Annotated in this window: 100 protein-coding genes, 3 tRNA genes, 1 other RNA gene, 1 pseudogene and 2 riboswitches (2 of these 107 running past the window's edge); of the genes and pseudogenes, 55 read left to right on the top strand and 50 right to left on the bottom strand. The window is 66.7% G+C overall.

Annotated elements, in window-relative coordinates; genetic code table 11:
- From LI953_RS02465 to LI953_RS02480, 4 genes are all read right to left on the bottom strand, one after another.
- On the bottom strand, window positions 1–782 hold the 5' portion of the coding sequence (locus LI953_RS02465; protein ID WP_227074423.1) for a DegT/DnrJ/EryC1/StrS aminotransferase family protein. The gene continues 367 nt to the left of window position 1, outside the view; only the first 782 of its 1,149 coding nucleotides appear in the window; the start codon lies at window positions 780–782; its stop codon lies off the left edge, out of view.
- An 11-nt stretch (window positions 783–793) separates the two neighbouring features.
- Complete coding sequence (locus LI953_RS15565; RefSeq protein ID WP_370635747.1) at window positions 794–1,864, bottom strand: polysaccharide biosynthesis protein; 1,071 nt, start codon at window positions 1,862–1,864, stop codon at window positions 794–796.
- A gap of 871 nt (window positions 1,865–2,735) precedes the next feature.
- The gene (locus LI953_RS02475; RefSeq protein ID WP_227074425.1) at window positions 2,736–3,197 is read right to left on the bottom strand and encodes a RidA family protein; all 462 of its coding nucleotides are present in this window, start codon (window positions 3,195–3,197) and stop codon (window positions 2,736–2,738) included.
- Between the two features lie 4 nt (window positions 3,198–3,201).
- On the bottom strand, window positions 3,202–4,710 hold the full coding sequence (locus tag LI953_RS02480) for a TSCPD domain-containing protein (RefSeq protein WP_227074426.1): 1,509 nt from the start codon (window positions 4,708–4,710) through the stop codon (window positions 3,202–3,204).
- Window positions 4,711–4,850: 140 nt separating this feature from the next.
- On the opposite strand from LI953_RS02480, the gene LI953_RS02485 reads away from it, so the two are divergent.
- The 6 genes from LI953_RS02485 (at window position 4,851) to LI953_RS02510 (ending at window position 10,066) form a co-directional block, all read left to right on the top strand.
- Window positions 4,851–5,267 carry an NADH:ubiquinone oxidoreductase subunit NDUFA12 gene (locus LI953_RS02485; RefSeq protein ID WP_227074428.1) on the top strand — a complete coding sequence of 139 codons (417 nt, stop codon included), beginning with the start codon at window positions 4,851–4,853 and terminating at the stop codon, window positions 5,265–5,267.
- Complete coding sequence (gene mlaD, locus LI953_RS02490) at window positions 5,267–5,788, top strand: outer membrane lipid asymmetry maintenance protein MlaD (protein ID WP_227074429.1); 522 nt, start codon at window positions 5,267–5,269, stop codon at window positions 5,786–5,788. The genes LI953_RS02485 and mlaD overlap by 1 nt, the downstream gene beginning before the upstream one ends.
- 3 nt (window positions 5,789–5,791) lie before the next feature.
- Window positions 5,792–6,340: a DUF2155 domain-containing protein gene (locus LI953_RS02495; RefSeq protein ID WP_227074431.1), complete on the top strand. Its 549-nt coding sequence runs from the start codon at window positions 5,792–5,794 to the stop codon at window positions 6,338–6,340.
- Window positions 6,341–6,459: 119 nt separating this feature from the next.
- Window positions 6,460–7,515 carry an OmpA family protein gene (locus tag LI953_RS02500; protein WP_227074432.1) on the top strand — a complete coding sequence of 352 codons (1,056 nt, stop codon included), beginning with the start codon at window positions 6,460–6,462 and terminating at the stop codon, window positions 7,513–7,515.
- Between the two features lie 190 nt (window positions 7,516–7,705).
- Window positions 7,706–8,788 (top strand): OmpA family protein, encoded by a 1,083-nt coding sequence (locus tag LI953_RS02505; RefSeq protein ID WP_227074433.1) that lies wholly within the window; start codon window positions 7,706–7,708, stop codon window positions 8,786–8,788.
- A gap of 189 nt (window positions 8,789–8,977) precedes the next feature.
- Window positions 8,978–10,066, top strand: a complete 1,089-nt coding sequence (locus LI953_RS02510) for an OmpA family protein (RefSeq protein WP_227074435.1) — start codon at window positions 8,978–8,980, stop codon at window positions 10,064–10,066.
- 75 nt (window positions 10,067–10,141) lie between these two features.
- Here LI953_RS02510 and LI953_RS02515 read toward each other — a convergent pair whose 3' ends face one another.
- Window positions 10,142–11,446 (bottom strand): Glu/Leu/Phe/Val dehydrogenase, encoded by a 1,305-nt coding sequence (locus LI953_RS02515; protein WP_227074437.1) that lies wholly within the window; start codon window positions 11,444–11,446, stop codon window positions 10,142–10,144.
- Between the two features lie 91 nt (window positions 11,447–11,537).
- Complete coding sequence (gene gabT / locus LI953_RS02520) at window positions 11,538–12,839, bottom strand: 4-aminobutyrate--2-oxoglutarate transaminase (protein ID WP_227074438.1); 1,302 nt, start codon at window positions 12,837–12,839, stop codon at window positions 11,538–11,540.
- A 160-nt stretch (window positions 12,840–12,999) separates the two neighbouring features.
- Between gabT and LI953_RS02525 the strand changes: the two genes are divergently transcribed.
- From LI953_RS02525 to LI953_RS02540, 4 genes are all read left to right on the top strand, one after another.
- Window positions 13,000–14,472 (top strand): PLP-dependent aminotransferase family protein, encoded by a 1,473-nt coding sequence (locus tag LI953_RS02525; protein ID WP_227074440.1) that lies wholly within the window; start codon window positions 13,000–13,002, stop codon window positions 14,470–14,472.
- A gap of 186 nt (window positions 14,473–14,658) precedes the next feature.
- A complete protein-coding gene (locus tag LI953_RS02530; RefSeq protein WP_227074442.1) occupies window positions 14,659–15,405 on the top strand; it encodes a gamma-glutamyl-gamma-aminobutyrate hydrolase family protein in 747 nt (248 codons plus the stop codon).
- Window positions 15,406–15,431: 26 nt separating this feature from the next.
- The gene (locus LI953_RS02535; protein WP_227074443.1) at window positions 15,432–16,859 is read left to right on the top strand and encodes an aldehyde dehydrogenase family protein; all 1,428 of its coding nucleotides are present in this window, start codon (window positions 15,432–15,434) and stop codon (window positions 16,857–16,859) included.
- 172 nt (window positions 16,860–17,031) lie between these two features.
- The gene (locus tag LI953_RS02540) at window positions 17,032–18,276 is read left to right on the top strand and encodes a benzoate/H(+) symporter BenE family transporter (RefSeq protein WP_227074445.1); all 1,245 of its coding nucleotides are present in this window, start codon (window positions 17,032–17,034) and stop codon (window positions 18,274–18,276) included.
- 43 nt (window positions 18,277–18,319) lie between these two features.
- Here the strand turns inward: LI953_RS02540 and smc are convergent, their stop codons facing one another.
- Genes smc through LI953_RS02555 form a run of 3 tightly spaced genes read right to left on the bottom strand, consistent with a single transcriptional unit; the run spans window position 18,320 to window position 23,035 of the window.
- Window positions 18,320–21,850: a chromosome segregation protein SMC gene (gene smc, locus LI953_RS02545; protein WP_227074447.1), complete on the bottom strand. Its 3,531-nt coding sequence runs from the start codon at window positions 21,848–21,850 to the stop codon at window positions 18,320–18,322.
- Between the two features lie 6 nt (window positions 21,851–21,856).
- A complete protein-coding gene (locus LI953_RS02550; protein ID WP_227074448.1) occupies window positions 21,857–22,492 on the bottom strand; it encodes a thioredoxin domain-containing protein in 636 nt (211 codons plus the stop codon).
- Between the two features lie 60 nt (window positions 22,493–22,552).
- Window positions 22,553–23,035, bottom strand: a complete 483-nt coding sequence (locus tag LI953_RS02555) for a DUF721 domain-containing protein (protein WP_227074450.1) — start codon at window positions 23,033–23,035, stop codon at window positions 22,553–22,555.
- 20 nt (window positions 23,036–23,055) lie between these two features.
- Between LI953_RS02555 and LI953_RS02560 the strand changes: the two genes are divergently transcribed.
- Together LI953_RS02560 and LI953_RS02565 are read left to right on the top strand one after the other, a co-directional pair.
- A complete protein-coding gene (locus LI953_RS02560; RefSeq protein ID WP_370635736.1) occupies window positions 23,056–24,030 on the top strand; it encodes an A/G-specific adenine glycosylase in 975 nt (324 codons plus the stop codon).
- A complete protein-coding gene (locus tag LI953_RS02565; RefSeq protein WP_227074457.1) occupies window positions 24,020–25,027 on the top strand; it encodes a dipeptidase in 1,008 nt (335 codons plus the stop codon). Before LI953_RS02560 ends, LI953_RS02565 begins: the two co-directional genes overlap by 11 nt.
- Here the strand turns inward: LI953_RS02565 and LI953_RS02570 are convergent.
- Window positions 25,024–25,362, bottom strand: coding sequence for a hypothetical protein (locus LI953_RS02570; RefSeq protein ID WP_227074458.1), 339 nt, complete (start codon window positions 25,360–25,362; stop codon window positions 25,024–25,026). The two genes, LI953_RS02565 and LI953_RS02570, sit on opposite strands and share 4 nt — an antisense overlap.
- 3 nt (window positions 25,363–25,365) lie before the next feature.
- Complete coding sequence (locus tag LI953_RS02575) at window positions 25,366–25,704, bottom strand: YqjD family protein (RefSeq protein WP_227074460.1); 339 nt, start codon at window positions 25,702–25,704, stop codon at window positions 25,366–25,368.
- 157 nt (window positions 25,705–25,861) lie between these two features.
- On the opposite strand from LI953_RS02575, the gene LI953_RS02580 reads away from it, so the two are divergent.
- From LI953_RS02580 to LI953_RS02590, 3 genes are read left to right on the top strand one after another with little or no spacing between them, the layout of a single operon-like run.
- On the top strand, window positions 25,862–26,863 hold the full coding sequence (locus tag LI953_RS02580) for a S1C family serine protease (protein ID WP_227074461.1): 1,002 nt from the start codon (window positions 25,862–25,864) through the stop codon (window positions 26,861–26,863).
- A gap of 2 nt (window positions 26,864–26,865) precedes the next feature.
- The gene (locus LI953_RS02585) at window positions 26,866–27,549 is read left to right on the top strand and encodes a response regulator transcription factor (RefSeq protein WP_227074462.1); all 684 of its coding nucleotides are present in this window, start codon (window positions 26,866–26,868) and stop codon (window positions 27,547–27,549) included.
- Between the two features lie 21 nt (window positions 27,550–27,570).
- The gene (locus LI953_RS02590; RefSeq protein ID WP_227074463.1) at window positions 27,571–29,019 is read left to right on the top strand and encodes a HAMP domain-containing sensor histidine kinase; all 1,449 of its coding nucleotides are present in this window, start codon (window positions 27,571–27,573) and stop codon (window positions 29,017–29,019) included.
- 2 nt (window positions 29,020–29,021) lie between these two features.
- Here the strand turns inward: LI953_RS02590 and LI953_RS02595 are convergent, their stop codons facing one another.
- The 5 genes from LI953_RS02595 to dusB all read right to left on the bottom strand — a co-directional run bounded on the left by LI953_RS02595 (window position 29,022) and on the right by dusB (window position 36,359).
- The gene (locus LI953_RS02595; RefSeq protein ID WP_227074464.1) at window positions 29,022–30,419 is read right to left on the bottom strand and encodes a sigma-54 dependent transcriptional regulator; all 1,398 of its coding nucleotides are present in this window, start codon (window positions 30,417–30,419) and stop codon (window positions 29,022–29,024) included.
- Entirely contained in the window at window positions 30,416–32,578 is a 2,163-nt protein-coding gene (locus LI953_RS02600; protein ID WP_370635748.1) for an ATP-binding protein, read from the bottom strand. Before LI953_RS02600 ends, LI953_RS02595 begins: the two co-directional genes overlap by 4 nt.
- Before the next feature lie 88 nt (window positions 32,579–32,666).
- Window positions 32,667–34,127, bottom strand: coding sequence for a nitrogen regulation protein NR(I) (ntrC, locus tag LI953_RS02605; RefSeq protein ID WP_227074555.1), 1,461 nt, complete (start codon window positions 34,125–34,127; stop codon window positions 32,667–32,669).
- Window positions 34,128–34,134: 7 nt separating this feature from the next.
- Entirely contained in the window at window positions 34,135–35,271 is a 1,137-nt protein-coding gene (locus LI953_RS02610) for a nitrogen regulation protein NR(II) (RefSeq protein ID WP_227074466.1), read from the bottom strand.
- The gene (gene dusB / locus LI953_RS02615; protein ID WP_227074467.1) at window positions 35,268–36,359 is read right to left on the bottom strand and encodes a tRNA dihydrouridine synthase DusB; all 1,092 of its coding nucleotides are present in this window, start codon (window positions 36,357–36,359) and stop codon (window positions 35,268–35,270) included. The genes LI953_RS02610 and dusB overlap by 4 nt, the downstream gene beginning before the upstream one ends.
- A gap of 115 nt (window positions 36,360–36,474) precedes the next feature.
- Here dusB and ispF point away from each other — a divergent pair.
- A pseudogene (gene ispF / locus LI953_RS02620) lies at window positions 36,475–36,957 on the top strand (2-C-methyl-D-erythritol 2,4-cyclodiphosphate synthase); the annotation flags it as partial.
- 276 nt (window positions 36,958–37,233) lie between these two features.
- On the opposite strand, the gene ssrA reads toward ispF, so the two are convergent.
- Window positions 37,234–37,563, bottom strand: a transfer-messenger RNA (tmRNA) gene (gene ssrA / locus LI953_RS02625).
- A gap of 20 nt (window positions 37,564–37,583) precedes the next feature.
- On the opposite strand from ssrA, the gene thyX reads away from it, so the two are divergent.
- The 3 genes from thyX to LI953_RS02640 are packed head-to-tail and all read left to right on the top strand — an operon-like array spanning window position 37,584 to window position 39,410.
- Window positions 37,584–38,486, top strand: a complete 903-nt coding sequence (gene thyX / locus LI953_RS02630) for an FAD-dependent thymidylate synthase (RefSeq protein ID WP_227074468.1) — start codon at window positions 37,584–37,586, stop codon at window positions 38,484–38,486.
- A 6-nt stretch (window positions 38,487–38,492) separates the two neighbouring features.
- On the top strand, window positions 38,493–38,855 hold the full coding sequence (locus tag LI953_RS02635; protein WP_227074469.1) for a sulfotransferase: 363 nt from the start codon (window positions 38,493–38,495) through the stop codon (window positions 38,853–38,855).
- Window positions 38,856–38,858: 3 nt separating this feature from the next.
- A complete protein-coding gene (locus tag LI953_RS02640) occupies window positions 38,859–39,410 on the top strand; it encodes a hypothetical protein (RefSeq protein ID WP_227074470.1) in 552 nt (183 codons plus the stop codon).
- On the opposite strand, the gene LI953_RS02645 is transcribed toward LI953_RS02640, so the two are convergent.
- The 3 genes from LI953_RS02645 to LI953_RS02655 form a co-directional block, all read right to left on the bottom strand.
- Window positions 39,407–39,940 (bottom strand): glycine cleavage system protein R, encoded by a 534-nt coding sequence (locus LI953_RS02645; RefSeq protein WP_227074471.1) that lies wholly within the window; start codon window positions 39,938–39,940, stop codon window positions 39,407–39,409. The two genes, LI953_RS02640 and LI953_RS02645, sit on opposite strands and share 4 nt — an antisense overlap.
- 33 nt (window positions 39,941–39,973) lie before the next feature.
- On the bottom strand, window positions 39,974–40,756 hold the full coding sequence (locus LI953_RS02650; protein ID WP_227074472.1) for a Bax inhibitor-1/YccA family protein: 783 nt from the start codon (window positions 40,754–40,756) through the stop codon (window positions 39,974–39,976).
- A gap of 118 nt (window positions 40,757–40,874) precedes the next feature.
- Window positions 40,875–43,643: a ribonuclease E/G gene (locus tag LI953_RS02655; protein ID WP_227074473.1), complete on the bottom strand. Its 2,769-nt coding sequence runs from the start codon at window positions 43,641–43,643 to the stop codon at window positions 40,875–40,877.
- 363 nt (window positions 43,644–44,006) lie between these two features.
- Between LI953_RS02655 and LI953_RS02660 the strand changes: the two genes are divergently transcribed.
- Together LI953_RS02660 and LI953_RS02665 are read left to right on the top strand one after the other, a co-directional pair.
- Entirely contained in the window at window positions 44,007–45,374 is a 1,368-nt protein-coding gene (locus LI953_RS02660) for a glycosyltransferase family 2 protein (RefSeq protein ID WP_227074474.1), read from the top strand.
- A gap of 81 nt (window positions 45,375–45,455) precedes the next feature.
- Window positions 45,456–47,612, top strand: coding sequence for a malate synthase G (locus tag LI953_RS02665; RefSeq protein WP_227074475.1), 2,157 nt, complete (start codon window positions 45,456–45,458; stop codon window positions 47,610–47,612).
- Here the strand turns inward: LI953_RS02665 and LI953_RS02670 are convergent.
- The 4 genes from LI953_RS02670 to LI953_RS02685 all read right to left on the bottom strand — a co-directional run bounded on the left by LI953_RS02670 (window position 47,575) and on the right by LI953_RS02685 (window position 50,678).
- Window positions 47,575–47,994, bottom strand: a complete 420-nt coding sequence (locus LI953_RS02670) for a hypothetical protein (protein ID WP_227074476.1) — start codon at window positions 47,992–47,994, stop codon at window positions 47,575–47,577. The genes LI953_RS02665 and LI953_RS02670 overlap by 38 nt on opposite strands.
- 48 nt (window positions 47,995–48,042) lie before the next feature.
- On the bottom strand, window positions 48,043–48,561 hold the full coding sequence (locus LI953_RS02675; RefSeq protein ID WP_227074477.1) for a hypothetical protein: 519 nt from the start codon (window positions 48,559–48,561) through the stop codon (window positions 48,043–48,045).
- Window positions 48,521–50,590, bottom strand: a complete 2,070-nt coding sequence (gene nagA, locus LI953_RS02680; RefSeq protein WP_227074478.1) for an N-acetylglucosamine-6-phosphate deacetylase — start codon at window positions 50,588–50,590, stop codon at window positions 48,521–48,523. Before nagA ends, LI953_RS02675 begins: the two co-directional genes overlap by 41 nt.
- A gap of 13 nt (window positions 50,591–50,603) precedes the next feature.
- Window positions 50,604–50,678: transfer RNA gene (locus LI953_RS02685), tRNA-Thr, on the bottom strand.
- Window positions 50,679–50,773: 95 nt separating this feature from the next.
- Here LI953_RS02685 and LI953_RS02690 point away from each other — a divergent pair.
- Window positions 50,774–50,849 (top strand) — tRNA-Ala (locus LI953_RS02690).
- 9 nt (window positions 50,850–50,858) lie between these two features.
- On the opposite strand, the gene LI953_RS02695 is transcribed toward LI953_RS02690, so the two are convergent.
- Both LI953_RS02695 and LI953_RS02700 read right to left on the bottom strand, forming a co-directional pair.
- Complete coding sequence (locus tag LI953_RS02695) at window positions 50,859–51,284, bottom strand: organic hydroperoxide resistance protein (RefSeq protein ID WP_227074479.1); 426 nt, start codon at window positions 51,282–51,284, stop codon at window positions 50,859–50,861.
- A gap of 52 nt (window positions 51,285–51,336) precedes the next feature.
- Window positions 51,337–52,539: a pyridoxal phosphate-dependent aminotransferase gene (locus LI953_RS02700; protein WP_227074480.1), complete on the bottom strand. Its 1,203-nt coding sequence runs from the start codon at window positions 52,537–52,539 to the stop codon at window positions 51,337–51,339.
- Between the two features lie 143 nt (window positions 52,540–52,682).
- Between LI953_RS02700 and lpdA the strand changes: the two genes are divergently transcribed.
- Genes lpdA through LI953_RS02755 form a run of 11 tightly spaced genes read left to right on the top strand, consistent with a single transcriptional unit; the run spans window position 52,683 to window position 65,348 of the window.
- Entirely contained in the window at window positions 52,683–54,074 is a 1,392-nt protein-coding gene (gene lpdA, locus LI953_RS02705; protein WP_227074481.1) for a dihydrolipoyl dehydrogenase, read from the top strand.
- Window position 54,075: 1 nt separating this feature from the next.
- Window positions 54,076–54,795, top strand: a complete 720-nt coding sequence (locus tag LI953_RS02710) for a pyridoxine 5'-phosphate synthase (protein WP_227074482.1) — start codon at window positions 54,076–54,078, stop codon at window positions 54,793–54,795.
- Window positions 54,796–54,849: 54 nt separating this feature from the next.
- Entirely contained in the window at window positions 54,850–56,187 is a 1,338-nt protein-coding gene (locus LI953_RS02715; RefSeq protein ID WP_227074483.1) for a lipopolysaccharide biosynthesis protein, read from the top strand.
- A complete protein-coding gene (locus LI953_RS02720) occupies window positions 56,184–57,113 on the top strand; it encodes a glycosyltransferase family 2 protein (protein ID WP_227074484.1) in 930 nt (309 codons plus the stop codon). Before LI953_RS02715 ends, LI953_RS02720 begins: the two co-directional genes overlap by 4 nt.
- A 4-nt stretch (window positions 57,114–57,117) precedes the next feature.
- Window positions 57,118–58,356, top strand: a complete 1,239-nt coding sequence (locus LI953_RS02725; RefSeq protein WP_227074485.1) for a hypothetical protein — start codon at window positions 57,118–57,120, stop codon at window positions 58,354–58,356.
- Between the two features lie 57 nt (window positions 58,357–58,413).
- Window positions 58,414–59,538, top strand: a complete 1,125-nt coding sequence (locus tag LI953_RS02730; protein ID WP_227074486.1) for an N-acetylneuraminate synthase family protein — start codon at window positions 58,414–58,416, stop codon at window positions 59,536–59,538.
- Window positions 59,539–59,540: 2 nt separating this feature from the next.
- Window positions 59,541–61,319, top strand: a complete 1,779-nt coding sequence (locus tag LI953_RS02735) for a thiamine pyrophosphate-binding protein (RefSeq protein ID WP_227074487.1) — start codon at window positions 59,541–59,543, stop codon at window positions 61,317–61,319.
- Complete coding sequence (gene rfbF / locus LI953_RS02740; RefSeq protein WP_255643007.1) at window positions 61,316–62,110, top strand: glucose-1-phosphate cytidylyltransferase; 795 nt, start codon at window positions 61,316–61,318, stop codon at window positions 62,108–62,110. Before LI953_RS02735 ends, rfbF begins: the two co-directional genes overlap by 4 nt.
- Complete coding sequence (gene rfbG / locus LI953_RS02745; protein ID WP_227074488.1) at window positions 62,098–63,159, top strand: CDP-glucose 4,6-dehydratase; 1,062 nt, start codon at window positions 62,098–62,100, stop codon at window positions 63,157–63,159. The genes rfbF and rfbG overlap by 13 nt, the downstream gene beginning before the upstream one ends.
- Window positions 63,152–64,468 carry a lipopolysaccharide biosynthesis protein RfbH gene (gene rfbH / locus LI953_RS02750; protein WP_227074489.1) on the top strand — a complete coding sequence of 439 codons (1,317 nt, stop codon included), beginning with the start codon at window positions 63,152–63,154 and terminating at the stop codon, window positions 64,466–64,468. The genes rfbG and rfbH overlap by 8 nt, the downstream gene beginning before the upstream one ends.
- Window positions 64,461–65,348 (top strand): NAD(P)-dependent oxidoreductase, encoded by an 888-nt coding sequence (locus LI953_RS02755; RefSeq protein WP_227074490.1) that lies wholly within the window; start codon window positions 64,461–64,463, stop codon window positions 65,346–65,348. The genes rfbH and LI953_RS02755 overlap by 8 nt, the downstream gene beginning before the upstream one ends.
- On the opposite strand, the gene speE is transcribed toward LI953_RS02755, so the two are convergent.
- The 5 genes from speE to gcvT form a co-directional block, all read right to left on the bottom strand.
- On the bottom strand, window positions 65,321–66,178 hold the full coding sequence (speE, locus tag LI953_RS02760; RefSeq protein ID WP_227074491.1) for a polyamine aminopropyltransferase: 858 nt from the start codon (window positions 66,176–66,178) through the stop codon (window positions 65,321–65,323). The genes LI953_RS02755 and speE overlap by 28 nt on opposite strands.
- A 1-nt stretch (window position 66,179) precedes the next feature.
- Entirely contained in the window at window positions 66,180–66,635 is a 456-nt protein-coding gene (gene speD / locus LI953_RS02765; RefSeq protein WP_227074492.1) for an adenosylmethionine decarboxylase, read from the bottom strand.
- Window positions 66,636–66,800: 165 nt separating this feature from the next.
- The gene (gene gcvP, locus LI953_RS02770) at window positions 66,801–69,671 is read right to left on the bottom strand and encodes an aminomethyl-transferring glycine dehydrogenase (protein WP_227074493.1); all 2,871 of its coding nucleotides are present in this window, start codon (window positions 69,669–69,671) and stop codon (window positions 66,801–66,803) included.
- Window positions 69,668–70,048, bottom strand: a complete 381-nt coding sequence (gene gcvH / locus LI953_RS02775) for a glycine cleavage system protein GcvH (RefSeq protein ID WP_227074494.1) — start codon at window positions 70,046–70,048, stop codon at window positions 69,668–69,670. The genes gcvP and gcvH overlap by 4 nt, the downstream gene beginning before the upstream one ends.
- Before the next feature lie 16 nt (window positions 70,049–70,064).
- The gene (gene gcvT, locus LI953_RS02780) at window positions 70,065–71,126 is read right to left on the bottom strand and encodes a glycine cleavage system aminomethyltransferase GcvT (RefSeq protein WP_227074495.1); all 1,062 of its coding nucleotides are present in this window, start codon (window positions 71,124–71,126) and stop codon (window positions 70,065–70,067) included.
- Between the two features lie 34 nt (window positions 71,127–71,160).
- A riboswitch (glycine riboswitch) is annotated at window positions 71,161–71,263 on the bottom strand.
- A riboswitch (glycine riboswitch) is annotated at window positions 71,264–71,360 on the bottom strand. It abuts the riboswitch before it with no gap.
- A 120-nt stretch (window positions 71,361–71,480) separates the two neighbouring features.
- Here gcvT and LI953_RS02785 point away from each other — a divergent pair.
- Together LI953_RS02785 and LI953_RS02790 are read left to right on the top strand one after the other, a co-directional pair.
- Window positions 71,481–72,266, top strand: coding sequence for an ABC transporter ATP-binding protein (locus tag LI953_RS02785; RefSeq protein ID WP_227074496.1), 786 nt, complete (start codon window positions 71,481–71,483; stop codon window positions 72,264–72,266).
- A gap of 83 nt (window positions 72,267–72,349) precedes the next feature.
- Window positions 72,350–73,222 carry a DnaJ C-terminal domain-containing protein gene (locus tag LI953_RS02790; RefSeq protein ID WP_227074497.1) on the top strand — a complete coding sequence of 291 codons (873 nt, stop codon included), beginning with the start codon at window positions 72,350–72,352 and terminating at the stop codon, window positions 73,220–73,222.
- Here LI953_RS02790 and LI953_RS02795 read toward each other — a convergent pair.
- From LI953_RS02795 to LI953_RS02810, 4 genes are all read right to left on the bottom strand, one after another.
- Window positions 73,216–74,112 (bottom strand): HlyD family secretion protein, encoded by an 897-nt coding sequence (locus LI953_RS02795; protein ID WP_227074498.1) that lies wholly within the window; start codon window positions 74,110–74,112, stop codon window positions 73,216–73,218. The genes LI953_RS02790 and LI953_RS02795 overlap by 7 nt on opposite strands.
- Before the next feature lie 13 nt (window positions 74,113–74,125).
- The gene (locus LI953_RS02800; protein WP_227074499.1) at window positions 74,126–74,332 is read right to left on the bottom strand and encodes a DUF1656 domain-containing protein; all 207 of its coding nucleotides are present in this window, start codon (window positions 74,330–74,332) and stop codon (window positions 74,126–74,128) included.
- Complete coding sequence (locus LI953_RS02805; protein ID WP_227074500.1) at window positions 74,329–76,341, bottom strand: FUSC family protein; 2,013 nt, start codon at window positions 76,339–76,341, stop codon at window positions 74,329–74,331. Before LI953_RS02805 ends, LI953_RS02800 begins: the two co-directional genes overlap by 4 nt.
- 97 nt (window positions 76,342–76,438) lie before the next feature.
- Window positions 76,439–77,572, bottom strand: a complete 1,134-nt coding sequence (locus LI953_RS02810; protein ID WP_227074501.1) for an acyltransferase — start codon at window positions 77,570–77,572, stop codon at window positions 76,439–76,441.
- 67 nt (window positions 77,573–77,639) lie between these two features.
- Between LI953_RS02810 and LI953_RS02815 the strand changes: the two genes are divergently transcribed.
- Both LI953_RS02815 and LI953_RS02820 read left to right on the top strand, forming a co-directional pair.
- Window positions 77,640–78,359, top strand: a complete 720-nt coding sequence (locus LI953_RS02815; protein ID WP_227074502.1) for an NAD-dependent deacylase — start codon at window positions 77,640–77,642, stop codon at window positions 78,357–78,359.
- Entirely contained in the window at window positions 78,356–78,637 is a 282-nt protein-coding gene (locus LI953_RS02820) for a hypothetical protein (protein WP_227074503.1), read from the top strand. Before LI953_RS02815 ends, LI953_RS02820 begins: the two co-directional genes overlap by 4 nt.
- Before the next feature lie 16 nt (window positions 78,638–78,653).
- Here the strand turns inward: LI953_RS02820 and LI953_RS02825 are convergent, their stop codons facing one another.
- From LI953_RS02825 to LI953_RS02845, 5 genes are all read right to left on the bottom strand, one after another.
- Window positions 78,654–79,067: a hypothetical protein gene (locus tag LI953_RS02825; protein WP_227074504.1), complete on the bottom strand. Its 414-nt coding sequence runs from the start codon at window positions 79,065–79,067 to the stop codon at window positions 78,654–78,656.
- 99 nt (window positions 79,068–79,166) lie between these two features.
- The gene (locus LI953_RS02830) at window positions 79,167–81,194 is read right to left on the bottom strand and encodes a dual specificity protein phosphatase family protein (RefSeq protein WP_227074505.1); all 2,028 of its coding nucleotides are present in this window, start codon (window positions 81,192–81,194) and stop codon (window positions 79,167–79,169) included.
- Between the two features lie 352 nt (window positions 81,195–81,546).
- Window positions 81,547–81,637 (bottom strand) — tRNA-Ser (locus LI953_RS02835).
- Window positions 81,638–81,699: 62 nt separating this feature from the next.
- Window positions 81,700–83,505 carry a translation elongation factor 4 gene (gene lepA / locus LI953_RS02840; RefSeq protein ID WP_227074506.1) on the bottom strand — a complete coding sequence of 602 codons (1,806 nt, stop codon included), beginning with the start codon at window positions 83,503–83,505 and terminating at the stop codon, window positions 81,700–81,702.
- Window positions 83,506–83,640: 135 nt separating this feature from the next.
- Complete coding sequence (locus LI953_RS02845; RefSeq protein ID WP_227074507.1) at window positions 83,641–84,663, bottom strand: aspartate-semialdehyde dehydrogenase; 1,023 nt, start codon at window positions 84,661–84,663, stop codon at window positions 83,641–83,643.
- 116 nt (window positions 84,664–84,779) lie between these two features.
- Here LI953_RS02845 and LI953_RS02850 point away from each other — a divergent pair, with 116 nt between their 5' ends.
- The 3 genes from LI953_RS02850 (at window position 84,780) to LI953_RS02860 (ending at window position 87,869) form a co-directional block, all read left to right on the top strand.
- The gene (locus LI953_RS02850) at window positions 84,780–86,015 is read left to right on the top strand and encodes an MFS transporter (protein WP_227074508.1); all 1,236 of its coding nucleotides are present in this window, start codon (window positions 84,780–84,782) and stop codon (window positions 86,013–86,015) included.
- A gap of 48 nt (window positions 86,016–86,063) precedes the next feature.
- Window positions 86,064–86,384 (top strand): hypothetical protein, encoded by a 321-nt coding sequence (locus LI953_RS02855; protein WP_227074509.1) that lies wholly within the window; start codon window positions 86,064–86,066, stop codon window positions 86,382–86,384.
- A 135-nt stretch (window positions 86,385–86,519) separates the two neighbouring features.
- Entirely contained in the window at window positions 86,520–87,869 is a 1,350-nt protein-coding gene (locus LI953_RS02860; protein WP_227074510.1) for a cytosine permease, read from the top strand.
- Window positions 87,870–87,923: 54 nt separating this feature from the next.
- Here the strand turns inward: LI953_RS02860 and LI953_RS02865 are convergent, their stop codons facing one another.
- Complete coding sequence (locus tag LI953_RS02865) at window positions 87,924–89,342, bottom strand: MFS transporter (protein WP_227074511.1); 1,419 nt, start codon at window positions 89,340–89,342, stop codon at window positions 87,924–87,926.
- A gap of 104 nt (window positions 89,343–89,446) precedes the next feature.
- On the opposite strand from LI953_RS02865, the gene LI953_RS02870 reads away from it, so the two are divergent.
- The 6 genes from LI953_RS02870 (at window position 89,447) to atpC (ending at window position 94,994) form a co-directional block, all read left to right on the top strand.
- Window positions 89,447–90,031, top strand: a complete 585-nt coding sequence (locus LI953_RS02870) for a DUF2889 domain-containing protein (RefSeq protein ID WP_227074512.1) — start codon at window positions 89,447–89,449, stop codon at window positions 90,029–90,031.
- A gap of 115 nt (window positions 90,032–90,146) precedes the next feature.
- Window positions 90,147–90,713: an ATP synthase F1 subunit delta gene (atpH, locus tag LI953_RS02875; protein WP_370635749.1), complete on the top strand. Its 567-nt coding sequence runs from the start codon at window positions 90,147–90,149 to the stop codon at window positions 90,711–90,713.
- A gap of 1 nt (window position 90,714) precedes the next feature.
- Entirely contained in the window at window positions 90,715–92,247 is a 1,533-nt protein-coding gene (gene atpA / locus LI953_RS02880) for a F0F1 ATP synthase subunit alpha (RefSeq protein ID WP_227074514.1), read from the top strand.
- A gap of 4 nt (window positions 92,248–92,251) precedes the next feature.
- Window positions 92,252–93,127, top strand: a complete 876-nt coding sequence (locus LI953_RS02885) for a F0F1 ATP synthase subunit gamma (RefSeq protein WP_227074515.1) — start codon at window positions 92,252–92,254, stop codon at window positions 93,125–93,127.
- 10 nt (window positions 93,128–93,137) lie between these two features.
- Window positions 93,138–94,568 (top strand): F0F1 ATP synthase subunit beta, encoded by a 1,431-nt coding sequence (gene atpD, locus LI953_RS02890; RefSeq protein ID WP_227074516.1) that lies wholly within the window; start codon window positions 93,138–93,140, stop codon window positions 94,566–94,568.
- 3 nt (window positions 94,569–94,571) lie between these two features.
- A complete protein-coding gene (atpC, locus tag LI953_RS02895) occupies window positions 94,572–94,994 on the top strand; it encodes an ATP synthase F1 subunit epsilon (RefSeq protein WP_227074517.1) in 423 nt (140 codons plus the stop codon).
- A 61-nt stretch (window positions 94,995–95,055) separates the two neighbouring features.
- Here the strand turns inward: atpC and LI953_RS02900 are convergent, their stop codons facing one another.
- Genes LI953_RS02900 through fsa form a run of 3 tightly spaced genes read right to left on the bottom strand, consistent with a single transcriptional unit; the run spans window position 95,056 to window position 97,441 of the window.
- Entirely contained in the window at window positions 95,056–95,853 is a 798-nt protein-coding gene (locus LI953_RS02900; RefSeq protein WP_227074518.1) for a sulfite exporter TauE/SafE family protein, read from the bottom strand.
- A 9-nt stretch (window positions 95,854–95,862) separates the two neighbouring features.
- Window positions 95,863–96,792, bottom strand: coding sequence for a tyrosine recombinase XerC (locus LI953_RS02905; protein WP_227074519.1), 930 nt, complete (start codon window positions 96,790–96,792; stop codon window positions 95,863–95,865).
- Window positions 96,785–97,441 (bottom strand): fructose-6-phosphate aldolase, encoded by a 657-nt coding sequence (fsa, locus tag LI953_RS02910; protein ID WP_227074520.1) that lies wholly within the window; start codon window positions 97,439–97,441, stop codon window positions 96,785–96,787. The genes LI953_RS02905 and fsa overlap by 8 nt, the downstream gene beginning before the upstream one ends.
- A gap of 43 nt (window positions 97,442–97,484) precedes the next feature.
- Here fsa and priA point away from each other — a divergent pair, with 43 nt between their 5' ends.
- Window positions 97,485–99,467, top strand: a complete 1,983-nt coding sequence (gene priA / locus LI953_RS02915) for a primosomal protein N' (RefSeq protein ID WP_227074521.1) — start codon at window positions 97,485–97,487, stop codon at window positions 99,465–99,467.
- Here priA and LI953_RS02920 read toward each other — a convergent pair whose 3' ends face one another.
- Genes LI953_RS02920 through LI953_RS02930 form a run of 3 tightly spaced genes read right to left on the bottom strand, consistent with a single transcriptional unit; the run spans window position 99,468 to window position 102,531 of the window.
- Window positions 99,468–100,580: a D-alanine--D-alanine ligase gene (locus LI953_RS02920; RefSeq protein ID WP_227074522.1), complete on the bottom strand. Its 1,113-nt coding sequence runs from the start codon at window positions 100,578–100,580 to the stop codon at window positions 99,468–99,470.
- Window positions 100,577–101,167 (bottom strand): DedA family protein, encoded by a 591-nt coding sequence (locus LI953_RS02925; RefSeq protein ID WP_227074523.1) that lies wholly within the window; start codon window positions 101,165–101,167, stop codon window positions 100,577–100,579. Before LI953_RS02925 ends, LI953_RS02920 begins: the two co-directional genes overlap by 4 nt.
- 53 nt (window positions 101,168–101,220) lie before the next feature.
- Entirely contained in the window at window positions 101,221–102,531 is a 1,311-nt protein-coding gene (locus LI953_RS02930) for a D-alanyl-D-alanine carboxypeptidase family protein (RefSeq protein ID WP_227074524.1), read from the bottom strand.
- Between the two features lie 331 nt (window positions 102,532–102,862).
- Between LI953_RS02930 and LI953_RS02935 the strand changes: the two genes are divergently transcribed.
- The 4 genes from LI953_RS02935 to LI953_RS02950 all read left to right on the top strand — a co-directional run bounded on the left by LI953_RS02935 (window position 102,863) and on the right by LI953_RS02950 (window position 107,249).
- Window positions 102,863–103,414, top strand: a complete 552-nt coding sequence (locus LI953_RS02935) for a phasin family protein (protein WP_227074525.1) — start codon at window positions 102,863–102,865, stop codon at window positions 103,412–103,414.
- A 330-nt stretch (window positions 103,415–103,744) separates the two neighbouring features.
- Window positions 103,745–104,074: an ATP-dependent Clp protease adapter ClpS gene (gene clpS, locus LI953_RS02940; protein WP_227074526.1), complete on the top strand. Its 330-nt coding sequence runs from the start codon at window positions 103,745–103,747 to the stop codon at window positions 104,072–104,074.
- Window positions 104,075–104,206: 132 nt separating this feature from the next.
- Window positions 104,207–106,549: an ATP-dependent Clp protease ATP-binding subunit ClpA gene (clpA, locus tag LI953_RS02945; RefSeq protein WP_227074527.1), complete on the top strand. Its 2,343-nt coding sequence runs from the start codon at window positions 104,207–104,209 to the stop codon at window positions 106,547–106,549.
- A gap of 85 nt (window positions 106,550–106,634) precedes the next feature.
- Entirely contained in the window at window positions 106,635–107,249 is a 615-nt protein-coding gene (locus LI953_RS02950) for a hypothetical protein (RefSeq protein ID WP_227074528.1), read from the top strand.
- A gap of 32 nt (window positions 107,250–107,281) precedes the next feature.
- On the opposite strand, the gene LI953_RS02955 is transcribed toward LI953_RS02950, so the two are convergent.
- Both LI953_RS02955 and LI953_RS02960 read right to left on the bottom strand, forming a co-directional pair.
- Window positions 107,282–107,455: a hypothetical protein gene (locus tag LI953_RS02955; RefSeq protein WP_227074529.1), complete on the bottom strand. Its 174-nt coding sequence runs from the start codon at window positions 107,453–107,455 to the stop codon at window positions 107,282–107,284.
- A gap of 6 nt (window positions 107,456–107,461) precedes the next feature.
- Window positions 107,462–107,788, bottom strand: a complete 327-nt coding sequence (locus tag LI953_RS02960; RefSeq protein ID WP_227074530.1) for a zinc ribbon domain-containing protein YjdM — start codon at window positions 107,786–107,788, stop codon at window positions 107,462–107,464.
- 85 nt (window positions 107,789–107,873) lie between these two features.
- Between LI953_RS02960 and LI953_RS02965 the strand changes: the two genes are divergently transcribed.
- The 3 genes from LI953_RS02965 (at window position 107,874) to LI953_RS02975 (ending at window position 111,800) form a co-directional block, all read left to right on the top strand.
- Entirely contained in the window at window positions 107,874–109,688 is a 1,815-nt protein-coding gene (locus LI953_RS02965) for a sulfotransferase (protein WP_227074531.1), read from the top strand.
- 2 nt (window positions 109,689–109,690) lie between these two features.
- Window positions 109,691–110,197 (top strand): DUF3429 domain-containing protein, encoded by a 507-nt coding sequence (locus LI953_RS02970; protein WP_227074532.1) that lies wholly within the window; start codon window positions 109,691–109,693, stop codon window positions 110,195–110,197.
- A gap of 88 nt (window positions 110,198–110,285) precedes the next feature.
- Window positions 110,286–111,800 (top strand): methyl-accepting chemotaxis protein, encoded by a 1,515-nt coding sequence (locus tag LI953_RS02975; RefSeq protein ID WP_227074533.1) that lies wholly within the window; start codon window positions 110,286–110,288, stop codon window positions 111,798–111,800.
- Here LI953_RS02975 and LI953_RS02980 read toward each other — a convergent pair.
- A complete protein-coding gene (locus LI953_RS02980) occupies window positions 111,797–112,012 on the bottom strand; it encodes a heavy-metal-associated domain-containing protein (RefSeq protein ID WP_227074534.1) in 216 nt (71 codons plus the stop codon). The two genes, LI953_RS02975 and LI953_RS02980, sit on opposite strands and share 4 nt — an antisense overlap.
- 94 nt (window positions 112,013–112,106) lie before the next feature.
- Here LI953_RS02980 and LI953_RS02985 point away from each other — a divergent pair, with 94 nt between their 5' ends.
- A protein-coding gene (locus tag LI953_RS02985; RefSeq protein WP_227074535.1) for a cation-translocating P-type ATPase crosses the window boundary here: on the top strand, window positions 112,107–113,763 show its 5' portion. The gene runs 410 nt beyond the window's last position; 1,657 of the gene's 2,067 nt are visible here — the first part of the coding sequence; its start codon is at window positions 112,107–112,109; its stop codon lies off the right edge, out of view.

Consider the following 113,763-nt stretch of genomic DNA (forward strand, 5'->3'; position numbering starts at 1 on the left):
TCGAACACGTCCAGCTTGGCCAGCAGCACGGCGGCTTGCATCGTGTCCAGCCGCCCGTTCATGCCGATGCGCAGCACCTCGTAACGCTGCGCGCCCTCGCCATGCGTGCGCAGCGAGCGGTAGAGCGCCGCCCGCTCGTCGGATTGCGTGAACAGCGCGCCGCCATCGCCATAGGCGCCGAGCGGCTTGGAGGGGAAGAAGCTCGTCGCCGTGGCGTCCGCCGCCTTGCCCAGGCGCTCGCCATCCTGCGCCGCGCCGAAGCTCTGCGCGCAATCATCCAGGGTGAACAGCCCGTGCTCGGCGGCGATGGCGCGCAGCCCGGCCCAATCGGCGGGCTGGCCGAACAGATCCACGCCGATCACGGCGCGCGGAGTGAGCTTGCCCGCCTGCTTCACCTGGGCGATGCGCGCGCGCAGGCTGACGAGGTCGATCTGGAAGCTGCCCGGATCGACATCGACGAAGACCGGCGTGGCGCCGAGCAGCAGCGGCACCTCGGCGGTGGCGGTGTAGGTGAAGGCGGGCAGGAACACCGCGTCGCCCCGGCCCACGCCCTCGGCCATCAGCGCGATCTGCAGCGCGTCGGTGCCCGAGCTGACGCTGACACAGTGTTTGGCGCCACAGAAGGTGGCGAGTTTCGCCTCCAGCTCAGCCACCTCGGGGCCGAGAATATATTGGCCATGCGCCAGCACGGCATCGAGCCGCGCGCGCAGCCCGGGGCCGAGCCGGGCCTGCTGGGCCTTGAGGTCGAGGAAGGGAATCGGCGGGAGAGGTGCAGCGTCCATGATCGCCGTGTCTACCCCGCGGCGGCCGAAACGGCGAGACCGCGCGGCGGTAAAAATTCAGGCACTAGCGTTTCCACCAGCGCCATGGCGGCGGTCTCGTCGCCGGCCTGGGCGGCGCGGTCCAGCTGGTCGAGCGCGGCGCTCATCGCCGCCAGCTCGGCCATGCGTGGTGTCGCCAGCAACAGCCCCTCATGCCCGCTCGGCACGGTTTGCTCGTTGCCGTAAAGCAATTCCTCGAACAGCTTCTCGCCCGGGCGGATGCCGGTGAAGGTGATGGCGATGTCCTGCTCCGGGCGCAGCCCGGCGAGACGGATCATGTTGCGCGCGAGATCGAGGATGCGCACCGGCTCGCCCATGTCGAGCATGAAGATGCCGCCATCGGGGATCGCCGCCGGGAAGCTGCCCGCCACCGAGGCTTGCAGCACCAGCCCCACCGCCTCACGCAGGGTCATGAAATAGCGGCGCATCTCGGGGTGGGTAACGGTGAGCGGGCCACCCTGGGCGAGCTGGTGGCGGAATAGCGGCACCACCGAGCCGGTGGAACCCAGCACATTGCCGAAGCGCACGGTGACACAGCGCATGCCCCGCCCGGCACGGCGCGCTGCCACGTCCAGCGCCTGGGCGTACATCTCGGCCACGCGCTTGGAGGCGCCCATCACCGAGCCGGGGTTTACCGCCTTATCCGTGGAGATCAGCACCATCAGCCCGGCCCCGGCGGCGGCGGCGGCATCGGCCACCACGCGGGTGCCGAGCGCGTTGGTGCGCAGCCCTTCCAGCTTGTTGGCCTCGACCATCGGCACATGTTTCAGCGCCGCGGCGTGGAACACCAGCTCGGGCTGGCAGTCGCGCATCACCGCCCGGATGCGCGGGGCGTCGCGGATATCGGCGATGATGGCGCGCCGGGGCAGGGCGGGGTGGCGCTCGGCGAGGTCCAGCCCGATGCGCCAGAGCGCGTATTCGCTGCTGTCGAGCAGCGCCAGCTCGGCCGGGGCGAGTGCTGCCAATTGCCGGGCCAGCTCGGCGCCGATGCTGCCGCCCGCGCCGGTTACCAGCACACGCCGCCCGGCGATCAGGCGGGTCATGCCCTCGCGGTCCAGTCGCACCGGCTGGCGGTTGAGCAGGTCCTCCAGTACGATTGGTTGCAGGTCGGGCGCGGCTTCGGCGGGGGCGAGCCGGGTCGGGCTGGGCGCGCGCAGCACCCGCGCGCCATGTCGCGCCGCCGCCGCCAGTAGCTGTTGCAGCCCGGTGCCGGAGAGCGCGGGCGCGGTGATGATCAGCAGCTCCGGCGGCTGGGGCAGCCGGTCGAGGGCGGCGGCGGCGGTCTCCACCGTGCCGAGCACGTCGATCCCGTGCACGCGCTGCCCGATTTGCGTCTCCGACAGCGCCAGCAGCCCGGCAATGCGATAGGCCGGGGCCGGGCTGCGCGCATGCGCGGCGAGAAACAGCTCGGCGCTCTCGGGCGGGCCCACCAGCAGTGCGCTTTGGCTGGCGCCGCGCCCGGCGGCGGGCTCGCGCCACAGGCGGTAGGCGAATTTCGGCGCGGTGAGGAAGGCCGCCAGCACCAGCGCCAAAATCAGCGGAAAGGCGGGCGAGGGCAGGGTGAGCCCGGCGCCGATGAACAACAGGGTGAGCATCAGCGCCGTCACCGCCCCGGCGGCGGCGAGCGTGGCCAGGTCGCGGAAGGCGATGAAGCGCCAGCGCAGTCGCCACAGCCCGAATGGATAGCCGATCAGCCAGATTGCCGCCGCGCCGGCGAGCGCGAACAGATGCGGCCAGACCCAGGGCGCGCCGGGCGCGGCGAGCCAGAAGCTAAGGGTCACCCCGAGCGCGGCCAAGGCTCCGTCGAGCGCGATATTCGCCGCCATGCGGCCGGGCAGGGACAGACGGGGCCAGCTCATGCCGCCACCTATAGCGCCCGTAACCCGGCGAAATCCACCAAGCCCTGCCGCGGGCTCAGCCCAGCAGGAACATGCCTTCGACCTCGACCGCCGCGTCCAGCGGCAGCGAGGGCACGCCGATGGTGGAGCGGGCATGGCGCCCGGCCTCGCCGAACACCGCCACGGCGAGGTCCGAGGCGCCGTTCATCACCACCGCGTGCTGGATAAAATCGGGCGTGGCGGCGATGAAGCCGCCGAGGCGCACCACTTTCTTCACGCTCGCCAGCCCGCCGGGCAGGGCGGCGTTGAGCTGGGCCAGCACATTGATCAGGCACAGCCGCGCGGCGTGCTGGCCTTCCTCAAGTGCAACACCTGCCCCGAGCTTGCCGGTGACCGCGACCTTGCCGTCCACCGCCGGAAGCTGGCCGCTGACGATGGCGAAATCGCCCGCCATGCTCACGGGCACATAAGTGGCCACGGGCGGCATCGGGGTGGGCAGGGTAATGCCGAGTTCGGCCAGGCGTGCGAGAATGGACATGAGGTCAGCTCACCAGTTTGAGGGCTTTGCGCCGCTCGCGCGGGGCGGCGGCGGGGGCGGGCAGGTCGAGCGGCAGCAGCGGCGCGCGCTCGGGGGCGCCTTCACCCACGGTGTCGGCGGAGTCCAGCGTCGCCGGGGCGAGATTGGTGCTGCCGAGATAATTCACCGCGAGATTGCGGAACACGTAGTCGAGCATCGAGGTCGCGGCGGGCACGGCCGCGTCGCCCTCGACCACGCCGGCGGGGCCGAAGCGGGTGAAGGTGAAGGCCTCGACGTAATCCTCCAGCCCGACGCCATGTTGCAGGCCAATGCTGACGGCGATGGCGAAGGCGTCCATCAGCCCGCGGAAGGCCGAGCCCTCCTTGTGCAGGGCGATGAAGATCTCGCCGAGCTTGCCATTTTCGTATTCGCCGGTGGAGAGGAACAGCTTGTGCCCGCCCACGGCGACTTTTTGCGTGTAGCCGCTGCGGCGCGCGGGCAGGGGCTTGCGGCTGCTTGGCTGCCGCGCGGCCATGGGCTGCGCCGGGCGCGCGGGCATCGCGGCCACCAGCGGGGCCAGCGCGTCATGCATGGCCAAATGTGCCCCGGCGCGCGGGGCGGGGAACAGGTTTTCTCCGGCCAGCTGGCGGGCCAGCGCGGTTTGCGGCGTGAGGCCGCGCGCGGCGAGGCTCTCCTGCGCCCAGAGCGTGAGTTCCCCCTCGCCATTCAGCGGCGACAAGGCGGGGGCGAAATTGAGGGTCTCGGCCCCGAGCAGCGCCTCCACCGCCGGGTCGGCGGCGAAGCCGAGCAGCGTTTCGTGCCGCGTGGCCACAGCACTGGCGGCGTCTTGCTGGGCGCGCGCGGCGGCTTCCAGCAGGCCGGGCAGGGCGCAGCCAGCGGGCAAGGCGGGGGTGGCGATGGCATAGCCCGGCGCGGTGCCATGCGCGCGCAGCGCGGCGGAGGCGATCTGCGCCTGCGCGCCGATGAACGCGGTGAGCGCGATGGCGGTATCACGCGCGGTCTGGCTGGCGTAATCCAGCCCCAGCCGGGTGAGGACCAGGTTGAGATCGGTAAAGCCGATGGCCAGGCAATGCGCGCCGGGAGCGGCGAGGGTGAGCGCGGTGACGGCAAGGCGCGTATCGGCGGCCAAGGTGCCGGCATCCAGCCCGGCCTCGGAGAGGTAGGCGGCGAGGTTGAGCGTGAAACCGGGTAGGCTGCCGGGGCGGTTGCGCCAGATATCGGCGCTGGGGCTGCCGCGCCGCGCCGCCAGCAACTCGTGCAGCGCGCCGCCGATCTCCGCGCCGAGATCAGCCGCCGCGGCCCGCGCCGCGATCGGGGCGATCCAGCCCTGGGCGGCCTCGGCGATATCGATGCGCCGCGCGCTGGGCAGAATGGCGGCCAGCGCATCGGCAGCGCCCTGGCCCCAGGCGGCGGGGAGTTTGACACTGACCTCGGGCGCATCAGGGTCCGCCGCCGCGGCGAACACCGCCTGCTTGATGCCGTGCCAGGGTTTTTCCGCTCTGATCTGTGCCATGCGCCGACATTAGGCCGAGAGTGAGCGCAATTAAAGTGCATATTGTGGTCAAAAGCGCCGCTCACCACAAAATCCTGTGGATAGCTTTCCTGCGCGCGGTGCGATGGACCAAGCGCGCCGCATCTCTTATAGGAGGGGGCATGAGCACATCCAGCGCCGACGCTTCCGTCACCAAAGGTCGTTCCCTCGGTCTGTGCGGATTGTTCCGCAATCCGGGGCTGTATCTCCTCACCCTGTTCCGTGGCCGGTTCGTGGGGCGCGATGCGCTGGGCAACCAGTATTTCGAGCGCCCCGGCCGGCTGGGCCGCACCCGCCGCTGGGTGATCTATCCGGGCGCCGCCGATGCCTCCAGCGTGCCGCCGGAATGGCATGCCTGGCTGCACCATATTACCGACGCGCCGCTGCCCACCTCCGCCGCCAAGCCCTGGCAGCGCCCGCACCGCCCCAACCCGACCGGCACGCTGGCCAGCTACCGCCCGCCGGGACACGAATATATGGGCGGCAAGCGCGCCAAGGTCTCAGCCGATTATGAAGCCTGGGGGCCGGACCAAGCCTGATGCAACGGCGCCTTCCTGAACTTCTCACCGGGTTCGCGATCATCATCGTGGCTGCGGTGTTCCTGGTCTACGCCTTGTTGGGCGCGGGCGAGGTGAGTGCTGGCGGCTACACGCTCACGGCGCGGTTCGCCAGCGTCGGCGGGCTGACCGTCGGGTCCGATGTGAAGATCGGCGGCGTCATCATCGGGCATGTGGCCTCCGAGCAGCTCGACCCGGTGACCTATGCCGCCATCGTCCGCATGAACATCAATGACGGCGTGAAGATCCCCGATGACAGCAGCGCCTCCGTCACCTCCGACGGTTTGCTCGGCAATGTCTATATCGCGGTCTCGCCGGGTGGCTCCAACACCATGCTCGCCTCCGGCGCGGCATTTCCGGTGACGCAATCGGCCATCAATATTCAGGATTTGCTGGGTAAATTCATCTTCTCGATGGGTGGTGGCGCGCAGGGCAAGCCCGGCGCCAGCGCGCCGCAGAGCGCCGCCCCGGCCGGTGGCGCCGCCACAACCACGGCGCCATAGGCCATGCGCGCTTCCGCCGCCGCCTTGGCCCTGCTGCTGATCCCGGGCTTGGCCTGGGCGCAAAATGGCCAGAGCGTGATCGTGATCCCGCCCGCGCCGCCGCAAACCTTGCCCGCCGTGCCGCCCGTGTCGTCGCAAACCCTGCCGTCAGTGCCGCCGGGGCAGGTCGCGCAACCCGCGCAGAGCAATCCGCAACCGGCGCAACCGGCCCAGCCCGCGCCGCCCGATGTCGCCCCCCCGCTGCCCAATGACTGGGTGCCCGGCCAGACCGCGACGCTCGGCGTGCTCAACGAGGTCGATGGCAGCACGTCGCAGATTTCCGCCGCGGTGGGCGCGCAGCCGGTGAAGGTGGGGGATCTGCTGGTGAGCGTGCAGGCCTGCGCCAACCGTCCGCCCAATGAACTGCCGGATACCGCCGTGTTCCTCACTGTGCAATCCGCCGATGCGGGCGCCACCGCGCCGCTCTTTCGCGGCTGGATGCTCCGCTCCGCCCCCGGCGCGGCCATTGTCGGCGACGCGGCGGAGAGCTTCCGGGTGATGGGCTGCAGCTAAGCGCGGCTTGTGCCAGAAAGGCCACAGCCGCAAAATCTTGCCGTATGTGGCCCGCCGGCACTGTCAGCGCGGCAAAGCTGCGGCTAGATAAACAGGAATTTTCGTTTTGGAGTTGCGCCATGAACCTGCGTATCGCCCTCGCCGCCGCGACCTGCCTGGCCCTGCCTCTGGCCGCCCAGGCGCAGCCTGTCTCCGGCCCCTATGTCAGCCTTGAGGCTGGCACCTCGTTCCAGATGCCCGTGAAATATGGCGAGAGCGCAAGTGGGACGTTTGGCAAGACGCATTACAACCCGTCCTATGCCGGGGATGCCGCGCTCGGCTATGGCTTCGGCAATGGCTGGCGTGTGCAGCTCGATTTCGACGATCTGCACACCACCCTGCATGAGAATGACAACAGCACATTCGGCCATACCCGCGTGAGCGGCACGCATAGCAGCTTCGGGCCGATGCTGAACGCGCTGTTCGATTTCAACGCCAGCCTGCCAGTGTTCCCCTATGTTGGCGCGGGCATCGGGTATCAGTGGACGAAATCCTCGTCGCATAACCTGTTCTATTACGATGGCACCAAGGGCGGCTTCGCTTATGACCTGATCCTGGGGCTGTCTTATCCCGTGGCGGCGGTGCCGGGGCTGTCGGTGACGGGCGAGTACCGCTTCACGCAGGTATTCGACGCGACCCGTATGGCCGAAACCGATGCCGCCGGCGCGCCGGGGGTGATCAAGTTCCGCTCGCAACGCAGCCATAGCGTGATGCTCGGCCTGCGCTATGCGCTGTTCAGCGCCCCTTCGGCGGCCCCGGCGCCAACCCCCGCGCCGGCCCCGGTGGCGGCTCCGGCCCCGGCTCCGGCCAAGACGTATCTGGTGTTCTTCGACTGGGATAAGTACAATCTGACCCCGCGCGCGACGCAGATCATCGCCCAGGCCGCCTCCGACTCGAAGACCCAGAACGTCACCACCCTGGATGTCTCGGGCTACACCGACACCTCGGGCACCGCCGTGTACAACCAGGGCCTGTCCGAGCGCCGCGCGAAGGCGGTGGCCGCGCAGCTGGTCACCGATGGCGTCCCGGCCTCCGAGATCGAGATCCACGCCTATGGCGAGACGCATCTGCTGGTGCCAACCGGCCCGAATGTGCGCGAGCCGCAGAACCGCCGCGTCGAGATCGTGCTGCACTAAGCCGCCACGCGATCGTCCAAAACACGAACCCCGGCCCAAAAGGCCGGGGTTTTTTCGTGGGTGTGTTAAAAATGGTACACAAATAATAATTTAGCTTATGAACGGTAAACGCTGTTTTTGTTCGGCTGATTGATGCGGTATCGCACATGTATACTAACAGCATTTTAATAACCTCAGTGAGGATGTGCCGATGAAACTCCGTCTCGCCCTTGCAGCCGCCACCTGCCTTGCGCTGCCGCTAATGGCCCAAGCCCAGCCCGTCACTGGCCCTTATGTCAGCCTAGGCCTGGGGACGAGCCTTCAGGAGGCCATTCCTTATTCTTACCATCAGGACCTTAACGGTCCGACTGGTAAGCTCAATACGCGCCCGTCTTATGCTGGTGCAGCGGCTCTCGGCTATGGCTTCGGCAATGGCCTTCGCGTTGAATTGAGCGGCGATTACGACCGAAATACTGCTCATTCCTTTAATTCGACGTATGTTGGTGCGTCGCGCCGTGGCGCCGCCACGGGCGGATTGAACACCTATGGCCTGATGGTGAATGGGTATTATGATTTGTCGCTTGGCTGGCCGGTATTTCCCTATGTCGGCGCAGGTGTTGGATATCAGTGGCAGCAGCTCTCTCATAAAATTCACGAAGATGCGTGGGGCGTCGTCACCGCTGGCACGCGCGGTTCGTTCGCTTACGACCTGATCGCTGGTCTGTCCTACCCGCTGCCGATGGTGCCGGGCCTGTCGCTGACTGGCGAATACCGCTTTATGCAACTGGTGCAGAGCCGGAACTATAATTTCCAATATAGGTTCCCGGGCATCGGGACCAAGATTGGCCAGGAATCGAGCCACACCTTCCTGATTGGCCTGCGCTACCAGCTGTTCAACGCCCCGGCGGCGGCCCCGGCTCCGGCGCCCGCTCCGGCCCCGATGGCGGCTCCGGCCCCGGCCCCGGCCAAGACGTATCTGGTGTTCTTCGACTGGGATAAGTACAACCTGACCCCGCGCGCGACGCAGATCATCGCCCAGGCGGCCTCCGACTCGAAGACCCAGAACGTCACCACGCTGGATGTCTCGGGCTACACCGATACCTCGGGTACCGCCGTGTACAACCAGGGCCTGTCCGAGCGTCGCGCCAAGGCTGTCGCTGCGCAGCTGGTTACCGATGGCGTCCCGGCCTCCGAGATCGAGATCCACGCCTATGGCGAGACGCATCTGCTGGTGCCGACCGGTCCGAACGTGCGTGAGCCGCAGAACCGCCGCGTCGAGATCGTGCTGCACTAAGCCGCCACGCGATCGTCCAAAACACGAACCCCGGCCCAAAAGACCGGGGTTTTTCGTGAGGTGTGGCAGAAATACTATAGGATCAGGGATTTGCGATCCTGTCCTGAAATTGTTGTTCTGCCCGATTAATTATTTATTTATTCTCGTCTCTAGAAATTAAATCTTAATGTTTTGGATGAGGATGCACCGATGAAACTCCGTCTCGCCCTTGCCGCTGCCACCTGCCTCGCGCTGCCGCTGATGGCCCAGGCCCAGCCGGTTACCGGCCCGTATGTCAGCCTTGGTGTCGGTACCAGCATCGCAACCCCCCTCAATTACAACGAAAAACCGACTCCGGGTTGGTGGTCGGGGAAATTACTCAGCCGTCCTTCATACGCTGGTGTGGCAGGGCTGGGCTATGGTTTTGGCAACGGCCTCCGGATTGAGTTAGACGGAAACTATTACCACAATACGCTTAATAAATCCGATGTGACCGGTAGTACCGGTGTTACGGTTGATAACCGTTACAGGACGCAAGGCGGGCTCAACACTTACGGTCCGATGGTTAACGTTCTGTACGATATGAATGTTGGCTGGCCCGTTTTTCCTTACGTTGGTGCTGGTGTCGGCTATCAGTGGCAGCAATTCGCCCATCGCGTGAACGATGGCGGTGGCTATTATTTCAGCGGCACCGAAGGAAGTTTTGCTTATGACCTGATAGCCGGGGTATCCTACCCGCTGCCGTTTGTACCGGGTCTGTCGGCTACCGCCGAATATCGTTTCATGCAGTTGGTCCAGAGCCGTAATTACAATTTGTTTGCTACTGGCGGTGTCCACCGTGCGAAGATTGGCCAATCTTCGAGCCACACCTTCCTGATTGGCCTGCGCTACCAGCTGTTCAACGCCCCGGCGGCGGCCCCGGCTCCGGCACCCGCGCCGGCCCCGATGGCGGCTCCGGCCCCGGCCCCGGCCAAGACGTATCTGGTGTTCTTCGACTGGGATAAGTACAACCTGACCCCGCGCGCGACGCAGATCATCGCCCAGGCGGCGTCTGACTCCAAGACCCAGAACGTCACCACGCTGGATGTCTCGGGCTACACCGATACCTCGGGCACCGCCGTGTACAACCAGGGCCTGTCCGAGCGTCGCGCCAAGGCTGTCGCTGCGCAGCTGGTTACCGATGGCGTCCCGGCCTCCGAGATCGAGATCCACGCCTATGGCGAGACGCATCTGCTGGTGCCGACTGGTCCGAATGTGCGTGAGCCGCAGAACCGCCGCGTCGAGATCGTGCTGCACTAAGCGGCACGCGATCGTCCAAAACACGAACCCCGGCCCAAAAGGCCGGGGTTTCTTGTGTCTGCGCTTGCCGGTGGCTTACGGGTAGAGGCCGCGCTCCGCCCGGGCGGTGAGGATGCGCCCGCAGGCGACCACGAAGGCCCCGGTGCGCAGGCTGATCTTGTGCTGCTCCGCCGTCTCCCAGATATGCGCGAGCGCGCCGGTGATGATCCGGTCCAGGCGCTGGTTGATCTCGTCTTCGCTCCAGAAGAACGACGAGAAATCCTGCACCCACTCGAAATAGGAGACGATCACGCCGCCCGAGTTGCAGATCACGTCCGGCAACACGGTGACACCGCGCGAGGCCAGGATATCATCCGCGGCGGGCACGGTGGGGCCGTTGGCGGCTTCCAGCACCAGCTTAGCGCTGAGACGGTTGGCGCGGGACTCGGTGATCTGCCCTTCCAGAGCGGCGGGGATCACCACATCCATCTTCACGTCCCAGAAATCCTCGAGGCTGATCGCCTCGCCCCCGGTGAATCCGGCCACGGTGCCGAATTGCTGCACATGTGCGCCAAGCGCATGCACGTCCAGCCCGAGAGAATTATAGATCGTGCCGCCATGGTCCTGTACGGCGACGATCTTGGCACCCGCCGCCGCGAACAGTTCCGCCGCCGGGGCACCGACATTGCCATAGCCCTGGATGGCGATGCGCGCTTCCTCGATCGGCATCTTCAGCCGCCGCATCGCCTCGCGCCCGGTAACGAACACGCCATGCCCGGTGGCGCGCACGCGCCCCAGCGAGCCGCCGAGATTGATCGGCTTGCCGGTGACCACGCCGGTCGCCGTGGCGCCCACGTTCATCGAATAGGTGTCCATCATCCACGCCATGATCTGCGCGTTGGTGTTCACGTCCGGGGCGGGAATGTCCTGATGCGGGCCGATGATGATGCCGATCTCGCTGGTGTAGCGGCGGGTGACGCGCTCCAGCTCCTTGCGCGAGAGCTTGGTGGGGTCGACGCGGATGCCGCCCTTGGCGCCGCCATAGGGCAGGTTTACGGCGGCGTTCTTCACCGTCATCCAGGCCGAGAGCGCCATCACCTCTTCCAGCGTGACGTCAGGATGGTAGCGCACGCCACCCTTGCCGGGGCCGCGCGAGAGATTGTGCTGCACCCGATAGCCCTCGAAATGCGCGATTTCACCGTTATCGAGTTCGATTGGCACATCCACGATCAGGGAGCGCTTAGGGCGGCGCAGGGTCTCGGCCCAGCGGGCCAGATCGCCGATATAGGGAACCACACGGTCCACCTGCGCCAGATAGGTGCCCCACGGGCTGGTTGGCGAGGGGTTGACGTAAGATAGCTTCGAGGAAGGGCTGGGAAAACTGCGGCTGACATCAGCCATGGCGAATACTCCAGATGGTTTTGCGGCCTCCCGGTTTCTGTGTCCGGGATGAAAAACCCCGGGGCGGCGGGCGCCCCGGGGGTCGTCAGGCTCAGGCGTGCAGGATCGCCTGTTCCAGAATGTCCAGGCCTTCGGCGAAGACCTCGTCCTGGATGGTGAGCGGGTAGAGGAAGCGGATGATGTTGTAATACGCGCCGCAGGTGAGCAGGATCAGCCCATGCTTCTGCGCGTAGGTCTGCACTGCCTTGGCCATCTCCGGCGCGGGCTTGCCGTCCTTGATGAACTCCACCGCGACCATGCTGCCAGGGCCGCGCACATCGGCGATGGCGGGCACTTTGGCGCGCAGCGCGTTCAGCCGGGCCTTCAGCGTGTCGCCCAGCTTGGTGGCGCGGGCGGGCAGGTTTTCCTCGTCGATGATCTTCAGCACTTCCAGCGCCGCGGCCACGGCCAGCGGGTTGCCGGCATAGGTGCCGCCCAGGCCGCCCGGGGCGGGGGCGTCCATCAGCTCGGCGCGGCCGGTGACACCGGCGATCGGCAGGCCCGCGCCGACCGACTTGGCGAAGGTGAACAGGTCGAACTCGACGCCGTGATAATGCTCGGAGGCGAAGAACTTGCCGGTGCGCGCCGCGCCGGCCTGCACTTCGTCGGAGATCAGCAGGATGCCATGCTCATCGGCCAGCTTGCGCAGGGCGTGGATGAATTCGGCCGGGGCCTGATAGAACCCGCCTTCGCCCTGCACGGGCTCGAAGATGAAGGCGGCGACGCGCTTGGGGTCGATGTCGCACTTGAACAGGCGCTGGATGCCGGCCATCGCGTCCTCGACGCTCACGCCATGCAGCGGGTTGGGGAAGGGGGCGTGGTAGACATCGGCCGGCATCGGGCCAAAATTCATCTTATAAGGCGCGACCTTGCCGGTGAGCGCCATGCCCATCAGGGTGCGGCCATGGAAGGCGGCGTCGAACGCGATGATGCCGGAGCGGCCAGTGGCGGCGCGGGCGATCTTCACGGCGTTTTCCACGGCCTCGGCGCCGGTGGTCACGAACATCGTCTTCTTCGCGAAATTGCCGGGGGCGCGGGCGGCCATCTTCTCGGCTAGCTCCACATAACCGGAATAAGGCACCACCTGGTAGCAGGTATGGGTGAACTTGGCGGCCTGCGCCTGCACGGCGGCGACAACGCGCGGGTTGGCGTGGCCGAGATTCAGCACGCCAATGCCGCCGGCGAAGTCGATGTAGCGATTGCCTTCGATGTCCCAGATCTCGGCGTTTTGCGCGCGGGCGGCATAGAAGCTCTCAAGCACGCCAACGCCGCGCGGCGTGGCGGCCAGGCGGCGGGCTTCCCAGGCGGCGTTGCTGCCGGCGGTCTGGGTTGGCGGGAAATCGGCGTTGGGCATGGGGACACTCCTTGGCATAGACATGGGGCGAAGACGGTGTGGCGGAACCACGCAGGCATGAACCCGGGGGCGCGTCACGCGCCTTGTACTTGGACAAATGCACAATACGCTCATGTGGCCCTGGCGGAAGGACCAGTTTGCGCTATTTTAGGGAGCCACTATGACCACCATCGCCCTCTCTGACTGGCTCCTGGCCCGCATCAATCGCGACGAGGCCACCCCGCTGCACCGGCAATTGCACGAGGCGCTGCTCGCCGCCGTGCTCGAGGGGCAGTTGCCGGCCGGGCGCAAGCTGCCCTCCAGCCGGTTGCTGGCGCGCGAGCTGGGCGTGGCGCGCAACACGGTGATCGATGTTTATGAAACCCTGGGCGCGCAGGGCTGCCTGGAGACGCGCCATGGCAGCGGCACCTTCGTCGCCGATCTCTCCGCCGAGCGCATCGCCCCGCCCGGCCCGGCGCCGCAGCCCGTGGCCGCGCCCCTGGCGCCGCGGCTCTCCGTCCGCGGCGAGGCGGTGGTCAAGGGCGCGCGGGTGTTTCCCCGGCAATGGGGGGCGTTCATGCCCGGCGTGCCAGATGTCACCGAGTTTCCCACCCGTGTCTGGGCCCGGCTGCATAACCGGCACTGGAACCGCGCGCCGCCCGAGCGCCTGAGCTACGCCCCGGCCGGCGGGCTGCCCGCTTTGCGCGTGGCCCTGGCCGAGCATCTGCGCACCGCGCGCGGGGTGCGCTGCGAGCCGGAACAGATCGTCATCACCACCGGCATCCACCAATCCATCGACCTCACCGCCCGGCTGCTCACCGACCCAGGCGATACCGTCTGGCTGGAAGACCCGTGCTATTGGGGGCTGCGGCATAGTCTGCAATCGCTGGGACTGAAGCTGCGCCCGGTGCCGGTGGATGCCGAGGGGCTGAACTGGTCCGGCACGCGCGGGGCGGCGCCGCGTTTCATCGTCGCCACCCCCTCGCACCAATATCCGCTGGGCATGGTGATGACCCTGCCGCGCCGCCAAGCCCTGCTGGAGCAGGCGCGCGCGCATGGCAGCTGGATCGTCGAGGATGATTATGACAGCGAGTTCCGTTACGGCACGCGGCCCATCACCAGCTTGCAAGGGCTCGATCGCGACGGGCTGGTGATCTATGTCGGCAGTTTGAGCAAGACGTTGTTCCCCGGTTTGCGGATGGGCTACATCGTGGCACCGCCGAGCCTCGCCGCCGCCTTTGCCGAGGGCGTGGCCGAGCTCTACCGCGAGGGCCAGTTGCAGCAGCAGGCGATGCTGGCCGATTTCATCGCCGAGGGGCATTTCGCCGCGCATATCAGGCGCATGCGCGGGCTCTATAGCCGCCGCCGCCAAGCGCTGCTGGAGGCGATCCACGCCGAGTTCGGCGAGAGCCTGCCGGTGATGGGCGATAATGCCGGGCTTCACCTCGTCCTCAGCCTGCCGGGGCTGGATGATCGCGCCATCGCCCAGGCGGCGGTGGAGGCGGGCGTCGCCACCCGGCCCTTGAGCAGTTATTATCACGGCCATGGCGACGGGCTGAGTGGGCTGCTGCTCGGCTATGCCTGCGTCAGGGAGGAGGCGATCGCCCCGGCCTTCGCCACGCTGGCCCGGGTGCTGCGGCGCTTCGGGGCGTGAGGCGGTTTAATCCTCTCTATTAATATTTTAATCACGATGCTGGGTGGTTGTTGAAATCTCCCCCCGGAATGCGGCAATCTGCTTCACGTGCGGCCCGCTGGCGGGCGTGCCCGTCGTCCCGGCGTTTATTTTTTTGACCGGATGATGGGGTGCGCCGCCGAATGCCGCGCCTGTGGGAGAGGAAGCATGAACAAGACGCGCCGGCCCGTGATCGGGCTGATCACCGATATGCGGGAGTTGGGCGGGATGCCCTTTCAGGTGCTGGGCGATAAATACGCGCAGGCCGTGTCGGAATTCTCCGGGGCGCTGCCGCTGGCGATCCTGAGCGAGCGCGGCGGCAACCATATCGGCGAGCTGGTCGAGACTTTCGACGGTTTCCTGTTCACCGGCAGCCCGTCCAATATCCGCCCCTGGCGCTATGGCCAGACGGGCGAGGGCGCCGGGCCGTTTGATGACGCGCGCGACGAATTATCCCTGCCGCTGATCCGCGCGGCGCTGGCGGCGCGGGTGCCCTGCCTGTGCATCTGCCGCGGCCTGCAGGAGCTGAACGTGGCGCATGGCGGCACGCTGCATGTGGAGCTGCCGGAGGGCGACGCGCATCACTCGCCCGAGGATGCGCCCTATGAAGACCGCTACGCCCCGCTGCATGAGGTGCATCTGGCCCCCGGCTCGCCGCTCGCGCCGCTGTTCGGGGCGGAGCGTTTCGCCGTGAACTCGCTGCATTATCAGGCGCTGGCGAAGATCGGCGAGGGGCTGGACGTGCAAGGCACCGCGCCGGATGGCGTGCCCGAGGTGGTGACGGTGCCGGGCCAGGATTTCGCCGTGGGCGTGCAGTGGCATCCGGAATACCGCCCGGACCTGCACCCGCAAAACCGCGCCTTGTTCCAGGGCTTCGGTGAGGCGGCGCGCCGCCGCCGCCAAGCCCGGGGCTGAAGCCATCAATAGTTTAGGAGAGGTCAATGTCGCATAATCTGCAATTCTATATCGACGGCGCGTGGGTGGACCCGGTGGCCCCGCGCGTGATCGACGTCATCAACCCGGCCACCGAGGCACCCTTCACCCAGATCGCGATCGGCACCGCGGCCGATGTCGACCGTGCCGTGGCCGCCGCGCGCCGCGCCTTTGAGAGCTTCAGCCAGACCACGCGCGGCGAGCGCCTGGCCCTGCTCAAGCGCATCCAGGAGGTTTACGCCAAGCGCTATAACGACCTCGCCGAGGCGATCCGCCTGGAGATGGGCGCGCCGGTGACGCTGGCCACCAAGTCGCAAGCCGCGATCGGCGCCGGGCATATCGCGCAGATCATCAAGGTGCTCGAGGAGTTCGAGTTCGATGAGATGCGCGGCGGCACGCTGATCACGCGCGAGCCGATCGGCGTGGTCGGCATGATCACCCCGTGGAACTGGCCGATGAACCAGATCACCTGCAAGGTCTGTCCGGCTCTGGCGGCGGGCTGCACCATGGTGCTCAAGCCCTCCGAGATCGCGCCGATCGACGCCGTGATCTTCGCCGAGATCATGCATGAGGCGGGCGTGCCCAAGGGCGTGTTCAACATGGTGCAGGGCATGGGCGCGGATGTCGGCGCCGCCATCTCCGCGCATCCGGATATCGACATGGTCTCCTTCACCGGTTCCACCCGCGCGGGCGTGCTGATCTCCAAGGCGGCCTCGGAGACGGTGAAGAAAGTGCATCTTGAACTCGGCGGCAAATCGCCGAACATACTGCTCGACGACGCCGATATCGCGAACGCCGTGGCCTCGGGCGTGGTCGATGTGATGCAGAACACCGGCCAGTCCTGCAACGCGCCGACGCGCATGTTCGTGCCGCGCCAGTTCCGTGACAGCGCCATCGCCGCCGCCAAGACCGCGGCGGACGCGATCACCGTCGGCGACCCCGCCAGCCCGGATATCTATATGGGGCCGGTGATCAGCGATCTGCAGTTCAACAAGATCCAGGACATGATCCAATCCGGCATCGACGAGGGCGCGACCCTGGTGGCCGGCGGCACGGGCCGTCCGCCCGGGCTGAATGTGGGCTATTACGTCCGCCCCACCGTGTTCGCCGATGTGACGCCCGAGATGCGTATCGCCCGCGAGGAGATCTTCGGCCCGGTGCTGTCGATGATGTTCTACGACACCGAGGAGGACGCGGTGCGCATGGCCAATGACACGGTGTACGGCCTCGCCGGCTACATCCAGTCCGGCAGCCATGAGCGCGCGCAAAAAGTGGCGCGGCGGCTGCGCGCGGGCACGATCTACATCAACAACCCCAAGGGCGATCTCAACGCGCCATTCGGCGGCTACAAGCAATCCGGCAACGGGCGCGAATGGGGCGTGTGGGGGCTGGAGGAGTTCCTCGAAATCAAGGGCGTGGTCGGCTACGGCCAATAAGCCGCGCCATCCCCCGGAAAGGGCCGCCGCGTGCGGCCCTTTTTTCTTGCCCGGCGGCGCGACACCTCACGGGTATCAAACCATACTGAAAATGTATGGGATTTTTGCTTGCTTGCCGGCTTTTGGGCTGCAATCCTGTCCCTAACATCGGTGGAAAATCTTAGGGGGAGTTTTGTTTCTTTCACGCATTGAGCGCCCGGCGGCCCCGCCGCCTGGCCTAGCCCAGCTACGGGCCGATTTTGGCGCCACTTATGTCGCGCATGGCTTCATCGGCTGGCTGTTCGCGGCCACCGGCCCGGTGGCGATCATCCTCACCGTCGGCCTGCATGGCGGCTTGAACGAGGCTGAACTGTCTTCATGGATCTTCGGCGTGTTCTTCGTGAACGGGCTGATCACCACGCTGTTCTCCTGGATCTACAGCCGGCCGCTGGCGTTTTTCTGGACGATCCCCGGCACCGTGCTGGTCGGCCCGGCGCTGGGGCATCTCAGCTTTCCCGAGGTGATCGGCGCGTTTTACGCCACCGGCCTGCTCACCATCCTGCTCGGCGCCACGGGCTGGGTGAAGCGGCTGATGCAGGCCATGCCGCTGCCGATCGTGATGGGCATGGTGGCGGGCGTGTTCCTGCGCTTCGGGCTGGACCTCGTGCATGCCGTGCGCAACGATATTCTGCTCGCCGGGCCGATGGTCGCGGCCTGGATCTTCCTCACCGCCTTCCGCCGGATCGGTGAGTACATCCCGCCGATCATCGGCGCGCTGGTCACGGGCGGTGTTGCCGCCATGCTGCTGGGGCGGTTCGATCTGTCGGGGCTCTCCGGCTTCACCCTGGCGCATCCGGTGTTCCAGCAGCCCGCGTGGTCCTGGCCCGCGATGGTGGAGCTTGTGATCCCGCTCGCCATCACCGTGCTGGTGGTGCAGAACGGCCAGGGTTTCGCCGTGCTCAAGGCCGCCGGGCATGAGGCGCCGGTGGATGCCGTGACCTTCGCCTGCGGCATCGGCGCGGTGGCGAGCGCGGCGGTGGGCGCGGTGAGCACCTGCCTCGCCGGGCCGACCAATGCGATTCTCGTCTCCACCGGCGAGCCGCGCCGCCATTACACGGCGGGCATCACAACGGGGCTGCTCTCCATCGGCTTCGGCCTGCTGGCGCCGGGCTTCACCCGCTTCATGCTGGCGGCGCCGAAATCCTTCATCGCCACGCTGGCCGGATTGGCGATGCTGCGCGTGCTGCAAAACTCCTTCGTCGCCGCGTTCAAGACGCGCTTCACCCTGGGCGCGCTGGTCACCTTCCTGGTCACCGTCTCCGATATCAGCCTGTTCAATATCGGCGCGGCGTTTTGGGGGCTGATCGCGGGGGTGGTGGTGTCTTGGCTGCTGGAACAGCCGGATTTCCAGGCGCTGATCGCCGAGCAGCGCGGCTGACGCCTAATGATAAGAGGCCGCCCCGCGATGGGCGGCCTTTTTGCTATTCGGCGGCCATTTTCGGGCTGGGGTCCACCATCTCCACGGCGCGGTGGAAATCCACCGAGAGCAGGCGCGACACGCCGCGCTCCTGCATGGTCACGCCATAGAGCCGGTCCATGCGCGCCATGGTGAGGTGATGGTGGGTGACGACCAGGAAGCGCGTGCCGGTGTCGCGCACCATATCCTCCAGCAGCGAGCAGAAGCGGTCCACATTGGCGTCGTCCAGCGGTGCGTCCACCTCGTCCAGCACCGAGATCGGGGCCGGGTTGCATTTAAACACGGCGAAGATCAGCGACAGCGCGGTGAGCGCCTGCTCGCCGCCCGAGAGCAGCGACAGGGTGGAGAGCTTCTTGCCCGGCGGCTGGGCGTAGATTTCCAGCCCGGCCTCCAGCGGGTCCTCCGACCCGACCAGCGCCAGATGCGCCTTGCCGCCGTTGAACATGCGGGCGAACAGCTCCTGAAAATGCTTATCCACCTCGTTGAACACGGCGGAGAGGCGCTCGCGCCCCTCGCGGTTGAGGTGACCGATGGAGCCGCGCAGCTTGGCAATGGCGGAGGTGATCTCGGCGCGCTCTTTCTCGATGGTGGCGATCGCCTCCTCGGCCTCGCCCACCTCGATCTCGGCGCGCAGATTCACCGGCCCCATCTCCTCGCGCTCGCGCGCCAGGCGCTCCCAGCGCTTGCGGGCTTTGTCCTCGGTCTCCGGGCTGAGCTCCTCGGGCGGTTCCGGCAAGGTGGGGCTGGCGCCGAGGCGTTCCAGGATGCGCTCGGCCACCGTGCCCCACGCATGGTTGGCGGCGGTGATGTTGCCTTCCTCGCGGGCGCGGGCTTCGCGCGCGGCGGAGAGCGCGGCCTCGGCGGCGCGGGCGGTGCGGCTGGCGGTTTCGGCGGCGGTCTGCGCGCTATGCAGGGCGGCGGCGTTGCGCTTGTGCTCGGCCTCGGCGGCGGTCAGGCTCTCACGCGCCTCGCGCTTGGCGCTGGCGGCGGCCTCGGGCGCGGCGGCCAGGGCGGCGATGCTGGTCTCTGCCTCCGCCAACCGGGCGGCGAGGTCGGTGAGCCGGTCCTTGGCGTCGCGCCCGCGCTCGGCCCAATCGGCCATCTCGCGCGTCAGCGATGTCAGGCGGAGCTGGCGCTGCGCCTCGGCGGCTTTCAGCGCCGCGAATTTGCCGCGCGCGGCGGCTTCTTCCTGCCGCGCCTGGGCCATGGCGGCGCGGGCCTTGTCCACGGCGGCGCGGGCGGCGGTTACGTCCGGCAGGCCGGCGGCGCTCTCCTGCGCGGCGCGCAGGGCGGCGGCGGCCTCGGCGGCCTCGGCGGCGGCCTGGTCGCGCTGGGTTTGGGCGGCGGCGGCGCGGCTGGCCCCGCGCTCATGCTCGGCGGTCAGGCGGATGGCCTCGTTGCGCGCCTTGTCGAAGCGGATCTCGGCCTGGCGGCGGGCCTCGCGCGCGGCGGCCTCGGCGGCGCGGCGGGCTTCGCGCAGTTTCGCTTCATTGGCGCGGGCCTCGCGCTCGGCGGCTTCGGCGGCCTGGCGCTGTTCGCGCGCGGCGGCGGCGGCGGCGCGCGTGGCGTCGCGCTCACGCTCCAGCGCCGCCAGACGGTTGCGCTGCTTCAGCCGCACCGCGGCCTCCGAGGCCGCGCCTGCCCGCACCGTGTAGCCATCCCAGCGCCACACCGCGCCCTCGCGCGAGACCAGGATCTGTCCTGGCGTCAGGCTGGCCTGATGTGCCTCGCCATCCGCGTCCTGGGGCAGCAGCAGGATATGGCTGAGCGCGCGGGTGAGCTGCTCTGGCCCTTGCACCAGCCGGTCGAAGCTGGGTAGCGCGGTCTCCGGCGCGGGCAAATCGGGCAGCTTGCGCCAATGGCGCGGGGCGGCATTGTCGGCGGAGGCGGAAAGCTCCTCGCGCAGCGCGGCGCCGAGGGCGGCTTCCAGCCCCGGCGGCACGCTGATCTGGTCGAGGATCGGCGCGCTCTCGCGCCCGAATTTTTGCGCCAGCAGGGCGGCCAGGGCGTCGTATTCGGTGGCGATCTTGGTCGCCGCCGATTCGGCGCCGGCGGTCTGGGTGCGGGCGGCGGCCAGGGCGGCCTCGGCGGCGGCGCGGGCGGCGGCGGCTTCCTCCTCGGCCTGGGCGCGCGCGGCCTCGGCGGCGGTCACCGCCTCGCGGGCGGCGGCCAGCGCGGTTTCCGCCTCGGCGCGCTCGGCCTCGGCGGCCTGCACCCGCTCGGCCGGAATCAGTGTGGCGGCGAGTTTCTGATACTCCGTCTCGGTCTCGGCGGCGCGCAGGGCCTGGCGGCGGGCGCGCGACTCGGCTTCGCTCAGGGCGCGGCGGGCGGCCTCGGCCTCGGCGGCGATGCGCGCGGCGTCCTCGGTGGCGCGGTTGGTCTCGGCCTCGGCGGCGCGCAGCGCCTCCAGCGCCCCGGCCTCGGCCTCGCCCGCCTCGTCCAGCGCGGCGGGGGCAGCTTCGGCTTCGGCGGTCAGGCGCTGCTGCTCCTCGCGCAGCCGCGCGGCGGCGGCCTCGGCGTCTGTCACCAGCTTGGCGGCGTGGGCGTGGTCGCGGCTCAGCGTGTCCAGGCGGGATTTTGCCTCGGCCAGCGCGGCGCGGGCGCGGCTCTCGGCCTCCTCCATCTGCTCGGCGGCGATGCGCGCGCGTTCCAGCGCCGTGCGGGCCGCGGCCTCGGCCTCGCGCAGCGGCGGCAGCGCGGTTCCGGCCTCGGCGGCGCGGGCTTCGGCGGCCTGCGCCTCGGCGGCGGCTTCGGCCACCTGCGCCTCGGCGGCGGCGAAGGCGGCCTCGGCCTGTTCGCGCGCGCGCACGGCCAGCGCGCTCTGGATCGCCAGCAGCTCGGCCTCGGCCTGGCGGATATTGCCGGAGAGATTTTTGTAGCGCGTGGCCTGCCGCGCCTGCTTCTTCAGTTCGGCCAGCCGCGCCTCGACCTGGCCTTTCAGATCATCCGCGCGCAGCAGATTCTGCTCGGCGGCTTTCAGCTTCAGTTCGGCCTCGTGCCGGCGCGCATGCAGCCCGGTGATCCCCGCCGCCTCCTCAAGCAGCGCGCGCCGCTCATCGGGCCGGGCGTTGACCAGCGCGCTCACCCGCCCCTGGCTGACCATGGCCGAGGCGCGCGCGCCGGAGGCGAGGTCGGCGAACAGGGTCTGCACGTCGCGGGCGCGGGCCTCCTTGCCGTTGACGCGGTAGGAGGAGCCGCTGCCGCGCTCGATCTTGCGCGAGACTTCAAGGTCGGGTGCCTCGTGGAAGGGCGGCGGGGCGAGGCCCAGAGTGTCCTCCAGCGTCAGCGTCACCTCGGCCAGATTGCGCGCCGTCCGCCCGGCCGTGCCGGCGAAGATCACGTCCTCCATTTCATTGCCGCGCATGTTGCGGGCATTGGCCTCGCCCATCGCCCAGCGCAGCGCCTCGATGACATTGGATTTGCCGCACCCGTTGGGCCCGACCACGCCGGTGAGGCCGGGCAGAATCTCCACCGTCGTGGGGTCGGCGAAGCTCTTGAAACCGGCGATGCGCAGGCGGGCAAAACGGGCGGGCATCTAGCGTCAGCCCTTGGCGGCCTGGGCCACGGTGGCGGCGAAATCGTCGTACGCCATGGCGCCGGGATAGGTTTTGCCGTTGATGATGAAGGTGGGGGTGGCGTTGATGTTGTACATCTTCTCCGCCTCCTGCTGCCCGTTCAGGATGAACTGGGCGAGCTTGTCGTCGTTCCAGGCGGTCTCGTAGGTGGCTTTGTCCATGCCCGCGAGCGCGGCGTATTTGAAGATCGAGGCGTGATAATCCTCGCCCGGCTGGAAGGCCCAGTCATTCTGGCTGGAAAACAGCGCCTCAATGAACGGGTAATATTCCTCGGCCGGCAAATAGCGCGCCACCTGCGCCGCCTTCAGCGCCACCTGATCGAGCGGGAAGTCGTGATAGATGATCTGCAGCTTGCCGGTATCGACCAGCGCCGGCTTCACCTTGGGCATCGTCACCGTGGCGAACTCGGCGCAATGCGTGCAGGTGAGGGAGAAATATTCATGCGCGGTGACCGGCGCCTTGGGCGAGCCGATGGAGCGCTGCGTGTACGGGGTGGAGGCGGGCTTGGCCGGCGCCGTGGGCGAATCGGCGGTGGCGGCCAGGGCGGGGGTGGCAAGGGTGGCACCCACTAGGGATAGTGCTGAGCGGCGGGTAATCTGCATGTTTTCTCCTATATCTGGTGTAGCCGGGTTTGCGTCTCGGAGTCGAATCAGGAATCGCGGTTATCCACGGGTTTTTAGGCCGCGATAGAGTTTGGCCAGGGCCGCGCCCAGCTCGCCCTCGGGCAGGCCGGGCGGCGGCGGCATGTCGCGCGGCGCGGCGCGGCGCGGGGCGGCGGCGGGCAGGCGCGGCGATTGCTGCACGAAGCGCAGGCGCTCGACGCTGGCATGGCCGAGCGCGAGGTTGAGCCGCGCGACGATCTGCGACTCGAGCATCTGCAATTCCATCGCGGTGGGGCCGGTGCAGCCCAGGGTGAGCGTGCCGCCCGCGAATTTCACCGGCACGGCGCGGCTGGCCAGCTCGGGCCCGGCGAGTTGCGGCCAGTCGGCCAGGAGCTGCGCGGCGGCTGGGGCGCGGCGGCGGAACACCGGGCGCGTGAGCGGCGCGATGAGCGCGGCGATGCCGCGCGGCGCGAAGTTGCGCACCGGCTCCGCCGGGGGCACAATTGGTGTCTGTGCGACCCGCTTCTTTCTCTCCGCCGGCACGGCCACTCCTTTCCTGGTATGTGCAACACCGCCGCCACTTACCCTGGCGCGCCGCCCCGGGCGAGGCGGCAGACCCTTATCACGTCTGGCTCTCCGAGATCATGCTGCAACAGACCGTGGTGGCCACGGTGCGCCCCTATTACGCCAAATTTCTGGCCGCGTATCCGCGCATCGAGGATCTGGCGGCGGCCAGCGTGGAGGAGGTGTGCGGGCATTGGGCCGGGCTTGGCTACTACGCGCGGGCGCGCAACCTGCACAAATGCGCGCAGGCGGTGGCGGCGCTGGGCGGGTTTCCGCGCAGTGTCGAGGGGCTGCGGGCGTTGCCGGGCATCGGCCCCTACACGGCCAATGCGGTGGGGGCGATCGCCTTTGGCCTGCCGGCGTTGCCGGTGGACGGCAATGTGGAGCGCGTGGCGGCGCGCATCTTCGCCATCGCCACGCCGCTGCCCGCGGGCAAGGCCGAAATCGCCGCCGCCGCTCAGGGCTTCATTGCCGACCAGGATGCCCAGGCCGCGCCGGGGGATTTCGCGCAGGCGCTGTTCGACCTCGGTGCCACCATCTGCACGCCGAAATCGCCCGATTGCCCGGCCTGCCCGTGGCGGGCGCATTGCCGCGCCCATGCCCAGGGCGTGGCGGCGAGCCTGCCCGCGCGGGCGAAAAAACCCGCGCGGCCGCGCCGCACCGGCACCGCCTATGTGCTGCTCGACGCCGCCGATAACGTGCTGCTGCTGCGCCGCCCGCCTACCGGGCTGCTCGGCGGCATGCTGGCGCTGCCCGAGTCGCCGCCCCTGCGCGCCGCCTGGCGGGAGGCAGGCGCGGTGGAGCATGTGTTCACCCATTTCAGCCTCACCCTGAGCGTGCTGGCCGCGCGCCGGGCGGCGCTGCCGCGCGGGGCGCTGATGGCCCCTGCCGCCACGGCGCAACTGCCCAGCGTGATGCGCAAGGCGCTTGACGCCGGGTGCCGGGCGCTCAACCTTGGAGACGATGATGAGTGATCCGCATGATGGCATCCTGGCCATCGATACGCATGTCGATATCCCCTGGCCGCCCGGCCTCTCGGTGTTCGAGGATGGGCCGCGCTGCGTCGATCTGCCGAAGATGCGCCGGGGCCGCATCGCCGCCACCTGTTTCGTCGCCTACGTGCCGCAGGGGCCGCGCGATGCCGCCGGGCACCAAGCCGCCACCGCCCGCGCCCGCGCCATGCTGGACGAGATCGCCGCCATGGCCCCGGCCGATGGCTCGGGTGGGGTGCTGGCGCCCAGCGCCGCCGCCATCGAGGCCGCTTATCAAGCAGGCCGGCCCGGCATCGTCCCGGTCATTGAGAATGGCTATGCGGTCGGCACCGATCTTGCCAATCTCGATGAATTCGCCGCGCGCGGGGTGCGCTACATCACGCTCACCCATAACGGCCATAACGCCATTGGTGACGCCGCGATCCCGCTGCCGAGCCTGGATGACCCGCCAGCACTCTATGGCGGGCTCTCTGATTTCGGGCAGGCGGTGGTGGCGCGGATGAACGCGCTCGGCATTCTCGTGGATATTTCGCACACCGCGAAAACCACGATGCTGCAGGCGGTGGCGCGCTCGCGCGTGCCGGTCTTCGCCTCGCATTCCTGCGTGCGGGCGCTGTGCGAGCACAAGCGCAACCTCGATGACGAGCAGCTCGACGCGCTCGGCGCCACCGGCGGGCTGGTGCAGATCACCATCGTCTCCAACTTCCTGCGCCCGAAGGCGCGGACGCAGGATGTGTCGGTCGCCGACATTGCCGACCATGTCGATTACGTGGTCAACCGCATCGGCATCGACCATGTCGGCATCGGCACAGATTTCGACGGCGGCGGCGAGGTGCGGGATTTCCGCAACGCCGCCGAGGCTCCGGCGCTCACCGCCGAGCTGGCAAGGCGCGGCTATGGCCATGCCGAGCTGCAAAAGATCTGGGGCGGCAATTTCCTGCGTCTGCTGCGCCAGGCTGAGACCTTCGCCGCCGGTTAAGCCTCTTTTTTCGGCTTGCGCCGCGCGGTGAGCAGGCCCTCCAGCGCCAAGCCGGCGGCGACCATGGCGAGATCGGCCAGCGGGCTGGGCTCGGGTTGGCGCGGGCGGCGCAGCAGCAGCGCCCCGCTCAACCCGGTCAGGGCCGCCAGCAGCAGCAACGCCCCGCCGGTGATGGCCGCGCCCGCCGCCGAGCCAACCGCCTGGGCCAGCCAGAGATAGAGCCCGGCGATGAGAAACCCGAGCGCGGTGAGCACCAGGGCGAGCGCGATGGTGGCGCACGCGCCCCAGAGCGCGGCATTGCGGGCCATGCGGCCGGCGCAGCGTGTCAGGCCCATGCGCTAGCGCCGCCCCAGCAGGCGCGCGGCCAGCAGACCGATGCCGAAGGCGACTGCGACGCTGGTTAGCGGGCGGGCGCAGACCTCATGCTCCAGCCGTGTCACCGCGTCCCGGCCCGTATCCTTCAGCTTTCCGGCCAGTTCCTCCAGGTCGTCCTCCAACGACTCGACGCGGGAGGTGAGGCCCGCATTGTGCAGATAGGCGTTGATGCGCTCCATCGCCTCATGCGCGTTGCCGCTCAGCCGCTCCTTGGCTCCGGCCAGCTCGGCGCGGAGATGCTCGAATTCCCGCTTGAGAAACTCGACATCGACGGTTTCAGTCTTGTTGTCCGACTCGCTCATGCTCCGGCCTCCTGTGGCAAGGTTCATGTCCGTGCCGCAAATATATAAGCAATCCGGCGCGGTTCGGCTATGATGACGGCAAAAGCCGCGCTGGCGCGCGATGAGTGGCGGAGGAGGCAGGCGGAGCGGTATGCGGAGCAGGACGAGGCGGGACGGAATGATGGCGGCTCTGGCCGTGGCGATGGCGGCGCCCTGCGCCTGGGGCGATGTGCCGTTTCCTGGCACGCCGAACTCGCTGGCGCCGCTGGTGGCCTCGGTGGCGCCTTGCGTGGTCGGCATCGCCGTCACCGAGGCGCCGGGCCAGTCCACCGCCCCGGCCAAGCCCGCGGGCGCGCATCAGCCGCCGATCACCGAGGCTGCCGGCTCGGGCTTCATCATCAGCCCCGACGGCATGATCGTCACCAACGACCATGTGATCGCGGGCGCGGCGCACATCACCGTCACCCTGGATGACGGCACGCGTTACACCGCGCGGCTGGTGGGGGCGGATGATCTCACTGATATTGCTGTCATTAAAATCTCGTCATCTTCGCCGTTGCACCCGGCCCGCTGGGGCGATTCCGCCCAGATGCGGGTGGGCGATTGGGTGCTGGCCGCCGGTAATCCCTTCGCATTAGGCAATTCGTTCACGCTCGGCATCGTTTCGGCCGAGGGGCGCGATGTCGGTGACGGGCCATTCACCCATTTCCTGCAGCTCGATGCGCCGATCAACCCCGGCAATTCGGGTGGTCCGTCTTTTGACATGGCGGGGCGGGTGATCGGCATAAATTCAGCAATCGTCTCGCCTTCCGGCGGGTCGGTGGGGGTGGCTTTCGCCATTCCCAGCAATAGCGCGGCGCCAGTGGTGGCGGCGCTGATCGCGCATGGCGCGGTGGCGCGCGGCTGGCTCGGCGTGTCGGTGGGTGATGCCGCGAGCGGGGCGGCGGGGGCGGTGATCAACGGCGTTGAGCCGGGCGGACCGGCGGATGAGGCTGGATTGCAGCCGGGCGATATGGTTGTATCAGTTAACAATCAGGTCATCTCCGACGCCGCCGACTTGACGCGTGACATTGCCTCGACGCCGCCGGGCGGTAAGGTGCAGCTTAAGGTTAATTCTAACGGTCACCTGTCCCATGTGCAGGTCGTGGTCGGCCGCCGGCCGGCCCAGCTTGGAGAATAGCGATGCGTATACTCGTCGTTGAGGACGACAAAGACGTTGCCGCGTTTGTGATCAAGGGGTTGCGCGAGGCCGGCCATGCCGTGGAGGCCGCCGATAACGGGCGCGACGGTTTGTTCCTGGCGGCGTCCGAGAATTTCGACGCGATCATCCTCGACCGCATGTTACCGGGCGGCATCGATGGTCTGCGCTTGCTCGAAACGTTGCGGGCGCAAGACAATACCACGCCTGTCGTGTTCCTCTCGGCGCTGACCCAGGTGGATGACCGCGTGCGCGGCTTAAAGGCGGGGGGCGATGACTACCTGACCAAGCCCTTCGCCTTCGCCGAGCTGCTCGCGCGGGTGGAGGCGCTCGCCCGGCGCGGCAAGGGCGACGGCCCGGCGACGAGGCTGGCGGTGGGCGATCTGGAGATGGATCTGCTCTCGCGCAGCGTCCGCCGGGGCGCGCAGAAGATCGAGCTGCAGCCGCGCGAGTTCCGTCTGCTGGAGTATCTGATGCGCCATGCCGGCCAGGTGGTCACCCGCACCATGCTGCTGGAAGGCGTGTGGGATTACCATTTCGACCCGCAGACCAACGTGATCGACGTGCATATCTCGCGCCTGCGCCAGAAGATCGACAAGCCCTTCGAACAGCAATTGCTGCACACGGTGCGCAACGCCGGCTACATGCTGCGCGCCGAGGAGGCGTAAGCCCGGAGCCGCGCCCGCCGCATGGACAGCACCCCGCCCCTGACGCCGGAGCTGCGCCCCCAGCCGGAGACGGCCCGGGCGGAGGCGCACATCCGGCCGCGCGGGCTGAAGCTGATCCGCTCCGCGGGCATCCGCTTCGCTCTCGCCTACGGTGTTGTGTTCGCGCTGGCGGCCTTCGTGCTCGCCGTCTCGGTCTGGCGCTCCACCTCCACCCTGCTGGAGCGGCAGGTGCAGAGCTCCATCACCGACGATATTTCGCTGCTGATCGAACATGACCAGTTCGGCGGCGCGGCTTCGGTGGTGGCGGCGCTGCAGCAACGCTTGGCCTCGCCGCAGGATGCCGACCGCATCTACCTGTTCATGGATACCACCGGAACCCGGCTGGCCGGCAATCTCGACCAATGGCCGGCCGGGCTGTCGCAGATGCAAACCTGGTATTGGCTGCCGGTGCGCCGCGATGGCGAGCCCTCCACCGCGCTGCTGCGCGCCACAACGCTGCCAAGCGGCGGCACGCTGCTGGTGGGGCGCGATGTGCGCGCCCTGACCGGGCTGCGCGACATGCTGCGCGACGCCATGATCGGCACCGCCAGCCTGATCCTGGTGCTGGGCGTGCTCAGCGTGCTGCTGATCCGCGCCCAGTTCCGCGGGGTGATCCGCGATATCTCCGGCACCACCCGCGCCATCGCCCAGGGCGATCTCTCGCGCCGCGTGCCGCGCACCGGCAAGGGGGACGAGTTCGACGAGCTGGCCGGGCTGATCAACGACATGCTGGACCGCATCTCCCGGCTAATGGACGGGGTGCGCCAGGTCTCCAATGCGATCGCGCATGATCTGCGCACGCCCATCACCCGCGCCCGCGCCCGGCTTGAGGATGTCGCCGCCCATGCCGACGTGCCGGAGCCGGTGCAGACCGCGATCGACCGCGCAACCCAGGATCTGGACGGCATCGTGCGCGTGTTCGAGGCGTTGCTGCGCATTGCCGAGATCGAGGCCGGGGCGCGCCGGGCGGCGTTTGTCACGGTCGATCTCTCGCCGATGCTGCGCGATATGGACGAACTCTACCACGCCGTGGCCGAGGAGCGCGGGTTGCAACTTCACGCCGCCATCTCCAGCCCGTTGCCCGTGTTCGGCGACCGCGAGCTGGTACAGCAGGCGGTGGCGAATCTGCTCGATAACGCGCTGAAATTCTCGGCCCCCGAGGCGGTGATCCGGCTCTCGGCGCTGCTGCGTGATGGGGTGGTGGAGATCACCGTGGCCGATCACGGCCCCGGCATTGCCCCGGCTGACCGCGCCCGCGCCACCGAGCGCTTCTTCCGCGCCGAGGCCGCGCGCAACACATCAGGCTCCGGGCTGGGGCTGGCGTTGGTGGCAGCGGTGGCGCAGCTGCATAACGGCACGCTGCACTTGCTCGACAATAATCCCGGCCTATGCGCCGTGATCAGCATCCCGGCGCAGCTGCCGCCGGGCTGAGCTTACGCCCCGGGCTTATCCTCGGCGCCGATGCCGAGCTGCTTGAGCTTGCGGTGCAGGGCGCTGCGCTCCATGCCGACGAAATTGGCCGTGCGCGAGATATTGCCGCCGAAGCGCAAAAGCTGCGCCTGTAAATATTGGGTCTCGAACACGTCCCGCGCCTCGCGCAGCGGCAAGGCCAGCACATCCGCCTCCGGGTCGATGGCCAGGGCCTGCGGCGCGTGGGAGGAGAGTTCGGTCGGCAGCTGCTCGGCATGGAACAGCTCGCCCGGCTCGCCGGAGCGCATGATCATTAGCCAATCCATGATGTTGCGCAGCTGGCGGACATTGCCCGGCCAGTCATGCGCCTGCAGCGCGGCCACGGCGTCGGAGGCGAGATGGCGTTGCGGCAGGCCCGAGACCTCGGCGGCGTGTTTGAGGAAGCACTCGGCCAGGGCGGGGATGTCCTCGCGCCGCTCCTTGAGCGAGGGCACGCGCAGCGGCACCACGGCGAGGCGGTAATACAGATCCTCGCGGAAGCGCCCGGCGGCGATCTCGGCTTGCAGATCCTTCGCCGTGGTCGCCAGCACGCGGATATCGACCTTGACCCGGCTCGCCCCGCCCACGCGCTCGAAGCTCTGCTCCTGCAGCACGCGCGCGATCTTGCCCTGGGTTTCCAGCGGCAATTCGGAGACCTCGTCGAGCAGCAGCGTGCCGCCATGGGCGCGCTCAAGCACCCCTGGTTTGCGCGGCGCGCCCGGCCCCTCGGCCCCTGGCTCCATGCCGAACAGCTCGATCTCAAACCGCTCGGGCGCCAGGATCGCGCAGTTCAGCGCCACGAACGGCCCGTCGGCGCGGCGCGAGCGGGCGTGGATCATGCGCGCCACTGTCTCCTTGCCGGCGCCGGGCGGGCCGGAAACGAGCACGCGCGAGCCGGTGGGGGCAACCTTGTCGATGGCCGCGCGCAGGGCGGCGATGCCGTGGCTGTCGCCGATCAGGTTGGTCTCGCCGTCATAACGCAGGCGCCGCAGCTCCTCGTTCTCCTGGGTCAGCTTCGCCGCTTCCAGCGCGCGCTTGACCACCAGCAGCAGCCGGTCGGAGTTGAACGGTTTCTCGATAAAATCATAGGCGCCGCGCTGAATGGCGGCGACCGCGGTCTCGATCGTGCCGTGGCCGGAGAACATCACCACCGGCACGCGCGGCACCTCCTGGTGCAGCGCCTCCAGAATGCCGATGCCGTCCAGCTTCGAGCCTTGCAGCCAGACATCGAGGATCACCAGATTGGGGCGGCGCGCGCGGTAGGCGGCGAGCGCCTCGTCGGAATTCCCGGCGCTGCGGGCCTCGTAGCCTTCGTCGCGCAGAATCGCTTCGACCAGCATGCGGATATCCGGCTCGTCATCCACGATCAGAATTTCGGTCATTCCGCGGGCAACTCCCTCACATCTTGTTCAGCCGTTGTTTCGTTGAGCGCCGGCAGGCTCAGGGACACTTCGGCCCCCACCCCGCCGGGCGCGGGTTTCAGTTCCAGCCGCCCGCCATGGTCCTCCATGATCTTGGCGACGATGGCAAGACCGAGCCCGGTGCCTTTGGGCTTGTGCGTCACATAAGGTTCGATCAGCCGGGCGCGGTCGGTCTCCGGCAGGCCGATGCCGTCATCGGTCACGCTCAGCACGGCCATGCCGCCCTGCGCCGCCAGCCGCAGCGCGACATGCTTCGCCCCGTCGCGCATCGCTACCGCATCCGCCGCGTTTTGCAGAAGGTTGGTCAGCGCCTGGCCCAGCAACCGGCGGTCGCACACGGCGCGCAAGGGGGCGTCGATGCTCACCTCCCACTCGATTTGCGGATGCGCGACTCGTTGCAGCACCATCGCCTCACGGGCAATGCGCTCCAGCGATTCGGGGCGCATCACCGGCGCGGGCATGCGCGCGAAGGAGGAGAACTCGTCCACCATGCGCCCGATATCACCGACATGGCGCACGATGGTCTCGGCGCATTGGGTGAAGCTTTCGGGGTCGGAGGTGATCTCCTTGGCGAAGCGGCGCTTGAGCCGCTCGGCGGAGAGCTGGATCGGGGTGAGCGGGTTCTTGATCTCATGCGCGATCCGCCGGGCGACATCGGCCCAGGCCGCCTTGCGTTGCGCCGCCATCAACTCCGTCACGTCGTCAAAGGTCACGATAAACCCATCCGGCACCCCAGAATTCATCTCCGCGCCCAGGCGCACGAGCAGCACACGCTTATGCATGGCCAGCCCATGCTCCACCTGCGCCGTTGCCGGGCGCTCGGGGGCCGCCATCACGGCCGCGATCAGGGGGGCGAATTCGGGCACCACATCGGCCAGATTTTGGCCAATCCGGGGCAGCAGGTCGATGCGCAGCAATTCCGAGGCGGCGCGGTTGGGCAGTTCGACGCGGCCGGTCTTGTCTAGCCCGATCACCCCGGCGGAGACGCCGTCGAGCACGGTCTCGGTGAAGCGGCGGCGCTCGTCGAGCTGGTTGTTCACGTCCAGCAGCTCGTTGCGCTGGGCGGCGAGCTGCGCGGTCATGCGGTTGAAGGCGCGCGACAGCCCTGCCACCTCGTCGCCGGTCGCGGTCTCGGGCACGCGCACGGCGAGATCGCCGCCGCGCACCCTTTCGGCGGCGCGGATCAGGCGGCCAATCGGCTTGGCGATCTGGTTGGCGATAACCAGGCCGAAACCGATCAGCGCCGAGAGCACCAGCAGCGACAGAATGGCGATGATGAGCGCGAAGGAGACCTCGAGCCCGGCGCGGTTCTTCGACAAACGCTGATATTCGGCCACGGCCTGCTTGGTCTTGGCCACATGGTCGAGGATCGCCGGGTCGGTCGGCTTCTCGATCATCAGCATCATCGGCGGGGTCATGTCGAGCTTGACCACGGCCTGCTCCACCGTGCTGCCCGGGGGGCTGACCACCGGCACCTGACCGGTATTGGCCATGGCGATGATGCGCGTATCCGGCACCGTGGCCGCCATGCCCGCGAACAGCCCGGCGGAGGCAACGATCTCGCCATTCAGCGGCTCGAAGATCACCGCCTGGGTGAGGCCGCGCGCGGTCGCCTGGGTGACGAGGTAGGAGGCGAATTCGTTGGGATTGCCGAAGAACACCGCCCCGCCCTGGGAAAGGTCGTTGGCCATGGCCAGGGCGTCGAGCCGGATGTCGTTCTCATGCTCGGTCAGATAGCCCTGGGCGACCTGGTTGCTCTCGTCCAGCGCCGTTTGCACACGCTGGTTGAACCAGGCCTGGATGCCGAAATTGAAGAACACGATGGCGAACACCGCCACCATGATCGCCGGCACCGCGGCCACGCCGCCGAACAGAAACACCAGGCGCACATGCAGCCGCGCCCCGGCGGCGCCGCGCCGGTGTTCGAGCATCACGCGCGTGATGCGTCCGGCGAGCACGATGATGAGCAGCAGCAGCGCCGCGAAATCGGCGATGATCATCCCCACCGCCACTCCCGAATGCACCGACAGCTTGACCCGCCCGGCCAGGACGCCGAACGAGGCCAAGCTGAGCAGCAGCGCCGAGGAGGCGACCAGCAGCGTGGCCACGCGCCCGAGCATCAGGTCCACGACATAGGCCCAGCCCGAGCGCGGCGGGGTGTCGGCGCCATCGGGCAGCAGCGGCAGATCTTGCGGCACGGCCAGCCCTTTACCCGACCCGGCGCTGCACGCCGATGCCGTGTTCACGGATCTTCTTGCGCAGCGTGTTGCGGTTGAGCCCGAGCAGGGCAGCGGCGCGGATCTGGTTGCCGCGGGTCTCGGCCAGGGTCATGCGGAGCAGCGGGCGCTCCAGCTCGGCCAAGGCGCGGTCATACAACACCCCCTCCTCGCCGGATTCGCGGATCGTGGCGAGCAGCCGGGCGATATGGCGCTCGACCACGGCGGCCATGCTGTCGGCCTCCTCGGGCGAGGCGGCGGCGGGCGCGGGGTCCTCGGCCACCTCGTGTTCGGCCAGCTCGGCGGCGATGATCTCGGCGGTGATTACCGGCTGCGGCACCAGCGCGGCCAGGCGGCGGATCAGGTTTTCCAGCTCACGCACATTGCCCGGCCAGCGATAGGACGAGAGCAGCGCCATCGCCGCGGGGTCGATGGTTTTCGCCGGCAGCCCCTCGGCCTGCGCCTTGTTGAGGAAATGCTGCGCCAGCACGGGGATGTCGTCGGGCCGCTCGCGCAGGGGCGGCAGGCGGATGGGGACCACGTTGAGCCGGTAGAACAGATCCTCGCGGAACTGGCCGGAGCGGATCAGCGCGCGCAGGTCGCGGTGGGTGGCGGCGATGATGCGGGCATTGGCGCGGATCGGCTGGCGGCCGCCGACGGTGGTGTATTCGCCCTCCTGCAACACGCGCAGCAGGCGGGTCTGCGCCTCGGGCGGCATGTCGCCGATCTCGTCGAGGAACAGCGTGCCCCCGGCGGCCTGCTCGAAGCGCCCGACATGGCGGTTGGTGGCCCCGGTGAAGGCGCCGCGCTCATGCCCGAACAGTTCCGATTCGATCAGCTCGCGCGGGATGGCGGCCATGTTGATGGCCACGAACGGGCCGCTGCGGCGGCGTCCGTAATCGTGCAGGGCGCGCGCCACCAGTTCCTTGCCCGCGCCGGATTCGCCGTTGATCATCACGGTGAGGTCGGTGGTCGTGAGCCGGGCGATGACGCGGTAGATCTCCTGCATCGCCGGGCTGCGCCCGATCAGCGGCAGCGCCTCGTCCTCCGCTGGTTCCGCCGCCTTGGCCTGGGCCGTGAGCGACACGGGCTGCTTCAGCGCGCGGTCAACCGCGGCCAGCAAATCGGCGAGGTCGAACGGCTTGGGCAGATACTCGAAGGCGCCGCGCTGGGTGGCCTGCACGGCGGTGGTGAGCGTGCTCTGCGCGCTCATCACGATCACCGGCAGCTCGGGGCGCACGCGCCGGATGCGCGGGATCAGATCGAGCCCGTTCTCGTCGGGCATGATGACGTCGGTGATGACGACATCGCCCTCGCCATCCTCCACCCAGCGCCAGAGCGTGGCGGCGGAGGAGGTGGCGCGCACCTGATACCCGGCGCGGCCCAGCGCCTGGGTGAGCACGGTGCGGATCGAGCGGTCGTCATCGGCGATGAGGATGGTCGGCAGGGTCATGATGCGGTCAGGCGCTTTCGTTCGGGTCTTCATACACCGGCAGGTGGATGCGGAATTCGGTGCGGCCGGGGCGGCTATCGACATCGATCAGCCCGCCATGGTCGGCGACGATCTTGGCCACCAGCGCCAGCCCCAGCCCCGAGCCGGCCGCCTTGGTGGAGACGAAAGGCTCGAACAGATGCCGGCGGATATCCTCGGGGATACCGGGGCCGTTATCGCGCACGGCGACGAAGATCGGCAAATTGGGCCGCGCCCGCCCGGCCGAGGCGGAGAGCCGCACGCCATGCTGGAAACCGGTGGTGAGGTGGATTTCGCCATCCTGGCGGTCCGCCCCGGCAATCGCCTCGGCGGCGTTTTTAACTAGGTTGAGCAGCACCTGGATGAGCTGGTCGCGGTTGCCGAGCACATGCGGCAGCGAGGGGTCGTAAGTCTCGACGAATTTGACGCTGCTGGCAAAGCCGCTGCTGGCCAGTTTGCGCACATGCTCCAGCACGCGGTGGATGTTCACCCCGTGATGCTCCAGCTTCTTCTCGCCGAAGGTCTCCATGCGCTCGACCATGGCGCGGATGCGGTCGGCCTCGTCGCGGATCAGCACGGCCAGCTCGCGGTCGGCGGGGGGCACGCTCATTTCCAGCAGCTGCGCCGCGCCGCGGATGCCCGAGAGCGGGTTTTTCACCTCATGCGCTAGGATCGCCGCCATGCCGGTGAGGCTGCGCGCCGCGTTGCGGGCCGAAATCTGCTGGTTCAGCGCGAGGGCGGCGGATTCGTCCTGCAAGGTGAGGACGATGTGGTCCGGCTGGTCGACCATCGGCGCCGCCTGCACCGAGCAGCCGCGCCGGGTGAGGCGCGGGCCTTCCAGCACCAGATTATGCTCGGCGATGCTCACCCCGGCGCGGCGGGCGCGCTCCAGCAGCAGGAAGACCGGGTGGTCGACTGGCAGGATGGTGCTGAGCGGGGTGCGCAGCAGCAGCGCCTTGGAGGCGCCGAAGAATTCCTCGGCCGCGTAATTAACGGCGAGGAAGCTGTCGGCCTCGTCCAGCACCACCACGGCGAGGGGCAGGGTTTCCAGGATTTGCGCCGGATCGATGGGCGCGGGGACGGCCGGCCGTTTGACCAATCCGAGCGCCTTGCCCAGACGGTTCATGCGGCGCGGGCTTCCGGAGCACTCTCGCCTGGCCCGCCGGCGGGGGGCATTTCATCCTGGCGGACGAAGCCCTGCGCGATCAGCGGGTCGTAGAATTCGTCGATCAGCGCCTCCACCGCGGCGCCATTATCCAGCCGGTTCATCTGCGCGCGAAAGGCGGCGGAGCCGCGCAGCCCGTGGCTGTACCAGGCGACATGCTTGCGCGCGAGGCGCACGCCGCCGGTCTCGCCAAAATGCGCGCGGATGGCGCGGTAATGGCGCAGCAGGATCTGTTTTTGCTCGGCCAGGCTGGGGGCCGGGGTGATCTGGCCGGTGGTGAGATAATCGATCACCTGTTGCAGAAACCAGGGGCGGCCGTAGGAGCCGCGGCCGATCATCACGCCATCGGCGCCGGAGCGGCGCAGCGCCTCCTCGGCTTTATATATAGTGGTGATGTCGCCGTTCACGATCACCGGCAGCTTCACCGCCGCCTTCACCTCGCGCACGAAATCCCAGTTGGCGACACCTTCGTAGAATTGCTGGCGGGTGCGCCCATGCACCGTGACCAGGGTGATGCCCGAGTCCTCCGCGATGCGCGCGAGCCGGGGGGCGTTCAGGCTGTTATGGTCCCAGCCCATGCGCATCTTCAGCGTCACCGGTACGTCCACGGCGCGGACGGTGGCTTCCAGGATCTTGCCCGCCAGCACCTCGTCGCGCATCAGCGACGACCCGGCCATCTGCCCGATCGCCACTTTTTTCACCGGGCAGCCGAAATTGATGTCAACCAGATCCGCGCCCAGCCCGACGGCGATCTTTGCCGCCTCGGCCATCGCCGCCGGCTCGCAGCCCGCGAGCTGCACCGAGGACGGGCCGCCTCCGGCCACCACCTCGGCCATGCGCAGCGTGTTGCGGTTTTCGCGCACCATCGCCCAGGAGGCGATCATCTCCGAGACCACCAGCCCGGCTCCCATCTCCTTCACCAGGGCGCGGAAGGGCAGGTCCGTCACCCCCGAGAGCGGGGCGAGGATGACCGGATGCGGCAGGGTCACCTGCCGGGCGCCGGAGCCGAGCGTGACCGGTTTGATCTGAGGCGGGGTGGAATTGCTCATGATTTGTGCAAATTACCTGCCGCCGCGCCGGCTTGCAATCTCTTAGCGGCAGGGGAGGTTGACCATTCGCCGCCAGCCCGTACATCTCGGGGCGGCAAGACATGGAGCGACACGCATGATCCCCCGCATCGGCACTGGTTTTGATGTTCACGCGATGGCGGAAAACCGCGAGATGATCATCTGCGGGGTGAAAATCCCCTATGAAAAGGGGCTGGCCGGGCATTCCGACGCCGATGTCGGCATCCATGCGCTGTGTGACGCGATTTATGGCGCGTTGGCCGAGGGCGATATCGGGCGGCATTTCCCGCCCTCGGAGAATACCTGGAAGGACGCGGATTCTGCCCGGTTCCTGCGCCACGCGGCGGGGCGGATCGCCGCGCGCGGCGGCAAGCTGGCCAATGCCGACATCACCATCATCTGCGAGCGCCCGAAGATCGGCCCGCATGCCGAGGCCATGCGCGAGCGCTTGGCCGAGCTGATGGGCGTCGAGATCGGGCAGGTCTCGGTGAAGGCGACAACCACGGAAAAGCTGGGATTCACCGGCCGCGGCGAGGGAATTGCGGCGCAGGCTTCCGTAATCGTGATGTTGCCGACCTAAGATGCTGAAGCATCGTGCATCTTTGGGGGGAGGCGCGAAAAGCTTATGAAAAAAATTACAGGATGCCTGCAATTTTTCATCGCTGCGCTGCGAAATAAGCTCTGTCACAGGAACGGAGGTCTGACGTATATAATGGGGCATAGGATGAGTTATCTCTCCTATTTTCTTGGACGTTTCCTCCCTAAACTTGGCGGTGCATTTTTGCACCGCCTTTTTTTTGCCTGCACGCCAAACAGGCGGCGTGGGGATGGGCATGGCATTGCATGGCGGGGAGGAAGTGGGGGGCTTCTGTTGCCCGGTGCCCCCCGAACCGCGCTTAGCTGTTTTTAGGCAGCGACAGCGAATGCAACGTTGTTATCGTTCGCATTTAAAAATTAGCCCGATAACGGCGGTACAATGCCGAGCAAAAAGTGGGTCTTTACCACGCATGTCGAGTCTGTTTCGCCCCCATGTAACCAGCCTGCCCGTTGCCGGGCCGGCCGATAAATGGTGGAGGCGCCGGGTACTGCCCCCGGGTCCATAACGCTTATTCCACGCACCGTTTATCGCCATAGTCAGCAAGCTGACACCGCCAATATAGGGCCGGTGCGCTGGCTGTGGAAGGGGGGCGGTGTTATGTAACCGGCATGACCCTAACGCCCGAACAACTGGCCGAGATCGAGGCCGCCCGCGCCGCCACCCGCACCACCCTGCGCCCCACCGTGCCGGCGCTGGAGGAATTGCTGTTCACCGCCGTCCCAGTGCTGGATCATGGCTTCATCCGTGTGGTCGATTACATGGGCGATGACGCCGCCGTGGTGCAGGCCGCGCGCGTCTCCTACGGCCGCGGCACGCGCAAGGCGCTGGAGGATGCCGGGCTGATCCGCTACCTGATGCGCCATTGGCACAGCACCCCATTCGAGATGTGCGAGATCAAGTTCCATGTGAAGCTGCCGATCTTCGTGGCGCGGCAATGGATCCGCCACCGCACCGCCAATGTGAACGAGTATTCCGCCCGCTATTCGGTGCTGGACAAGGATTACTACCTGCCCGCGCCCGCGCATCTGGCCAAACAATCCAAGGTGAACAACCAGGGCAGAGGCGAGGTGCTGGACGCCGCCACGGCGGAGCGCGTGCTGGGCCTGCTGCGCGAGGACGCCGAGCAGACTTACGGCCATTATGAGGAAATGCTGGACGAGGAAACCGGCCTGGCGCGTGAACTGGCGCGCATGAACCTCACCCTCAACACCTACACGCAATGGTATTGGAAGACGGACCTGCACAATCTCTTCCACTTCCTGCGCCTGCGCGCGGATGCCCACGCGCAATACGAGATCCGCGTCTATGCCGAGGCGATGATGAAAATCGTCGAGGCCTGGGTGCCGCTGAGCTATGCCGCCTTCCGCGATTACCGGCTGGGGGCGGTGACGTTCTCGGCCAAGATGCTGGAATTGCTGCGCCGGATGCTGGCGGGGGAGGCGGTGACACAGGAGGCATCCGGCCTCTCCAAGCGCGAATGGGCTGAGTTCATGGCTGCGCTGGGGCGCTAAGCCCCGATGACGCGCAAGCCGAATTTCTTCATCATCGGCGCGCCAAAATGCGGCACCACCTCATGGGCCTCCTGGCTGGCGGAACACCCGCAGGTGTATTTTTCGCCGCTCAAGGAACCGCATTTCTTTAATTCTGACGTCGAATACAAAGCCCGCCCCACGCCCAAGCAATACGAGACGCTCTTCCGGCCGGCGACGGCGAAGCATCAGGCCGTAGGCGAAGGTTCGACCTCCTATCTGGCGTCGCGCGTGGCTGTGCCGGGCGTCGAAGCCCATACAGGCGGACGGGCGAAATACATTGTGTGCCTGCGCACCCCAGTTGAGATCGCGCCCTCGTCCTACGCGCAGCAATGCGCGGATTTGGGCTAGAAATTGGGAAGCTTTGAGGAGCAATGGCGGCAGAACGCGCCATATATCGCGGATGCCGCGAAGTCAGCCCCGCGCTCCCCATTTGTCGAGCTCTTTGAGTTTTGGCGTATTGGCGCCCAATTGAGGCGGTTGTACGAGCACGTGCCGAGTGAGCGCGTGTTTGTGATTTTGCTTGATGACGTGCAGGCCGACCCGCGTGGTGTGTATTTGTCCCTTCTCGACTTCCTGGGCGTCGATGATGACGGGCGCACGGATTTTCCAGTTAAAAATAGCCTCAAAGTCGTGCGGTCAAGTTTGCTGGCGCGGATGCCTCATGTTCTCGCCGCAGCCAAGGCCAAATCAGGCATCGACACGAATTTCGGGATCGGCGTCGGCAGGTTTATTCACAAGCTCAATTACAAGTTCTTGGACAAGCCGAGGCTCTCCCCCGAACTCCGCGCCGAACTGCAAGACTATTTCAGCGACGATATTCTGCTCCTGCAGGAGCTGCTCGGGCGCGATCTCTCGCACTGGCTGGCGCCAGCCGCCATCACGCAGGCTGGGGCGGCGGATTAGCCTGCCACCGCCTCGGTCGCGCCGCGCACATCAACCATCAATTCCTGGGTGAGCTGCTCCAGGCTGCGGCGTACATCGTCCACCGCCACATGCGCGGGTATGCTCACCTTCAACACGGCGCGGAACATCTCTTCGCCGGTGAAGGGCGCGCTCTCGATGGTGCTGCTCAGCTCCTCGATATTCACGCCCAGCTTGCGCAGGGTCTGGGTCACGTCGCGCACGATGCCGGGGCGCTCATGGCCCAGCACGTCCAGCGTCAGGGCCTCGTAATCCTGCGCGGGGGCACGCTCGCTGCCTTCGGTCACGGTCACGCTCAGCCCATCGGCGCGCAGCTCGGCCAGGGCGGCGGTGAGCGCGGCGGCGGCCTGCGCGGGCGCCCGCACCAGCACGATGCCGGCGAATTGCCCAGCCAGATGGGCCAGCCGGCTCTCCAGCCAGCTTCCGCCCGCTGCCGCGATCTTCTGCGAAATCTCGTTCACCAGGCCGGGCCGGTCGGGCCCGATAAAGGTCAGTACCAATGATGTGGACATAAACTTCCCTCCGTTCCGGCCTGGTGGCGGTGATTACCTGTTGTTGCGCTGGCCGAAGAGCTGCAGCAGGAACAGGAACAGGTTGATGAAGTTCAGGTAGAGCTGCAGCGCGTCGTAGACGCTGCGCTTGTTCGCCATATCCACCCCATAGGCGCTGCCGAACTGGATGTAGTCGGCCTTGATGCGCTGGGTGTCGTAGGCGATGAGGCCGACGAAGACGAGCACGCCGATCACGGAAATGGCGAAGGCCATCGCCGCCGAATGCAGGAAGATGTTGACCAGCATGGCGAGCATCAGGCCGATCAGCCCCATGAAGAAAAAGCTGCCCCAGCTCGTGAGGTCCTTGCCGGTAGTGTAGCCATAGAGGCTCATGGCGGCGAAGGTGCCGGCGGTAATGAAGAACACCTCGGCGATCGAGGTGGAGGTGTAGGCCATGAAGATATTGTTGAGGCTGGCGCCCATGGTGCCGCAGAACACCCAAAACAGCGTCTGCGCCGCCTGGGTGGAGAGTTTGTTGACGCCAAAACTCAACACCATGACGAAGGCGAGCGGCGCGAAGATGGCGATATAGCTCAGGATGGTCGGCACTTCGACAGTGTAGCCCTGGGCCGTTTGCGCCGTGGTGTAAAACAGCGCGTGCAGCGCGGGCACCGCGAAGATGGCGTAGGCGACAAGCCCGGTGAGCACGAGGCCGGATGCCATCCAGTTATATACGCGCAGCATATAGGCGCGCAGGCCGGCATCCAGCGCCGCGCTGCCATAGGCGGAGAAGCCGCTCTGCGCCGTGCGGTAGGAATTATTGGGGTTTAAAGCCATGGAAGATACTGCTCCTTATGAGGGCATGACGCCCTTAAGCGTATGATTCTTCCGTTTCGCGGGCTTTTCAAGTGAAATGGCGGCGTTGCCGCCGCCATTGAGGTTACGAAACGTAAGATTAGCGGCGCCACCAGCCGGTTTTCTTGGCCGCCGGGGCCTCGGTGGCGCCGACGATGATCGGCTTCACCACCGGTTCCGGCGCGGCGGGCTCCTCAGCCGGGGCTTCCGGCGCCGGGGGCTCCGGCGCGATGATGACCGGCTCGGCGGTGGTCTGTGCGTCCTCGGCCGCGGCGCTGGGGAGGTCCTCGACGCTCTCCACCGCAACCGGTTCCTCGGCCAGCAGCGGCTGCGCGGCCTCGGCGGCCTCGCGCGCGGCGCGGCGGGCTTCTTCCTCGGCGCGCTCGGCGGCCTCGAAAATATCCGCGATATCGGCATAGACCGGCGTCGGGGCGGCGTCCTCAGCCGGGGCTTCGTCGTCGGCGGTGCGGCTGCGGCGGCCGCCACGGCTGCGGCGGCGCTTCGCCGGAGCTTCCTCGGCGGCGGGCGCCTCGGCCTCAGCGGGCGCAGGGGCAGGCGGCGCGGGCTCTTCCTCCGGCGCGCCAAGGGCGGCTTCCAGCACCAGATCGATCTCTGAGGGCTGATCCTCCGCCATCACCGGGGGCACTTCCGGCGCGGCTTCCTCAGTCACGGCCTCGCCCTCGGCGGCTTCCGCCGCTTCCGGCGCGCCGCGCTCGTCGCGGCGCTTGCCGCGGCGGCGGCGGCGGCGCTTGCGGTCGCCGTTTTCGGCCTTCTCGGCGGCGCTCTCCTCGGTTTCGGTCTCGGCCTCGGCTTCCTCCTCGGCGATCTCCTCCACCGGGGCGGCGAGCTGGCGCTCGGGGCGCACGGGGGCCGGGGTGGGGGGCGGCGCGGTCTGCGCCTTCAGCCGCTCGATGCGGAAATTCGTGCCGGCCAGCGTCGAATCCGGGTTGAACACCACCCGCATCGCGTAGCGCTCCTCGATCACCGAGAGCCGCTCGCGCTTGTGGTTGAACAGGTAGAAGGCGATCTCGGGCGGCAGGGTGACGGCGATTTCGGCGGCGCGGAATTTCGCGCCCTCATCCTCGATCGCACGCAGAATATGCAGCGCCGCGCTCTCGGGCGAGCGGACGTGGCCCATGCCGGCGCAATGCGGGCAGACGATCAGCGATGCCTCGGTCAGCGAGGGGCGCAGGCGCTGGCGGCTCATCTCCATCAGGCCGAAATGGCTGATGCTGCCCACCTGGATGCGCGCGCGGTCGTGCTTCAGCGCGTCCTTCAGCTTGCGCTCGACGGCGGCGTTGTTCTTGCGCGACTCCATGTCGATGAAGTCGATCACGATCAGCCCGGCGAGGTCACGCATGCGCAACTGCTTGGCCACCTCCTCGGCGGCCTCCAGGTTGGTGCGCAGGGCCGTGTCCTCGATATTGCGCTCGCGGGTGGAGCGGCCCGAGTTCACGTCGATGGCGACCAGCGCCTCGGTCTGGTTGATCACGATGTAACCACCCGAGCGCAGCTGCACCAAGGGGCTCAGCATCGCGTCGAGTTGGGCCTCGACCTGATGTTTGGAGAAGAGCGGCTGGCCCTCGGTCCAAAGCTGCACCTTGCGGGACTGGCTCGGCATCAGCATGCGCATGAAGTCGCGTGCGGCGCGGAAGCCCTCCTCGCCATCCACCAGAATATCCTCGACATCGCGGGTATAAACATCGCGGATGGCGCGCTTGATGAGGTTGGCCTCCTCATAGATCAGCGCCGGGGCGGTGGATTCCATAGTCTTGTCGCGGATGTCGTCCCACAGCCGCAGCAAATATTCGCAGTCGCGCTTGATCTCGGGCTTGGGCCGGTTGGCGCCGGCGGTGCGCACGATCAGCCCCATGCCGGAGGGCACGTCGAGCTCGGTCATCGCCTCCTTCAGGCGGCGGCGGTCGGCCTGGCTGGTGATCTTACGCGAGACGCCGCCCCCGGTGGGGGAGTTGGGCATCAGCACCGAGAAGCGCCCGGCCAGCGAGAGATAAGTGGTGAGGGCGGCGCCCTTGTTGCCGCGCTCCTCCTTGACCACCTGCACCAGCATGATCTGGCGGCGGTGGATCACGTCCTGGATCTTGTAATTGCGCAGGAAGCGTTGGCGCAGGCGGCGCTCGCGGGCTTCCGCGGCGTCGTCGCCATCGCCGCCGATCTGCTCGGGGGCCGGGGCCTCAGGCTCGATGATCTCCACCGCGTCCTCGGTCGCGATGCTCTCGACCACCGTCTCCGGCGCGCCACCCTCGGCGGCTTCGGCGTATTCGGCGTCGGTCTGCGCGGCCTCGGTCGGCGCCGTCTCATCGGCGGCGGTCTCCTCCTCGGGCAGCGGCTCGAACACGGTCGGGGCTTCCGGGTCGGGGGCGATCTCTTCGTCGGCGGCTGCCGGCTCGCTCAGCGCCTCGGCGATGCCGGTCGGCTCCTCCAGTACCTCGCCATGCGGCTCCGGCTCCTCGGGCGGGGGCGCGGCGACGATCTCGATCGGCTTGATGTCCAGCGCCTGGGCGGCTTCGGGCTGGGGCTCCTCGGCTTCTTCCTCGGCTTCCTCGGCGGCGCGGGCGGCCTCTTCCTCGGCCTGCATGGCCAGTAGCTTCTCGCGGTCAGCGACCGGGATCTGGTAATAATCCGGGTGGATTTCCCCGAAGGCGAGGAAGCCATGGCGGTTGCCGCCATACTCGACAAAGGCCGCCTGCAGGCTGGGCTCGACCCGGATTACCTTGGCGAGGTAGATATTGCCTTTGATTTGCTTGCGGGTGACGGTCTCGACGTCGAAATCTTCAAGCCGGGTGCCATCCAGAACCACCACGCGGGTCTCTTCCGCATGGCTGGCGTCGATCAACATTCTTTTGGTCATAAAAACTCCGGTGCGCGCGGCCGGGGCCGGTGCGGGCAGCAAGGCTCCGCTCCGGCAGGGCGCGATATGTGTGCAGAAATGGGGAAGCAGACCGGAGCCGCGCCTTATCCGAGCAGAAAAAGAAGTCTTCGGTAGGCAGAGCGGTCATCGGTCCTTGAACTCGCCGTGGCGAGGCGCCACGGCCATGGGGTATTTTTATCGGGGCTTCCGGAGCGCGGAACCGGCGGTACAAGGCCGGTCTCCGCCCAGGCCCGGGAGCCTGCCTTTGTAGATGGCTCAAAACCCCTTGTTCCGCAAGGGGGTTGTTCGGTGCCGCCGTTCCCCGCAAGATAAGTGGCGGAAAGTTAACGTGAGATACCGCAGATGACTTTGAAGCACCGTTTCGCCATTTGCGCCTGCGCGCGGTGGGAAACGCCTTATATCGTGGAATGGCTGAACTATTACCGGGATCTCGGGTTCGGCCATGTCTATTTATATTGCAACGATGACGATCCCGGCCCGTTTTATGAACGTGTGTTGCCTTTCACCCAGGGGGCGGCGCCGTTCGTCACCTTCCACCACCATCCGCATCAGGGCCAGCAATTCGAGATGTACGCGCATTTTCTGCGCCATCATCTGGCGGAGACGGAATGGGTGTCGTTTTTCGATATCGACGAATTCCTGCGCCTGCCGCCGGGGCAGGACATCGCCGCCTTTATGGCGCGCTTCGCCCCCGAGGTGGAGTGTGTGCTGTTTAACTGGGTGTTCTTCGGCCCCAATGGCCACAAGATCCCGCCCGAAGGGCTGGTGCTGGAGAATTTCACCCGGCGCGAGGCGGCGCTGCACCCGCATACAAAGTTTGCTGCCCGCAGTCTGACCCTGGCTGAACTGCGTGCATGTGTACCCGCTCGCGCTCACACTTTCTGGCACGAGTTTAATACCAAGTTAGATCGACCGGTTAACGCGGTTAACGCTTTGGGCGAGAGCATGGCGGAGTATTTTCGGGATTTTCCGGAGCAGGCGCAGAATTTCGTCAATATTCCCGAGCGCCGTGAGCGGTTGCTGGCGACCGCGATCATGCATCACTACGCGTTCCGCTCCGAGCGGGCCTATGCCGAGCGCGCCGCGCGCGGGCTGAAGGGGGATTTCAGTGGCCAGGATATGTGGAAGCGCGTCGCCGAGGGGCCGGACTTCGCTGGGTTGCTGGCCAAGATGAACGCGGTGGAGGATACCAGCCTGGCGGGATTCTGGGCCGAGCGCCGCCAGCGCGCCCACACCTTCGGCACGGAGCTGCCGGAGCAGGTCCAAACCCCCACCCGCCCCGATAATATCAGCCGCAGCAAGCCGGCCACGCAAAGCTCGCATTCCTCATGGTCCTTCGGCCCCACGCCGGAGCAGGACGCCGCCGGGGCGGTGAATGGCGTGCTGGACGGGGCGCGGCATTTCCACACCGATCGCGAGGATGACCCGTGGTGGCGGGTCGATCTCGGCGGCCTCGCCACGATCACCGAAATCCACATCCACAACACCACCGACCACACCGCCGAGCGCTTCCGCGATTTCCGGTTGGAAGTGTCGATCGACGGCGAGGCCTGGGCAGCGCTGGCCGAGAAGCGCGATGGCGAGACGCTCACCGCGCCGTTCGTCTGGGCCGGGCCGGGCACGGCCTGGGCGCGCTATGTGCGCGTCACCCTGCTCGGGAACAATTTTCTGCATCTCAGCCAGGTCGAGGTGTTCGGTAAGCTGCCCTGAAATGGCGCGCCGGGGCGGGCGGACTTGCCTTGCCATGGTGCTTTGCGGCATCAGGCGTCGCAACGACGAGGAGAATGAAGCATGCCCGAAACCCGCGTTTCCGTTGACGGCCTGAGTGTCGCCGCCACGCTGTACGACTTTGTGAACAACGAGGCGCTGCCCGGCACCGGCATCGAGCCTGCCCGGTTTTGGCCCGGTTTCACCGGCCTGCTGCGGCGCTTTGCGGCCAGCAACGCGCAGCTTCTGGCCAAGCGCGACGCGCTGCAGGCGCTGATCGATTCCTGGCATGTCTCGCGCAAGGGCCAGCCGCATGACCAGGGCGCCTATGAGGCCTTCCTGCGCGAGATCGGCTATCTGCTGCCCGAGCCGCCCGCCTTTGCCATCGACACCGCCAATGTCGATGACGAAATCGCCCGCATCGCCGGGCCGCAGCTGGTGGTGCCCGTCTCCAACGCCCGCTACGCGCTGAATGCCGCCAATGCCCGCTGGGGCAGCCTGTATGACGCGCTCTACGGCACCGACGCTCTGCCCGAGACCGACGGCGCGGCGCGCGGCAAGGGCTTCAACCCGGTGCGCGCCGATCTGGTGATCGCCCGCGGCCGCGCCTTCCTCGACGCGCATTTCCCGCTGGCCGATGGCTCGCATGCCGATGTGCTGGGCTACAAGGTGCGCAACGGCCACCTGGCCGCGGTGCTGCCCTCGGGCGAGGTCGGGCTGCGCGAGGCCGCCCAGTTCGCCGGTTATACCGGCGAGGCCGGGGCGCCCAACAGCGTGCTGCTGAAGAATCACGGCCTGCATGCCGATATCCTGATCGACGCCGCGCACCCGATCGGCAAGAACGACACCGCGCATGTGGCGGACATCATCCTGGAATCCGCGATCACCACGATCATGGATTGCGAGGACTCGGTGGCCGCCGTGGATGCCGCGGACAAGGTGGACGTCTACCGCAACTGGCTCGGGCTGATCCTGGGCACGCTCACCGCCCCGGTGGAGAAGGGCGGCAAGGTGTTCGAGCGCGCGATGAACCCCGACCGCGTTTACACCGCGCCGGATGGCGGCAGCCTCACCCTGCACGGGCGCTCGCTGATGCTGGTGCGCAATGTCGGCCACCATATGCTCACCGATGTGGTGACGCTGAACGGCGCCGAGGTGCCGGAGACGGTGGTGGACGCCGTGATCACCTCGCTCATCGCCATGCGCGACCTGAGCCTGAAGAAGAATTCGCGCACCGGGTCGGTCTATATCGTTAAGCCCAAGCTGCATGGGCCGGATGAAGTGGCCAACGCCAACGCGCTGTTCGGCGCGGTGGAGGAGCTGCTCGGCCTGCCCGCCAACACGCTGAAGATGGGCATCATGGATGAGGAGCGCCGCACCTCGGCCAATCTCAAGGCCTGCATCGCGGCGGCGAAGTCGCGCGTGGTGTTCATCAACACCGGCTTCCTCGACCGCACTGGCGATGAGATCCACACCTCGTTCGAGGCCGGCGCCTTCATCCGCAAGAACGACATCAAGGCCCAGCCCTGGATCAAATCCTACGAGGACCGCAATGTCGATTTCGGCCTGGAATGCGGGTTGCAGGGCAAGGCGCAGATCGGCAAGGGCATGTGGGCCGCGCCCGACCTGATGGCCGCGATGCTGGAGCAGAAGATCGCCCACCCGAAGGCGGGCGCCAACACGGCCTGGGTGCCCTCGCCCACCGCCGCCACGCTGCACGCGCTGCATTATCATATGGTCGACGTGTTTGCCCGGCAGGAGGAGCTGAAATCCCGCCCGCCGGCCAAGCTGTCCGACCTGCTGACCATTCCGCTGGCCAATGGCATCAACTGGAGCGCCGAGGAGATCCGGCAGGAGCTGGATAATAACTGCCAGGGCCTGCTCGGCTATGTGGTGCGCTGGGTGGACCAGGGGGTGGGCTGCTCCAAGGTGCCGGATATCCACGATGTCGGGCTGATGGAGGACCGCGCCACGCTGCGCATCTCCTCGCAGCACCTGGCCAATTGGCTGCACCATGGCGTCGTCACCCAGGAGCAGGTGATGGAGGCGCTGAAGCGCATGGCGCTGGTGGTGGACCGCCAGAACGCGGGCGATGCCGCCTATAAGCCGATGGCTCCCGCTTATGATGGCCCGGCCTTCAAGGCAGCGTGCGAGCTGGTGTTCGAGGGCCGCGCCCAGCCCAACGGCTATACCGAGTTCGTGCTCACCCGCCGGAGGCGGGAGGCGAAGGCAGCGGGCTGAGCGTTTCCTCCGGCGGGGTCTGGCTTTTCAGCACCTCGCTGACTTTCACATGCAATTCGACGTGCAGCTGATGGATTTCCCCCATCAGCTGCCGGATCGAGTTCACCGTCTCCATCACCGCGTCATGCTGCTCGCGGGCGAGCTGGTCGGAGCCGCGCGCGGCCAGGATGGTGCCCACGCCGATCAGCGGCAGAGCGATGAGTTGCAGCACGCCCGAGCTGGCATATTGCACGAACGGCATCAGCGCCGGCCATTTCAGCGGCAGCAGCGAGAAGATCAGGCAGAACCAGAAGAACCCCATCGTCGCGAAGATCGCGTTGGCGCGGATCGCGATCTGGTCGTCCATCCAGGCGAAGAATTTTTTGAGCCGAGAGAATTGCACGCGCGCCTCCGTATGGTTTGCTGGCGCAACCATACCAGAGGCCGTGGTTCAGCGCACCGGGATGGTGGCGAGGCGGAACGCGCCGTTGCTGACCGCCTCGGGCGGTGGCGGGCGGCGGCAGCAGATCAGCCAGTAAGGCAGCACCAGCAGCAGCGTCCAGCCGAAGCTGCCGAGCAGGGCGGTGCCGCTCTCCAGCGGTAATTGCGAGGGGAAAAGCGCCAAATCCAGCAGCCAGAGCGTGCGCCAAACCAGCCCGGTGAGGCGCACGGCCGGAGCGAGGGCGGCGCGGTTCGGAGCTTGGCGCTCATGCGCGCGGATCTGCAGGAAGGCGGTGCCCGCCATCACCAGCAGGCAGAGCATGTCCTGCACGAAATCGGCGCTGAACGGTTTGTCGAAGGCATGGACCCAGATCAACCCCAACCCGGCGCCGAGCACGGCGCAGGCGCGGGCGATGCTGTAGAGCGGCAGGCCGAGATGCCAGTCCGCGCGGTTGACCGCGGGCTGCAACACCCGGTCGATGATGAAATCATCTATCCGCCGTGCGATGTCGATGAGTTTCCGTCCCATCGCTGTCTGGTCCTGTCGCTCCCTCTCGGTTGTCCAGCGCCCGCCGTAATGAGCTTGATGCCGCCGCCAGTCGGGCCTTGGCCTCGGCCGCGCTCAACCGGCGCAAAATCATCAGCGCCGCCACCTTAACATGCATATCGCAAGCGCCGAGTGCAAGCATCGCGTCGTCCTCGCTGGCGCTGGTGATCTGGCGGACCATGGCCACGGCGCGGCGGCGCAGCTTGGCATTCGTTGCGCGCATGTCCACCATGTAGGGGCCGAAGGTCTTGCCGAGCCGGATCATGACCGTGGAGGACAGGGTGTTGAGCGCGATTTTCTGCGCCGACCCGGCGGAGAGCCGCGTGGACCCGGCGATGATCTCGGCCCCGGTGACAATCTGCACCGCGATCTCGGCGGCTGCGGCCATCGGCGCGGCGGCGTTGTTGACGATGGCGCCGGTCAGCCCGCCCCGCTGCCGCGCCTCGCGGATGGCGGCCAGGGTAAAGGGCGTGCTGCCCGAGGCGGCGATGCCGACCAGCGCGTCGCCGGGGCCGAAATCATGCGCGGCGAGGGCGGCGCGGGCGGCCTGTTCGTCATCCTCCGCGCCCTCGGCGGCTTTGACGAAGGCGGACGGCCCGCCCGCCAGCAGGGGGATGATCAGCCCGTCCTCGATGCCGAAGGTCGGGCCGCACTCCACGGCGTCGAGGAAGCCCAGCCGCCCTGAGGTGCCCGCTCCGGCATAAAACAGCCGCCCGCCAGCTTGCAGCTTGGTGGCGACGGCATCCGCCAGCCGCGCCAGGGCCGGGGCGGCGGCGGCAAGCGCACGCTGCGCCGCCTGTTCCTGGGCCAGGAAGCTGTGCACGATGTCGAGCGTGGGGCGCTCGTCGAGATCCATCAGCTCGGGCTGCGCGCTCTCTGTGCCGCGCGGGGTGTCGGCTTGGGGTTTGGCCACCCCGGCGGTCCAGACGCGCAGCGGGTGTAGATCGTCGCTGAACCAGACCAGATCTCCCCGCGCGCCGGGGATGAGTACGCCGCGATCGGCGAGGTTGAGGGCGCGGGCAGGGCGGGAGGTGGCGGCGGCGAGGGCGGTTTCCGGCGCCACCCCGGCGGCCACCAGGCGGCGCAGCCCGTCATCGAGCGTGATGCCCGCCCCGGCGATGGTGCCATCCGCGCGCAGCCCCACGCCCTGGTGGCCGAGCGTGACCGCCGCGCCGCCAAATTCGCGCACCGCGCCCGGCGCCAGCCCGGCGATGAGAATCGAATCGGTAACGGCGATGGCGCGCGGGCAGGCGGCGAAGGCGATGGCCAGCAATTCCGGCGCCACATGCACGCCATCGGCGATCAGGCAGGGGGAAAGGCGCGGATCGGTGAGCGCCACCCCCGGCGCGCCGGGGGCGCGGTGGTGCAGGGGCGATTGCGCGTTGAACAGATGCGTAACCAGCGCGGCGCCCGCGGCGGCGGCTTCGCGCATGGCCGCGGCGTCGGCATTGGTGTGGCCGAGCGCCACCGCCACCCCGGCTTCGCGCAGCCGGGCGATGGCGGCGAGCGCGCCAGGCAGCTCCGGCGCCAGGGTGACGAGCCGCACCACCTGGCCCATCGCCAGCACGGCATCCAGCGCCGCCTGATCGGGCAGGCGCAGGAATGCGGCGAGATGCGCGCCACGCTTCTCCGGCGCCAGGAACGGGCCTTCGAGATGCAGCCCGAGAATCGCGCCATGCCGCGCTTGCGCCGCCGCCACGCGCCGCGCCACCGCCGCGAGGTCGGCCAGCGGCGCGGTGATGGCGGTGGGCAGCACCGAGGTCACGCCGCAGGCCGCCAGCCCGGCGATGAAGGCATCCCACTCATCGGGCGTGGCGCTGGCGCAATCGACGCCGAAGGCGCCGTTATTGTGCAGGTCGATCAGGCCGGGGGCGAGGAAGCCATGCGTCAGGCGAATGTCTGCGTCCACATCGTCAAAGACAATGCGGCTGATGCGACCGTTTTCCAGCGCCAGAGCGCCCGGGCCGGTGAAGTTGTCGCCCAGGAACAGGCGGGGTGCGGAGATGATCATGACAGGAGAATACTGGTGCCGGGTGAGGGATTTGAACCCCCGGCCTTCGGTTTACAAAACCGCTGCACTACCACTGTGCTAACCCGGCGCGAGAGGGGACTTAACATAATCCGCATTTGCTTCCATCCCCCCTCTTGATCTTCTCGTGTAACCCGGTTTATACGCCGGTCCCACGAAAGGCACGGGGCTATAGCTCAATTGGTAGAGCGTCTGCATGGCATGCAGAAGGTCAGCGGTTCGATTCCGCTTAGCTCCACCATTTCCCCTCTTACCCCAGTTTCAGCTGCACATCGACGCCCTTGGTCAGCGCGTGCGAGTACGGGCAGACGATATTCGCCTTCTGCACCAGCTCCTCCAGTACTGTGGGGGCGATCCCTGGTGAGGTGACGGTGAGCGCGGCGGTGATGCCGAAGCCGGTGCCATCCTCGCGCGGGCCGATGCCGATTTCGGCTGAGACCTTTGTGTCCTCGGGCAGTTTCACGTTTTCTTTTCCGGCCACGAATTTCAGCGCGCCGAGGAAGCAGGCGGAATATCCGATGGAAAATAACTGCTCGGGATTCGTGCCCGGCCCATCATCGCCGCCCAGCTCCTTGGGCACGGAGAGGGTCACGGCGAGGCGGCCATCATTTGTGGCGCCGGAGCCGGCGCGCCCGCCCGTGGCGTGGCCGTGGGCGGTGTATTTCACGTCAGGCATATCTGCTCCTCGTTTTTTGGTTGAGACAAGGAGCATGTGGCGCTGAAACCGCTCAGCGCAAGGCGGCGCAGAATTCCGCGATGCGGGCGCAGGCCGTGCTTAACAGCGCCTCGGAGGTGGCGGTGGAGATGCGCACATGGCCGGGCATGGCGAAGGCCGAGCCCTGCACCACGGCGGTATGGGCTTCCTCCAGCAGCGCCATGCTGAAATCGGAATCGGTGGCGAGCTTGCGCCCTCCTGGCGTGGTCTTGCCCAGGCAGCCGGCGATGTTGGGGAACACGTAGAACGCGCCTTCAGGCTTGTGGCAGGCGATACCCGGCACCTGGTTGAGCGCCGCCACCACGAGGTCGCGCCGGGCTTGATAGGCGGCGGCCCGCGCGGGCAGGTAATCCTGCGGCCCGGTGAGCGCGGCGAGCGCCGCCGCCTGGCCGATGGAGGAGACGCCGGAGGTGGCCGTGGCCTGCGCCACCGTGCAGGCCTTGACCAGCGCCGCCGGCCCGAACAGCCAGCCGACGCGCCAGCCGGTCATGGCGTAGGTCTTCGACACGCCGGAGACCGTCACCACCCGGTCCGCGAGGTCGGGCGCGACGCCGAGCAGGGTGACATGCTTGCGCCCGTCGAACAGCAAATGCTCGTAGATGTCATCGGAGAGCACCCAGAGCCGCGGATGCGCGCGCAGCACCTCGGCCAGGGCCAAAAGCTGGTCGGTGGTGCAGGCGGCGCCGGAGGGGTTGTTGGGGTAGTTCAGCAGCAGCAGCTTGCTGCGCGGGGTGATGGCGCGCGCCAGCGCGGCGGGCTGGAGCATGAAGCCATCCTCCTGCGGGCAGGGCACGAACACGGTCCTGGCCCCGGCGAAATTCACCGTCTGCTCATAGCCGGCCCAGGCGGGGGCGGGGATGATCACCTCGTCACCGGCCTCGGTGAGCGCCATTAGCACGTTGAAGATCGCCTGCTTGCCGCCATTGGTCACCAGCACATCGGCCGGGCGGATCGCCAGCCCGTGCTCGCGCTGGAATTTCTCCGCCACGGCCTGGCGCAGCGCCTCGGTGCCGCCGAGCGGGGGGTATTTGGTGTCGCCGCGGGCGGCGGCGTCGTGCGCGGCCGCCACCACATGCGCCGGGGTGGGGAAATCCGGCTCGCCCAGCGAGAGGGAGACGACATCATGCCCCGCCGCGCGCAGGGCGCGGGCGCGGGCCGCCATGGCCATGGTGGCGGCGAGTTCGGTGCGTTCGATTCGTGCGGAGAATTTGGTCATGCGCCGAGTGTGGCGCGCCGCCGGGCGCGCGGCAAGCAAGCCCTTGGCATTGCAGCAAGGCAGACGTGCCAAGGGCAGATTGCTTGGCGGCGGAGGTGGGGGTATGAGCGGCCATCATTTGCACATCCGCCAGGGAGCGAAACATGGCTGAAAATTTCGACGTCATCGTGATCGGGGCTGGCCCCGGCGGCTATGTCTGCGCTATTCGCGCGGCGCAGCTCGGTTTCAAGGTGGCTTGCGTCGAGAAGCGCGCGACCCTGGGCGGCACCTGCCTGAATATTGGCTGCATCCCCTCCAAGGCGCTGCTGCAATCCTCCGAGGATTTCGACCACGCCAAGCATGGGCTCAAGGATCACGGCATCGCGGTGGGCGAGGTGAGCATCGACATCGCCCGCATGCAGGCCCGCAAGGCCGAGGTGGTGGGCGCCAACACCAAGGGCATCGAGTTCCTGTTCAAGAAGAACAAGGTGACCTGGATCAAGGGCGCCGCCGCCTTCACCGGCCCGGGCGCGATCGAGGTCGCCGGGCAGGCCTATACCGCCAAGCACATCATCATCGCCACCGGCTCCGATTCGGTGCCGCTGAAGGGCGTCGAGGTCGATGAGAAGCGCATCGTCACCTCCACCGGCGCGCTGGAGCTGGACAAGGTGCCGGGCCATCTCGTGGTCATCGGCGGCGGCGTGATCGGGCTGGAGCTGGGCAGCGTGTGGCGCCGCCTGGGCGCCGAGGTCACGGTGGTCGAGTTCCTCGAGCGCATCACCCCAGGCCTGGATGGTGAGATCTCCAAGACCTTCCAGCAGATGCTGGCCAAGCAGGGCTTCAAGTTCAAGCTCGGCCACAAGGTGACCAGCGCTAAGGCCGACGCCAAGGGCGTGACCCTGACCGTGGAGCCCGCCAAGGGCGGCGCGGCCGAGGAGATCAAGGCCGACATCGTGCTGCTGGCGATCGGCCGCTACGCCTATACCGAGGGCCTGAACCTGGCCGCCGCGGGCGTGGAGACCGATGAGCGCGGCCGCATCAAGGCCGGTAAGCATTTCGAGACCAACGTGCCGGGCATCTACGCCATTGGCGATGTGATCGCCGGGCCGATGCTGGCGCACAAGGCCGAGGAGGAGGGCGTCGCCCTCGCCGAGCGCCTGGCCGGGCAGGCCGGGCATGTGAATTACGGGGCGATCCCGAGCGTGGTGTATACGTGGCCGGAAGTGGCCGCCGTGGGCGCCACCGAGGAGGAGTTGAAGGCGGCGGGCGTGCAATACACCGTCGGCAAATTCCCCTTCATGGCCAATGGCCGCGCCCGCGCGATGGGCTGCACCGACGGCTTCGCCAAGGTTCTGGCCGAGAAGGGCACCGACAAGCTGCTCGGCGCGCATATCATTGGGCCGGATGCCGGCACGTTGATCGCGGAGCTGGCCACGGCGCTGGAATTCGGCGCCTCGGCCGAGGATGTGGCGCGCGTCTGCCACGCCCACCCGACGCTGAACGAAGTGGTGAAGGAAGCCGCGCTCGCCGCCGACGGCCGGGCGATCCATATCTGAGATGACCCGCGCCCTTCGCCTCGGCGTCAACATCGACCACGTGGCCACGCTGCGCAACGCGCGCGGCGGCGGCCACCCGGACCCGTTCACCATCGCCAAGGCCTGCGCCGCGGCGGGAGCGGATGGCGTCACCATCCATCTGCGCGAGGACCGGCGGCATATCCGCGACGCCGATGCCGAGGTGATCTGCCGCTGGGCCGCCAAGCCGGTGAATTTCGAGATGGCGGCGACCGAGGAGATGGCCGCGATCGCCACCCGGCTGAAGCCGCACGGCGCCTGCATCGTGCCCGAGCGCCGGGCCGAGGTGACGACCGAGGGCGGGCTGAACGTGGTGCAGCAGCGCGCGAAATTGCAGCCGGTGATCCGGCGCCTGCAGGATGCCGGGATCGTGGTGTCGCTGTTCATCGACCCCGAGCCCGAGCAGGTGCGGGCGGCGGCCGAGATCGGCGCCCAGGTGGTGGAGCTGCATACCGGCGCTTATGCGCATGGCAAGCCGGGCGAGCTGGAGCGGTTGCGCGCCGCGGCGGCGCTCACCGCCGAGGCGGGGTTGGAATGCCATGCCGGGCACGGGTTGACCTTCGCCAATGTGCAGCCGGTGGCGGCGCTGCCGCAGGTGGTGGAGCTGAATATCGGGCATTTCCTGATCGGCGAGGCGCTGCTGATGGGGCTGCCCGCCGCGATCGCGGAGATGAAACGGCTGATGGCCGAAGCGGCGGGCTAATGGCGCGGCGGGGCGGGGGTTCCCCGCCCTTTTTATTTGAGCGGTGATGCGGTTGTGATGCGCGTTGCCCTTGGCGTGGCGCGACCTCACCGGCATCATGGCGGCATGGTCAGTTTCACCACCCCACGCAACCGGCGCATTCTGCTCAGCGGCGCTGCCGGGGTGACGCAGCGCCTGGTGCAGCTCGCCACCAGTCTCATCACGCTGCCGCTGGTGCTGCACCGGCTGGGCGATGCTGGGTTCGGCGTGTGGGGGGCGGCGACGTCGCTGGCATGGGCCGGGGCGATGCTCGATCTCGGGCTTGGCGGGGCGCTGATCACCTTGCTGCCCCGCGCAGGCGGACAGCGGGGAGTCTCGCGTGATTACGTGACCGCCAGCCTGTTTGTCGCGACAGGGATCAGCCTGGGCATGCTTGCCATAGGCTCCGCGCTCGCATTGCTCTGGCCGCATCTCGCGCCGTCGGGGCCGTTTCTGATCGCGGGGCTCGGATTGGCGGTGAACATTCCCCTCGGCTTGTCCGGGGCGTTGTGGTTCGGGCTGCAGAAAGGGCATGTCACCGGGTTTTGGAATACGGTGCAGACAGGGCTGACGCTGCTCTTCGTGGTCGCCGGTGTGGTGGCTGGGGCAGGGGTGACGGTCCTGACATTGGCCATCTATGCTGCCGCAGCGCTCGCGAATGCCGGCTCGCTGATCCACCTGCTATGGCGCGTTCCGGAGCTGCGGCCAAGCCCATGGCCGAAATTTGGCGTGATGCGGACAGCTCTGCGCAGCGGGATTTCACTGTCGATGATCGGCGCCGTCGCGTCCGGCGCGTATGTGCTCGATAACGTGCTGGCGCTGCACTGGCTCGGCCCGCACGCGGCGGCGCAGATGGCGGTGGCCCTGCGCGTTTGTATCACCGCCAGCGGCATGTTGGCGGTTGCGACACAGGCGTTTTGGCCGGAGTTTGTGGAGGCCGTGGCGCATGGGGATCACCACTGGGTTGTGCGGGCGCTCGGGCGGGGTACGCTGATGGTGACCGTGCTTGCCCTTGCCGGATGCGGCTTGCTGGTGCTGGCCGGGAAACCGGTGCTGGCGTGGTGGCTGCATCAGGACCTGCATCTGCCCCACGCGCTGTTCCTGGCCATGGCGGCGTGGATCCTGGTGCCCGCGCTCACCCGCGTGGCGGGGTTGTTGCTCAACGCCAAGGCGCTTTATCGCGGGCAGTTCCTGGCCCAGCTCGCGGCCACGGCGCTGGCGCTGGCGCTGAAGCCGCTGGGCGCCAAATTTCTCGGCGCGGCCGGTTTGCTCGCGGCCACGCCGCTGGTATCGCTGTTCATCATCTGCCCCGCCTATGCCTGGTTGGCCTGGCGCGCGGCGGCCGCTCCCCGGTTCCAAAAGGTCCGCGCATGACGTTTCTGAGTGTCATCACCCCCTGCTATAACGAGGAAGCCAATGTCGCGGAGCTGCATGCGCGCGTCGCCGCCGCCATGGCGGGCATCCCCGATTGCACCTATGAGCATATCTTCATCGACAATGCCTCCGCCGACCGCACCGTGGCGCTGCTCAAGGAGCTCGCCGCCGCCGACCCGCGCGTGAAGATCATCGTCAATGCCCGCAATTTCGGCCATATCCGCTCACCCATGCACGCTTTTCTGCAGGCCTCGGGCGAGGCCGTGATCAGCATCGTCGCCGATTTGCAGGACCCGCCGGAGATGATCCCGACGCTGGTGGCGAAATGGCGCGAGGGGTATTCCACCGTGCTGTGCGTCAAGCGCTCCTCCGAGGAGACGGCGGCGATGTTCCTCCTGCGCCGGGCCTATTACGCGCTGGTGGAACGGCTCTCCTCGATCGAGACGATTCAGAACTTCACCGGCTTTGGCCTGTATGACCGCAAGGTGGTGGAGGCGGTGCGCAGCTTCGGTGATCCCTACCCGTTCTTCCGCGGGATGATCGCCGAGATCGGGCTGGGCATCTGCAAGCTCCCCTACGACCAGCCGGTACGCAAGCGCGGCATCACCAAGAATAATTTCTACACGCTCTACGATATCGCGATGCTCGGCATCACCAACCTGTCCAAGGTGCCGCTGCGGCTGGTTACCGCATTCGGGTTCTTCAGCGCCTGTCTGTCGTTTCTCGCTGGGTTCTCCTATCTCGTTTACAAGCTGATCTTTTGGTCGAGCTTCACGGTCGGCATGGCGCCGCTGATCATCGGGCTGTTTTTTCTGGGCTCGGTGCAGCTCGTCTCGCTTGGCATCATTGGTGAATATGTGGGCGCGATCCATACCCAGGTGCAGAAACGCCCCTATGTGATCGAGAAAGAGCGGATCGGCTTCTAGCGCCATGCCCCAGCGTTTCCGGATCAGCGCCATCGGCTTGGCCGTGCTGGCGGGGTTCGCGGTGCTGCACGCGCTGGCCTTGCGGATTTACGACTTCATCACCCGCATCCCCGACGGCGTGGCCAAGCCGCACCCCTTCGCCGACACGCTGGCGGTGTTGCAGGCTGCCGCCTGCTGGCGGGGCGGGGTGGATGTGTACCACCCGAGCGCCTGCCTGGGCGGCGGCGTGTTCAACTATTCGCCTGTGTTGCTGCGGCTGGGCCTGCTCGGGCTGGGCGGGCAGGATACGCTGGCGGTGGGGCTGGGGTTGTGTCTGGCGTTTATCGCAGCGCTGGCGCTGCTGCCGGCGCCGTCGCGCGGCGGGGAGTTCCGGCTGCGTTTGGCCGCCAGCCTTTCCCCGGCCAGCTATTACGCGCTGGAGCAGGGCAATCTCGATGCTGGTCTGTTCGCGGCCATTCTGCTGGCCGTGTGGCTGCTATGGCGCGCACCGCGGGCGCGGCTGCTGGCTTATGGCGTTTTCGCCCTTGGTGCGGCGGCGAAATTCTACCCCATAGCCGGGTTTGCGCTGGCCCTGCGCGAGCGCCGCAGCGTGGTGCTGGGGCTGGCGGCGGCCGGGTTGGCGGGGCTGGCGCTGGTGCTGGTGCTCTACGGGCGGCAGGTGATGACGGCCCTGACCATCATTCCCTCCGGTACGCCGTTCCGCGCCAGTTTCGGCCGCATCGACCTGCCGCGCGGGCTGTTGATGCTGCATTGGCTGCGCCCGCCCGCGGGGCTCGGCGCGGGAGCCTGGGCGGCGCTGCTTTCCTGGGCCATGGCGGCAGTGGCGCTGGCGGCGGCGCTGGGGCTGCAACGCAGCTGGGGCCGTGCGCTGGCGGCGCTGGACGAGGCGCGGCGCCTGCTGCTCATCGCCGGGGCGGCACTGGTGGCGCTCTGCTTTTTCGCCGCGCAAAACATCGAATACCGCGCGGTTTACCTGCTGCTGACCCTTCCGGGGCTGTGGCGGCTGGGCGCGGCGCGGCCCCGGTTGCGCGGCTTGGCGATGGTGTCAGTATTGTTGCTGTGGGAGGCCGTGCCCCGTGCCCTGTTCGCCGGGTTGGCGCAGCCTTATATCCCCGCGCCGGTGACCTCCTGGTTCTGGCTGTTGCGCGAGGCGCTCTGGTGGTGGGTCGCGGTGGAGTTCACGGCTTTGTTACTGGCGTTCGCGGCGGCGCAGCTGCCCCGCCTCGGGGCCAGGAAAAATTGACGGTTTCTTGCAAATCCCATAGAAAAATAGTCGAATCATCCGGTGGGGAGCCGATCTATGCGCAGTTCGATTTTCGACAATCTGTTCGTGCTGGAGATGGCGAATAATCACTGGGGGGATGTTGAGCGCGGGCTCAAGATCATCGCCGATTACGGCAAGGTGGTGCGCTACAACAACGTGCGCGCGGCGATGAAGTTTCAGTTCCGTGACGTTGAGCAGTTCATCCACAAGGATTTCCGGCACCGTACCGATATCCGTTACATCAAGAAGACTCTGGATACCCAGCTCTCCTGGGCGGATTACCAGAAGCTGGTGACCGCCGTGCGCAACGCCAGCATGATCTCGATGGCGACGCCGTTCGACGAGGTGTCGGTTGATAAATGTGTCGAGCTTGGCATTCAGATTATCAAAATCGCCAGTTCCGACATCAAGGATTGGTTCCTCATCGAAAAAATCGCCACCACCAAGAAGCCGGTGATCATCTCCACCGGCGGCTCATCGCTGCGCGATCTTGATGATATCGTCTCCTTCTTCGCCAAGCGCAATATTCCGCTGGCGATCAATCATTGCGTGTCGATCTATCCGTCGGAAGATCACGAGCTGGAGATGAACCAGATCGATTTCCTGAAGAGCCGTTATCCTGACAATGTCATCGGCTTCTCCACGCATGAATATCACGATTGGCATAATTCGATGCTGATCGCCTACGCCAAGGGGGCGCGCACCTTCGAGCGCCATGTCGATATCGAAGCGGGCGGGATTCCGGTTTCGCCCTATTGCTCGCTGCCCGAGCAGGTGGATACCTGGTTCAAGGCGTTCCACAAGGCCGAGGAAATGTGCGGCGGGTCGGCCGCCGCCAAGCGCGTGCCGCCGGAGAAGGAGGTGCGCTATCTCGACGGCCTGGTGCGCGGCGTTTACGCCAAGCGGGAGCTGCCTGCGGGGCATGTGCTGAGCGATGAGGATGTGTATCTCGCCATCCCGCTGCAAAAGGGCCAGATCTCGTGTCGCGAGATGATGAAGGGTGAGGTGCTGATCAACCCCATCGCCAAAGATGCCGCGATCGCCTTCACGAATATCGATAGCCCCTATGGCGCGGATTCGGCGCTGGCGAAGATGATCGAGCAGCGCGGCATCGATCCCGAACCCGAGGCGCCGGCCACCAACGTCACGCGGCTGGTGTAGGCTTGCGCGTCGCCGATTATATCGCCCGCCTGGTGGCGGCGCATGGCGTGACGCATTTCTTCACCGTCACCGGCGGCGGGGCAATGCATCTCAACGACGCCTTTGCCCGCAACAAGGGGCTGTATGGCATCTGTTTGCATCACGAGCAGGCTTGCGCGATGGCGGCGGAGGCGTATTGCCGGCTTTCCGGGCGGCTGGCGCTGCTCAACGTCACCACCGGCCCGGGCGGCATCAACGCGCTCAACGGCGTGCACGGGGCGTGGACGGATTCCATCGGCATGCTCGTCATCTCCGGCCAGGTGAAGCAGGAGACGATGGCGACGAGCTACGATCTGCCGTTGCGCCAGCTTGGCGACCAGGAGGCGGATATCGTCGCCATGGTCAAGGGAATCACCAAATACGCGGTGGTGCTGCGCGACAAGAATGATACACGCTACGTGGTTGAGAAGGCGCTGCATCTCGCGCTGTCCGGGCGGCCAGGTCCGGTATGGATTGATGTGCCGATGGACATCCAGGGCGCGCAGATCGAGCCTGAGGCGCTGCGCGGCTACATGCCGGAGCCGGAGCCGGCGACACCAGATGCGCATGAGATGGCGGAGATTTTACGCAACGCGAAGCGTCCCGTGATCATGCCCGGCACCGGCGTGCGCATTGCGGGCGCGCATGAGGATTTCCTGCGTCTCGTCGAGTTGACGAAATTCCCTGTTGCCACCGCGTTCAATGCGCATGACGTGTTGCCCGACGAGCATCCCGCCTATGTCGGCAGGCCGGGCACGGTGGGCGACCGCGCGGGCAATTTCGCGGTACAGAACGCGGATGTCGTGCTCATTCTCGGCTGCCGGCTGAATATCAGGCAGATTTCCTATAATTGGGAAAACTTCGCGCCGGATGCGGTGAAGATCATGGTCGATATCGACCCGGCGGAACTGGCCAAGCCGACACTGAAAATCGAGAAGCCAGTGCTGGCGGATCTCAAAACCTTCATCCCGGCGCTGACGCGCGCGCTCGGCAATTTCGCGCCGAGCGAGGCGCAGCGCCGCTATCTCACCTGGTGCCAGGAGCGCCGTCACCGCTACCCGGTGGTGCAGCCTGCCTATGTCGACGACTCGCGCGGCATCAATCCGTATATTTTCGCTGACAAACTGTTTGACGTGGCAGGCGAGACGGATGTCGTCGTCACCGCCAACGCTACGGCTTGTGTCACCACCTTCCAGGCGGCGAAACTCAAAGCTGGGCAGCGGATGTTTTCGAATTCAGGCTCGGCTTCGATGGGCTATGACCTGCCTGCCGCGATCGGCGCCGCTTATGCCGCGCCGGAGCGGCGGGTGATTTGCCTTTCGGGCGATGGCAGCTTCATGATGAACATGCAGGAGCTGCAAAGCATTGTCGGGCAGGGGCTGAACATCAAGATCTTCCTGCTCAACAACGCGGGCTATTCATCGATCAAGCAGACGCAGAGCGCATTCTTCCCGGATAATATGTTCGGCTGCGATGTCCAGACCGGCGTGAGCTTCCCTGATTTCTGCGCCGTCGCCGCCGCGTTTCGCCTGCCCGTGCACCGCGCCGCCACGCATGCCGAATTGCCCCGCGTGCTGGGGGAGGTTTTGGCAGCGCCCGGTCCGCAATTTTGCGAAATCATGATGGACCCGGATCAAGTATTCGCGCCTAAACTCTCCTCGCGCAGGCTGGAAGATGGGCGCATGGTCTCCTCGCCGCTGCATGACATGGCACCGTTTCTTTCGCGCGAGGAACTGGCCGAGAATATGTGGAGCGGCGAATGATCGACAATGCCCGTGGCATCAAGGCGGTAATTCTGGCGGGCGGCCGCGGGTCGCGACTGTCGGAGGAGACGGATACCAAGCCAAAGCCGATGGTGGAAATCGGCGGACGGCCGATTTTGTGGCATATCATGAAGATCTACGCCCAGCATGGCATCACGGATTTCATCATCTGCCTTGGCTACAAGGGCGCGAAGATCAAAGATTATTTCTACAACTATAATCTTTATTCGGCGGATATCACGGTTGACCTGCGTTCTGGCACCACGATCCATCAGAGCCAGGCTGAAGACTGGCGGGTGACCCTGGTGGAAACCGGGTTGGAGACGCAAACCGGCGGTAGGCTTCGGCGGATTCGTAAATATCTTGGCGATGACGAGATGTTTTGCATGACCTATGGCGACGCGGTGGCGGATATCGATATCACGGCGGAGATCGCCTTCCACCGTGCGCATGGGCACCTGGCGACGGTTGCGGCGGTACGGCCAATGGCGCGCTTCGGGGCGCTGCATCTCGATGGCGATTCGGTTGATCGTTTCGAGGAAAAGCCGGTCGAGGAATCCGGCGTGATCAGTGGCGGCTTCTTCGTGCTCAATCCAAAGGCGCTTGATTTCATCGAAGACGACACAACGCTATGGGAAAAGGCGCCGATGGAGCGGTTGGCGGCGTCAGGTGAATTGCGCGCCTATCGCCATGGCGGCTTCTGGCAGCCCATGGACACGTTACGCGACCGCATGACGCTGGATCAGCTTTGTGAGTCGGGACAGGGGCCTTGGATGACATGGCAAGAGTGACGCATGCGCTACCGCGCGCCTCCTTTTGGAGCGGCAAGCGCGTTTTCATCACGGGCCATACTGGTTTCAAAGGTGGCTGGCTGACATTGTGGCTTTCGCAACTCGGCGCAATATTGCGTGGCTATGCGCTGGCGCCGGAAACCGAGCCGGATTTCTTTGCGGCATGCCATGTGGCGCGCCATATCGAACACCAGATCGCGGATATCCGCGATGCCGCCACGCTGACCGCGGCAATGCGAGATTTCGCTCCTGAGATCGTGCTGCATCTCGCCGCACAGCCGCTCGTCCGCGCGTCCTATCTGCGGCCGATGGAAACTTACGCCACGAATATCATGGGTACGGCGAATGTGCTGGATGCTGTCCGGCAGACGCCGAGCGTGCAGGTAACGATCGTTGTCACCAGCGACAAGGTTTATGCCGAGAGCGCTGGTGTGCATGACGAAACATCGAGGCTGGGCGGGCATGATCCGTACAGTGCCTCAAAGGCCGGTGCTGAGTTGGTGGCTGCATCGTTTCCCATGCCGGCGGGGCAGAGGCTGGCTACGGTGCGCGCGGGAAATGTCATTGGCGGCGGGGATTGGGCGGAGGACCGTCTGCTGCCTGATTTCTTTCGGGCGATCATGGCAGGCGAGTTGCTGACCTTGCGCCATCCGGCAGCGGTGCGGCCATGGCAACACGTGCTCGAGCCTCTCTGCGGCTATCTGGTCGCCACGGAATACATGTGGGCGCATGAGGCGCCGCGCGAGAGCTGGAATTTCGGCCCAGATCCAAATGACAGCGCCACGGTGCAGAGCGTCGCCGCGCGGCTTTGCGCGCTGTGGGGGCAGGGGGCGTTTTTCACCGTGGCGCCGGATGCCAACCCGGTGCATGAGGCGCAGAGTTTGCGTCTGCGTTCGGAAAAGGCGTGGCGCGATCTCGCGTGGCGCCCGAGTATGAGGCTCGATGATGCGCTGGATGCCACGGTATCGTGGTATCGCGCCTTTAAGGATGGCGCCGACATGGAAGCTTTCACACTCTCGCAAATCAGGGCTTTTAGCCAATATGAGTGAAGCGGAGGCGCTGCGGCGCCAGATTCTCGAACTTTCCGCGCGCTATGCGGAGCTTGCGCATGCGCCGCAGCCCTTCCACCCGGGCAGCTCACCCGTGCCTGTCTCAGGCAAGGTTTATGGTGCGCCGGAATTGGTAAACCTTGTGGATTCAGCGCTGGAGTTCTGGCTCACCACGGGGCGTTTCAATGATGAATTTGAAACCAAACTGGCGCAGGCCGCGCAGAGCCGTTACGCGCTCACCGTGAATTCAGGCTCGTCAGCCAATCTGCTCGCGGTTACGGCGCTCACCAGCCCAAGCCTGGGGACGGCGGCCCTGAAGCCGGGCGATGAGGTGATCACCTGTGCGACGGGATTCCCGACCACTGTGAATCCGGTTTTGCAGAACGGTCTGGTTCCGGTCTTCGTCGATGTTTCGCTGCCAACCTACAATATTGACGCATCCGCGATCGAGGCGGCAATCACGCCCCGCACCCGCGCCATCGCGCTGGCACACACATTGGGTAATCCTTTCGATATCGATACTGTTATGGCGATCGCGAAGCGCCATGATCTGCGGGTGATCGAGGATTGCTGTGACGCTCTGGGGGCAAAATATAACGGTGCGGCGGTGGGCGGTTTTGGCGAGATCGGCACGCTCAGCTTCTACCCGGCGCATCACATCACCACCGGCGAGGGCGGCGCGGTTTTTACAAAATCCAGCCATTATAAGCGGATTCTCGAATCGTTGCGTGATTGGGGGCGCGATTGCTGGTGTCCGCCGGGGCAGGATAACACGTGCAAGCAACGCTTCTCCTGGCAGCTTGGCGGTTTGCCTTTGGGTTATGACCACAAATACATTTACTCCCATGCCGGCTATAACCTGAAGATGACCGACATGCAGGCCGCGGTGGGGGTGAAGCAGCTTGACCGGCTGGATGAATTCGTGGCCACGCGCAACGCCAATTTCGCCTATCTCCGCGCCGGGTTGCAGCGCTTCGAGGAGTTTCTGATCCTGCCTGAAGCGACGCCGAGTTCTGAGCCGTCCTGGTTCGGGCTGCCGCTCACCATACGCCCTGGCGCGCCGCATGCGCGCGATCTGCTGGTCGGGCATCTTAACCGTGCGCGCATCGGCACGCGTTATCTGTTTGGCGGCAATCTCATTCACCAGCCCTATATGAAACACCAAAACTACCGCGTCGGCGGGCCGACGCCGAACGCTGATCTGGTGATGAACAACACGTTTTGGATCGGCGTGTATCCCGGTCTTACCTCAGCGCATCTCGACTACATGCTGGCCAGCTTTGAGGAGTTCTTCGCGCTCCATGCTTGAAGCGCTGACGCCCCTGCGCGGCGTGCCGGTTGTCATCACCGGGGCGGGCGGCTGGCTGGGCCAGGCGGCGCTGGAGATGGCGCATCAGGCTGGGGCGGAGATTCACGCCTTCGGCGCCAGCGCGCGCGACTACACGTTGCGTAGCGGCGCCGCCCTACCCATCCGGGCTTTGGACGAATTGGCGACGCTGCGCTGCCCCGCGCCGCTGATGCTGCACATGGCATTTCTCACCCGCGAGCATGCGGCCAAGATGCCAGTTGAGACCTACATCGCCACCAACAGGGCGATCTCAGACACAGTCGAGGCCTTCATCCGCCGCAACGGCGCGCGCGGCGTGTTCGTGCCCTCCTCGGGCGCGGTGTATGCGCCGCCGCCCAACCCGTATGGTGACGGCAAGCGGGAGGACGAAGCCCGCTTCGCCGCGCTCGGCGTGCCCTGCGTCTCCATCCGTGTGTTCAACCTCGCCGGCCCGTTCATCAACAAGCTCGAGTCTTATGCGCTTGCCTGCATCATCCGCGATCTTCTGGCCGATAGGCCGGTCACGCTGCGCGCTGCGCATCCGGTCTGGCGCGGCTATGCGCATGTGGGGGATGTGCTCAACATCGCACTCGGCCTGCTGGCGCGCGGTGAATCGCCGCCGGTGTTCGATTCCTGGGGTGAGCCGGTGGAATTATCCGCCCTTGCCGCCCGCGCGGCGCGGGTGCTTGGCAAGCCGCTCGTGCTGCACCGCCCGGAATGGCAAAACGGCGCCCCCGATGTTTATCTCGGGGACGCCGCCGCGTTTCTTGGGTTCGCTTCCTCGATTGGTTTGGAACCTGCCAGCCTGGACCGGCAGATTCTGGACACCGCCGATTATTTGGGCAGGTGCTTCTCGATATAAGGCGGCAGCCAGAAGCTCGCCACATGCACGCGCGGGCTCCAATACTCGCCGGCAATCCCGGCGGCTTCGGCGCGCGCGGTGATCGTCTCCACGCTATGCTGCGTCAGGCTGGCATCCTTGCCGGCCCAGCCGAGCGTCATATAGCCGCCGACATAGGTCGGCACGGCGGCGACATAGGCGGTGACATGCGGGAAGAACTGCTTGCGGCGCAGCGAGGTGTCGCGCAGCTCGTCAGCCTGCATGAAGGGCACGCCGCACTGGTTCACGATCAGCCCTTGCGGGGTGAGGATGCGCGCCGCGTTTTTGTAGAACTCGTCGGTGAACAGCACCTCGCCCACACCGATCGGGTCGGTGGAGTCGACGATGATGACATCGAACGACGCATCCGGCGCTTTCTTCACGTAGTCGATGCCGTCGCCCACGATCACCTGCGCGCGCGGATCATTCCAGGCATTGCCGCCAATATCCGGCAGGAACTCCTTGGAGAGGCGGATCACCTCGCCGTCGATCTCGGCCATCACCGCGCGCTCCACGCCCTTGTGCATCAGCACATGGCGCAGCACGCCGCCGTCACCGGCGCCGATGATCAGCACGTTTTTGGCGTTGCCATGCGCCAGCAGCGGCACGTGGGTCAGCATCTCCTGATACACGAACTCGTCGCGCTCGGTGATCTGCACCACGCCATCCAGCGTCAGCACGCGGCCATGGCTGTCCGTCTCGAACAAGCCGATGTCCTGAAACTCGCTCTTCACCCGCGCGAGCTGGCGCACGAAGCGAAAGCGCTGCCCCCAATCGGGGTACAGCGTCTCGTTAAACCATGTATCGGTCATGTTAAGCGATCAGCCCGCGTTTTTGTTCGTTGATCTGGATGTGGCTCGGCGTGAACGCTTCCTTGAGGAAGGGGATCAGCTTGTACGGGTCGCAGCAGCCGCACATGAACACATCCAGCGCCGCGAAATTACGCTCGGGCCAAGAGTGAATGGAGATATGGCTCTCCGCCAGCACAACCACGCCGGAGACGCCGCCATTCGGCTCGAAATGGTGGAAGTGGTGATGAAGGATCGTGGCGCCGGCCGCGATCGCGCCGTCGCACAGCGTCTTGTCGATCAGCTCCGGGCTGTCGAGATTGGAGGCACCCCACAGATCGATGATCAGGTGCATCCCGGCGTATTTCACGCCATCTTTCTCGACGTAGTAATCCTTCTGCGGCTCAGCAGAGACCGTGGAAATCGCCTGGTTTTCGCTCGGAGACTCCGAGACCATCCCCAGTCGGGCAAGTGCGTTCATTGCGAACCCCCTCAACTAGCAGACAGCCTGTAAGGCGCAGCACCGCGCTGCGCCCCCCTGGGCCAGTGGGGGGGGCTTATGAGGCCATACCCCCCTGGATGCAAGTGATATTTTAACGCCCGGCCAAGAATTTTTCGTGTCCTGGCCGGGCGTATTTGCATGCCGCTATTCCGCGGCGTCGGCGTAGGCTTCCAGTGGCGCGCAGGAGCACACCAGATTGCGGTCGCCATAGACGTTATCGACGCGTTTCACCGGCGGCCAGTATTTCTGCGCGGCGATATAGGGCAGCGGGTAGGCCGCCTGTTCGCGCGAATACGGATGCGTCCAGCTCTCCGCCATCACCTCGGCGGCGGTGTGCGGCGCGTTCTTCAGCGGATTGTCCTCGCGCGGCCAGGCGCCGTCCTCGATGCTGGCGATTTCGTCGGCGATGGTCAGCATCGCGTCGCAGAACCGGTCCAGCTCCGCCTTGTCCTCGCTCTCGGTCGGTTCGATCATCAGCGTGCCCGCCACCGGCCATGACATGGTCGGCGCGTGGAAGCCGTAATCGGCGAGGCGCTTGGCGATATCCTCGACCTGCACGCCCGAGGTCGCGCCAAAGCCGCGGCAATCGACGATGCATTCATGCGCCACGCGGCCATTCTCGCCGCGATAGAGGATGGGATAAGCCCCTTCCAGCTTGGCGGCGATGTAGTTGGCGTTCAGGATCGCCGCCTTGGTCGCGCGGGTGATGCCCTCGGGCCCCATCAGCCGGATATAGGCATAGGGGATCGGCAGGATCAGCGCCGAGCCATAGGGCGCCGCCGCCACCGGGCCGTAGCCGGTTTGCGGCCCAGCATCCGCGCGCAGCGGGTGGTTGGGCAGATGCGGCAGCAGATGCGCCGCCACGCCGATCGGACCGACGCCGGGGCCGCCGCCGCCATGCGGGATGCAGAAGGTCTTGTGCAGGTTCAGGTGGCAGACATCCGCGCCGATATTGGCCGGGCTGGTCAGCCCCACCTGCGCGTTCATGTTGGCGCCGTCCATGTAAACCTGCCCGCCCGCCTCGTGCACGGCGCGGCAGATGTCGCGGATCGAGGTCTCGAACACGCCATGCGTGCTCGGATAGGTGATCATCAGCGCCGCCAGGTTCGGCCCATGCGCCGCGATCTTCGCCTCCAGATCGGCGACATCGACATTGCCCAGCTTGTCGCAGGCCACGACCACGACCTTGTAGCCCGCCATGGCGGCGGAGGCCGGGTTGGTGCCATGCGCCGAGGCTGGGATCAGGCAGATATTGCGGTGCCCCTGGCCGCGCGCCTCCTGCCAGGCCCGGATCGCCAGCAGCCCGGCATATTCGCCCTGCGCGCCCGAGTTGGGCTGCAGCGACACCCCGGCAAAGCCGGTGACTTCCGCCAGCAGCGCCGCCAGCTCGTCGATCAACGTCTTGAACCCCGCCGTCTGCTCGGCCGGGGCGAAGGGGTGGATCTCGGCGAATTCGGGCCAGGTGATCGCCGCCATCTCCACCGCGGCGTTGAGCTTCATCGTGCAGGAGCCGAGCGGGATCATCGAGCGGTTGAGCGCGACATCCTTGTCCTCCAGCCGCTTCATGTAGCGCAGTATGGCGTGCTCGGAGTGGTGGGTGTTGAACACCGCCGCCGCGCAGAAGCCCGAGCGGCGCAGCAGCCCGGCGGGGATCGACTCGGCTGCCGCTTCCAGCTTGCCGCCCAGCAGCCCGGCCAGCGTTTCCAGTTCGGCGCGGGTCACGGTCTCATCCAGCGCGATGCCGATGCCCGTGGCGTCGATCCGGCGCAGGTTGAACCCGGCCTCGCCCGCCGCCGCCAGCAACGCCTCGGCCTTGGCGCCGGCCTCGATGGCGATGGTGTCGAAGAATTGCGTGTGGCGCAGCGTGTGCCCGCCCTGGCGCGCGGCCTCGGCCAGCAACCTGGCCTGCAAATTCACGCGCCGGGCGATCTTCTTCAGCCCCTCCGGCCCGTGCCAGGCGGCGTAGAACCCGGCCATCACCGCCAGCAGCACCTGCGCGGTGCAGATATTGGAGGTCGCCTTCTCGCGCCGGATATGCTGCTCGCGGGTCTGCAACGCCAGGCGCATGGCAGGGTGCCCGGCGGCATCCACCGACACGCCGACCAGCCGCCCCGGCATCGCGCGCTTAAAGGCGTCGCGCGTGGCGAAATACCCGGCATGCGGGCCGCCAAACCCCATCGGCACGCCGAAGCGCTGGGCCGAACCGGCGACGATATCCGCGCCCATCTCGCCGGGCGGGGTAAGCAGGGTGAGCGCCAGCAGGTCGGCGCAGACGATGCTCATCGCCCCGGCCGCCTTCGCCGCGGCGATTTCGGCGGTGAGGTCGCGCACCGCGCCGGTGCTGCCAGGGTAATTGAGCACCACGGCAAACGGCTGCAACGCCGCGATGGCCCCCGTGTCGCCCGGCACGAAATCCGTCACCTGCCAGCCCAACGGCCAGGCGCGGGTGGCGATCACGGCGCGGGTCTGCGGGTGCACGTCGGCGGCCACGGCGATCACCTGGCTGCTGCCCTTGTGCAGCGCATGCGCCATGGAAACGCCCTCCGCCGCGGCGGTGGCTTCATCGAGCAGTGAGGCGTTGGCGATTTCCAGCCCGGTCAGCTCGGCGATCATGGTCTGAAAGTTGAGGATCGCCTCCAGCCGCCCCTGTGAGATCTCGGCCTGATACGGCGTGTAGGCGGTGTACCAGCCCGGATTCTCCAGCACGTTGCGCTGGATCACCGGCGGCGTGATGGTGCCGTGATAGCCCAGCCCGATCAGCGATTTTTTCACCACGTTGCGCGCCGCCAGCCCGCGCAGCTGGCGCAGCGCCTCGGCCTCGCTGATCGCGGCGGGCAGCTTCAGCCCGGCATTGGAGCGGATGGATTCCGGCACGGTCTGGGCGATCAGGTCATCGAGGCTGGCGGCGCCGACCACGCTCAGCATCGCCGCGATCTGCGCCGCATCCGGCCCGATATGCCGCGCCGCGAATTCGTCGGCCCGCTCCAGCGCGTGCAGCTCGTCCAGCGCGCTCATGCCAGCGTGCCCAGAAATTCATCATACGCCGCGCGGTCCAGCAGGGTGGACACGGAAGCCGGGTCCGCCAGGCGCAGCTTGAAGAACCACGCCGCGCCCTCGGCGCCGGTGTTGACTAGGCCCGGCTCGTCCACGATCGCCTGGTTGGCCTCGGCCACCGTGCCCGCCAGCGGGGCATACACGTCGGAGGCCGCCTTCACGCTCTCCACCACCGCAACCGCCTCAGCCTTGGCGACATTGCGGCCCGGCTCCGGCAGTTCGACGAACACGATGTCGCCCAGCGCGGCTTGCGCGTGGTCGGTGATGCCGACAGTGGCGAGACCGTCAGCGCCGATCGAAACCCATTCGTGATCCTTGGAATAATAAACCTGGGCCATAAGCGGTGTCTCCTTTTCAGCGAACATAGTTATGAGGAACGAAGGGCAGGGCGGTGACCGTGCCGGGCAGCGGCTTGTCGCGCACGATCAGCTCAAGCGCGGTGCCAGGCGAAGCCAGATCAGCCCGTACATAGCCCAGCGCGATCGGGGCGTTCAGCGTGGGGGAGAACACGCCGGAGGTGATCTCGCCGACGCGCGCGCCCTGGTGGCGGATTTCGGCATGGGCGCGGGCCGGGGCGCGGCCGTCGAGGCGGATGCCGACCAGCTTCTCGGCGGTGCCCTCGGCCAGTGCCGTGTTCACCGCCGCGGCGCCGAGGAAATCAGCCGCCGCCAGGCGCTTCTTGGAAAGCGCGAAATTCAGCCCGGCCGCCACAGGGCTGGTGGCCTCGCCAATGTCATTGCCATAAAGCGGCAGCCCGGCCTCCAGGCGCAGCGAGTCGCGCGCCCCCAGCCCGGCGGGCACCGCCCCGCGCGCCAGCAGGATCTCGGCCAGACGCTCGCCCGCTTCACCCGGGCAGCCGATCTCGAAGCCGTCCTCGCCTGTATAGCCCGAACGGGTGACCACGCAGGGAATACCCTCCACGCTCACCGCCGCCGCATCCATGAATTTAAGCGCCGCGCCCTCGGGGAACAGCGCCGCCGCCTTCGGGCCTTGCAGCGCCAGCAGCGCGCGGTCGAAATGCGTGGTCACGGCCAGGCCATGCGCGCGCATATGCGCCACGTCCACATCCTTGCGCCCGGCATTCAGCACCGCCTGCAGATGCGTGCCGAGATTGGCGACCATCAGATCATCGATGATGCCGCCCTGGGCGTTGAGCAGCAGCGTGTAGCGCTGGCGCCCGGCTTTCAGCCCGGTGATGTCGCCCGGCACCAGGGCCTCGAAGCCCCGCGCGTCGGCGATCTCGACCTGTCCCATATGGGAGACGTCGAACAGCGCGGCGCCCTCGCGGCAGGCATTATGCTCGGCCATGATGCCCGCATATTGCAGCGGCATCTCATAACCGGCGAACTCAACCATGCGCGCCCCGAGCTTGCGGTGCAGCCCGTCCAAAGGTGTTTTCAGCATATGAATCCCCATCAGATCAGCTCCCAGCTTGAAGCGCCGGCAGTTCTGACCCCCCTCTGTCCTGGGAACCTGAGAGATTCGGGCGGTTTCATCCGTCCTTGACCCCGTCGGTGCGGTGGCGCTGCCACCGGCTTTCCAGAGTATCCCTTTGACAAGCCGCAGCCCTTTTTGCCTGAGCGGTTCCGGGGGCCGGTTGCGCCTTCGGCGGCGCGGGTCTATGCCCGCGCTCTCTCCTGCGTCCGAATAAGGACAATTCCTTTTGCCTGAGATTTCGGGATTTGCAAAGCTGGTAATTGTCTATACAATTTCCTGGCCACCTTATTTTAGGCTGGCCCTAAAATAAAAAATAGGGAATGTTTGTAATCCATGTCCGATACGTCCAAACCCACACCGACCCTGGTGGTCGAAGATATCCATAAGAGCTTCGGCAAGGTCGAGGTTCTCAAAGGCGTGTCGCTGACCGCCTATGAACATAACGTGATCGCCATTCTGGGTTCCTCCGGCTCCGGCAAGAGCACTTTTTTGCGCTGCATCAACCTGCTGGAAATGCCCGATCGCGGCCGGGTCTCGATCAAGGGCGAACTGATCGAGATGAAGGACGGCAAGAACGCCCGCGCCGCGGCGAATCCGCGCCAGATCGAACGGTTGCGCACCCGTTTGTCGATGGTGTTCCAGCAGTTCAACCTGTGGGCGCACATGACGGTGCTGCAAAACGTCATCGAAGCCCCGGTGCATGTGCTGAAGCTCGATAAGAAAACCGCCATCGCCCGCGGTGAGGCGATGCTGGAAAAGGTTGGCCTGGCCAACAAGCTCGACGCCTATCCGGCCCAGCTCTCTGGCGGGCAGCAGCAGCGTGTGGCGATTGCCCGCGCCCTGGCCATGGAGCCCGAGGTGCTGCTGTTCGACGAGCCAACCTCGGCCCTCGACCCCGAACTGGTCGGCGAAGTGCTGAAGGTGATGCGCGATCTCGCCAAGGAAGGGCGCACCATGCTGGTCGTCACCCACGAGATGGGGTTCGCCCGCGAGGTGGCCGACCGCGTGATGTTCCTGCACAAGGGCCAGACCGAGGAGGAGGGCCCGCCGAGCGAGATGTTCACCAACCCCAAATCGGAGCGCTTCCGCCAGTTCCTCTCGAGCACATTGCGGCACTAAGATCTGGCCGGCGCCGTTGTCACGGCCACGTCGGGCTTCCTATCTAGGAGCCAGACCACAGATCACGCAGTTCGAGACAGTTCATGGCAGAAGACCCGTATAAAGTGCTTGGGGTGAAGCGGGAGGCGACGGCGGATGAAATCCGCGCCGCCTATCGCAAGCTCGCGAAGAAGCATCACCCCGACCTCAACCCCGGCAACAAGGCGGCGGAGGAGGCGTTCAAGGCCGTCTCGCTGGCCAATGACATCCTCTCCGACCCGGAGAAGCGCGCCCGCTTCGACCGCGGCGAGATCGACGCCGCCGGGGCCGAGCGCGCGCCGCAAGGCCATTGGCGCCAGCATGCCGGGGCCGGGGCGGCCGGGTTCGGCGGGTTCGACGATATTTTCGCCAATATCTTCGAGCAGCGGGGTCACGGCCCCGCCCGTGGGCAGGATGAGCGCTATTCGGTGCGCGTCGGTTTCCTCGAGGCGGTGAATGGCGGCAGCAAGCGCATCACCTTGCCCGATGGCCAGAGCCTTGACGTGAAGATTCCGCCCGGCACCGAGGAGGGCGGCGTGCTGCGCCTGCGCGGCCGCGGCCAGCCAGGCCGCAATGGCGGCCCCACCGGCGACGCGCTGATCGAGGTGCATGTTGGCTCGCACCGGCTATTCCGCCGCGAGGGGCGCAACATCCACCTGGAACTGCCGATCTCGCTGAAGGAGGCGGTGCTCGGCGGCAAGGTGCAGGTGCCGACCCCGGCCGGCGATGTAGTGATGACCGTGAAACCGCATACCGAGAGCGGCACCGAGATGCGCCTGCGCGGGCGCGGCGTGCCCGCGCATGGCCACCATCATGCGGGCGACCTGCTGGTCAAGCTGCGCGTTGTCGTCGGCCCGGCCGATGCGGCGCTGGAGGCGTTCCTGCAAAGCTGGGAGCAGCCGGGTTACGACCCGCGCGCCGGGCTCAGCGCCTACTGAGCCGCCTGGCCGTTGCCCGTGTCGCGCGGGGTGATGGAGACGGTGCAGGTCATCCCCGCCACCAGCTTCACCCCGTCCGGCACATGGTCGAGCTCGACGCGCACGGGGATGCGCGCGGCGAGGCGGACCCAGGTGAAGGTCGGGTTCACATCCGCCAGCAGCGTGGCGGAGGTGGGGGTGCGCTCGACATCGGCGATGCCCGCCGCGATGCCGCTGACATGGCCGGTAATGGCCGGGCCGCCCTGCATCAGGGTGATCTTGGCGGCGTCGCCAGGGCTGATGCCGCGCATCTTGGTCTCTTCGAGATACGCGTCGACATAAAACGAATCGCTGTCCACGATCGCCAGAACCGGCTTGCCGGCGGTTACGTAATCACCTGGCCGCATGGAGAAATTGGTGATCACGCCGTTCACTGAGGCATATACCGTGCTGCGCCGCTGGTTCAGCTCCGCCACGCCGAGATTGGCGAGCGCCAGGTTGTATTCGGCTTCCGCTTCCTGCGCCGTGGCGCTCGCCTGGTCGCGGCTGAGCCCCGAGGCGGCGTTGTTCGACACCGCGGCGTAGCGCGCAGCGTCGCTCTTGGCTTGTTGCATGGCCGCGCGGGTGCGGTCCACCGCCGCCTGGGCCTGCTGCACCGCCAGGGTGAAGCGGGCGGGGTCGATCTGGAACAGCTTGTCGCCCTCATGCACAACCTGATTGTCGTGCACGAAAACCTGCACGACCGGGCCGCTCACATCGGGCGCCAGATCCACCACGTCGGCGCGGACCCGGCCATCGCGGGTCCAGGGCGCGTCCATGTAATAATCCCATAGCTGCGAGGCGACGAGCGCGGCGGCAAGCAGCACCACGAGCGTGGCGAGGAGGCGAAACGGCAGGGAGGCGGTCGTCATGATACTCCGATCATCAGAACAGGCGGTTCATCGCCAGGCTAACCAGCCCGGTGAGGATGATAAGGACGGAAAAATCGAAGAGCGGGCGGTGCCAGACATAGCGGTAAAGCCCGGCCGCAGCCATCAGGCGGCGCACGCCGATGCCTAGCGCCTGCGCGATCAGCGCCCAGACCAACAGGGGCGGCAGATAAACACCGAACAGGTCGATTTCACCGATCATGCCAGTCTCCGTGCGGGTTCGGTCCAGGGCGCGATCTGCGGCGGCGGGGCGGCGGGGAACAGCACGCAGCGCAGGCCGGAGAGCATCATCAGCGCCGTCTTGTGGCTGTGCGGATCCTCCGCGAGCAGGGAGATGCTCTCATCGATCGCATCCTGCAAGGCGTGCGGCGCGGGGCGGCGCGGATCGGCGCGGTAATGCGCCGCCACGCCGGTGAACACCGCCTCGCAGGCCCGCCGCGCCGCCAGCGGCATGCGCCATAATTCACGGTGCAGGCCGAGCATGTTCAGGCCCACGCGCAGGCTGCCGAGCAGGGCGCGCAAATTGGCGTCGCGATTGGCGGAGATGGCGGCGAGGCGCGGCACCATTAGCCCCAGCCGGTCCACGGTGATGCCGATCAACATGGCCGCATCCACGCCGCTGCGCCCCTCGGCGGCCTCCGCGATCTCGCGCCAGCTCGCCCGCGTCAGCCGTTCCGCGGTCCAGGCGGCGCCGAAGGAGCGGATCAGCCGCGTCATGACCAGGGCGCTGCCCAAGCCCATCAGCACCGCGATCGAGCTGTTGGCATAGGTGGCGAAGCCCGGCACATAGCCGTTTTCCACCGCCATTTGGGTGGCGCCGATGGCGCTGAGATTCATGCCCACGGCGAAGGTGCTCGGCCGCGAGATCATCAGCCCGATGATCATCCCGGCGGGCAGCAGCACGAGATAGAGTTCCTCGAAGCAGGTCACGCGCGGCAGCACCGCGAAGGAGTAAATGCCGACGCAGATCAGCGCGAGGGACGAGCTGCGCACCATGCCGGCGATGGCAGGGGCCGGATTATCCTGCGCGGCGAAGAAGGAGCAGGCCACCGCGACCATGATCGCCGCCCCCGCCCCGGTGGGCCAGGCGGTGAAGATCCATAGCGCGCAGACCAGCAGCACCGAGGTTGCCGCCGCGAGCCCGGAGAGCGCCGCCAACATATGGTCGCGGTTATGCACCACGACGGCGACGAAGTCGCGCTCCAGTTGGCCCTCTGGCGGCGGCTCGCCATGCAGGATGTGCTGTCGGATCTCGCGGGAATGCTTGGCGAGGCTCACAAGCTCCTCCAGCCGCAGCGCTAGGCTGGCGCGCAGAAGGCCTGGCCAGTCATGCTCGGCCTCCTCCAGCGCCACGATCTCGGCCAGTAGCGCGTCGGCCTCTTCCGGGGTGCCGCCATGCATCCAGGCCACGGTCCGGTCCAGCGCGTGCTGCAAGCCTGGGGTAATCCCGCTCAGGCGGTAGAGCTGCGCCACGCGGTCGCCGATCGAGCTGAGAATCGGCAGCAGGCTGATCAGATAGACCCGCAGACGCGAAACATAGGGCACCGAATCCCGCAGATGCGAGGTGTCATAGGCCAGCAGGTCGATCATCGCCGAGGTGTCGATGGCCTCGAAGGCCAAATGCGCGCGCCCGTCACGCGCGGCGGCGCTGTCATCGTGCCCGCTCAGCGCCGCCACGGCCCAGTTCACCGCCGGCTTGGTCCACCCCGCCATGCGCCGCGCCAGCACCGGCCCGAGCGGGCGCGGGAACACCAGCAGCCCAAACGCGGTGGTGCAGGTGATGCCGATGGAGATCTCCTCGACGCGGGTCAGCGCCGTCTGGAAAATATGCTGCGGCGCGGTCACGGAGGGAAAGCCGATGATGCCCGCGGTGTATCCCGCCAGCATGAAGGTATAGGCGCGCGGTGAGCGGTCGAGCAGCGAGAAATACAGGCACATCCCCAGCCAAAGCGCCAGGGCGAGGCTGAGCAGCGCCGGCGCGTTGACGAGGTTGGGCACCATCGCCACCGCCGCCGTGCCGCCGATGGCGGTGCCGCCAAGCCGGTACAGCGCCTTCGAACGCATCGCCCCGCTAAACGGCTGCGCGACGATGAAGGCCGTGGCCATTGCCCAATAAGGATTGTCGAGCCCCAGCCACAGCGACAGATACAGCGCCGCCATGGCGCCGGTGAACGTCTTGAAGGCAAACAGGAGCTCGTCCGGTTTCGGCATGCCCGCTACAAACAGTAAGCTATGGCAGGTTAATAGACATAATATTCGCATTCCGGCCTTGCGCGCATCGCGCCTTGCGCCGGTTATATAAGCACATTCATGCGCGGTGCGCAGCGATCGCCAAGGCTGTTCCTCGCCCCAGACGGCGAAATTGGCGTTGCAGCGGCTGGTCGTACCAGAAAGTGACGGCGGCGGCGGCGAGATAAAGCGTGAGCAGGCCGACAAAACTCAGCCCGTATAGGTCTAATAGGGACAGTTTCAGGGCGCGATTGAACTGGTCCCACGCCAAGAGCAGGGGGGCGTGCAGGATATAAAGCGGGTAGGAGAGCGCGCCGGCCCGTTCCGCCCAGCGCCCCAGGCGCAGCCAGCCATGGCGCTCAAGTCCCGCCAGCCCTAGCAGTAACATGGCAAGACCGCAGGCCATGAGCGGAACCTGCGTGCCCGGCGCTCCGTATTGATCGCCCCAGCCGAGCCGCGACAGCATGACCAGGGAGAGGACGGCGCCGGCGCCGGTGAGCGCCGTGCTGACCACCGCGCCGGCGCCGCGTAGCCGCGCGAAGCCATATCCAGCCGCCAGCCCGGCGAAGAAATAGATGTCCATGAAGCTGGTGAAACGGTCGCCATAGCGGGTTGCCAGTTCATTAACGAGGAAGGGCGGTGGCAGGTGCAACAGCGCCAGCGCCAGCGCCGGACCCGGGGCCCAGCGCCACAAGGTGAGAAGGATCCACGCCGCCAGGAGTGGCCGGCCGAGCCATGGCAGCAGGCACAAGCCGAATATCGTGTAGAACGCTATTTCGTAGCGCAGCGACCAGGCGGGGGCGATGAAATCACCGTCATGCCACGGCGACAGGGTAAAAAGTTGCAAGCTGAACGCCGGTGTGAGGAAGCCGCTCAGGTAATGGATCGGGATCACCAGCGCCAGCCAATAGCTGGGGTAGATGCGGCAGGCGCGGCGCCACCAGAAGCGAAGCGGCGCGGTCAGGCGGCCGAAATCGCCCAGATGCGCGCTGGCCATGACAAAGCCGCTCAGGACAAAGAAATATTGCACGCCGATCGCGCCAGGCGCATGCCAGCCGGCGAACACAGTTTGCCCGGCATGGGCGGCGTGTGTATTTACATCGGGCAGCCAGTGGGTGAGCACGACAATGGATGCCGCCAGAAACCGCCCCAACTCCAGCGTACCCAGCTTGGCGCTGGGGGCAGCGGCAGGGCGGGAGGTTGCGTGCGGCATCATGCCGCAGGTTCTTGACATAAAGCCTGGCGCCAGACCAGAGCCGGGCACAGGCCAAGGAGGACGCATGATCCGGCGCAATCTCGTGGTGTTGACGGGGGCGGGCATCTCCGCCGAATCAGGGATCTCCACCTTCCGCGATGCTGGCGGGCTGTGGGAGAATCACCGGCTGGAGGATGTCGCCACGCCCGAAGGCTTCGAGGCCGACCCGGACCTTGTGCACCGGTTCTACAATGCCCGTCGCGCTCAGCTGCACCAAGTGGCGCCCAATGCGGCGCATTTCGCGCTGGCGGCGCTGGAGCGCGCCTGGGCCGGGCGCGGTGATTTCCTGCTGGTCACGCAAAATGTCGACGATCTGCACGAGCGCGCGGGCAGCGCGCGGCTGCTGCACATGCATGGTGAATTGCGCCGCCTACGCTGCGCGGCCTGCGGCCATACCCACCGGCACGAGGATGAGGCGGGAGCGCATCTCGCCTGCCCCGCCTGTGGCGAGGAGGGGGGGATGCGGCCCGATATCGTATGGTTCGGCGAGATCCCCTACCACATGGATGATATTGCGGCGGCGCTGGATGTCGCCGATATCTTTTGCGCCATCGGCACGTCGGGCCTCGTTTACCCGGCGGCGGGGTTCGCGGCCGAGGCGCGGCATAACGGGCGCGGATGCACGCTGATCGAGATCAACCCCAACCCCACCGGGGCGGCGGTGTTCGACCATGTAATCGCCGCCCCGGCGACGCGCGGCGTGGCGGATTTTCTGCGGTTTCTGGATTTGGAGGAGGACGCATGAAACGGGCCTTGTTGATATTGGCGGTGCTGCTGGCCCCGATGGCAGCGGCGGCGCAGCCGCAGCCGGTTTGCCGCGCCGACAGGCTGATCCAGGCCAATGGCCGGTATCTGCAAACCCAGACCGGGCATTGGTACAAGCTCTATCCGGGACAGGGCTGGCGGACCGCGCTATGGCTGCCGCAGGACAGGCTGAATATCTGCTGGATCGGCGCGAATGCCTACCGGATCACCGATCTGTCCATGCGGAACCAGTCAGTCCAGGCGCTGGACCTGAACTGACTGGGCGCGGCGTGGCTTAGACGGCGCTTTCGATCAGCGGCATGGCCATGCGCGACTTGGCGAGCACCATGCCGATATTGGCGGTGTTGCGGCAGACGAACACGCCCACGTAATCCTGGTACTTCTTGCCTCGCATGAAGACATGGATCGCGTTGTCGGAGTTGACGATATATTCCTGGAAGTAGTGGCGCGCGGTGTCGACGCCGCGGGCGCGCTTCCACAATGTCTCGACGGTGGCGACATTTGGCCCCTGGAACAAATCGGCCGTGGCGGCGGCAACCAGATCGATCACCTCGCGCGGATGCGAGTCCACGGTCTTGATGCTGAGCAGAAAGCCCGAGCCGACATCGACATAGCCGGCGGCCATGCATTCAGGGATCGTCGCGATGGCCTTGGCGACGGCGGCATCGAGATCGGAAGTGGTATTCATGTAGGGTGTACTCCGTGGAAAAGCCAAAATGAAAGATCGGGTGGCGGTGGCCGCTCCCGGTCCCTCGGCGGATTGTCCCCAGGTATCGTTTGTTTTTGATTATGTCGGGTTGGGCGCGTCGGCGGCGCGGTCGCGCAGCAAAGCCTGTTCCTGCTGCACCTCATACTCCATGAGGAAATCCTCCTGGTCGTCGGATTGCACGAACTGGCGGTTGAAGCGGCGGATCTGGTTCAGCGCCATCTGCGCCGAGAGGCCTTTCTCCTTGACCAGATAAGCCGCCAGGATGGTGCCGGTGCGGCCGAGCCCGGCCAGGCAATGCACGGCCAGAACCTTACCGGCGTCGAGCAGCTCGCGCATGTGCGTCACCAGCAAATCCATCTCCGCCGGGGTCGGGGCTTTGCGGTCGGCGATCGGCAGGTGCACGTTGTTGAGCCCGTGCCGGGTCAGGGCGTCCTGCGGGAAGTCCTTCTCGGTCAGGGTGATCAGCGTGGTCACGCCGACATTCTTGAGCAGGTCGAGATCGTAATCGACATCGGCCGAGACGCCGGGCATCGGGGTCGCGGCCAAGCGGCCCTCCTCGATCCAGACAAAGCCGCGCGGGCCGGAGGAGGCGCCGGGGTAGCGCGTCACCGCCACCCGCTCGGGCTCCTGATAGGCCGGGGCGGGGGCTTTGAGCGGGGCGGAGACCGGCTCCGGCGCGGGCGCGCTGGCGGCCTCGGCGTCATCCTCGGGCGCCAGGGCGGCGCGGATCTCGGATTTGATCGCCGCCATCGCCTCGGCTGAGAGGGGCGGCGGCGGCTCGACATGCTCGGCCAGGGTCTCGGCCGGGGCGCCGGGCGCGGGCAGGGCGACGCTGCCCGTGGCCACGAATTGCGCCACCACTTGGTTGGCGTTGCCGGTGAAGAACGCCTCGGTCGGCGCCTGTGCTTGCACCCGCCCGCCCGCCAGCAGGATGATGTTGCCGGCGATCCGCCGCGCCTGTTTCTGGTTGTGCAGCACCACCAGCAGCGCGCCATGCGCGCCCAGCGTCTGCAACAGATCGAGCACGGTTTCGGCGCCCGCGTCGTCCAGCCCCGCGGTCGGCTCGTCGATCATCAGCAGCGCCGATTCCGCCGCCGCCTCGCGCAGGATGGTGACGACACGCTGCGTCAGCGTATCCAGCTCCATGAATGGCAGGTCGAGCTTGTCGATCAGCCACGCCGTCCCGGCTTGGCGCAGCCATTGGCAGGCCCAGTCGCGCTGTTCGGCGTCGGAAACGCCCTCCATGCGGTCTCGGACATGGAACAGCAGGCTGTCCAGCGCCGAGCGCTGGGTGAGCTGGATGCGCTGCGCCACCAAGAGCGGATGATGCGCCGCGCTCACCGGCTCGCCCTTGAAGCGGGCCTCGCCCCAGCTCTTGAACAGGGCGTTTTGCGTGTAGATCGCGGCCAGGGCGCGCAGCAGCGTGGATTTGCCGGTGCCAACCGGGCCCATCAACACGGTGATGCCCTGGGCCGGGATCTCTAGCGAGACATTGTCGAGGATCACCTTGTCGCCGAAGCCGACGCCGAACCCGGCGCAGGAGACGATCGGCGCCGCGGCCTGGGGCGCAGGGGGCGGCTCGGGCGCTGCCGTTATGATGGGTTCGGGCGCTGGCGCCGGGGGTTCGGGCTCAGCCGCTGCCGCGGCGGGCGGGGGTGCCGGTTCTGGCAAGGTGTCGGACGCGGGGACAATCTCAACCGGTGCCGGCTCGGGTTCCGGCGCCGGCGGGGCGGGGTGCAGCGTGAGCGGTTCAGCCTCGCCCTCCTCCGGCGTGAGCGGCTCCGGGGCGAGGTTCAGATAGTTGAGGATTCCACTCTCCGCCGCGGGGGCGGGCGGCAGATAAACGGGATCAGCGTGCCGCGCCCGGCCAAAGCTCGGCTCACTCGCCGGCTCCAGATTCAGCGCGGCGGGCTCCGCGGCGTCAGGGGCGGGGGAGACGAAATGCAGTTCCTCGCCGCTGGTGCGCTGCGAGAAAATTGAGGTGTCGATCGGCCTCTCGTCGCGCCGGCGCTGGCGCGCCCGGCGGGCGAGATCCGCCAGCAGCAGCAGGAGCGCAAGACCAATGACCCCAAGGCCGACATAGAGAAGCTGTATTTCGCCTTTCAAAACCCGACATCCCTGTGTTGCCGGGCCGTTCTGGCAGGCTGGCTTGGTCTCTCAACAGATACCCCGCCAGGCCCGCCATATGCCCGAAATTGGAGGGTTTGCGCGCCTGCCTTGGAATAGACCTCTGGCGGCTCGCCCGTTATGCGGGACGCTAACCGGTCTGCATCTTTTTGAGAAGATGAATTGCGGCGGAATAAACATTAAGTTACTGGAAAGTAATAAATTTCCGCGCCGGAATGTACAGAAATGCACACTGAGCGTAGTGTTTGTCTAATTATTGGAGCGGAGTTTGCCGGGCAATAAAAGTGAGTCGCGAGTCACAGTGCCAAGCATCCAGGAACAGTGTCGGAGGTGGCGGAGAGACAGGGATTCGAACCCTGGGTACGCTATTAACGTACACACGCTTTCCAAGCGTGCGCCTTAAGCCGCTCGGCCATCTCTCCATCCGGCGTGGGGGCAGTCTCTAGCGAAAGACGGCGCCGCTGCCAAGCCCTACTTGCCGGTCTTACGCATCCATCTTCAGCGCGGCGAGGAAGGCGCTCTGCGGGATCTCCACCTTGCCAAACTGGCGCATGCGCTTCTTGCCCTCTTTCTGCTTCTCCAGCAGCTTGCGCTTGCGGCTGATGTCGCCGCCATAGCATTTGGCGGTCACGTCCTTGGAGAGGGCGGAGATGGTCTCGCGCGCGATCACGCGCCCGCCGATCGCCGCCTGGATGGCGATCTTGAACAATTGCTTGGGGATCAGATCCTTGAGCTTGCCGCAGATGGCGCGTCCGCGCGTTTCCGCCTGCGAGCGGTGGGCGATGAAGGAGAGCGCGTCCACCGGCTCCTGGTTCACCAGGATGGAGATCTTCACCAGGTCGGCCTCGGCATAGCAATCCATCTGGTAGTCGAAGCTGGCATAGCCGCGGCTCACCGATTTCAGGCGGTCGTAGAAATCGAACACCACCTCGTTCAGCGGCAGGCGATACACGGCCATGGCGCGGTTGCCGACATAGGTGAGGTCCATCTGCTGGCCGCGCCGCTCCGAGCACAAAGTGAGGATGGAGCCGAGATAATCATCGGGCACCATGATCGTGGCCTTGATCCAGGGCTCCTCGATATGGTCGATGATCGAGCCATCCGGCATGTCGGCCGGGTTGTGCAGCTCCTCCATCTCGCCGTTCGTCTTATAAATATGATAGACCACGGAGGGCGCGGTGGCGATCAGGTCGAGGTCGAACTCGCGCGACAGGCGCTCCTGGATGATCTCCAGATGCAGCAGGCCGAGGAAGCCGCAGCGGAAGCCGAAACCAAGCGCGGCCGAGGTTTCCGCCTCGTAGTGGAAGGAGGCGTCGTTCAGGCGCAGCTTGGCCAGGCTGTCGCGCAGCTTCTCGAAATCATCGGCATCCACGGGGAACAGCCCGCACCACACCACCGGCACCGAGGGTTTGAAGCCCGGCAGCGCCGCGGGCGCGGGGCGGCGGTCATCGGTGATGGTGTCGCCCACGTTGCAGTCGGCCACGGTTTTAATGGCGGCGGTGATGTAGCCCATCTCGCCCGGCCCCAGCTCCTCCACCGGGCGCATGCGCGGGGTGAACACGCCGATCTGCTCCACCGGATGCACCGCCCCGGTGGACATCATGCGGATCTTCTGGCCCTTCTTCAGCACGCCGTTTTTCACGCGCACCAGAATCACCACGCCAAGATATTGGTCGTACCAGCTATCCACCAGCAGGGCCTGGAGCTCGGCATTGGCGTCGCCCTTGGGCGGGGGCAGGCGGGTGACCAGGGCTTCCAGCACGCCCTCGATATTGAGGCCGGTCTTGGCCGAGATCTCCACCGCGTCCGAGGCGTCGATGCCGATCACGTCCTCGATCTGCTGCTTCACGCGCGGCACATCGGCGGCGGGCAGGTCGATCTTGTTGAGCACCGGCACGATCTCGTGATTGGCGTCGATCGCCTGATACACATTGGCCAGCGTCTGCGCCTCCACGCCCTGGGAGGCATCGACCACCAGCAGCGAGCCCTCGCAGGCGGCGAGGGAGCGGCTGACCTCATAGGCGAAGTCGACATGGCCGGGCGTGTCCATCAAGTTCAGCACATAGGTCTTGCCGTCCTTGGCCGGGTAGCTCAGGCGCACGGTCTGCGCCTTGATGGTGATGCCGCGCTCCTTCTCGATGTCCATGTTGTCGAGCACCTGCTCCGTCATCTCGCGCGCGGTGAGCCCGCCGCAATGCTGGATCAGCCGGTCGGCGAGGGTCGATTTGCCGTGGTCGATATGCGCGATGATGGAGAAATTACGGATCAGGTCGAGAGGTGTGCCGGTCATGCGGGAGCTTTACGCGATAATGGGGGTGGCTGTCATGGGCCGTGTGCGGCGAAACCCAGGGCCAGAATCAGATGTGGGGGCTTTTGCTGAAAAGCCCCCACGCCCGCGATAACATCTGCCGGTTTTTCCGCCGGCTTACTTCTTCAGCAGGCCCTGCTTAACCAGCGCCTCGGCGATCTGCACCGCGTTCAGCGCCGCGCCCTTGCGCAGATTGTCCGACACGCACCAGAAGGCGAGGCCGTGTTCCACGGTCGGGTCCTTGCGGAGGCGCGAGACGAACACCGCGTCCTCGCCCTTGCACTCGGCCGGGGTGGCGTAGCCGCCCGGCACGCGCTGGTCCTCGACCACCACGCCCGGCGCCTTCTCCAGCAGTTTGCGGGCCTCGGCCACGTTCACCGGCTTCTCAAACTCCACATACACCGCCTCGGAATGGCCGATGAACACCGGCACGCGCACGCAGGTGGCGATGACCGGTACGTTCGGGTCGAGGATCTTCTTGGTCTCGACGGTCATCTTCCACTCTTCCTTGGTGGCGCCGTCATCCATGAACACGTCGATCTGCGGGATGCAGTTGAAGGCGATGTCCTTCTGGAACACTTCGGCCTTACCCTTCTCGTTCACGAACTGCACCTTGGTGTTGTTGTACAGCTCGTCCATGCCCTCCTTGCCGGCGCCGGAGACGGACTGATAGGTGCTCACCACCACGCGCTTGATCTTGTAGGCCTCGTGCAGCGGCTTCAGCGCAACCACCATCTGGATGGTCGAGCAATTCGGGTTGGCGATGATGTTCTTCTTGGCGAACTTGGCCAAGTCGTGCGGGTTCACCTCGGGCACCACCAGCGGCACATCCGGGTCCATGCGGAACTGGGAGGTGTTGTCGATGACCACGCAGCCTTGCGCGCCCGCGCGCGGAGCATGCACCGCCGAAACCGAGGCGCCGGGCGAGAACAGGCCGATATCCCAGCCGGTGAAGTCGAAGGTCTCCAGGTTCTGCACCTTCAGCACCTTGTCCTCGCCGAAGGAGACTTCCTGCCCGGCCGAGCGGCCGGAGGCGAGGGCGGCGACTTCCGACACCGGGAAGTTGCGCTGGGCGAGGGTTTTGAGGATTTCGCGCCCAACCGCACCGGTGGCACCGACAACCGCAACCCTGTAGGACATGACCAAAACTCCAAACTGAAGAAAATTGCAGGGTGCAGTAGGGCCAAAGCCGCGCGCATGCAAGCGCCAACAGGGTATGGCACTGGTGCGCCCCGGCGCGGATGCTACAAACGGGCATGGACTCAGGCAACATCCCTGCCGCATCGGCCGGCACCCGCGCGCTGTTCGGCCATCGCCCGTTCCTGCTGTTGTTCCTCGCGCGCGGCTGCTCCAGCTTCGCCTATCAGATCGGCGCGGTCGCCATTGGCTGGCAGGTTTACGCCTTCACCCATAGCGTGCTGGCGCTGGGCCTGATCGGGCTGGTGCAATTCATTCCTTCGGCGGGGCTGACCTTTTTCGCCGGCCACGCCGCCGACCGGTTCGATCGCCGCCGTGTCGCCCAGCTCTGCCAGGGCGCCGAAGGCTTGGTGGCGCTCATCCTGGCCTGGGGCAGCTTGGCGGGCTGGCTCACCGTGGCCGAGATCTTCGCCGCCGTGGTGGTGCTGGGGGCGGCGCGGTCTTTCGAGAGCCCGGCGGTGAGCGCGCTGCTGCCCGCGGTGGTGCCCGAGGGGATGCTGCAAAAGGGCACGGCGCTGTCTTCGGGGGTCTTCCAGGCGGCCACCATCCTCGGCCCGGCGCTGGGCGGCTTTATCTATGCGCTCTCCCCCGCCGCGCCCTATGCGGTGATGGCGCTGGCCTGGCTCGCCGCCTCGCTGCTGGCGGCGGGGCTGGCCGTGGACCGCAAGGTGGCGCCCAAGGAGCCGCCGACGCTGAAGGCGCTGTTCGCCGGGGTCGGCTTCGTGCGGCGCGATCCGGTGATTCTGGGCATCATCTCGCTCGACCTGTTCGCCGTCCTCCTGGGCGGGGCGACGGCGCTGCTGCCGGTTTACGCGCGCGACATCCTGCACACCGGACCTTGGGGGCTGGGTATTCTGCGCGGCGCTCCGGCGGTGGGGGCGCTGCTGGTCAGCGCCTGGATGACGCATCGCCCGCTCTCGCGCCGGGTCGGCATGCGCATGTTCCAGGCCGTGATCCTGTATGGGCTGGGTACTGTGGTGTTCGGCCTGTCGCGCAGCCTGCCGCTCACCCTGGCGGCGCTGTTCCTGATGGGCGCGGCGGATATGGTCAGCGTCGTCATCCGCCTCTCGCTGGTGCAGCTGCGCACGCCCGACGAGATGCGCGGGCGCGTCGGCGCCGTGAATTACCTGTTCATCAACGCCTCCAACCTGCTGGGCGAGTTTGAGAGCGGGGCCACCGCGGCGCTGCTCGGCACGGTGCCGGCGGTGGTGCTGGGCGGGGCCGGCACGGTGGCGGTGGCGCTGCTCTGGCTACAGTATTTTCCCGCGTTGCGGAATGTTGAACGTCTGGAATGATGCTGCGTCCCGCCCCGGCATGTGCTAAGCCGGTCAGGCGAGGGGCTCATGCAAAATCTGATCAACGATTTCGGTTCGGGGATCTTTTACATCGTCCAGGTGGTGATGTCGGGGATCGGCGTCATCGATAACGGCTTCACCACCCTGATGCAGGCCGCCGGGGTGCAGAGTTCCTCCCTGCAACTCATCTTCCTGCTGCTGTTGATGGTGGTCGCGATGGTTCTGGCCATACGGCTGCTGGGTGGCGCGTCCGGCTGGGTGCTGCTGCTGCTCTGCATCCTGCTGCTGCTGCACCGCGTTTTGCCTGGTGCGGGCGGGCCGAGCGGCTTTCCCGTCGCTTCGCCGATCGAGAATGCCCTGCACCAATAGCCGCAAGGCCGGGATTTGCTTGACGATCGGTTCATAAATCGGCAGGTGCTTGGTTACATCACGTAACGGTGCCGGTGGTTCGCCGGCGCTTGCGTGGGGCAACTTTATTTGGCCAGGCGCCTGACGGAGCGAAGCATGACCGCTGAGGTAACCCCCGAGCTTTATGGCATCATCGAGGAAAAGGGCATTGACGAGGTCTCCCTGAAGGAGCGCCGCGGCAGTCCGAAGGCGGTCTTCGGCCTGTGGATGGCGGCGAATATCGAATTCGCGACGCTGACCACCGGCGCCCTGGCCACGGGCTGGCTGGGCCTGTCCTTCGCCTCGGCGCTGCTGGCCATCCTCATCGCCAACGTGCTGGGCGGGCTGGTGCTGGCCTTTTTCAGCACCTTCGGGGTGGATTACGGCCGCCCGCAGATGATCCAGGGCGCCAACTGGTTCGGCCCGATCGGCAATAAGCTGCCCTCGCTGCTCAATTTCTTCGGCGGCTTCTCCTGGTTCGCGGTCAACACCATCGCCGGGGCCTATGCGCTGCAATATTTCTTCGGCGGCAGCCTGATCCTCGGCGTGGTCATCCTCTCGCTGGTGCAGGTGACCATCGCCTTCTTCGGGCACGACCTGATCCAGACCGCCGAGAAATACCTCGTTTACGTGCTCACCTTGGCCTTCCTGGCGCTCACCGTGGTGGCGGTGCAGCATCTGGGCCTGTCGGTGCCCGCGAATGTGAAGGCCGAGGCCGCGGTGGGCGGGTTCTCCGGCGCCTTCATCCTCACCGTGTCGATCATGGTGGGCTACATGGTCGGCTGGATCCCCTATTCCTCCGACTATACCCGCTATCTGCGCATCGACACCGGCGCCGCCCAGGTGAAGAAGACGGTGTTCTCCTACGCCTTCCTCGGCGCGGTGATCTCCACCGTGTGGATCGAGGCGCTGGGCGCGCTGCTCGGCGCGGCGGTCTCGTTCACCAAGCCGTCCGACCTGTTCACATCCTGGATGCCGGAATGGTTCAAGGTGCCGTTCCTCATCGCCGTGGTGCTCGGCACCATCAGCGCCAACATCCTCAACATCTATTCCGCCACGCTCTCGGCCCTGGCGGTGGGGGTGAAGCTCAAGCAGCATATCGCGGCGCTGATCACCGGCGGCATCGGCACCGTGATCGCCGTGCTGGCGGCGGCCAATTTCATCACCAATTACGAGAACTTCCTGCTGGTGCTCGGCTATTGGACGATGCCGTGGATCGCCATCACCCTGCTCTGCCACCTCACCAACCGCGTCTCGCGCCTGCCGGTGAGCGCCGCCTTCGTGGCCTGGGTGGCCGCGATCGCCGTTTCCTGGCCGTTTTATAACCAGGCGCTGTATGTCGGCCCGGTGGCGGCGAAATTCCCGCAGATCGGCGATGCCACCTTCATCGTCTCCTTCGTCGCGGCGGCGGTGTTTTATTACCTGTTGAGCGCCCCGGCGGCTGTGCGGCAAGCCCCGGCGGAATAAACCCGGCGCCATCCGCGCCACAAGCGCCGGCCAGGGCGCCTCCTGGCCGGTTTTTTATGTCGGCTTGCCGGTGCCGACGCTGGCCCGCAAGCTGATCTCCGGCATGCGCGCGACCAGCGCCAGGGCCAGTCCCAAACAAAGCGCCGCGCCCAGATAGCCCCAGCGGAACCCGCCCCCGCCGCCGGCTCCGCCCAGGGTGAGCGCCGCGCCGGCGAGCGTGGCGCCGAGCGCGCCGCCCATGGCCCGCGCCACCAGCAGAATGCCGGTCGCCGCCCCGACCTCGCCGCTTCCGGCGAGGCTCTGCACGGTCACCAGCGTGGTTGGCATCAGCGCGCCCAGCCCCAGCGTGGCGAGGGCCGACAGCGCCACCGGATAAGCGGGGTACGCTGAGTGCGGGGCGAGGCCCATTGGCACGAACCCGGCCATGGCCAGCAGCAGCGCGGCGGCAAGCACAGGCCGGATTAGCCCGGTGCGCCGCGTGACCTGCCCCGCCGCGAAGGCGCCAATGGTGGAAGCGAATAGCATCGGCACAAGATGCAGCCCGGCGGTGGCGGCGCTCTCGCCATAAACCCATTGCAGTTGCAACGGCAGCAGGAAGATGGCCGCGAACATCGCTGCCGCGACCAGCCCGCCGACCACCGAAACCCGGCTGACGCTGGCGAGCAGCGGGCCGGGGAGCAGCGGCGCCGCTGCCATGCGCTGCTGCCCGGCGAGCACGGCGAAGCCGAGCAGGGCGGCGGTGGCGATGCCCGCCTCGGGCCAGGAGAGCCAGGGGAAATCGACGCCGCCCTCGCTCAGCCCCAGCACCAGCGCGGCAATGGCGGACATCAGCAGCAGCGCCCCGGCATAGTCGATGCGCCCGCGCGCCCCCGCCACCGGCAGGCCGCGCAGCGCCCGCGTGCTCAGGCCCAGGGCCAGCGCCCCGAGCGGCAGATTGCCCCAGAAGATCCAGCGCCAGGAGAGATGCGTGGTGACAAACCCGCCAACCACCGGCCCGGCGATGGAGGCGAAGGCCCAGGTGCTGGCGAACCAGCCCTGATAGCGCCCGCGTTCGCGCGGCGGCACCACATCGGCCACCGCCGCCTGGCTCACCGCCGCCAGCGCGCCGCCGCCCAGCCCTTGCAGCGCCCGCCCCAGCGTGAGCATGAGCACCGAGTCGGCCATGGCGCAGACCACGCAGGCGGCCAGGAACACCAGCAGCGCCGGGGCCAGCACGGCGCGCCGGCCAAGCTGGTCGGAGAGCTTGCCATAGATCGGCGTGGTCGCGGTGGTGGTGAGGAGATAGGCCGAGACCACCCAGGAGAGATGCGCCATCCCATGCAGCCCGGCCGCGATCTGCGGGATGGCGGGCAGCACCACCGATTGGTCGAGCGCCACCAGTAATATACAAGTGAGGATGCCGGTGATCACGCGCAGCCTTTCGCCGTGGCTGTAGTCGCGCCGCTCCGGGCCTGCGCTGCTGCTGGCGCTCATCTATCCCCCATCTGCCGCATTTGCGTTTTTGCCGCGCTGCGGGAATAGAACAAGCTCCGCCGCCGCGGAACCCGTCTCTCTTATTGAAAGGCCGCAGACCGACCATGCCGCTCAGCCGCTCCACCCCCCGCCGCCTGCTGCATACACGCGAGATCCGCCTGAACGGCTATGAGCGCGAGGATGGACTGATGGAGGTTGAGGCGCATATGACCGACGTCAAGACGTACAGCACCGGCAATACGGATCGCGATGGCATCCATGCCGGCGAGCCGGTGCACGATATGTGGATGCGCATGACGCTGACGCCGGAGATGGAGATCGTTGCTTGCGAGGCGTCGATGGACGCCACCCCCTACAGCATCTGCCCGGCGGTGGCGCCGAATTTCAGCCGTCTGGTCGGGCTGGTCGTCGGCAAGGGTTTCATGGCTCAGGCGATGGCGCGCGTGCGCGGGGTGGAGGGCTGCACGCATTTGCGCGAATTGCTGCAACCGCTGGCGACGGCGGCGTTCCAGACCCGTCACGGTCTGCACAAACCCACCGACCGCCCCAGCCCGGCGCACCATCTGGGCCGTGAGCCGGAACTCACCCGCAGCCTGATCAATAGCTGCTATGCATATAACGAGACCGGCCCCGTGGCGGCGCGCAGCCGCATGGCCGCGGACGAAACGGCCGAGATGCCCCAAAGCTGAGCATAAGCAAGAGTAAATCGCTTGCGGCCTTGCTGCACGCGAAACGCTATGTTACTGCCCCGCCAGCCCTGGTGAGGGCTTGATTTTAAGACCACGGCAACTAGGCGGGACAAAAATATTGGCCGAGATCACAGGCACTGGCGAGACCGGGCTGACCGCGCGCTATGCGGCGGCTCTGTATGCACTGGCTTTCGAGCGGAATGCCCTGAACGAAGTGGTTGAGCAGATGGAGGCGCTGGGCCGGTTGATCGCCGAGAGCGCGCCGCTCAAGCAGCTTCTGGCCAACCCGCTGACCGACGCCGCCAAGATTCGCCCGGCGCTGGATGAGGCGCTGACCGCCCAGGGCTTCGGCCCGCTGGTGCGCAATTTCGTGAATATCGCGGTGGCGAATCGGCGCCTGCGCGATCTGCCGGCCCTGATCGCCGGTTTCGCCGCCTATGTCGCGGCCAAGCGCGGCGAGGTGGTGGCCGATGTCACCACCGCGCACGACCTCACCGATCTGCAGCGCACCCAGCTGCGCGCCCGCCTGGCCGAGGCCGGGTATGGCACTGTCCGCCTCGTTGAGCGCACCGACCCGAGCCTGCTCGGCGGCATGGTGCTCAAGGTCGGCACCAAACTTTTCGATACCAGCCTGAAGTCACGCCTTAACCGGCTCAACTATTCTCTCAAGGGAGCTGCCTGACATGGAGATCCGCCCAGCCGAAATCTCCGAGATCCTGAAGCGTCAGATCGCGGATTTCGACACCGAAGCCAACGTGGCCGAGACCGGCCAGGTCCTCTCCGTGGGTGACGGCATTGCCCGCGTCTTCGGCCTCAGCAACGTTCAGGCCGGCGAGCTGGTCAACTTCCCCGGCGCCGGCATCAAGGGCATGGCGCTGAACCTCGAGGCCGACAATGTCGGCGTGGTGATCTTCGGCGACGACAAGGGGATCCGTGAGGGCGACACCGTTACCCGGACCGGCGAGATCGTCGACGTGCCGGTGGGCAAGGGCCTGCTGGGCCGCGTGGTGGACGCGCTGGGCAACCCGATCGACGGCAAGGGCCCGATCGTGGCCACCGAGCGTCGCCTGGTCGAGACCAAGGCGCCGGGCATCATTCCCCGTAAATCGGTGCATGAGCCGATGTCCACGGGCATCAAGGCGATCGACGTGCTGGTGCCGATCGGCCGGGGCCAGCGCGAGCTGATCATCGGCGACCGTCAGACCGGCAAGACCGCGCTAATCGTTGACAGCATCATTAACCAGAAGGCGGTTAACGCGCAGGGCGACGAGAGCAAGAAGCTCTACTGCATCTATGTCGCGGTTGGGCAGAAGCGCTCCACCGTGGCGCAGCTCGTGCGCACGCTGGAGGAATACGGCGTGATGGAATACTCCATCGTCGTCGCCGCCACCGCCTCGGACCCGGCGCCGATGCAGTACCTGGCGCCGTATACCGGCACCGCCATGGGCGAGTTCTTCCGCGACAACGCCATGCACGCCCTCATCGCGTTTGACGACCTGTCCAAGCAGGCCGTCGCCTACCGCCAGATGTCGCTGCTGCTGCGCCGCCCGCCGGGCCGCGAGGCCTATCCCGGCGACGTGTTCTACCTGCATTCGCGCCTGCTGGAGCGCGCGGCCAAGATGTCCGACGACAAGGGCGCCGGTTCGCTGACCGCCCTGCCGGTGATCGAGACCCAGGCCGGCGACGTCTCCGCCTATATTCCGACCAACGTGATCTCCATCACCGACGGTCAGATCTTCCTGGAGACCGAGCTGTTCTTCAAGGGCATCCGCCCGGCCATCAATGTCGGCCTGTCGGTGTCGCGCGTCGGCTCCGCCGCGCAGGTAAAGGCGATGAAGCAGGTGGCCGGCAAGATCAAGCTGGACCTCGCGCAGTACCGCGAAATGGCGGCCTTCGCGCAGTTCTCCTCCGATCTCGACCCCGCCACGCAGAAGCTGCTGGCCCGCGGCGCGCGCCTGACCGAGCTGCTGAAGCAGCCGCAGTTCAAGCCGCTCTCCACGGTTGAGCAGGTGGTGTCGGTGTTCGCCGGCACGCGCGGTTACCTCGACGGCATCGCCGTGGCCGATGTCGGCCGGTTCGAGGAGGCGCTGCTGACCTCGATCAAGGTGAACGCGCCCGAGATCGTGAAGGCGATCGAGACCGATCTCCAGATCAAGCCGGAGATCGAGACCAAGCTGATCGCGTTCATCGAGAACCTGCTCCGCACGTTCGGATAAGCCCATGCCCTCCTTGAAAACCCTGCGCAACCGGATCAACTCCGTCAAATCGACGCAGAAGATCACGAGCGCCATGAAGATGGTGGCGGCCGCCAAGCTGCGCCGCGCGCAGGCGCAGGCCGAGGCGGCGCGCCCCTATGCCTGCCGCATGGGCGAGATGCTCGCCGCGCTCGCGGCCTCGGAGGATGGCAACCCGAACGCCAGCCCGCTGCTGGTGGGGAATGGCAAGAGCCAGACGCATCTGCTCGTCGCCGTCACCGCCGATCGCGGCCTGGCCGGCGCCTTCAACGCCAACATCGCCAAGGCCATCCGCGCCAAGACGAAGAGCCTGGAGGCCGAGGGCAAGACGGTGAAGGTGTTCACCCTGGGCCGCAAGGGCAATGACGCCCTGCGCCGGGAGATGAAGGACCAGATCATCGGCACCAAGAACTTCGTCGGCAAGAAGACCGCCGCATTCACGGATGCCGAAGCGGTGGCGCAGGAAATCGTGCGCGGCTTCAAGGCCGGCGAATACGATGTGGTCACCCTGGTGTTCAACCACTTCCATAATGTCATGAGCCAGAAGGTGACTGAGCAGCCGCTGATCCCGGCCGCGCAGCCGAGCGCGAATGACAACAAGATGGAACATAACTACGAGGTCGAGCCGGATGACGGCTCGCTCCTCGAGCGCCTGCTGCCGCGCAACCTCGCGGTGCAGATTTACGCCGCTCTGCTGGACAACTCCGCCGGCTTCTACGCGGCGCAGATGACCGCCATGGACAGCGCCACGCGCAACGCGGGCGAGATGATCAAGAAGCTGACGCTCAACTACAACCGGGCGCGGCAGGCGAACATCACCAAAGAGCTGATTGAAATCATTTCCGGCGCCGAAGCCGTTTGAGGACAGAGAGATGACAAGCAACAACACCGGCCGAGTGACGCAGATCATGGGTGCGGTCGTCGACGTGCAGTTCGACGGCGCGCTGCCCTTCATCCAGAACGCGCTGGAGACCAAGGTGGGCGAGCGCCGCCTGGTGCTGGAAGTGGCGCAGGAAGTGGGCGAACGCACCGTGCGCTGCATCGCCATGGACAGCACCGACGGCATGGTCCGTGGTCAGGAAGTGACCGACACGGGCGCCGCCATCTCCGTGCCGGTCGGCCCGGGCGTGCTGGGGCGCATCCTCAACGTCATCGGCGAGCCGATCGATGAGCGCGGCGCGATCCCCGCAGCCATGCATCACCCGATCCACCGCGATGCGCCGGCTTTCGACGAGCAGGCTGGTTCGGCCGAGATCCTGGTCACCGGCATTAAGGTCATCGACCTGCTGGCCCCGTATCTGAAGGGCGGCAAGGTCGGCCTGTTCGGCGGCGCCGGCGTGGGCAAGACCGTGCTCATTCAGGAGCTGATCAACAACATCGCCAAGGGCCATGGCGGCGTGTCCGTGTTCGCGGGCGTGGGCGAGCGTACCCGCGAGGGTAATGACCTCTACCATGAGATGATCGACGCGGGCGTCATCAAGCTGGGCGAGAACACCACCGAGGGGTCCAAGGTGGCGCTGGTCTATGGCCAGATGAACGAGCCGCCGGGCGCCCGCGCGCGTGTCGCTCTCTCCGGCGTGACCATGGCGGAATATTTCCGCGACGTGGAAGGCCAGGACGTGTTGTTCTTCGTGGACAACATCTTCCGCTTCACCCAGGCGGGCGCGGAAATGTCGGCCCTGCTCGGGCGCATCCCTTCGGCGGTGGGCTATCAGCCGACCCTGGGCACCGATATGGGCGCCCTGCAGGAGCGCATCACCTCGACCAAGAAGGGGTCCATCACCTCCGTGCAGGCCGTGTATGTGCCGGCGGACGACCTGACCGACCCGGCCCCGGCCGCGACCTTCGCCCATCTCGACGCCACCACGGTGCTCAACCGCGCGATTGCCGAGAAGGGCATCTACCCGGCCGTGGACCCGCTGGACTCCACCTCGCGTTCGCTCGATCCGCGCATCGTGGGCGAGGAGCACTACAAGGTGGCGCGCGATGTGCAGCGCATCCTGCAGACCTACAAGTCGCTGCAGGACATCATCGCCATCCTGGGCATGGACGAGCTTTCCGAGGACGACAAGCTGGTCGTGGCGCGCGCGCGCAAGATCGAGCGCTTCCTGTCGCAGCCCTTCCATGTGGCCGAGGTGTTCACCGGCTCGCCGGGCGTGTTCGTGAAGGTCGAGGACACCATCCGCTCCTTCAAGGGCATCGTCGCGGGCGAGTATGACCACCTGCCGGAGGCGGCGTTCTACATGGTCGGCACCATCGAGGAAGCCATCGCCAAGGCCGAAACCCTGACGGCGAAGGCGTAAGCCATGCCCATCGCCCTGGAAATCATCAGCCCGGAAAAGCTGCTGCTGGCGCGTGACGTCGATATGGTCGTCGTCCCCGGCACAGAGGGCGATATCGGCGTGCTGCCGGGGCACTCCAAGCTGGTCACCAGCCTGCGCGGCGGGCTGGTAGACATCTACGAGAAGGGCGCGCTGACCGACCGCTTCTTCGTCTCGGGCGGGTTCGCCGAGATCACCGAGTCGCGCGTGGCCGTGCTGGCCGATGAGATCGTGCGTCAGGCCGATCTCGACCCGGCCAAGGCGGCGGCGGCGCTGGAGGCGGCCAAGGCGGCCTATGACGCCGTTGACCCGGCCAATGGCGACGCTTATCGCGAAGCCTCGGATAAGCTGATCGCGGCGCAGGGGATGGTGGATGCCATCGCCCCGGGCAAGGCTGAGGCGGCGTAACACCGGATAAACGCACAAATAAAAAGGGCTCTCCCATTTGGGAGGGCCCTTTTTTGTTGGCTTATTTCACCAGCATTTTCAGCCCGACCAGGAACAGGATCCCGCCTAGGATCAGCTTCAGCGCCTTGTCCGGTGCATAGCGGGCGGCGAGGCTGCCGAGAATGATGCCGGGGACAGAGCCGGCGAGCAGCGAGACCAGCAGCGCGAAATTGATCGTGCCGAGATACCAGTGCCCCAGCCCGGCGAGGAGGGTAAGCGGCACGGCATGGGCGATGTCGGAGCCGACGATGCGCACGATGGGCAAGCGCGGGTAGAGCACGATGAGCGCGACAGTGCCCAGCGCCCCGGCCCCAACCGAGGAGAGCGAGACCAGGATGCCAAGCACAAAGCCGATCGCGATGGTGAGCCGGACCGAGCGGTCCTCGCCAAAATTGGGATAGCGCCGGCTGATGGCGTGGACGATGCGCTCCTTGAACAGCAGCGAGCTGGCGCTGAGCAGCAGCGCCACGCCGAGCACGGCGGTGATGGCCGTGGTCACGCCTTGGCTGTTAATGCCGAAATAGCCGATCCCGAGCAGGCAGAGCAAAGTGGCGGGAACCGAGCCGATGGCGAGGCGGCGGACAATGACCCAATCCACCGTTTTGCCGGCGCTGTGGATGGTGGTGCCCACTGTCTTGGTGGCGGCGGCGAAGAGCAGGTCGGTGCCGACCGCGGTGGAGGGATGAAAACCGAAGACGAGCACCAGCAGCGGGGTCATGAGCGAGCCGCCGCCCACGCCGGTCATGCCCACGGCGAGGCCGACGAGCAGGCCGGAGATGGTATAGCCGGGCGCAATACCAACATTCTCTATTATAGTCATAGAATTAGATTAAACATCGCCGCCGCCAGGGTCAACCCGCAGGCGCGGATGCGCGCGGCGCCAGACATCAAGGAGTTGCATCGTATCGACATCGGTGTAGCGCTGCGTGGTGGAGAGGCTGGCATGGCCGAGCAGTTCCTGGATCGAGCGCAGATCGGCCCCTCCGGCCAGCAGATGCGTGGCGAAGGAGTGGCGCAGCGCGTGCGGCGTGGCGTGCTCGGGCAAATTGGCCAGGCGGCGGAAATCGCGCAGCGCCTTTTGCGCCACGCCGGGGTTGAGCCGGGCGCCGCGCGCGCCGGTGAAGAGCGGCGAATCGGGCGAGGGGGCGGGGTGCAGGCGCAGCCAATCGGCCAGGGCGGCGCGCACTGCGGGCAGCAACGGCACGATGCGCTGCTTGTTGCCCTTGCCGGTCACGCGCAGCGGCGCGTCGGGGGCGGGGAGGTCGGCGATATCCAGCGCCAGCGCCTCGCTGATGCGCAGCCCGGCGCCGTAGAGCAGCGTCATCAGCGCCGTATCGCGCGCCTGCAGGGCGGGGCTGGTCTCCACCTCGCCCGTTTCCGCGGCCACGGCGCGGGCATCGGCGGCGCTCAGCGCCTTGGGCAGCGGGCGTTTCGGGCGCGGGCGGGCAATCAGCGCCAGGGCCGGATTGTCCACGCCGTGGCGTTTGCGCAGGAAATTGAAGAAGGTCTTGATGGCGGAGAGCTTGCGCGCGCGGGTGGCGTTGGTGTCTCCCGCCTTAGCGGCGAGTGCCAGCCAAGCGCGCAGATCGGCGGCGCGCAGGCCGCGCAAGGTCTCCAAATTGGGAACCTCGCCGGTATGCCCGGCGAGGAAACCGAGAAACCCGTGCACATCGCGCCCATAGGTTTCCAGCGTCTTGGTTGCGGCCCGGCGCTCGGCGCCGAGCCAGCTCAGAAAATCGTCAGCAAGCGCCTCAGACAATGCTCTGCCCGGTGCCCGCCCAATCCTTGAGGAAGGCGGCGAGGCCCTTATCGGTGAGCGGGTGGTTGTAGAGCTGCTTGATCACCGCGGGCGGGATGGTGGCGACATCGGCGCCCAGCTTCGCGGCCTGGATCAGATGCACCGGATGGCGGATCGAGGCGGCGAGCACCTCGGTCTTGATGTGCGGGTAGTTGGCGTAGATCTGCACGATATCGGCGATCAGATCCATGCCGTCATGGCCGATATCATCGAGCCGCCCAATGAAGGGTGAGATGAAGGCCGCGCCCGCCTTGGCCGCCAGCAGTGCCTGGGCCGGGGAGAAGCACAGCGTCACGTTCACCATAACGCCATCCTGCGAGAGGGCATGGCAGGCGCGCAGGCCGTCCGGCGTCAGGGGCACCTTGATCGCCACGTTCTTGGCGATCTTGCGCAGCACCTTGGCCTCTTTCATCATCTGCTTATATTCGGTGGCGGCCACCTCCGCGCTCACCGGGCCGGGCACCACCTCGCAGATCTCGGCGATCACATCGAGGATCTTGCGGCCGGATTTGGCGATCAGGGATGGATTCGTGGTCACGCCGTCGAGCAGGCCTGTCTCGGCCAGTTCACGGATTTCGTTAATTTCGGCGGTATCGACAAAGAATTTCATGGCTCACTTTCCGGTCAACGGGGGTTGGCACTAAGCATACAGCATGGAGCCCCCCGCCCAAACAACCCGTGTGAGCGTATTGCTCCCCTATAAGTTCGACACCGCCTTCACCTATGCGGCCGAGTCGCCCTTGCCGCCGGGCACGCTGGTGCGGGTGCCGCTGGGCGCGCGCATGGTGGCGGGCGCGGTGTGGGACGATCCGCCCGACATGAACGTGAAGGTGAAGCCCGTCGCGGGGGTGTATGCCTTCCCGCCGCTGCCGGAGGCGACGCGGCGCTTCGTGGACTGGGTGGCGAATTACACCCTGGCCCGGCGTGGCGATGTGCTGGCCTTGGGGCTGAAGGAGCCGCTGCTGGCGCCGCCGCCGAAACGGGCCAAGCAGTTCAGCTTCGGCGGCGCGGACCCGGCGCTGCCCGGCCCGGCGCTCTCCCCGGCGCAGACGGCCGCGGCGGCGGCGTTGTGCGCGCCGGTGCGCGCCGGGCAATTCGCCGTGACGCTGCTCGACGGCGTGACCGGCTCGGGCAAGACCGAGGTGTATCTGGAGGCGGTGGCCGAGGCGCTGCGGCAGAAGCGGCAGGTGCTGGTGCTGCTGCCCGAGATCGCGCTCTCCATCCAGGTGCTGGAGCGTTTCACCGCCCGCTTCGGCACCCCGCCCGCGATGTGGCATTCCGAGCTGACGCCCGCGCAGCGGCGCGAGACCTTCCGCGCGGTGGCCGAGGGCCGGGCTGATGTGGTGGTGGGGGCGCGCTCGGCGCTGTTCCTGCCCTTCGCCGATCTCGGGCTGATCGTGGTGGATGAGGAGCATGAAAGCGCCTTCAAGCAGGAAGATGGCGTGATGTACCACGCGCGCGACATGGCGGTGGTGCGGGCCAAGCTCGGAGCCTGCCCGGCGGTGCTGGTGAGCGCCACGCCCAGCCTGGAAAGCGTGGAAAACGCCGCGCAAGGGCGCTACCGCAAGGTGGATCTGCCCGCCCGCCATGGCGGCGCGGCGCTGCCCGCGATCGCGGCCATCGATCTGCGTCAGGACCCGCCAGAGCGCGGCAAATTCATCTCGCCCCGGCTGCTGGCGGCCATGCATGAGACATTGGCGCGCGGCGAGCAGGCGATGCTGTTCCTCAACCGCCGGGGTTATGCACCGCTCACGCTCTGCCGCAAATGCGGCCACCGCCTAGCCTGCCCGCATTGCGCCGCCTGGCTGGTGGAGCATCGCGCGCATGCCCGGCTGATCTGCCATCATTGCGGCCACACTATCGCCAAGCCCGCGCAATGCCCGTCCTGCGAGGCGGAAAACTCCTTCGTGCCAATCGGCCCCGGGGTGGAGCGCATCGCCGAGGAGGTGGCCGAAGCCTTCCCCGAGACCGAGGCGCTGGTGATGGCCTCGGATATCATCGCCGGCCCGGCACAGGCGGCGGAGGCGGCGCGGCGGATCAACGCGCGCGAGGTGGGGATCATCATCGGCACGCAGATGGTGGCCAAGGGCTGGCATTTCCCGCTGCTCACGCTGGTTGGGGTGGTGGATGCCGATCTCGGCCTCGGCGGCGGCGATCTGCGCGCGGGCGAGCATACGGTGCAGATGCTGCACCAGGTGGCGGGCCGCGCCGGGCGGGCCGGGGCGCCGGGGCGAGTGCTGCTGCAAAGCTTCGCGCCCGAGCATCCGGTGATCGCGGCGCTGCTCTCGGGCGATCTGCCGGAATTTCTGGCGCAGGAGGCGGCGCAGCGCCGCCCCGGCCATTGGCCGCCTTTCGGGCGGCTGGCGGCGCTGATCATTAGCGCCACGGATGAGCGGCTGGCGGATCAGGCGGCGCGCGACCTCGCCCGCGCCGCGCCGCAGGGGCGCGGCATCGCGGTGCTCGGCCCGGCCCCGGCACCGATCGCGCTGCTGCGGGGGCGGTTCCGGCGGCGGCTGCTCCTGAAGACGGCGCGCGAGATCGCCGTGCAGCCCTTGCTGCGCGACTGGCTGGCCCGGGTGGAGGTGCCGCGCGTGGTGCGGGTCGATGTCGATATCGACCCGGTCTCGTTCATGTGATCAGTCGTTTTGCGGATAGGCGGCCATCAGCCGCTTCTGGTGCCACCACAGCCCCGCGAGCTTGAGCAGCCCCACCGGCTTCAGCCCGCTCTGGCGGCGGATGTCCGCGCCGATGCGGAAGGATTCGCCGTAATGGAAGAACTGCGTCTGATAGGCGCGGCCGATGGTCATCTCTGGGTCCCAGATATTGGTCGCCTCGGAGCCGGAGCCGTTGAACTCGATGATCTTGAAATCCCGTCCCTCGCGCAGCGCCTCCAGCGTGTCGTAGCGCAGATCGATGCGGGAGAAATACACCTCCGGCATGTCGTGCATGATCTCGTCGATGCGCGCGGTGAGGGCGGGGGTGACGATGTCCATGCCGTCCTTGAAGGTGGAGCCGCGGCAATGATTGCCGACAAAGACCAGCTTCACGCTCTCTCCGGCGGCGGGCACGTGGTCGGCCTTGGCCCCGAGCCGGGGCAGCAGCAGGTTGGAGACGGCGTTGAGCCGGGCATCGGCGGCGATCAGCTCGCGCACCCGGCTATGGCCGTCGCCGGTCACGGTGGGGGGGTATTTCAGCGTCACCGAGGTGATGCGGCCCTGCGCCTCGCGCGGGCGGCGGATGTAGAAGATACCGGCCTCGCCCTCATAGGTGACGAGCGCCTGCAATTGCAGCGCGGTGGCGCGAGGGAAGGCGGCGAGATAGGCGGCGAGCTCCGCCTCGTCATGCACCACGCGCACGCCGACGCCATTGCAGCTCATATCCGGCTTGGCCACCACGGGAAAGTGCAGCCCGGCCCCGGTCATGGCGGCGCGGGCCATGGCCAGATCGTCGCCGCCATGATGCCCGGCGGTGGTAAAGCCGGCGAAGGGGGCGATCGATTGCCGCGCCACCGGGCCGGCGAGGCCGAGAATGGCGTTTTTCGACTCGCCGCAGATGCCTCCGGCATCAATGCGCGGATTGGCGAGCGAGGGCAGGGTGGCACTGCCATAGCGCAGCGATTTGAGGGCCCAGAACAGCACGACCGGGGCATAAAACAGCCAGCCGGGCCAGAACTCGAAAAACGAAACCGGACTCTTTCCTTTCGACCGCCCTGGCGCGCCGAGCGCCCCGGCGAGGGAAGCATCGCTCATGGCGTGTCACCTCTTTTTATATAGTAGAGCCTCGTTGCAAGCCGTCCCACGAGGATGATGAGGAGCAGGAATACCGCGAGTCCGGCCCAGCGCCAAATGCCGAGGTAGCGCATCATCAGCACGCCCAGATGCAGGCTGACGTAGAACAGCCCGGAGGTCCAGACCAGGGTGGCGGCGATGGCGGCGGCGGCGAATTGCAGCAGCGGCGCGTGCAGGAAGCCAAGCGTGGTGTAGGTGGGCAGGCGCAGGCCAGGCACGAAGCGGCTGACCAGCACGAGCGGAAAGACCCGCTGCTTGACCCAGTGATGGCCGAGGTCGCGCCGGTGCTGCGGCACTAGGCGGCGCGCCCAGCCATGTTTGCCGGAGAGCCAGCCCAGCGCGTAGAGTCCGAGATCGCCCAGCACGATGCCGGCATAAAGCGAGCCCAGCGCCAGCGGCAGTGGCAGCGCGCCGCTGGCCACCTGCATGGCGGCGAGCAGGGTGGCGGCGTCTTCGAGGATGAAGGTGCCGGTGATGACCGCCGCGGCCTGCAACAACTTGTTGCTGCCCGCGGCCGCGAGCAACCCGGCGAAGCTGATGAGTGTCATGGCGGCTCACATAGAGCCAGATTGCCGTCAGGCCAAATCCGTCCCCGGCGGCGTCAGGCGCCGTCGTTATTCGTCAGCATCGCCAGATGGTCAGCGGAGGGCGAAATCACCAAGCAATCCCCGCCGCGCTCCTTGATGTCGTGGCAGGTGGTTCGCGCGCTGGTGGAGGTCAGCCCGGCCAGTTGGGCACTCCAGAGCGTACGCCCCTTGGCCTCAACCTTGGCGATGCGCGGAACGCCCTGACCGCGCAGCTTATGCGCGTCCAACGCCGCGACGCGCGCGCGGGCCATGTATGAATACACCCCCACCTGCGCCACCCAGCCGCCAAGAGCCTGCGGATGCGCGCGGCTGGCGGCGGGAATCGGTGCCGGGGCGCGGGCATGGCTGGTATCGGCCAGTTGCAGCGTGCCGCCCTGCGGCGCCACCGGCTGGGCGGCGGCCACGGTGGTGGCGGGGACATGGCCGTAGAAGCCGGTGTCGAGCAGCGTGCGCATCTGCGCATAGGTCGCGCCCCAGCTCGGCTCGTGCAGCACCACGCCGATCAGCACCCGGCCATTGCGCTCGGCGCTGGTGACGAGGTTGTGGCGGGCGAGATCGGTGTAGCCGGTCTTCATCCCAGTGGCGCCGGGATAGGTCTTCAGCATCTGGTTGTTGCTGTAGACGGTGCGGCCGTGGAAATTGAAGCTCTGCACCTCGAAGAATTGCTGGTCTTCGGGGAAGTTGGTGACGATGTCGCGGGCCAGCAAGGCGAGATCGTGCGCCGTGGTCACCTGCGTCGGGTTGGGCAGGCCGGAGGCGTTGGCGAAATGGGTCTGTGTCATGCCCAGGGCTTGGGCGCGGGCGGTCATCATCTGGGCGCAGCGGGCCTCGGACCCGCCGCCGAGATATTCGCCGAGCGCGGTTGCCGCGTCGTTGGCCGACATCGTGGTCATCGCCAGGATCGCATCGCGCACCGCGATGGTGGAGCCGGGCACGAGGCCTAGCTTCACCGGCTCCACCGAGGTGGCATGGTAGGAGACGGGGATTTGCGTATCCAGCGTCATCTGCCCGCTGCGCAGCGCTTGAAAGGCGAGGTCGAGCGTCATCAGCTTGGTCAGGCTAGCCGGGTAGCGCGGGGTATCGGCCCCGTTACCGCCGAGCACCTGGCCGGTTTGCGCGTCAACGAGGATTGCGCTCACCCCCGGCGCGGTCGGGCCGTAGCCGGTGTCCTGCGTCTCTAGCGCCGCGGCTGCGGAGGGTGCGTTATGATGCACGTAATGATGCGCCGTGTGCACATAGTGGTGGGCGGTATGGCGAATATGATGGGTCTGCTCCGCCGCGGCGGGCAACGCCGAAAACGCGGCTGCGCACAAACATGCCGCCATGACCCCGCTTCTTGCTCGCCAGCTTCGCATGATAACGCCTACCCTGTCGCCAAAAACGATGACGCATCGTAGCCTTCAAGACCGCGCGATGTCCAGCGTAAAGGCACGGAATCTTTTTCAAAAAACATAAAAGCCAGAGGGTTGTCATTGGTCTTTCAGGCCATCTCGCCGCCCTTGGCGTGGATGGCCGGGATGGCCGGCATGTGACAGTTTTGTGCATCGCACAAAAATTGTTGACGGGCGGTTTTTTCTTTCCTATACGGGTTTTGCTGCACCGCGGAAAAAGCCGTGACGCTCGCCGGATTGGGGTTGTGCAGCTGTTCATATTTTATTGCGGGAGACAGTTACCATGAGCGCCACCAAAGCCAAGACCGCCGCCGCCGCCGACACCACGGCTGCCACCATCGAGACCGCCGCTGACGCGTCCATCAAGGGCTTCGAGAAGTCCATGGCCGCCGTGCGCGAAGGCATGGAGAAGGCCACCAAGGGTCTCGAGACCTCGCAGGCCAAGCTGAAGGAAGGCGTTGAGAAGGCCGTGAAGACCTCCGAAGAGATGCTGGCCTTCGGCCAGGGCAACATGGAAGCCTTCGTGAAGTCCGCCCAGATCTATGCCGCCGGGTTCCAGGATCTGTCCAAGCACCTGGCCGCCACCTCCAAGGCCTCCATCGAGGACTCCGTCGCGTTCGGCAAGTCGCTGATCGGCGTGAAGTCGGTGAAGGAAGCCGTTGATCTGCAGACCAGCTACACCAAGTCGGCGATCGAGAAGGCCGTGACCGAGACCAACAAGCTGGCCGACGCTTCCGTGAAGCTGGCCGAGCAGGCGGTTGCCCCGCTCGCTGCCCGTCTGACCCTCGCGGTCGAGACCTTCAGCAAGACCCGCTAATCAGGTTTGCTCCCGCACCCCCGGCGTGCGCTACGCGCCGGGTAGGTGGGGGCAGCCCTTGGGGGGAAGGGCGCGGCGCGTTGAGCGCCCGCGCGGAAAAAGGCCGGCCCGCTGGGGGTACGGCCTTTTCGCTTTTTGAGCGCCGGGCTAGCCGGGAACTGGATATCGACCCGCCGCATGCCTATGTCTGTGGCAGGGATTTTTGCAGATGAGAGAAATTCTCTCTTTCATAGGCGGCCTCGCTTTCGATATGCTTCATCAGCGGGCGGTTGGCGCGCCGCGCGGTGGATAGCAGGGCGGGACCGCGGTTTTGCCTGGGGTGTTTGAGGGATGAGCGAGGACGATAAGCGGAAGGGTGGCGAGGGGACTAATGCCGGCGTGGTGGTGAAGCCGCGGCCGAAGACCCGCAAGCCCACGATGTATAAGGTGCTCATGCTCAATGACGACTACACGCCGATGGAGTTCGTCGTGCATGTGCTGGAGCGCTTCTTCCAAAAATCGCGTGATCAGGCGACGCAGATCATGCTGCATGTGCATCGCCGCGGGGTGGGGGTGTGCGGGGTGTACACCTATGAGGTGGCCGAAACCAAGGTGACGCAGGTGATGGATCTGGCCCGCCAGAATCAACACCCGCTGCAATGCACGATTGAGAAAGAGTGAGACTGTTATTCTGCGGCTCACTCACCATTTACGAATTTCCGCCACAGTGGCGGCGCCAAGATGCCGGCCGGACAGGCAGGTAGTATGTCCGGAATCAAGCGCGCCGGGTTCCGGCGCAAAGGAAGTTAGTCCATGCTGTCTCGCAACCTAGAACAGACCTTGCACCGCGCTTTGTCCCTGGCGGCCGAGCGCAAGCACGAATACGCCACTTTGGAGCATCTGCTGCTCGGGCTGGCTGACGATGCCGATGCGGTGACGGTATTGCGTGCCTGCGGTGTGGACATCGAAAAGATCAAGAAGGACCTCACCGAGTTCCTCGACAAGGACCTTGCCGGACTCGCCACCGACCGCGCGGGCGACCCCAAGCCCACCGCCGGGTTCCAGCGCGTGGTGCAGCGTGCCGCGATCCATGTGCAATCCTCGGGGCGCGAGGAGGTGACCGGCGCCAATGTGCTGGTCGCGCTGTTCTCGGAGCGCGAGAGCCATGCCGTGTACTTCCTGCAATTGCAGGACATGACGCGCCTGGACGCGGTGAACTTCATCTCGCACGGCATCGCCAAGAGCCCGGGCAAATCCGCGCCGCGCCCCCCCACCGGGGCCGAGCAGAATAATGAGAGCGAGCGCGAGGAGAAGCCGAGCGCCAAGCGCGGACAGGATGCGCTCTCGACCTATTGCATCAACCTGAACAAGAAGGCGCGGGACGGGAAGATCGACCCGCTGATCGGGCGCGAGCACGAGATCGAGCGTACGATCCAGATCCTCTGCCGCCGCACCAAGAACAACCCGCTCTATGTGGGCGACCCCGGCGTGGGCAAGACCGCCATTGCCGAGGGGCTGGCCAAGCGCATCATCGATGCGGATGTGCCGGAGGTGCTGCTCAACGCCACCATCTTCGCGCTCGACATGGGCGCGCTGCTGGCCGGCACCCGCTATCGCGGCGATTTCGAGGAGCGGCTGAAGGCGGTGGTGACCGAGATGGAGAACACCCCCGGCGCGGTGCTGTTCATTGACGAGATCCACACCGTGATCGGCGCCGGCGCCACCTCGGGCGGAGCGATGGACGCCTCCAACCTGCTCAAGCCCGCTCTGGCCCAGGGCTCGCTGCGCTGCATCGGGTCCACCACCTATAAGGAGTTCCGCAACTACTTCGAGAAGGACCGCGCGCTGGTGCGGCGCTTCCAGAAGATCGATGTGAACGAGCCGTCAGTCGAGGATGCGGTGAAGATCCTGCGGGGGCTCAAGGGCGCCTACGAGAAGCACCATAAGGTGCGCTACACCGATGAGGCGATCCGCGCGGCGGTGGAGCTGTCGGCCAAGTACATCAACGACCGTAAGTTGCCGGACAAGGCGATCGACGTGATCGACGAGGCCGGGGCGGCGCGGATGCTGCAGCCCGAGAGCAAGCGCCGCAAGACGGTGACGCTGAAGGACATCGAGGACATGGTGTCCAAGATCGCGCGCATCCCGCCCAAATCGGTCTCCACCGACGACAAGGAGATGCTGCGCAACCTGGAGCGCGACCTGAAGGCGATGGTGTTCGGCCAGGATGCGGCGATCGAGGCGCTGTCGGCGGCGATGAAGCTTTCGCGCGCCGGGCTGCGTGATCCCGAGAAGCCGATCGGCAACTACCTGTTCTCCGGCCCCACCGGCGTCGGCAAGACCGAGGTGGCCCGCCAGCTCGCCTCCACGCTGGGCATCGAGCTGACGCGGTTCGACATGTCGGAGTATATGGAGCGGCATTCGGTGTCGCGGCTGATCGGCGCGCCGCCGGGCTATGTCGGGTTCGACCAGGGCGGGCTGCTGACCGACGCCATCGACCAGCACCCGCATTGCGTGCTGCTGCTCGACGAGATCGAGAAGGCGCATCCCGATCTGTTCAACATCCTGTTGCAGATCATGGATCACGGGAAGTTGACCGACCATAACGGCAAGAAGATCGATTTCCGCAACGTCATCCTGATCATGACGACCAATGCGGGGGCGTCGGACATGCAGAAACCGGCGATCGGCTTTGGCCGCGTGGTGCGCGTGGGCGAGGATGAAGAGGCGGTAAAGCGCCTGTTCACCCCGGAATTCCGCAACCGCCTGGATGCGATCATTCCGTTCTCGGCGCTGACGCCGGAGATCGTGGGCCGCGTGGTGGAGAAGTTCGTGATGCAGCTGGAGGCCCAGCTTGCGGACCGCAATGTCACCATCGAGCTGTCCTCGGCGGCGAAGGAGTTCCTGGCCGAGCGCGGCTACGAGCCGCTTTATGGCGCAAGGCCGCTGGCGCGCGTGATCCAGGAGCTGATCAAGAAGCCGCTGGCCGAGGAGCTGCTATTCGGCAAGCTGGTGAAGGGCGGCGCCGTGAAGGTGACGGTGAAGGACGGCAAGCTCGCCTTCGACGTGGCCGAGGCCACCCCGCCCGCTTTGCCCAAGCCCGAAGCCGAGGGCGACGGCGAGGATGGCGAACGAACCCCGGAAGAAGTGCACTAAAGAAACCGGCGCCCGCGAGGGCGCCGTTTTTTGTTGGGGCATGTTAGAGCTTGATTGAGGTCATTTCAGTCTCGGGATCTTGTTCGTGAATTTGCTTGAAAGTTTTGGTTCGCATTATCCTCATGCCATCGACGTTCTGGGCACCTTGGGCACCTGGGCTGCGGTCGTCGTCGCGTTGTCGGCGTCTTACCTCGCCAAGCGTCAAGCTTTGCCGAGGATAAGAGCGGAGGTTTCCGTTAGATGTCTTGTTTATGGAGATGGGCGACCTCGGGAGCGGTGGCCGGAATATGTGGTGCTAAAACTGACAAATGTTGGCGCAATCCCTGTGCGGGTTAACTCACATATGTTTTCCTGGTCAGTGCGAAATCGTTCTGGAGTGTGGCTTGTCAATAACGTGGATTACTCGGGGGATACCCATGTACCAAGGCGGCAATACCCGTTGGTAATGCCGCCCAGAACATCAGAAATTATTTATCTTTCTTCTTTGGAGCGGTTTAAAGAGGCGATACCAAAAATTCTGCCGCAGTCTCGTCTTCCGGCATTTCTTTTGAAGTCTTTTTTTGGAGGAGTTGTCTTTACTGACGATGGGAGTCGTTTTGCAGTCTCCATCCATGAAAGTATTTGGGGAGAAATAGCGGCTAGCCGTGGATTCGATGGTCAAGAGACCGCTGTATCATCCTCAAAAACTCAGGCCTTATAAAATAATTCTGTAGTCTGTGCCGCTCATCCACCTTACTCAACCTTCGAGGAGAGCCGCGCGATCACGGCGTTTGCTTCCCTGATCGCGCGGCCTTCATCGCCTGTGCGGGTCAGGCATTCATTGGCGATCTTCGCCCATAATTCGCACAGTTCCGTCGTGATGGCTTTGTGCGTGTGGGTTTGGGCGTCTTCCGGCCGCCAAGGCATGCCGCCTCACGCCTTCCGCACAAATTCCTGCTTGATGAAATAATCCCCCGCCTCAATCGCGTGGTCGCCGCTGTGCAGGCGGATGTTCTTCAGCTTGGTGCCGACCTTCAGCCCGGTGGAGGAGCCCTTCACCTTCAGATCCTTGATCAGCACCACCGTGTCGCCGTTTTGCAGCACATTGCCGTTGGCGTCGCGGATCACCTCCGCGGCTTCGGCTTCGGCGGGCTGGGCGGCGGGCCATTCATAGCCGCAGGTATTGCAGACATATTGGCCGCCCTGGAGATGCACATCGTCCAGGGAGCATTGCGGGCAGGCGGGGCGGGTATTGCTCATGCGCCTCCATAGCGCACAACCCGCCCGCGCATAAGTCCGCGCGGCGCATCTAGCGGCTGGGCGGGCGGCTCATTACACTCGGGTCATGGTTGACCTCGCCCCTTGCCCCTGTGGCTCCGGCCTGCGTCGGGTGCGCTGCTGCGCGCTCGATTTCGCCACGTTGTCACCGCCCGAGGCCACCGAGATTCTGGCCCCGCTACTGGCCCAAGCCGAGGCCGCGCTCGCCGGCGGAGACGAAGCCGTGGCCGGAGACCGGGCGCGGCATCTGCTGGAGCTGGCGCCGGGGCGCGAGGATGCGTTGCTGTTTCTCTACCGGCTCTGTCAGCGCCAGGGGCGGGACGAGGCGGCGGAGGCGCTGATCCGCCGCGTGGTGGCGCTGAACCCCAACCAGTTTTGGGCCACCAACGAGCTGACCCTGCTTCTGCTCGGGCGCGGGCAACTGGCCGAGGCTGAAATCCACGCGCGCAACGCCGTGCGCATCGCGCCGCAAAACGCGCAGGCGCATAACCTCATGGGGCTGGTGCTGACCGAGGCCAACCGCCCGCTGATCGGCGAGTATCATTACCGCAAGGTGCTGGAGCTGGCCGCGGGCGAGGAGCCGGTCACCCTGGCCAATCTGGCCTGGAACCTGAAGACTCAGGGGCGCATCGCGGAGGCGCGGGGCTTGTATGAGCGCTCGATGGCGCTGAAGCCGGACGTGCCGCAAACCCTGCTGGGATACGCCAAGATGGAGGAGGCGGACCGCAATTTCGCGCGGGCGCTGGAGTTGCTGGACCAGGCGGCGGCGCTGCTTCCTGGCGATCCCTCGGTGCAGCTGACCCGCGCCACCGTTTTGGCGCGGCTGAAGCGGAGGCCGGAGGCGCTGGCGATTCTGCATGAGCCGGAAGATGGGCGGCTGCGCCTCGGCCCGGCGGAGATGTCGGAAAAAGGCCGGCTGCTCGACCAGATGGGGCGGTATGACGAGGCCTTCGCCTGTTTTGTGACCGGCAAGCGGCGCGCGCTGGAGCTGGGGGCGCGGCCGTATATGGCGGAGGCGGCGGTGGATCTGGCGGCGCGGCTGGCCGGCTTCTTCACCGCGCGCCGGCTGCAAACCCTTCCCGTGGCCGAGCCCCGCGCCGATATGCCGCAGCCGGTGTTCATCGTCGGCTTTCCGCGCTCGGGCACCACGCTCATCGAGCAGACGCTGAGCGTGCATCCGCGCATCGCGGCGGGGGATGAGCTGCCCTATATCAGCGACATCACGCAGATCATGCCCCGGCTTCTGGCCAGCCCGCTGCTCTACCCCGAGGCGCTGGCCGAGCTCTGGATGGGCGACCAGCGCGACGGGCTGAACGAGCTGCGCGATTATTACCTCAATCGCGCGGCCAAGAGCGGCATCTTCAAGCCCGGCGCGGATGTCTTCACCGACAAGATGCCGCTGAACGAGACGCATCTGGGCCTCATCAGCATGCTGTTTCCGCGCGCGCCGATCATCCATGTCATCCGCCACCCGCTGGATGTGGTGCTCTCGGTCTATGCCAACCATCTCACCCATGGCTTTTTCTGCGCCGCGCAGCTGGAGAGCATCGCCGCGCATTACAATCTGGTGGCGGCGCTGGTCGAGCATTACCGGCAGAATGTGAGCATGCGCTATCTGCCCGTGCGCTACGAGGATGTGGTGACGGATCAGGAGGCGAGCGTGCGGCGGATCCTCGATTTCATCGGGGTGGAATTCGACCCGCGCTGCCTCAGCTTCGAACAAAACACCCGCTACGCGCGCACAGCGAGCTACGCGCAGGTGGCCGAGAAGCTCTATGACCGCTCGCGCTACCGGTATAAGCCTTATCTCAAACATCTCGCCCCGGTGCTGGAGCCGCTGCGTCCCGCCATCGCGCGCCTGGGCTACACGATCGAGGAGTGATTATGTTCAAGCAGCCTTTCACCATCGCCATCATTCTCACTTTGGCCGGGGCGGTGCCGTTTCTGGTGCTGGGCGCCATCGTGCTGCTCGACCCGCTACAGGCGAAAACCGCGATCGAGGTGCTGATCTCCTATGGCGCCGTGATCCTCTCGTTCCTCGGCGCCGTCCATTGGGGCTTCGCGCTGCGCGACACCGCGCATCCGGTGAATGGGCAGCCCTTGCCGCCGGCCACGCTGGGGGCGGAGCGCCAGCTTTTGGTGTTCGGCGTGATCCCGGCGCTCATCGGCTGGCTGTCGCTGTCGCTGATGCTGCATTTCAACGCCCCGGCCCTGGCGCTGTTCCTGCTGCTGGCGGGGTTTCTCATCACCATCGTGGTGGAGACGATCGGGCGCGGGCGCGGCGTGGTCGCGGGCAATTATCTGGCGCTGCGCTGGGCGGCGTCGATCATCGTGATGGCGACGCTGTTCGTGGTGCTGCTCGCGGTGCTTACCGGCATGCGCGCGGGGTGAGCCGCGGCGGGCCAGGGCCGGATGTTTACGTATCCTTCACCCGCATCTTGGTAGGGGAGGAGATAGCAACAACCAGACGGACCTGCCCATGCGCCTGTTTGCCAAACGCCCCACGCCGCCGCCGCCGCCCAGCGCCCGCGCGCAGCTCGCAGATTTCATTTTCAACCGCGCGCCCGATGCGTATTTCGTGCTGCATGAGGGGCGGGTCGTGGATTGCAACCCGGCGATGGAGGCGCTGCTGGGCCGGCCCCGCGAGCAATTGCTTGGCCTGACGCCGGATAAGTTCTCGCCCGAATTCCAGCCGGATGGCGAATCCTCGGCCGAGGGGGCGGTGCGCAAGATGGGCGAGCTGAACGCGCGCAACGATTATATCCGGTTCGACTGGATGCATCAGCGGCTCGACGGCACACCCCTGCCGGTGACGGTGACGCTGATGTTCGCCACCATCGACGATCTGCCGATGATGGTCGCAATCTGGCAAGATCGCCGGGCGATGGTTGAGGTGCAGGCGCGCCAAGCCAGCATGGCCGGCGCCCAGGGCGAGGTGGTGGAGGCCTTTTCTCAAGGCTTCGCGCGCATGGCCCAGGGCGATCTCACCGTGCGTTTCACCGACGCCTTCGCGCATGAATACGAGCCGCTGCGCGCCAATTTCAACGCCACGATGGAGGCGTTGCAGCAATCGATGCGCGGCATCGTCAGCCATGCCCGTGCGGTGAGCGCCGCCGCCGCCGAGCTCACCTCGGCGTCGGACGATCTTTCGCGCCGGACTGAGCAGCAGGCCGCCACGCTGGAGGAGACCGCCGCGGCGCTGGACGAGATCACCGCCACCGTGCGCACCAGCAGCGAGGGCGCCAGCCAGGCGCATGAGCTGGTGCGCACCGCGCGCGAGGATGCGGAGCGCTCGGGCGCCGTGGTGCGCGAGGCAGTGGCCGCGATGAGTGGGATCGAGTCATCAGCCAGCCAGATTTCCAGCATCATCGGCGTGATCGACGAGATCGCTTTCCAGACCAATCTGCTGGCGCTGAATGCCGGGGTAGAGGCGGCGCGCGCGGGCGATGCCGGGCGCGGCTTCGCCGTGGTCGCCACCGAGGTGCGCGCCCTGGCGCAGCGCTCGGCCGACGCGGCGAAGGAGATCAAGGCGCTGATCTCCACCTCGGGCACGCAGGTGGAGGCCGGGGGGCGGCTGGTGGGCGAGACCGGGCGGGCGCTCTCGCGCATCGTCGAGCAGGTGGAGAAGCTGAACGATCTGGTGCGCGGCATCGCCGGGTCGGCCGGAGAACAGGCGGCCGGGCTCAGCCAGGTCAATTCGGCGGTGAACCAGATGGATCAGGTGACGCAGCAAAACGCCGCGATGGTGGAGCAGAGCACCGCGGCCAGCCATGGTCTGGCAGCCGAGGCGCGGGAGTTGACGGCGCTGGTCGGCCGGTTCGAGATCGGGGGGATGGCGGCCGAGCCGCCGCCCGCCCCGGTGCGCAAGCCGGCCCCGGCCAAGCCGCGGGCCGCCACGCGGCCGGCTTCTGGCTTCCGGCCCGTGCCCGCCCCGCCGCGCAAGGCGCCGGCCGCGATGGCCGCCGGGGGCGATGATGACTGGACGGAGTTTTAACCCGCGCTCTGCGCGCTGAAACCGGCATCCTCGATGGCGGCGGCGATGGCGGCGGCGCTTCCGCCACTACGCACCGTTACCTGCCGGGTTTGCAGATCGGCCTGCACCTCGGCGGCATTATCGACTTGCCGCACCGCCGCGGTGATGGAGCGGATGCAGGATTGGCAATGCATTTCGGGAATGTTGAATTTCATGTCGGTCGCTTGCGGCATCGCGGAACTCCTGGGTTGTCGTAAATAAGGGGCGGCGGCGCAGCCGGGTCAAGCGCATTGACCACCCGGCTGGGGGCCGCTCATATCGTTGGGCATGGACCAGACCCTGCCTCCCGACCAGCGTATCGACCTCGCCATTGGCGGCATGACCTGCGCGAGCTGCGTGGCGAGGGTGGAGAAGGTGCTGCGCCGCGTGCCGGGGGTGCATGAGGCCTCGGTGAATCTGGCCACCGAGATGGCGCAGGTGCAGGCCGGGGCCGAGGTGGCGCTGCCCGCGCTCATCGAGGCCGTGCGGCGCGCCGGCTTCACCGCCGCGCCGATGCAGGCCGCGCGGCCTGACCGCAGCGGACGCGAAAAGCTGGAGTTGATCGCCTCCTTCCTGCTCTCCGCCCCGGTGGTGCTGGACATGGCGCTGCCCGTGCCGCCTTTGGCGCAACTCGTGCTGGCCAGCGTGGTGCAGGTCTGGCTGGGGGCGCGGTTTTACCGGGCCGGGTTCGCCGCGCTGCGCGCCGGGACGGGCAATATGGATCTGCTGGTGGCGCTCGGCACCTCCGCCGCCTGGGGGCTGTCGGTGTGGGATTACGCGGCGGGCGGGCCGCTTTATTTCGAGTCCTCGGTCGCCATCATCACCCTGATCCGGCTCGGCAAATATATGGAAGGCCGGGTGAAGCGCGACGCCGCCCGCGCGATCACCGCCCTGCACAAGCTGCGCCCCGAAACCGCGCGCCGCGCCGATGGCGCCGCCGTGCCAGTGGCGGCGCTGGCGCCGGGCGATGAGATCGAACTGCGCCCGGGCGAGCGCGTGCCGGTGGATGGCGTGGTGGTGGAGGGTGTGGGCAGCCTCGATGAAAGCCCGGTGACGGGCGAGGCCCTGCCGGTGACGCGCGGCCCCGGCGCGGCGCTGCTGGCGGGCACGCTCAACCTCAACGCGGTGCTGCGCCTGCGCGTGACCTCTGCCGCCGGGGCGAGTTTCCTCGACCGCATGGCGCGGATGATCGAGGACGCGCAGGCCACCAAGCCGCGGGTGCAGAAGCTGGCCGACAAGGTGGCTGCGGTGTTTGTGCCGGTGGTGGTGGGGCTGGCGCTGCTCACGCTGGCGGCGTGGCTGGCGCATGGCGCGGCCTATCCGCGCGCCATCATCAACGCCGTGTCGGTGCTGGTCATCGCCTGCCCCTGCGCCATGGGGCTGGCCACCCCGGCGGCGATCCTGGCGGGGACGGGCACCGCCGCCAAGCTCGGCATCCTGTTCCGCAGCGCCGATGCGCTGGAGCAGGCGGCGCATGTCGATACGCTGGTGTTCGACAAGACCGGCACGCTCACCACCGGGCAGCCGCACTTGCAACGCGTGGTGCTGTTCGGCGCGTTGAGCGAGGCGCGGGCGCTGGAGATCGCGGCGGCGCTGGCGGCGCGCGACACCCATCCGCTGAGCGCCGCGCTGCGCCGCGCGGGCGTGGCTCCGGCGTCGGATTTCATGGCGTTGCCGGGGCGGGGCGTGCGCGGCAGCGTGGCGGGGGCGGCGTATCTGCTGGGCTCCGCCGCACTGGTGCCCGCCGCGCCGGCGATGGCGGATGGCGCCACCTGGTCCTGGCTGGCCGGGGCGGATGGCGCGCTGCTCGCCGGTTTCGCCTTTACCGACACGCTGCGCCCCGGCGCGCGCGCGGCGCTGGCGCGGCTGCGCGAGATGGGCCTGCGCGTGCTGCTGCTCACCGGCGACCGGCGCGAGGCCGCCGAGGCGCTGGATCTGGGCGTGG

The organism is Acidocella sp. KAb 2-4 (assembly GCF_020567705.1).
Lineage (GTDB): Bacteria > Pseudomonadota > Alphaproteobacteria > Acetobacterales > Acetobacteraceae > Acidocella.

Coding starts and splice junctions, on each gene's coding strand:
- LI953_RS15565 (WP_370635747.1), bottom strand. CDS start 1,864: ATGACCCGCCTGATCGCCGGGCGGCGTGTGCTGGTAACCGGCGCGGGC.
- LI953_RS02475 (WP_227074425.1), bottom strand. CDS start 3,197: ATGTCCATTCTCGCACGCCTGGCCGAACTCGGCATTACCCTGCCCACC.
- LI953_RS02480 (WP_227074426.1), bottom strand. CDS start 4,710: ATGGCACAGATCAGAGCGGAAAAACCCTGGCACGGCATCAAGCAGGCG.
- LI953_RS02485 (WP_227074428.1), top strand. CDS start 4,851: ATGAGCACATCCAGCGCCGACGCTTCCGTCACCAAAGGTCGTTCCCTC.
- mlaD (WP_227074429.1), top strand. CDS start 5,267: ATGCAACGGCGCCTTCCTGAACTTCTCACCGGGTTCGCGATCATCATC.
- LI953_RS02495 (WP_227074431.1), top strand. CDS start 5,792: ATGCGCGCTTCCGCCGCCGCCTTGGCCCTGCTGCTGATCCCGGGCTTG.
- LI953_RS02500 (WP_227074432.1), top strand. CDS start 6,460: ATGAACCTGCGTATCGCCCTCGCCGCCGCGACCTGCCTGGCCCTGCCT.
- LI953_RS02505 (WP_227074433.1), top strand. CDS start 7,706: ATGAAACTCCGTCTCGCCCTTGCAGCCGCCACCTGCCTTGCGCTGCCG.
- LI953_RS02510 (WP_227074435.1), top strand. CDS start 8,978: ATGAAACTCCGTCTCGCCCTTGCCGCTGCCACCTGCCTCGCGCTGCCG.
- LI953_RS02515 (WP_227074437.1), bottom strand. CDS start 11,446: ATGGCTGATGTCAGCCGCAGTTTTCCCAGCCCTTCCTCGAAGCTATCT.
- gabT (WP_227074438.1), bottom strand. CDS start 12,839: ATGCCCAACGCCGATTTCCCGCCAACCCAGACCGCCGGCAGCAACGCC.
- LI953_RS02525 (WP_227074440.1), top strand. CDS start 13,000: ATGACCACCATCGCCCTCTCTGACTGGCTCCTGGCCCGCATCAATCGC.
- LI953_RS02530 (WP_227074442.1), top strand. CDS start 14,659: ATGAACAAGACGCGCCGGCCCGTGATCGGGCTGATCACCGATATGCGG.
- LI953_RS02535 (WP_227074443.1), top strand. CDS start 15,432: ATGTCGCATAATCTGCAATTCTATATCGACGGCGCGTGGGTGGACCCG.
- smc (WP_227074447.1), bottom strand. CDS start 21,850: ATGCCCGCCCGTTTTGCCCGCCTGCGCATCGCCGGTTTCAAGAGCTTC.
- LI953_RS02550 (WP_227074448.1), bottom strand. CDS start 22,492: ATGCAGATTACCCGCCGCTCAGCACTATCCCTAGTGGGTGCCACCCTT.
- LI953_RS02565 (WP_227074457.1), top strand. CDS start 24,020: ATGATGAGTGATCCGCATGATGGCATCCTGGCCATCGATACGCATGTC.
- LI953_RS02570 (WP_227074458.1), bottom strand. CDS start 25,362: ATGGGCCTGACACGCTGCGCCGGCCGCATGGCCCGCAATGCCGCGCTC.
- LI953_RS02575 (WP_227074460.1), bottom strand. CDS start 25,704: ATGAGCGAGTCGGACAACAAGACTGAAACCGTCGATGTCGAGTTTCTC.
- LI953_RS02580 (WP_227074461.1), top strand. CDS start 25,862: ATGATGGCGGCTCTGGCCGTGGCGATGGCGGCGCCCTGCGCCTGGGGC.
- LI953_RS02585 (WP_227074462.1), top strand. CDS start 26,866: ATGCGTATACTCGTCGTTGAGGACGACAAAGACGTTGCCGCGTTTGTG.
- LI953_RS02590 (WP_227074463.1), top strand. CDS start 27,571: ATGGACAGCACCCCGCCCCTGACGCCGGAGCTGCGCCCCCAGCCGGAG.
- LI953_RS02595 (WP_227074464.1), bottom strand. CDS start 30,419: ATGACCGAAATTCTGATCGTGGATGACGAGCCGGATATCCGCATGCTG.
- LI953_RS02600 (WP_370635748.1), bottom strand. CDS start 32,578: ATGCTCGGGCGCGTGGCCACGCTGCTGGTCGCCTCCTCGGCGCTGCTG.
- ntrC (WP_227074555.1), bottom strand. CDS start 34,127: ATGACCCTGCCGACCATCCTCATCGCCGATGACGACCGCTCGATCCGC.
- LI953_RS02610 (WP_227074466.1), bottom strand. CDS start 35,271: ATGAACCGTCTGGGCAAGGCGCTCGGATTGGTCAAACGGCCGGCCGTC.
- dusB (WP_227074467.1), bottom strand. CDS start 36,359: ATGAGCAATTCCACCCCGCCTCAGATCAAACCGGTCACGCTCGGCTCC.
- thyX (WP_227074468.1), top strand. CDS start 37,584: ATGACCCTAACGCCCGAACAACTGGCCGAGATCGAGGCCGCCCGCGCC.
- LI953_RS02635 (WP_227074469.1), top strand. CDS start 38,493: ATGACGCGCAAGCCGAATTTCTTCATCATCGGCGCGCCAAAATGCGGC.
- LI953_RS02645 (WP_227074471.1), bottom strand. CDS start 39,940: ATGTCCACATCATTGGTACTGACCTTTATCGGGCCCGACCGGCCCGGC.
- LI953_RS02650 (WP_227074472.1), bottom strand. CDS start 40,756: ATGGCTTTAAACCCCAATAATTCCTACCGCACGGCGCAGAGCGGCTTC.
- LI953_RS02655 (WP_227074473.1), bottom strand. CDS start 43,643: ATGACCAAAAGAATGTTGATCGACGCCAGCCATGCGGAAGAGACCCGC.
- LI953_RS02660 (WP_227074474.1), top strand. CDS start 44,007: ATGACTTTGAAGCACCGTTTCGCCATTTGCGCCTGCGCGCGGTGGGAA.
- LI953_RS02665 (WP_227074475.1), top strand. CDS start 45,456: ATGCCCGAAACCCGCGTTTCCGTTGACGGCCTGAGTGTCGCCGCCACG.
- LI953_RS02675 (WP_227074477.1), bottom strand. CDS start 48,561: ATGGGACGGAAACTCATCGACATCGCACGGCGGATAGATGATTTCATC.
- nagA (WP_227074478.1), bottom strand. CDS start 50,590: ATGATCATCTCCGCACCCCGCCTGTTCCTGGGCGACAACTTCACCGGC.
- LI953_RS02695 (WP_227074479.1), bottom strand. CDS start 51,284: ATGCCTGACGTGAAATACACCGCCCACGGCCACGCCACGGGCGGGCGC.
- LI953_RS02700 (WP_227074480.1), bottom strand. CDS start 52,539: ATGACCAAATTCTCCGCACGAATCGAACGCACCGAACTCGCCGCCACC.
- lpdA (WP_227074481.1), top strand. CDS start 52,683: ATGGCTGAAAATTTCGACGTCATCGTGATCGGGGCTGGCCCCGGCGGC.
- LI953_RS02710 (WP_227074482.1), top strand. CDS start 54,076: ATGACCCGCGCCCTTCGCCTCGGCGTCAACATCGACCACGTGGCCACG.
- LI953_RS02720 (WP_227074484.1), top strand. CDS start 56,184: ATGACGTTTCTGAGTGTCATCACCCCCTGCTATAACGAGGAAGCCAAT.
- LI953_RS02725 (WP_227074485.1), top strand. CDS start 57,118: ATGCCCCAGCGTTTCCGGATCAGCGCCATCGGCTTGGCCGTGCTGGCG.
- LI953_RS02730 (WP_227074486.1), top strand. CDS start 58,414: ATGCGCAGTTCGATTTTCGACAATCTGTTCGTGCTGGAGATGGCGAAT.
- rfbF (WP_255643007.1), top strand. CDS start 61,316: ATGATCGACAATGCCCGTGGCATCAAGGCGGTAATTCTGGCGGGCGGC.
- rfbG (WP_227074488.1), top strand. CDS start 62,098: ATGGCAAGAGTGACGCATGCGCTACCGCGCGCCTCCTTTTGGAGCGGC.
- rfbH (WP_227074489.1), top strand. CDS start 63,152: ATGAGTGAAGCGGAGGCGCTGCGGCGCCAGATTCTCGAACTTTCCGCG.
- LI953_RS02755 (WP_227074490.1), top strand. CDS start 64,461: ATGCTTGAAGCGCTGACGCCCCTGCGCGGCGTGCCGGTTGTCATCACC.
- speE (WP_227074491.1), bottom strand. CDS start 66,178: ATGACCGATACATGGTTTAACGAGACGCTGTACCCCGATTGGGGGCAG.
- speD (WP_227074492.1), bottom strand. CDS start 66,635: ATGAACGCACTTGCCCGACTGGGGATGGTCTCGGAGTCTCCGAGCGAA.
- gcvP (WP_227074493.1), bottom strand. CDS start 69,671: ATGAGCGCGCTGGACGAGCTGCACGCGCTGGAGCGGGCCGACGAATTC.
- gcvH (WP_227074494.1), bottom strand. CDS start 70,048: ATGGCCCAGGTTTATTATTCCAAGGATCACGAATGGGTTTCGATCGGC.
- gcvT (WP_227074495.1), bottom strand. CDS start 71,126: ATGGGGATTCATATGCTGAAAACACCTTTGGACGGGCTGCACCGCAAG.
- LI953_RS02785 (WP_227074496.1), top strand. CDS start 71,481: ATGTCCGATACGTCCAAACCCACACCGACCCTGGTGGTCGAAGATATC.
- LI953_RS02790 (WP_227074497.1), top strand. CDS start 72,350: ATGGCAGAAGACCCGTATAAAGTGCTTGGGGTGAAGCGGGAGGCGACG.
- LI953_RS02795 (WP_227074498.1), bottom strand. CDS start 74,112: ATGACGACCGCCTCCCTGCCGTTTCGCCTCCTCGCCACGCTCGTGGTG.
- LI953_RS02800 (WP_227074499.1), bottom strand. CDS start 74,332: ATGATCGGTGAAATCGACCTGTTCGGTGTTTATCTGCCGCCCCTGTTG.
- LI953_RS02805 (WP_227074500.1), bottom strand. CDS start 76,341: ATGCCGAAACCGGACGAGCTCCTGTTTGCCTTCAAGACGTTCACCGGC.
- LI953_RS02810 (WP_227074501.1), bottom strand. CDS start 77,572: ATGCCGCACGCAACCTCCCGCCCTGCCGCTGCCCCCAGCGCCAAGCTG.
- LI953_RS02815 (WP_227074502.1), top strand. CDS start 77,640: ATGATCCGGCGCAATCTCGTGGTGTTGACGGGGGCGGGCATCTCCGCC.
- LI953_RS02820 (WP_227074503.1), top strand. CDS start 78,356: ATGAAACGGGCCTTGTTGATATTGGCGGTGCTGCTGGCCCCGATGGCA.
- LI953_RS02825 (WP_227074504.1), bottom strand. CDS start 79,067: ATGAATACCACTTCCGATCTCGATGCCGCCGTCGCCAAGGCCATCGCG.
- lepA (WP_227074506.1), bottom strand. CDS start 83,505: ATGACCGGCACACCTCTCGACCTGATCCGTAATTTCTCCATCATCGCG.
- LI953_RS02845 (WP_227074507.1), bottom strand. CDS start 84,663: ATGTCCTACAGGGTTGCGGTTGTCGGTGCCACCGGTGCGGTTGGGCGC.
- LI953_RS02850 (WP_227074508.1), top strand. CDS start 84,780: ATGGACTCAGGCAACATCCCTGCCGCATCGGCCGGCACCCGCGCGCTG.
- LI953_RS02855 (WP_227074509.1), top strand. CDS start 86,064: ATGCAAAATCTGATCAACGATTTCGGTTCGGGGATCTTTTACATCGTC.
- LI953_RS02860 (WP_227074510.1), top strand. CDS start 86,520: ATGACCGCTGAGGTAACCCCCGAGCTTTATGGCATCATCGAGGAAAAG.
- LI953_RS02865 (WP_227074511.1), bottom strand. CDS start 89,342: ATGAGCGCCAGCAGCAGCGCAGGCCCGGAGCGGCGCGACTACAGCCAC.
- LI953_RS02870 (WP_227074512.1), top strand. CDS start 89,447: ATGCCGCTCAGCCGCTCCACCCCCCGCCGCCTGCTGCATACACGCGAG.
- atpA (WP_227074514.1), top strand. CDS start 90,715: ATGGAGATCCGCCCAGCCGAAATCTCCGAGATCCTGAAGCGTCAGATC.
- LI953_RS02885 (WP_227074515.1), top strand. CDS start 92,252: ATGCCCTCCTTGAAAACCCTGCGCAACCGGATCAACTCCGTCAAATCG.
- atpD (WP_227074516.1), top strand. CDS start 93,138: ATGACAAGCAACAACACCGGCCGAGTGACGCAGATCATGGGTGCGGTC.
- atpC (WP_227074517.1), top strand. CDS start 94,572: ATGCCCATCGCCCTGGAAATCATCAGCCCGGAAAAGCTGCTGCTGGCG.
- LI953_RS02900 (WP_227074518.1), bottom strand. CDS start 95,853: ATGACTATAATAGAGAATGTTGGTATTGCGCCCGGCTATACCATCTCC.
- fsa (WP_227074520.1), bottom strand. CDS start 97,441: ATGAAATTCTTTGTCGATACCGCCGAAATTAACGAAATCCGTGAACTG.
- priA (WP_227074521.1), top strand. CDS start 97,485: ATGGAGCCCCCCGCCCAAACAACCCGTGTGAGCGTATTGCTCCCCTAT.
- LI953_RS02920 (WP_227074522.1), bottom strand. CDS start 100,580: ATGAGCGATGCTTCCCTCGCCGGGGCGCTCGGCGCGCCAGGGCGGTCG.
- LI953_RS02925 (WP_227074523.1), bottom strand. CDS start 101,167: ATGACACTCATCAGCTTCGCCGGGTTGCTCGCGGCCGCGGGCAGCAAC.
- LI953_RS02930 (WP_227074524.1), bottom strand. CDS start 102,531: ATGGCGGCATGTTTGTGCGCAGCCGCGTTTTCGGCGTTGCCCGCCGCG.
- clpS (WP_227074526.1), top strand. CDS start 103,745: ATGAGCGAGGACGATAAGCGGAAGGGTGGCGAGGGGACTAATGCCGGC.
- clpA (WP_227074527.1), top strand. CDS start 104,207: ATGCTGTCTCGCAACCTAGAACAGACCTTGCACCGCGCTTTGTCCCTG.
- LI953_RS02955 (WP_227074529.1), bottom strand. CDS start 107,455: ATGCCTTGGCGGCCGGAAGACGCCCAAACCCACACGCACAAAGCCATC.
- LI953_RS02960 (WP_227074530.1), bottom strand. CDS start 107,788: ATGAGCAATACCCGCCCCGCCTGCCCGCAATGCTCCCTGGACGATGTG.
- LI953_RS02965 (WP_227074531.1), top strand. CDS start 107,874: ATGGTTGACCTCGCCCCTTGCCCCTGTGGCTCCGGCCTGCGTCGGGTG.
- LI953_RS02970 (WP_227074532.1), top strand. CDS start 109,691: ATGTTCAAGCAGCCTTTCACCATCGCCATCATTCTCACTTTGGCCGGG.
- LI953_RS02975 (WP_227074533.1), top strand. CDS start 110,286: ATGCGCCTGTTTGCCAAACGCCCCACGCCGCCGCCGCCGCCCAGCGCC.
- LI953_RS02980 (WP_227074534.1), bottom strand. CDS start 112,012: ATGCCGCAAGCGACCGACATGAAATTCAACATTCCCGAAATGCATTGC.